The sequence below is a fragment of the Streptomyces sp. x-80 genome (assembly GCF_046549095.1).
Lineage (GTDB): Bacteria > Actinomycetota > Actinomycetes > Streptomycetales > Streptomycetaceae > Streptomyces > Streptomyces celluloflavus.
Genome location: NZ_JAJPWM010000012.1, coordinates 1 through 111,914 on the forward strand (window position 1 = coordinate 1; position 111,914 = coordinate 111,914).

General features: G+C 72.3%; 105 protein-coding genes and 5 pseudogenes (1 of these 110 running past the window's edge). 56 read left to right on the forward strand and 54 right to left on the reverse strand.

Features of this window, described 5'->3' with window-relative positions:
• Positions 1-177: 177 nt before the first annotated feature.
• Positions 178-627, reverse strand: a complete 450-nt coding sequence (locus tag ACLJWH_RS23885; protein ID WP_411143778.1) for a ribonuclease domain-containing protein — start codon at positions 625-627, stop codon at positions 178-180.
• A 254-nt stretch (positions 628-881) separates the two neighbouring features.
• On the opposite strand from ACLJWH_RS23885, the gene ACLJWH_RS23890 reads away from it, so the two are divergent.
• From ACLJWH_RS23890 to ACLJWH_RS23900, 3 genes are all read left to right on the forward strand, one after another.
• On the forward strand, positions 882-1,508 hold the full coding sequence (locus ACLJWH_RS23890) for a helix-turn-helix domain-containing protein (protein ID WP_411143779.1): 627 nt from the start codon (positions 882-884) through the stop codon (positions 1,506-1,508).
• Between the two features lie 71 nt (positions 1,509-1,579).
• The gene (locus ACLJWH_RS23895; RefSeq protein ID WP_411143780.1) at positions 1,580-1,792 is read left to right on the forward strand and encodes a DUF6126 family protein; all 213 of its coding nucleotides are present in this window, start codon (positions 1,580-1,582) and stop codon (positions 1,790-1,792) included.
• A gap of 405 nt (positions 1,793-2,197) precedes the next feature.
• The gene (locus ACLJWH_RS23900) at positions 2,198-4,873 is read left to right on the forward strand and encodes a beta-N-acetylglucosaminidase domain-containing protein (protein ID WP_411143781.1); all 2,676 of its coding nucleotides are present in this window, start codon (positions 2,198-2,200) and stop codon (positions 4,871-4,873) included.
• A 205-nt stretch (positions 4,874-5,078) separates the two neighbouring features.
• On the opposite strand, the gene ACLJWH_RS23905 is transcribed toward ACLJWH_RS23900, so the two are convergent.
• The 4 genes from ACLJWH_RS23905 to ACLJWH_RS23920 all read right to left on the reverse strand — a co-directional run bounded on the left by ACLJWH_RS23905 (position 5,079) and on the right by ACLJWH_RS23920 (position 8,384).
• Entirely contained in the window at positions 5,079-5,609 is a 531-nt protein-coding gene (locus ACLJWH_RS23905) for a GNAT family N-acetyltransferase (RefSeq protein ID WP_411143782.1), read from the reverse strand.
• A gap of 111 nt (positions 5,610-5,720) precedes the next feature.
• Positions 5,721-6,344 carry a hypothetical protein gene (locus tag ACLJWH_RS23910; protein ID WP_411143783.1) on the reverse strand — a complete coding sequence of 208 codons (624 nt, stop codon included), beginning with the start codon at positions 6,342-6,344 and terminating at the stop codon, positions 5,721-5,723.
• A 232-nt stretch (positions 6,345-6,576) separates the two neighbouring features.
• Positions 6,577-7,302 carry a nucleotidyltransferase domain-containing protein gene (locus ACLJWH_RS23915; protein WP_411143784.1) on the reverse strand — a complete coding sequence of 242 codons (726 nt, stop codon included), beginning with the start codon at positions 7,300-7,302 and terminating at the stop codon, positions 6,577-6,579.
• Positions 7,299-8,384 (reverse strand): phosphotransferase, encoded by a 1,086-nt coding sequence (locus ACLJWH_RS23920; protein WP_411143785.1) that lies wholly within the window; start codon positions 8,382-8,384, stop codon positions 7,299-7,301. The genes ACLJWH_RS23915 and ACLJWH_RS23920 overlap by 4 nt, the downstream gene beginning before the upstream one ends.
• Positions 8,385-8,754: 370 nt before the next feature.
• Here ACLJWH_RS23920 and ACLJWH_RS23925 point away from each other — a divergent pair, with 370 nt between their 5' ends.
• The 8 genes and pseudogenes from ACLJWH_RS23925 to ACLJWH_RS23960 all read left to right on the forward strand — a co-directional run bounded on the left by ACLJWH_RS23925 (position 8,755) and on the right by ACLJWH_RS23960 (position 14,173).
• Entirely contained in the window at positions 8,755-9,432 is a 678-nt protein-coding gene (locus ACLJWH_RS23925; protein WP_411143786.1) for a transcriptional regulator, read from the forward strand.
• 222 nt (positions 9,433-9,654) lie between these two features.
• Positions 9,655-10,065, forward strand: coding sequence for a hypothetical protein (locus tag ACLJWH_RS23930; RefSeq protein ID WP_411143787.1), 411 nt, complete (start codon positions 9,655-9,657; stop codon positions 10,063-10,065).
• 87 nt (positions 10,066-10,152) lie between these two features.
• Positions 10,153-10,428, forward strand: a pseudogene (locus tag ACLJWH_RS23935) (inositol monophosphatase family protein); the annotation flags it as partial.
• A gap of 44 nt (positions 10,429-10,472) precedes the next feature.
• Entirely contained in the window at positions 10,473-10,979 is a 507-nt protein-coding gene (locus tag ACLJWH_RS23940) for a GrpB family protein (protein ID WP_411143788.1), read from the forward strand.
• A gap of 121 nt (positions 10,980-11,100) precedes the next feature.
• Positions 11,101-11,322, forward strand: a complete 222-nt coding sequence (locus tag ACLJWH_RS23945; RefSeq protein WP_411143789.1) for a DUF4158 domain-containing protein — start codon at positions 11,101-11,103, stop codon at positions 11,320-11,322.
• Positions 11,319-12,212: a DUF4158 domain-containing protein gene (locus tag ACLJWH_RS23950; protein WP_411143790.1), complete on the forward strand. Its 894-nt coding sequence runs from the start codon at positions 11,319-11,321 to the stop codon at positions 12,210-12,212. The genes ACLJWH_RS23945 and ACLJWH_RS23950 overlap by 4 nt, the downstream gene beginning before the upstream one ends.
• A 42-nt stretch (positions 12,213-12,254) precedes the next feature.
• Complete coding sequence (locus tag ACLJWH_RS23955) at positions 12,255-12,692, forward strand: hypothetical protein (protein ID WP_411143791.1); 438 nt, start codon at positions 12,255-12,257, stop codon at positions 12,690-12,692.
• Complete coding sequence (locus ACLJWH_RS23960) at positions 12,635-14,173, forward strand: transposase (protein ID WP_411143792.1); 1,539 nt, start codon at positions 12,635-12,637, stop codon at positions 14,171-14,173. Before ACLJWH_RS23955 ends, ACLJWH_RS23960 begins: the two co-directional genes overlap by 58 nt.
• Before the next feature lie 135 nt (positions 14,174-14,308).
• On the opposite strand, the gene ACLJWH_RS23965 is transcribed toward ACLJWH_RS23960, so the two are convergent.
• Positions 14,309-16,531, reverse strand: a complete 2,223-nt coding sequence (locus tag ACLJWH_RS23965; RefSeq protein WP_411143793.1) for an alpha/beta fold hydrolase — start codon at positions 16,529-16,531, stop codon at positions 14,309-14,311.
• Positions 16,532-16,618: 87 nt separating this feature from the next.
• Between ACLJWH_RS23965 and ACLJWH_RS23970 the strand changes: the two genes are divergently transcribed.
• The 3 genes from ACLJWH_RS23970 (at position 16,619) to ACLJWH_RS23980 (ending at position 18,126) form a co-directional block, all read left to right on the forward strand.
• The gene (locus tag ACLJWH_RS23970; RefSeq protein ID WP_411143794.1) at positions 16,619-17,182 is read left to right on the forward strand and encodes a TetR/AcrR family transcriptional regulator C-terminal ligand-binding domain-containing protein; all 564 of its coding nucleotides are present in this window, start codon (positions 16,619-16,621) and stop codon (positions 17,180-17,182) included.
• Positions 17,183-17,247: 65 nt separating this feature from the next.
• Positions 17,248-17,982, forward strand: coding sequence for a recombinase family protein (locus ACLJWH_RS23975; RefSeq protein WP_411143795.1), 735 nt, complete (start codon positions 17,248-17,250; stop codon positions 17,980-17,982).
• Positions 17,983-18,003: 21 nt separating this feature from the next.
• Positions 18,004-18,126, forward strand: coding sequence for a hypothetical protein (locus ACLJWH_RS23980; protein ID WP_411143796.1), 123 nt, complete (start codon positions 18,004-18,006; stop codon positions 18,124-18,126).
• Positions 18,127-18,133: 7 nt separating this feature from the next.
• Here ACLJWH_RS23980 and allB read toward each other — a convergent pair whose 3' ends face one another.
• Entirely contained in the window at positions 18,134-19,477 is a 1,344-nt protein-coding gene (gene allB, locus ACLJWH_RS23985; protein ID WP_411143797.1) for an allantoinase AllB, read from the reverse strand.
• Positions 19,478-19,968: 491 nt separating this feature from the next.
• On the opposite strand from allB, the gene ACLJWH_RS23990 reads away from it, so the two are divergent.
• Complete coding sequence (locus ACLJWH_RS23990; protein WP_411143798.1) at positions 19,969-20,772, forward strand: IclR family transcriptional regulator; 804 nt, start codon at positions 19,969-19,971, stop codon at positions 20,770-20,772.
• Positions 20,773-20,948: 176 nt separating this feature from the next.
• Here the strand turns inward: ACLJWH_RS23990 and ACLJWH_RS23995 are convergent, their stop codons facing one another.
• Positions 20,949-21,239 (reverse strand): DUF5955 family protein, encoded by a 291-nt coding sequence (locus ACLJWH_RS23995; protein ID WP_411143799.1) that lies wholly within the window; start codon positions 21,237-21,239, stop codon positions 20,949-20,951.
• Positions 21,240-21,899: 660 nt separating this feature from the next.
• Here ACLJWH_RS23995 and ACLJWH_RS24000 point away from each other — a divergent pair.
• From ACLJWH_RS24000 to ACLJWH_RS24015, 4 genes are all read left to right on the forward strand, one after another.
• Positions 21,900-22,124, forward strand: a complete 225-nt coding sequence (locus tag ACLJWH_RS24000) for a hypothetical protein (RefSeq protein WP_052856885.1) — start codon at positions 21,900-21,902, stop codon at positions 22,122-22,124.
• 47 nt (positions 22,125-22,171) lie between these two features.
• Positions 22,172-22,885 (forward strand): NTP transferase domain-containing protein, encoded by a 714-nt coding sequence (locus ACLJWH_RS24005; RefSeq protein ID WP_411143800.1) that lies wholly within the window; start codon positions 22,172-22,174, stop codon positions 22,883-22,885.
• A gap of 413 nt (positions 22,886-23,298) precedes the next feature.
• The gene (gene aceB / locus ACLJWH_RS24010; RefSeq protein WP_411143801.1) at positions 23,299-24,936 is read left to right on the forward strand and encodes a malate synthase A; all 1,638 of its coding nucleotides are present in this window, start codon (positions 23,299-23,301) and stop codon (positions 24,934-24,936) included.
• A 300-nt stretch (positions 24,937-25,236) separates the two neighbouring features.
• Entirely contained in the window at positions 25,237-25,503 is a 267-nt protein-coding gene (locus ACLJWH_RS24015; protein WP_411143802.1) for an SCO5918 family protein, read from the forward strand.
• Positions 25,504-25,578: 75 nt separating this feature from the next.
• Here ACLJWH_RS24015 and ACLJWH_RS24020 read toward each other — a convergent pair whose 3' ends face one another.
• The 3 genes from ACLJWH_RS24020 to ACLJWH_RS24030 form a co-directional block, all read right to left on the reverse strand.
• Complete coding sequence (locus tag ACLJWH_RS24020) at positions 25,579-27,132, reverse strand: YfcC family protein (RefSeq protein WP_411143803.1); 1,554 nt, start codon at positions 27,130-27,132, stop codon at positions 25,579-25,581.
• Positions 27,129-28,550 carry a M20/M25/M40 family metallo-hydrolase gene (locus ACLJWH_RS24025; protein ID WP_411143804.1) on the reverse strand — a complete coding sequence of 474 codons (1,422 nt, stop codon included), beginning with the start codon at positions 28,548-28,550 and terminating at the stop codon, positions 27,129-27,131. Before ACLJWH_RS24025 ends, ACLJWH_RS24020 begins: the two co-directional genes overlap by 4 nt.
• 177 nt (positions 28,551-28,727) lie before the next feature.
• Positions 28,728-29,801, reverse strand: a complete 1,074-nt coding sequence (locus ACLJWH_RS24030) for an FAD-dependent monooxygenase (protein WP_411143805.1) — start codon at positions 29,799-29,801, stop codon at positions 28,728-28,730.
• Between the two features lie 63 nt (positions 29,802-29,864).
• On the opposite strand from ACLJWH_RS24030, the gene ACLJWH_RS24035 reads away from it, so the two are divergent.
• From ACLJWH_RS24035 to ACLJWH_RS24045, 3 genes are all read left to right on the forward strand, one after another.
• Positions 29,865-30,419, forward strand: a complete 555-nt coding sequence (locus ACLJWH_RS24035; RefSeq protein ID WP_411143806.1) for a TetR/AcrR family transcriptional regulator — start codon at positions 29,865-29,867, stop codon at positions 30,417-30,419.
• A gap of 118 nt (positions 30,420-30,537) precedes the next feature.
• On the forward strand, positions 30,538-31,353 hold the full coding sequence (locus tag ACLJWH_RS24040) for a GNAT family N-acetyltransferase (protein WP_411143807.1): 816 nt from the start codon (positions 30,538-30,540) through the stop codon (positions 31,351-31,353).
• Between the two features lie 183 nt (positions 31,354-31,536).
• A complete protein-coding gene (locus ACLJWH_RS24045) occupies positions 31,537-32,409 on the forward strand; it encodes a chitosanase (RefSeq protein ID WP_411143808.1) in 873 nt (290 codons plus the stop codon).
• A 114-nt stretch (positions 32,410-32,523) separates the two neighbouring features.
• On the opposite strand, the gene ACLJWH_RS24050 is transcribed toward ACLJWH_RS24045, so the two are convergent.
• From ACLJWH_RS24050 to ACLJWH_RS24080, 7 genes are all read right to left on the reverse strand, one after another.
• Positions 32,524-33,987, reverse strand: coding sequence for a nucleobase:cation symporter-2 family protein (locus tag ACLJWH_RS24050; RefSeq protein WP_411143809.1), 1,464 nt, complete (start codon positions 33,985-33,987; stop codon positions 32,524-32,526).
• 336 nt (positions 33,988-34,323) lie between these two features.
• Positions 34,324-35,739 (reverse strand): 8-oxoguanine deaminase, encoded by a 1,416-nt coding sequence (locus ACLJWH_RS24055; RefSeq protein ID WP_411143810.1) that lies wholly within the window; start codon positions 35,737-35,739, stop codon positions 34,324-34,326.
• 156 nt (positions 35,740-35,895) lie between these two features.
• Positions 35,896-36,846 carry a factor-independent urate hydroxylase gene (gene pucL / locus ACLJWH_RS24060; protein ID WP_411143811.1) on the reverse strand — a complete coding sequence of 317 codons (951 nt, stop codon included), beginning with the start codon at positions 36,844-36,846 and terminating at the stop codon, positions 35,896-35,898.
• 7 nt (positions 36,847-36,853) lie between these two features.
• Positions 36,854-37,309 carry a hydroxyisourate hydrolase gene (locus tag ACLJWH_RS24065; protein WP_411143812.1) on the reverse strand — a complete coding sequence of 152 codons (456 nt, stop codon included), beginning with the start codon at positions 37,307-37,309 and terminating at the stop codon, positions 36,854-36,856.
• Positions 37,306-37,827, reverse strand: coding sequence for a 2-oxo-4-hydroxy-4-carboxy-5-ureidoimidazoline decarboxylase (gene uraD, locus ACLJWH_RS24070; RefSeq protein WP_411143813.1), 522 nt, complete (start codon positions 37,825-37,827; stop codon positions 37,306-37,308). The genes ACLJWH_RS24065 and uraD overlap by 4 nt, the downstream gene beginning before the upstream one ends.
• Before the next feature lie 171 nt (positions 37,828-37,998).
• On the reverse strand, positions 37,999-38,379 hold the full coding sequence (locus tag ACLJWH_RS24075; protein WP_411143814.1) for a helix-turn-helix domain-containing protein: 381 nt from the start codon (positions 38,377-38,379) through the stop codon (positions 37,999-38,001).
• Positions 38,376-38,645 carry a hypothetical protein gene (locus ACLJWH_RS24080; RefSeq protein WP_411143815.1) on the reverse strand — a complete coding sequence of 90 codons (270 nt, stop codon included), beginning with the start codon at positions 38,643-38,645 and terminating at the stop codon, positions 38,376-38,378. Before ACLJWH_RS24080 ends, ACLJWH_RS24075 begins: the two co-directional genes overlap by 4 nt.
• A gap of 135 nt (positions 38,646-38,780) precedes the next feature.
• On the opposite strand from ACLJWH_RS24080, the gene ACLJWH_RS24085 reads away from it, so the two are divergent.
• The 3 genes from ACLJWH_RS24085 to ACLJWH_RS24095 all read left to right on the forward strand — a co-directional run bounded on the left by ACLJWH_RS24085 (position 38,781) and on the right by ACLJWH_RS24095 (position 41,854).
• A complete protein-coding gene (locus ACLJWH_RS24085) occupies positions 38,781-39,620 on the forward strand; it encodes a TIM barrel protein (RefSeq protein ID WP_411143816.1) in 840 nt (279 codons plus the stop codon).
• A gap of 113 nt (positions 39,621-39,733) precedes the next feature.
• Positions 39,734-40,630 carry a 2-hydroxy-3-oxopropionate reductase gene (locus ACLJWH_RS24090; RefSeq protein ID WP_411143817.1) on the forward strand — a complete coding sequence of 299 codons (897 nt, stop codon included), beginning with the start codon at positions 39,734-39,736 and terminating at the stop codon, positions 40,628-40,630.
• A 474-nt stretch (positions 40,631-41,104) separates the two neighbouring features.
• The gene (locus ACLJWH_RS24095; protein ID WP_411143818.1) at positions 41,105-41,854 is read left to right on the forward strand and encodes a hypothetical protein; all 750 of its coding nucleotides are present in this window, start codon (positions 41,105-41,107) and stop codon (positions 41,852-41,854) included.
• A 135-nt stretch (positions 41,855-41,989) separates the two neighbouring features.
• Here ACLJWH_RS24095 and ACLJWH_RS24100 read toward each other — a convergent pair whose 3' ends face one another.
• Together ACLJWH_RS24100 and ACLJWH_RS24105 are read right to left on the reverse strand one after the other, a co-directional pair.
• The gene (locus ACLJWH_RS24100; protein WP_411143819.1) at positions 41,990-42,604 is read right to left on the reverse strand and encodes an HAAS signaling domain-containing protein; all 615 of its coding nucleotides are present in this window, start codon (positions 42,602-42,604) and stop codon (positions 41,990-41,992) included.
• Positions 42,601-42,975 (reverse strand): PadR family transcriptional regulator, encoded by a 375-nt coding sequence (locus tag ACLJWH_RS24105; RefSeq protein ID WP_037696304.1) that lies wholly within the window; start codon positions 42,973-42,975, stop codon positions 42,601-42,603. Before ACLJWH_RS24105 ends, ACLJWH_RS24100 begins: the two co-directional genes overlap by 4 nt.
• Before the next feature lie 378 nt (positions 42,976-43,353).
• On the opposite strand from ACLJWH_RS24105, the gene ACLJWH_RS24110 reads away from it, so the two are divergent.
• Entirely contained in the window at positions 43,354-43,917 is a 564-nt protein-coding gene (locus ACLJWH_RS24110; RefSeq protein ID WP_411143820.1) for a GNAT family N-acetyltransferase, read from the forward strand.
• A gap of 109 nt (positions 43,918-44,026) precedes the next feature.
• Positions 44,027-44,401, forward strand: coding sequence for an MmcQ/YjbR family DNA-binding protein (locus ACLJWH_RS24115; protein ID WP_411143821.1), 375 nt, complete (start codon positions 44,027-44,029; stop codon positions 44,399-44,401).
• A 120-nt stretch (positions 44,402-44,521) separates the two neighbouring features.
• Here ACLJWH_RS24115 and ACLJWH_RS24120 read toward each other — a convergent pair whose 3' ends face one another.
• The 3 genes from ACLJWH_RS24120 to ACLJWH_RS24130 form a co-directional block, all read right to left on the reverse strand.
• Positions 44,522-45,091, reverse strand: coding sequence for an RICIN domain-containing protein (locus tag ACLJWH_RS24120; protein ID WP_411143822.1), 570 nt, complete (start codon positions 45,089-45,091; stop codon positions 44,522-44,524).
• A gap of 164 nt (positions 45,092-45,255) precedes the next feature.
• Positions 45,256-46,953, reverse strand: coding sequence for an AMP-binding protein (locus ACLJWH_RS24125; RefSeq protein ID WP_411143823.1), 1,698 nt, complete (start codon positions 46,951-46,953; stop codon positions 45,256-45,258).
• A complete protein-coding gene (locus ACLJWH_RS24130) occupies positions 46,950-48,653 on the reverse strand; it encodes an AMP-binding protein (protein ID WP_411143824.1) in 1,704 nt (567 codons plus the stop codon). Before ACLJWH_RS24130 ends, ACLJWH_RS24125 begins: the two co-directional genes overlap by 4 nt.
• 93 nt (positions 48,654-48,746) lie before the next feature.
• Between ACLJWH_RS24130 and ACLJWH_RS24135 the strand changes: the two genes are divergently transcribed.
• Entirely contained in the window at positions 48,747-49,592 is an 846-nt protein-coding gene (locus ACLJWH_RS24135) for a response regulator transcription factor (protein ID WP_411143825.1), read from the forward strand.
• A gap of 192 nt (positions 49,593-49,784) precedes the next feature.
• On the opposite strand, the gene ACLJWH_RS24140 is transcribed toward ACLJWH_RS24135, so the two are convergent.
• Together ACLJWH_RS24140 and ACLJWH_RS24145 are read right to left on the reverse strand one after the other, a co-directional pair.
• Positions 49,785-50,609, reverse strand: a complete 825-nt coding sequence (locus ACLJWH_RS24140; protein ID WP_411143826.1) for an ABC transporter permease subunit — start codon at positions 50,607-50,609, stop codon at positions 49,785-49,787.
• Positions 50,606-51,505 carry an ATP-binding cassette domain-containing protein gene (locus ACLJWH_RS24145; protein ID WP_411143827.1) on the reverse strand — a complete coding sequence of 300 codons (900 nt, stop codon included), beginning with the start codon at positions 51,503-51,505 and terminating at the stop codon, positions 50,606-50,608. The genes ACLJWH_RS24140 and ACLJWH_RS24145 overlap by 4 nt, the downstream gene beginning before the upstream one ends.
• 108 nt (positions 51,506-51,613) lie before the next feature.
• On the opposite strand from ACLJWH_RS24145, the gene ACLJWH_RS24150 reads away from it, so the two are divergent.
• Positions 51,614-52,861 carry a sensor histidine kinase gene (locus tag ACLJWH_RS24150; RefSeq protein WP_411143828.1) on the forward strand — a complete coding sequence of 416 codons (1,248 nt, stop codon included), beginning with the start codon at positions 51,614-51,616 and terminating at the stop codon, positions 52,859-52,861.
• A gap of 4 nt (positions 52,862-52,865) precedes the next feature.
• Entirely contained in the window at positions 52,866-53,516 is a 651-nt protein-coding gene (locus tag ACLJWH_RS24155; RefSeq protein ID WP_411143829.1) for a response regulator, read from the forward strand.
• Between the two features lie 72 nt (positions 53,517-53,588).
• Here ACLJWH_RS24155 and ACLJWH_RS24160 read toward each other — a convergent pair whose 3' ends face one another.
• The 5 genes from ACLJWH_RS24160 to ACLJWH_RS24180 form a co-directional block, all read right to left on the reverse strand.
• Positions 53,589-54,017: a hypothetical protein gene (locus ACLJWH_RS24160; RefSeq protein WP_411143830.1), complete on the reverse strand. Its 429-nt coding sequence runs from the start codon at positions 54,015-54,017 to the stop codon at positions 53,589-53,591.
• 218 nt (positions 54,018-54,235) lie between these two features.
• Positions 54,236-55,486, reverse strand: coding sequence for a GNAT family N-acetyltransferase (locus ACLJWH_RS24165; RefSeq protein WP_411143831.1), 1,251 nt, complete (start codon positions 55,484-55,486; stop codon positions 54,236-54,238).
• Positions 55,487-55,679: 193 nt separating this feature from the next.
• Positions 55,680-56,498, reverse strand: coding sequence for an MgtC/SapB family protein (locus tag ACLJWH_RS24170; RefSeq protein WP_411143832.1), 819 nt, complete (start codon positions 56,496-56,498; stop codon positions 55,680-55,682).
• Positions 56,499-56,614: 116 nt separating this feature from the next.
• Complete coding sequence (gene mgtA, locus ACLJWH_RS24175; RefSeq protein WP_411143833.1) at positions 56,615-59,371, reverse strand: magnesium-translocating P-type ATPase; 2,757 nt, start codon at positions 59,369-59,371, stop codon at positions 56,615-56,617.
• A 675-nt stretch (positions 59,372-60,046) separates the two neighbouring features.
• Positions 60,047-60,502: a winged helix-turn-helix transcriptional regulator gene (locus ACLJWH_RS24180; protein ID WP_411143834.1), complete on the reverse strand. Its 456-nt coding sequence runs from the start codon at positions 60,500-60,502 to the stop codon at positions 60,047-60,049.
• Positions 60,503-60,672: 170 nt separating this feature from the next.
• Here ACLJWH_RS24180 and ACLJWH_RS24185 point away from each other — a divergent pair, with 170 nt between their 5' ends.
• A complete protein-coding gene (locus tag ACLJWH_RS24185) occupies positions 60,673-62,136 on the forward strand; it encodes an MFS transporter (RefSeq protein WP_411144006.1) in 1,464 nt (487 codons plus the stop codon).
• A 17-nt stretch (positions 62,137-62,153) separates the two neighbouring features.
• Here the strand turns inward: ACLJWH_RS24185 and ACLJWH_RS24190 are convergent, their stop codons facing one another.
• The 5 genes from ACLJWH_RS24190 to ACLJWH_RS24210 form a co-directional block, all read right to left on the reverse strand.
• Positions 62,154-63,347, reverse strand: a complete 1,194-nt coding sequence (locus tag ACLJWH_RS24190; protein ID WP_411143835.1) for an XdhC family protein — start codon at positions 63,345-63,347, stop codon at positions 62,154-62,156.
• Between the two features lie 41 nt (positions 63,348-63,388).
• Entirely contained in the window at positions 63,389-64,849 is a 1,461-nt protein-coding gene (locus ACLJWH_RS24195) for an NCS2 family permease (protein ID WP_411143836.1), read from the reverse strand.
• Between the two features lie 139 nt (positions 64,850-64,988).
• On the reverse strand, positions 64,989-67,397 hold the full coding sequence (locus ACLJWH_RS24200; RefSeq protein ID WP_411143837.1) for a xanthine dehydrogenase family protein molybdopterin-binding subunit: 2,409 nt from the start codon (positions 67,395-67,397) through the stop codon (positions 64,989-64,991).
• Positions 67,398-67,402: 5 nt separating this feature from the next.
• Complete coding sequence (locus tag ACLJWH_RS24205; RefSeq protein WP_411143838.1) at positions 67,403-67,921, reverse strand: (2Fe-2S)-binding protein; 519 nt, start codon at positions 67,919-67,921, stop codon at positions 67,403-67,405.
• Positions 67,912-68,811 (reverse strand): FAD binding domain-containing protein, encoded by a 900-nt coding sequence (locus tag ACLJWH_RS24210; RefSeq protein ID WP_411144007.1) that lies wholly within the window; start codon positions 68,809-68,811, stop codon positions 67,912-67,914. Before ACLJWH_RS24210 ends, ACLJWH_RS24205 begins: the two co-directional genes overlap by 10 nt.
• Positions 68,812-69,126: 315 nt before the next feature.
• Between ACLJWH_RS24210 and ACLJWH_RS24215 the strand changes: the two genes are divergently transcribed.
• From ACLJWH_RS24215 to ACLJWH_RS24225, 3 genes are all read left to right on the forward strand, one after another.
• Positions 69,127-70,788, forward strand: coding sequence for a PucR family transcriptional regulator (locus ACLJWH_RS24215; protein WP_411143839.1), 1,662 nt, complete (start codon positions 69,127-69,129; stop codon positions 70,786-70,788).
• A gap of 424 nt (positions 70,789-71,212) precedes the next feature.
• A complete protein-coding gene (locus ACLJWH_RS24220) occupies positions 71,213-72,049 on the forward strand; it encodes a hypothetical protein (RefSeq protein WP_411143840.1) in 837 nt (278 codons plus the stop codon).
• A gap of 596 nt (positions 72,050-72,645) precedes the next feature.
• Positions 72,646-73,521 carry a hypothetical protein gene (locus tag ACLJWH_RS24225; protein ID WP_411143841.1) on the forward strand — a complete coding sequence of 292 codons (876 nt, stop codon included), beginning with the start codon at positions 72,646-72,648 and terminating at the stop codon, positions 73,519-73,521.
• Between the two features lie 337 nt (positions 73,522-73,858).
• Here the strand turns inward: ACLJWH_RS24225 and ACLJWH_RS24230 are convergent, their stop codons facing one another.
• Positions 73,859-74,668 (reverse strand): GntR family transcriptional regulator, encoded by an 810-nt coding sequence (locus tag ACLJWH_RS24230; RefSeq protein WP_411143842.1) that lies wholly within the window; start codon positions 74,666-74,668, stop codon positions 73,859-73,861.
• Positions 74,669-74,796: 128 nt separating this feature from the next.
• On the opposite strand from ACLJWH_RS24230, the gene ACLJWH_RS24235 reads away from it, so the two are divergent.
• The 5 genes and pseudogenes from ACLJWH_RS24235 (at position 74,797) to ACLJWH_RS24255 (ending at position 78,903) form a co-directional block, all read left to right on the forward strand.
• Positions 74,797-75,648 (forward strand): (2Fe-2S)-binding protein, encoded by an 852-nt coding sequence (locus ACLJWH_RS24235; RefSeq protein ID WP_411143843.1) that lies wholly within the window; start codon positions 74,797-74,799, stop codon positions 75,646-75,648.
• A 125-nt stretch (positions 75,649-75,773) separates the two neighbouring features.
• Positions 75,774-76,520, forward strand: a pseudogene (locus tag ACLJWH_RS24240) (class I SAM-dependent methyltransferase); the annotation flags it as partial.
• 373 nt (positions 76,521-76,893) lie between these two features.
• Complete coding sequence (locus ACLJWH_RS24245) at positions 76,894-77,103, forward strand: PASTA domain-containing protein (protein WP_411144023.1); 210 nt, start codon at positions 76,894-76,896, stop codon at positions 77,101-77,103.
• A 523-nt stretch (positions 77,104-77,626) separates the two neighbouring features.
• Positions 77,627-78,172 carry a GNAT family N-acetyltransferase gene (locus tag ACLJWH_RS24250; RefSeq protein WP_411143844.1) on the forward strand — a complete coding sequence of 182 codons (546 nt, stop codon included), beginning with the start codon at positions 77,627-77,629 and terminating at the stop codon, positions 78,170-78,172.
• A gap of 290 nt (positions 78,173-78,462) precedes the next feature.
• Positions 78,463-78,903: a GNAT family N-acetyltransferase gene (locus ACLJWH_RS24255; protein ID WP_411143845.1), complete on the forward strand. Its 441-nt coding sequence runs from the start codon at positions 78,463-78,465 to the stop codon at positions 78,901-78,903.
• A gap of 60 nt (positions 78,904-78,963) precedes the next feature.
• On the opposite strand, the gene ACLJWH_RS24260 is transcribed toward ACLJWH_RS24255, so the two are convergent.
• The 3 genes and pseudogenes from ACLJWH_RS24260 to ACLJWH_RS24270 form a co-directional block, all read right to left on the reverse strand.
• Entirely contained in the window at positions 78,964-79,383 is a 420-nt protein-coding gene (locus ACLJWH_RS24260; RefSeq protein WP_411144024.1) for a hypothetical protein, read from the reverse strand.
• Positions 79,384-79,490: 107 nt separating this feature from the next.
• Positions 79,491-79,955: pseudogene (locus tag ACLJWH_RS24265) on the reverse strand (recombinase family protein); the annotation flags it as partial.
• Between the two features lie 147 nt (positions 79,956-80,102).
• The gene (locus ACLJWH_RS24270; RefSeq protein WP_411143846.1) at positions 80,103-80,504 is read right to left on the reverse strand and encodes a winged helix-turn-helix transcriptional regulator; all 402 of its coding nucleotides are present in this window, start codon (positions 80,502-80,504) and stop codon (positions 80,103-80,105) included.
• Positions 80,505-80,661: 157 nt separating this feature from the next.
• Between ACLJWH_RS24270 and ACLJWH_RS24275 the strand changes: the two genes are divergently transcribed.
• Entirely contained in the window at positions 80,662-81,630 is a 969-nt protein-coding gene (locus tag ACLJWH_RS24275; RefSeq protein ID WP_411143847.1) for an NADPH:quinone oxidoreductase family protein, read from the forward strand.
• 545 nt (positions 81,631-82,175) lie between these two features.
• On the opposite strand, the pseudogene ACLJWH_RS24280 reads toward ACLJWH_RS24275, so the two are convergent.
• From ACLJWH_RS24280 to ACLJWH_RS24290, 3 genes and pseudogenes are all read right to left on the reverse strand, one after another.
• Positions 82,176-82,628 (reverse strand): annotated as a pseudogene (locus tag ACLJWH_RS24280) (alpha/beta fold hydrolase); the annotation flags it as partial.
• 195 nt (positions 82,629-82,823) lie between these two features.
• Positions 82,824-83,387 (reverse strand): hypothetical protein, encoded by a 564-nt coding sequence (locus ACLJWH_RS24285; RefSeq protein WP_411143848.1) that lies wholly within the window; start codon positions 83,385-83,387, stop codon positions 82,824-82,826.
• A gap of 455 nt (positions 83,388-83,842) precedes the next feature.
• Entirely contained in the window at positions 83,843-84,145 is a 303-nt protein-coding gene (locus ACLJWH_RS24290) for a helix-turn-helix domain-containing protein (RefSeq protein WP_411143849.1), read from the reverse strand.
• A 65-nt stretch (positions 84,146-84,210) separates the two neighbouring features.
• Here ACLJWH_RS24290 and map point away from each other — a divergent pair, with 65 nt between their 5' ends.
• A complete protein-coding gene (gene map, locus ACLJWH_RS24295; protein ID WP_411143850.1) occupies positions 84,211-84,981 on the forward strand; it encodes a type I methionyl aminopeptidase in 771 nt (256 codons plus the stop codon).
• Positions 84,982-85,015: 34 nt separating this feature from the next.
• On the opposite strand, the gene ACLJWH_RS24300 is transcribed toward map, so the two are convergent.
• Positions 85,016-85,384 (reverse strand): Tn3 family transposase, encoded by a 369-nt coding sequence (locus ACLJWH_RS24300; RefSeq protein WP_411143851.1) that lies wholly within the window; start codon positions 85,382-85,384, stop codon positions 85,016-85,018.
• Positions 85,385-85,551: 167 nt separating this feature from the next.
• On the opposite strand from ACLJWH_RS24300, the gene ACLJWH_RS24305 reads away from it, so the two are divergent.
• The gene (locus tag ACLJWH_RS24305) at positions 85,552-85,860 is read left to right on the forward strand and encodes a DUF6225 family protein (protein ID WP_411143852.1); all 309 of its coding nucleotides are present in this window, start codon (positions 85,552-85,554) and stop codon (positions 85,858-85,860) included.
• A 643-nt stretch (positions 85,861-86,503) separates the two neighbouring features.
• Here the strand turns inward: ACLJWH_RS24305 and ACLJWH_RS24310 are convergent.
• The 5 genes from ACLJWH_RS24310 to ACLJWH_RS24330 form a co-directional block, all read right to left on the reverse strand.
• Complete coding sequence (locus ACLJWH_RS24310; RefSeq protein WP_411143853.1) at positions 86,504-87,343, reverse strand: ABC transporter permease; 840 nt, start codon at positions 87,341-87,343, stop codon at positions 86,504-86,506.
• Positions 87,340-88,341, reverse strand: coding sequence for an ABC transporter ATP-binding protein (locus ACLJWH_RS24315; RefSeq protein WP_411143854.1), 1,002 nt, complete (start codon positions 88,339-88,341; stop codon positions 87,340-87,342). Before ACLJWH_RS24315 ends, ACLJWH_RS24310 begins: the two co-directional genes overlap by 4 nt.
• Before the next feature lie 33 nt (positions 88,342-88,374).
• Entirely contained in the window at positions 88,375-88,833 is a 459-nt protein-coding gene (locus tag ACLJWH_RS24320) for a MarR family winged helix-turn-helix transcriptional regulator (RefSeq protein WP_411143855.1), read from the reverse strand.
• 240 nt (positions 88,834-89,073) lie between these two features.
• Positions 89,074-89,433: a DUF6204 family protein gene (locus ACLJWH_RS24325; protein WP_411143856.1), complete on the reverse strand. Its 360-nt coding sequence runs from the start codon at positions 89,431-89,433 to the stop codon at positions 89,074-89,076.
• 170 nt (positions 89,434-89,603) lie between these two features.
• Complete coding sequence (locus tag ACLJWH_RS24330; RefSeq protein WP_411143857.1) at positions 89,604-90,458, reverse strand: MBL fold metallo-hydrolase; 855 nt, start codon at positions 90,456-90,458, stop codon at positions 89,604-89,606.
• A 606-nt stretch (positions 90,459-91,064) separates the two neighbouring features.
• Between ACLJWH_RS24330 and ACLJWH_RS24335 the strand changes: the two genes are divergently transcribed.
• From ACLJWH_RS24335 to ACLJWH_RS24345, 3 genes are all read left to right on the forward strand, one after another.
• Entirely contained in the window at positions 91,065-92,690 is a 1,626-nt protein-coding gene (locus ACLJWH_RS24335; RefSeq protein WP_411143858.1) for a purple acid phosphatase family protein, read from the forward strand.
• Positions 92,691-92,847: 157 nt separating this feature from the next.
• Positions 92,848-93,609, forward strand: coding sequence for a class I SAM-dependent methyltransferase (locus tag ACLJWH_RS24340; RefSeq protein ID WP_411143859.1), 762 nt, complete (start codon positions 92,848-92,850; stop codon positions 93,607-93,609).
• Positions 93,610-93,665: 56 nt separating this feature from the next.
• Positions 93,666-93,803 (forward strand): hypothetical protein, encoded by a 138-nt coding sequence (locus tag ACLJWH_RS24345; protein WP_411143860.1) that lies wholly within the window; start codon positions 93,666-93,668, stop codon positions 93,801-93,803.
• An 856-nt stretch (positions 93,804-94,659) separates the two neighbouring features.
• On the opposite strand, the gene ACLJWH_RS24350 is transcribed toward ACLJWH_RS24345, so the two are convergent.
• Complete coding sequence (locus ACLJWH_RS24350) at positions 94,660-95,082, reverse strand: hypothetical protein (RefSeq protein WP_411143861.1); 423 nt, start codon at positions 95,080-95,082, stop codon at positions 94,660-94,662.
• On the reverse strand, positions 95,079-95,624 hold the full coding sequence (locus ACLJWH_RS24355) for a hypothetical protein (protein WP_411143862.1): 546 nt from the start codon (positions 95,622-95,624) through the stop codon (positions 95,079-95,081). The genes ACLJWH_RS24350 and ACLJWH_RS24355 overlap by 4 nt, the downstream gene beginning before the upstream one ends.
• A gap of 225 nt (positions 95,625-95,849) precedes the next feature.
• Here ACLJWH_RS24355 and ACLJWH_RS24360 point away from each other — a divergent pair, with 225 nt between their 5' ends.
• From ACLJWH_RS24360 to ACLJWH_RS24370, 3 genes and pseudogenes are all read left to right on the forward strand, one after another.
• Positions 95,850-96,032: a hypothetical protein gene (locus tag ACLJWH_RS24360; RefSeq protein ID WP_411143863.1), complete on the forward strand. Its 183-nt coding sequence runs from the start codon at positions 95,850-95,852 to the stop codon at positions 96,030-96,032.
• A 97-nt stretch (positions 96,033-96,129) separates the two neighbouring features.
• Positions 96,130-96,638 (forward strand): annotated as a pseudogene (locus tag ACLJWH_RS24365) (transposase); the annotation flags it as partial.
• Positions 96,639-96,867: 229 nt separating this feature from the next.
• Positions 96,868-97,014 carry a hypothetical protein gene (locus tag ACLJWH_RS24370; protein WP_411143864.1) on the forward strand — a complete coding sequence of 49 codons (147 nt, stop codon included), beginning with the start codon at positions 96,868-96,870 and terminating at the stop codon, positions 97,012-97,014.
• A 108-nt stretch (positions 97,015-97,122) separates the two neighbouring features.
• Here ACLJWH_RS24370 and ACLJWH_RS24375 read toward each other — a convergent pair whose 3' ends face one another.
• Positions 97,123-97,374, reverse strand: a complete 252-nt coding sequence (locus ACLJWH_RS24375) for a hypothetical protein (protein ID WP_411143865.1) — start codon at positions 97,372-97,374, stop codon at positions 97,123-97,125.
• Positions 97,375-97,696: 322 nt separating this feature from the next.
• Here ACLJWH_RS24375 and ACLJWH_RS24380 point away from each other — a divergent pair, with 322 nt between their 5' ends.
• From ACLJWH_RS24380 to ACLJWH_RS24415, 8 genes are all read left to right on the forward strand, one after another.
• Positions 97,697-100,006: a xanthine dehydrogenase family protein molybdopterin-binding subunit gene (locus tag ACLJWH_RS24380; protein WP_411143866.1), complete on the forward strand. Its 2,310-nt coding sequence runs from the start codon at positions 97,697-97,699 to the stop codon at positions 100,004-100,006.
• On the forward strand, positions 100,003-100,935 hold the full coding sequence (locus ACLJWH_RS24385; RefSeq protein WP_411143867.1) for an FAD binding domain-containing protein: 933 nt from the start codon (positions 100,003-100,005) through the stop codon (positions 100,933-100,935). Before ACLJWH_RS24380 ends, ACLJWH_RS24385 begins: the two co-directional genes overlap by 4 nt.
• Entirely contained in the window at positions 100,932-101,450 is a 519-nt protein-coding gene (locus tag ACLJWH_RS24390; protein ID WP_411143868.1) for a (2Fe-2S)-binding protein, read from the forward strand. The genes ACLJWH_RS24385 and ACLJWH_RS24390 overlap by 4 nt, the downstream gene beginning before the upstream one ends.
• A 481-nt stretch (positions 101,451-101,931) precedes the next feature.
• Positions 101,932-103,818 (forward strand): amidohydrolase, encoded by a 1,887-nt coding sequence (locus ACLJWH_RS24395; protein ID WP_411144008.1) that lies wholly within the window; start codon positions 101,932-101,934, stop codon positions 103,816-103,818.
• Positions 103,819-103,900: 82 nt separating this feature from the next.
• Positions 103,901-104,563, forward strand: coding sequence for a hydrolase (locus ACLJWH_RS24400; RefSeq protein WP_411143869.1), 663 nt, complete (start codon positions 103,901-103,903; stop codon positions 104,561-104,563).
• Between the two features lie 59 nt (positions 104,564-104,622).
• Positions 104,623-105,147, forward strand: a complete 525-nt coding sequence (locus ACLJWH_RS24405; protein ID WP_411143870.1) for a DoxX family protein — start codon at positions 104,623-104,625, stop codon at positions 105,145-105,147.
• Positions 105,128-105,853 carry a YoaK family protein gene (locus tag ACLJWH_RS24410; RefSeq protein ID WP_411143871.1) on the forward strand — a complete coding sequence of 242 codons (726 nt, stop codon included), beginning with the start codon at positions 105,128-105,130 and terminating at the stop codon, positions 105,851-105,853. The genes ACLJWH_RS24405 and ACLJWH_RS24410 overlap by 20 nt, the downstream gene beginning before the upstream one ends.
• A gap of 112 nt (positions 105,854-105,965) precedes the next feature.
• Positions 105,966-106,889, forward strand: a complete 924-nt coding sequence (locus ACLJWH_RS24415; RefSeq protein WP_411143872.1) for a VOC family protein — start codon at positions 105,966-105,968, stop codon at positions 106,887-106,889.
• Here the strand turns inward: ACLJWH_RS24415 and ACLJWH_RS24420 are convergent.
• The 3 genes from ACLJWH_RS24420 to ACLJWH_RS24430 form a co-directional block, all read right to left on the reverse strand.
• Positions 106,859-107,881 carry a helix-turn-helix domain-containing protein gene (locus ACLJWH_RS24420; protein WP_411143873.1) on the reverse strand — a complete coding sequence of 341 codons (1,023 nt, stop codon included), beginning with the start codon at positions 107,879-107,881 and terminating at the stop codon, positions 106,859-106,861. The genes ACLJWH_RS24415 and ACLJWH_RS24420 overlap by 31 nt on opposite strands.
• 309 nt (positions 107,882-108,190) lie before the next feature.
• Positions 108,191-109,162, reverse strand: a complete 972-nt coding sequence (locus ACLJWH_RS24425; RefSeq protein WP_411143874.1) for a helix-turn-helix domain-containing protein — start codon at positions 109,160-109,162, stop codon at positions 108,191-108,193.
• A gap of 61 nt (positions 109,163-109,223) precedes the next feature.
• Positions 109,224-111,914, reverse strand: the 3' portion of a protein-coding gene (locus tag ACLJWH_RS24430) for a BREX system ATP-binding domain-containing protein (RefSeq protein WP_411143875.1). The gene runs 96 nt beyond the window's last position; 2,691 of the gene's 2,787 nt are visible here — the last part of the coding sequence; the start codon falls outside the window, past its right edge — the gene reads right to left on this strand; it ends in the stop codon at positions 109,224-109,226.

Sequence of the window (111,914 nt, forward strand, 5' to 3'; positions counted from 1 at the left end):
AGATGCGGACCACGCTCACCGCCGGCCACCAGGTCCTCGGCGACATCCGGGACGGCTACAAGACCACCGACACCCGCGAGGGCAACCGCTGGGAGTCGCTGCGCGCCTGACCCCGGTCACGGCGGTGGGGGGGGGGGCCCCCCCCCCCCCCCCCCGCCGCTGTTCCCGTCCGCCGCGTCAGCAGCTGCGGTCGACGAGGTCGAACGACTCGTAGTGGTCAGAGGTGTAGTAGTCCTCTTCCGTCTGCTGGCCGGCCACGATGCGGCGGGCACCACGGTTGGGCGAGCCCGGCGTGACGACGGTGTACTCGTGGTAGTAGCCGGACGTCTGGGACGGGAGGATGCCCTCCCGGTTGTCGAAGACCGTGCCGTCCTTCGGATACGGGAAGGGGCCGCCCTTGTCGATCAGCTTCAGGGTGTCGTGCGCCTGGGAGGGCAGGTCGGAGTAGCAGATGTCGCCGACGGACTTGAGGTGCCCGGCCGAGGCGTGCGCCGTGATGGCGTACGCGGTGGCGGGGTGGGTCGCCGCGGCGGCCGGCGCGGCGGTGACCGCGGTCCCGCCGAGGAGAAGGGCCGACGCGAGGGCGCCCGCGGCGCCGATCCTGGTGATGCGTGGGGGGATTCTCATGCCCCACAGGATGACGCGCGTAGACATGAGCCTGTCAATCCCAACGGGCGGATGTTTCCCGGGAGTTCACAAGGTCACCCCAGTTGGCCCACCGGCGCTCGCCCGCCGGTCACCCACCCGCGCCCCGGCAGCCTCCCCCGACAGGCGCTCACCGGACATAACAGGCAGCCCCGCACCCCGCGAACCAGGCCGGGCCGCTTTGCCTCAGAGGCAAATTTTTTGCCTCTGAGGCGAAGTCTCGTTATACCGGGAGCATGACCGAGCTCCTAGACGAGCCCCCCGGCATCCCGCCCGAGGACCTGTCCACCGTCGCACCCCGCCTGCGTGACCTGCGGCGTCACAGTGGGCTGACGCTGGAGGCCGCGGCCCGGAGGGTCGGGCTGTCGCCCGCCCATCTGTCCCGGCTGGAGACCAATCGCCGCCAGCCGTCGCTGCCGATGCTGCTGGCGCTGGCCCGTACGTACGGAACCACGGTATCCGACCTCCTCGGCGAGACCGCGCCCGAGCGCGACCCGATCCTGCGGGCGAACCGCACCGAGCCGTCGGGGGCCGGCGGCTGGACCTACTGGACGGTGGGTGGCGCCGGGCGGGCGATGCAGGCGCTGCGGCTGCACGTACCGCAGCGTGCGCAGGGTGACCTGGTGCGGGTGCACCCGGGCGAGGAGTGGCTCTACGTCCTCAACGGGCAGCTGCGACTGACCCTCGGAGAGGCCGTTCATCTGCTGGATCCGGGGGACGCGGCGCACTTCGACTCGCTGACCCCGCACCGTATCGCCGCCGCCTCACCGGGCGGGACAGACCTCTTGTTCGTGCACACCCTGATGCAGAGCGGCACCGCCGAGCTGTGCCTGGGTGACGCCGCGCCGCGCCGCGGCCTGTGATGCCGGGGGCGCGGACGATCTCCGTGCCCCCACCCGTGCCGCACCGTTCCGGAAGGGAAGGACCGTACACCGTGCCTGACCAGACCACTCCCTCGTCCCCCCAGACGTCCCCGGAGACCACGCCGCCGCCCGCGGAGCCGCTCGCCGACGCGGCGCCCGCCCGGGTGTACGTCGAGAACAAGGCACCCCGCGGACTGTATGTGCGGGTGTTCATCTACGTCGTCGCCACACATGTGCTGCTGGCCTTCATGAGCCTGCTGGTGATCATCGCCAAGACCCGCTGACGGGCAGGGGCGGCGCCCCGCGGACAAAGACCCGCGCGCCGCCCCGTCGCCACCTAAGGGCCCCACCAGCACCTCACGGGCCCCGACCAGCCCCGTACGGCGAGGGCTCCCCGCCGCAGCGAGGACTCCCCTCCGTCGGGACCCCCAACAGCCCACCCGTGGTCCCCGTGTGCGCCACCGCCCGGTGGACCGCGGACCCCCGCCGCCCCCGCTGCCGGATGACCGGACGCCGGCCGAACCGTCTCGGCAACGTCCATCCCTCCGAGGGGAAAGTCCATTGCCCCGCCGCGGCCACGGGGTGCAGCCTTCTTCCGCACTCCCACTCGCTCCACACAGCTCTCCAGAGATCACTGCGCACCCAGCACAGCTGTCCCTGAACCTCGCTGTACCGAGGAGGACCGAAGGATGCACCGTACGCGTACCGCGGCGGCCACCGCGTTCGCCCTGGCCCTGGCCGCGCTCCCCCTGACGGGCCTGGCGGGGCCACCGGCCGCCGCCGCGACCGCGGGCCCCGCCCGCGCCCCGGACGGACCGGCGGCCGCCACCTCGCTCTCCCCCGCCCCCCGGTCCGTCCAGGCCCGGTCCGACCGGGTCACCGTCACCCCGTCCGTGACCGTCGTCGCGGACCCCAGGGCCGACGCGCCCGCCCTGGCGCTCGTCGAGAAGTCCCTCAAGGCAGCGGGCGCCGCGCGGGTCGTCCGGTCCGCGCGGGCCGCCGCCGGCGAGCAGCTGACCGTCTACGTGGACGGCTCGGGCGCGGCGCGGGAACTGAAGCGGCTGGGCGCGCGCGGCACCGACGGGCTGCCCGCGGAGGGCTACGCGCTGGCCGTCGGCGACGGCCGGATCGCGCTGGCCGGCAAGGACGCCACCGGCACGTACTACGCCGCCCAGTCGCTGCGGCAGCTGCTGCCGCACCGCGACCGGCCCGGCGCCCGCATCCAGGGCACCGCCGTACGGGACTGGCCCGCCACCCCGCTGCGCGGTGTCATCGAGGGCTTCTACGGCACCCCCTGGTCGCACCAGGCCCGCCTGGACCAGCTCGACTTCTACGGCGAGCACAAGATGAACATCTACGTCTACTCGCCCAAGGACGACGCGTATCTGCGGGCGAAGTGGCGCGACGCCTACCCCGCGGACCGGCTGGCCCAGCTCAAGGAGCTGGTGGACCGGGCGCGGGCCCGCCATGTGGAGTTCACCTACGCCCTCTCCCCCGGCCTGTCCGTCTGCTACAGCTCCGACGCGGACGTCACCGCGCTGACGGCGAAGTTCCAGACACTGTGGGACATCGGCGTCCGGACCTTCGCGGTGCCGCTGGACGACATCAGCTACACGAACTGGAACTGCGCCGCGGACAAGGACCGGTTCGGGACCGGCGGCGGGGCGGCCGGTGCCGCACAGGCGCACCTGCTCAACCGCGTCCATCAGGAGTTCATCGCCGAGCACCCGGGCGCCGAGCCGCTCCAGACCGTGCCGACCGAGTACTACGACGTGCAGCCCTCGCCGTACAAGCAGGCGCTGGCGGCGCAGCTGGACAAGAACGTGCTGGTGGAGTGGACGGGCGTGGGTGTGGTCGCGCCGACGATGTCCGTCGCCGAGGCGCAGCGGGCCCGGGAGGTCTTCGGGCATCCGATCCTCACCTGGGACAACTACCCGGTCAACGACTACGCGGCCGACCGGCTGCTGCTCGGCCCGTTCAACGGGCGGGAGAAAGGGCTGCCCGAGCAACTGGCGGGGATCACCGCGAACCCGATGATCCAGCCCGCCGCGTCCAAGATCGCGCTGCACACGGTCGCCGACTACGCGTGGAACGACCAGGCTTACGACGCGCGCGCCTCCTGGGGCGCGGCGATCGACGAACTGGCCGGCGGCGACGCCCGCACCGCGCGAGCGCTCCGGGCCTTCGCGGACGCCAACTACTACTCGGTCCTCAACCCACGGCAGTCGCCCGAACTGGCCGCCGCCGTCGACGCGTTCGGCGAGGACGGCGACGCGCGGCGGCTGGACGCGGCGCTGCGCACCGTCCAGGACGCGCCGGCGGTGCTGCGCGACCGGCTCGCGGACCGGGGCTTCCTCCAGGACAGCGGGCCCTGGCTGGACGCGACGCACGCCTGGGGCACCGCGGCGCGTACGGCGCTGAAGCTGATCGAGGCGACCCGCGCGGGCGAGGACGCGAAGGCGTGGCAGCTGCGGCAGCGCATACCCGAGTTGGTACGGGCCGCCAGGTCCTTCGTCTATGTCGATCTGAACGGCAAGAAGATCCCGGCACGGGTCGCCGACGGGGTGCTGGACACCTTCGTCGAGAGCGCGGTCGCGGCGCATGACGCGGCGCTCGGGGTGAGCGGCCGTCCCACGGCCTCGACCGATCTCGCCGCCTACCAGGACAACACCGTCTCCCGGGTGACCGACGGCGACGACGCCGGCTACTTCTGGAGCGGCGCCGCCCCGAAGGCCGGGTCCTATGTCGCGCTGGATCTGCACACCGAGCGTCCGCTGGGCCGGCTCACCCTCGCGATGGGCAAGAGCGGCAGCCCGGACGACTACCTCCACCACGGCGTTCTCGAATACTCCGCGGATGCCACGCACTGGCGGCAGTTGGCCGCCTTCGACGGCACGGCGGAGGTCACGGCCGATCCGCCGGCCGGCACCGTGGCCCGGTATGTGCGGGCCCGTGCCACGCAGGCCCAGGACAACTGGCTGGCGGTGCGGGAGTTCACGGTCGCCGGGGCGGACACGGTGACCGGCGGCCCGCCCGCGGCGGCGGGCAGCGCGCTCGGGGCGGCGGCGGACGGCGACCCGGCAACCGCCTACCGCGCGGCGCGGGCGGCGCAGTCCGGCGAGTCACTGGAGTTCACCCCGGCCGCACCCCGCACCGCGCGGTCCGTGGTGGTGCTCCGCCCGCAGGGCGCACCGCCGAAAGCCGCCCGGGTCCAGGTCCGTACGGACGGCACCTGGCGCACGCTCGGCACCCTGTCCGGCGCCTGCACACGGCTCGCGACGGGCGGCGGCACCGTCGAGGGCGTACGGCTGGCCTGGCGCACGGGGACGGCGGCCCCCGAGGTGAACGAGGTGATTCTGCGCTGACCCGGGGCCGCGCGCAGGTGCGCGGCCCGGGTGGACGGACATCGGCGGGGCCCGGCACTCATCGGCACCGGGCCCCGCCCCGGGAGCGGTCCGGGCGAGGACTGTGTCCCCGCCCCGGAGGAACGCGGGCCGCCGTGGGCCGGCTGTCCCGCGGATCGGCGGTGGGCCGGTCCCGGACCGCGCGGGCGCCCTCGACCGCCCGTACTCACGGTGCCCACTCCTCGGCGAGCAGGCCGAGGACGACCAGGTCGACGAAGGCTCCGTACACCCAGGCGGAGCGCCGCAGGGTGCCCTCGACGGAGAAGCCGGCTCTCGTCGCAGCCGTGATCATCGCGGTGTTGTCGGCGAGGGTCTCGATCTGTAGCCGGTGCAGACCGCGTACGGCGAATCCGTACTCGCACAGCACCCGGACGACATCGGCGCCCAGCCCCCGCCCCTGGAAGGCGGGGAGCATGGAGATCCCCAGGTGGGCCGACCTGTTGTGCATATCGATACCCGCCAGCAGGGCCTCGCCGGCCAGCTCCTGCGACGCCAGTTCCACGACCGAGAAGTACGCCCGCCGGTCCGACGGCGCGGCCACCGCGGCGGGAGAGTCCGCCGCATCCGGCGGGAGGGGCCGCCAGGGCTCGGAGCCGGCGCGCGACCGCGTCGCCACGTCCTCGTACAACTCGGCCTGGAAAACGGGGACATCGCTGTCCCGCCGGGTCCGCAGTGCGACCTTCTCGCCTCGTATCATGCGCCCTTGCTATCCCACCCGGCACAGTGGATCAACCGACCCGCGTCAGCCGAACCCCCTGCCCGTACCCGGCCGAACGGCGAACCCCCGATCCCGGCCGCGACGTGCGGGTCAGCTCGCCGTCCCGTCGAGGAGGGGTTTGAGCTTGGCCACGAGTGTGGTGGCCGAGACGATGCGGGGGATCTGCTCGCTCTCCGGCGGCGCGAGGTTCGGGCAGGAGTCGCGGTCGGACGCATCGCCCTTGAGCTCGAAGCTCCGCAACTGGCGGCCGGTGTCCGCTGTCCGGACGGTGACCTGATAGGACACATCGACGAGGAGACGGAGACTGAGGTCGTACCCGCCGGGCTTCGCGTACATGCACCGGCCCGTGGTCGCCGCGGAGTGTCCGGGCAACGGCGTCAGGCAGATGACGAGCTGGGAGCCGGTCGCACCTTCCTTCGTGGACGAGTTCTGCGGTGTCCACCGTGGCGGCAGGTGGATATTGGCCGGCGTAGCGAGGTCGACCGTCTCCAACTGGATGACGTCCGCCGGGTGCGGACCCGGCCCCTTGTAGTGGCCTTGAGAGTTGCCGGGCACCTTGCCCAGGCACACGTCCCGCGGATAGTCACCGGGTGCACTCGTCGGCGTGGCCGGGCCGGCCGGGGTCGAGGCCGCACGGGCAGGCGTACTGGGGAGAGCCGTCGGCCCGGCCTGCTCGCCCCCGGCGCGGCCGCACCCGGCGAGTACCGCGAGCACGAGGGCAACTCCGGCTCCCGCACACATCCTTACGCCGCGCCGTCGCCTGTCCTGCTTCCGCACGCTCGCCCCCCATGTCATGTCCCCGGTGATTGTCGCGATCAAGTCTGCCCCACGAGGAGGGCGGGTTCCAGGGCTACCGTTCACATGCCATCCGCACCCGGCGGCGGCGCGGCACCAGCCATACCTTGGGGCTGCGGGCGATGGCGGACAGCTCGGACCGCTCGGCGCATCAGGGGCGCCAGCGGTGTACGTAGCCTTCCCTCAGCGGTCCGCCGAGCAGCCCGAGCACCTGCTCGGCCGCGGCCGCCAACGGGGCCGGGTCGGCGCCTTCGGCCACCGCCCGATGGCCGTCCAGCAGGGCCTTGCCCCGTACCGGGTCCGCGTCGAGCAGCCTGCGCGGCAGCCACTTGCCGATGCCCGTCCAGGCGTTGTGGTGGGCGGTGAGCAGGTGCGTCGCCTCACGCAGGGTGGAGTCGGCGAGGGAGAGCTGTGCGTACCGATCGGTCGGCGGGGTGTCGATCAGGTCGTCCAGGAAGCAGGTGAGGCCGTAGCGGCCTCGTTCCCGTTCCGCCGGGGTGAGCCGAGGCGGGCCGGCCGCGAGCACCGCTCGGGCCTGTTCGCGCGTACGGGAGAGATGGCCGTGGGGGTCGGTCAAGGGCAGCCCCTGGTCATAGATGAACAGGACCGTGCCACGACGGCGGGCGCTGTCCCACCGGAAGAATTCCGGTATGTCCGCGAGGGTGTTCAGGAACAGCTCGGCCAGGCGGCCCTCGTGGCGTATCACCTCCCGACGGCTGGTATCCGAGTCCGGCAGGAGGACGGCCACGTCGAGATCGCTCGTCGGAGTGGCACGCCCACGGGCGGCCGAGCCTCCCAGCACGGCGCCCAGAGCGTGTGGGAAGAGGGTCGTGACCAAGCGCAGAGCCTGGGCGGTAGGGGTTTCCTGATCATTCATGGCCACTCATGGTGCCGGTCCGGGGATGCGCTCTCCCGGGTTCGAGGAGCGGAGGGGCGAGCGTTCCGCCCGCCCCGCGCCTCCGCGGCCTCCCCCCGCCGCAAGAGCGCCAGCGCCTCTTTCATGTTGTGCTCCGCGATCCCCCGCATGACCGCCCGGTCGGGGAAGTCACCGTCGAGGAGCCGCAGCGGACCGGCCACCAGCGACAGACGCATCGCGAGCAGGTAGAGGTCGAGCCGCCGCGGATCGAGGCCGGGCCGGGACAGTACGGAGTACCGCTCGCCGAAGCGGAGTTGGAGGAAGACGTGCTCCCACTCGACGTCGAAGTACATCAGACCTTCGATGTCGATCAGGACGGGGTGGCCGTCGGCGTCGACCAGGACGTGGTCGGGCCCGAGTTCTCCGTGGATCAGTCCGTACTCCGTGCGCGGGCGCACGCGATCGGCCAGCTCCCGCAGACGGTCGCGGAGCGCGGCGCCGGCTGTCGCGATCCTGCCCTCGCGCTCCGCCGCCTCCGCAAGGTCCCGCAGGGCGCGGTCGAGGACCCGTCGCTCGCACGGGAGCCCGGACGCGGAACCGCCCCGGTCCGGCAGGTCCACCCGGCCGTAGTGCCGGGCCCGGTGCCGGTGCATCACTTCAAGCATCCGGGCGAGCTCACCCAGAGCGCCCGCGGCGCGCGCGGGGTCGGTTTCGAGGAGGGCTTCGAGCGTGCCGCCGGAGACGTCCTCGACCACGGCGACGTCCGCCGGATAGCGGCGCCGGCTGTCATCCGCCAGGAGTACCCGCGGCACCCGTGCCCCGACGCCGTCCAAGCACCGCTGCGCGGCCAGGAACGGGACCAGCCCGGAGGCGGGCGCGAACGGGTCGGCCGGATCGGCCTCTCGTGCGCCCGGCCAGAAGTTCTCAGCCGCCGCCCAGCTGTAGACGATCACGCTCGACGCGCGGGTCCCCTCAAGGCGGACCCGGTACACCCCTTTCCTGCTCCCCCCGCGCAACCGGTCCACCGCGACAACGCGGCAGCCGGCTCCCAGTGCGTCCCGCACGAGCCCCGACAGGTCTTGGATGTCCGCGAATTGCCGCATCCGCAGAACCTACTGAAGACAGCGCAGCACATGCCATGGGATACCTCCTCCGTCACGTGTCCTTGCCGCCCCCGCTCTTGTCGAGCAGGCCCGGAGCTGAGCAGAGGGAGACGGAGAGGGTCATCCATACGACGAACGCCCCATAACGCCGACAGCCCCGATACCCCGGTATCGGGGCGTACCTCCGCCCCGCGATGCACCACACCGGACACCACGGGACCGCCGTACGGGCGAACGACGCCCCGACGACACGCCCCGGCGCCCCTCCCGCGAGCTGACCAGCGCCCCTCCCCGCGTCCTAACCTGAGGGCCGGGCCGTCCTGCTGAGGCCCTGGCCACCCTCGCGACCGCACACGGAGGAGACGACACCATGGCCCGACCCGCCGATGCTCCGCTCCCGACCGCGACCGCCGTCCTCGACGACGCCGTACGCGCCCTCGCCCCGGACGCCGACGCCAACCGGCTCGTCCCGCGGATCGCGGCGGGCGAGGCGCCACGCGCGGTGTTCACCACCTTCGCCCTCGAACAGCAACAGGTGATCACGTCGGACCGCATCAGCTTTCAGCACCTGGCGCGCCGGGCCGACGGCGACCCGCCCGTGGCCGACTTCTTCGACCTGCTCGCCAGGGGCGAGGCGCTGGCCCTGGAGGAGCTGGCCGGTCTGGCGGACGCCTGCGGGCTGACCGTGCAAGACCGCGCCGCCTACCGGCCGCGGCCCGGCTGCCAGGCGTACCCCTCCTACGTGGCGCGCCTCGCCCTCGGCGCCGAACCGGCCGATGTGGTGATCGCCCTCACTGCCAACTTCGCCGCCTGGGGCGGCTACTGCGCCACCGTGGCCCGTGCGACGCAGGACCACTACGCCTTCCCGGACACCGCCCGCGGCTTCTTCGCGTTCTTCGCCGAACCGGCGCCGGACCTTGCGGACCAGGCCCGCGCGGCCGTCCAGCACGGCCTCGACACGGGCCAGTCACAGCCTGCCGCGGCGCACCGCTACGGCCGCCTCCTCCAGGCGTACGAGCAGATGTTCTGGGACTCCCTCACGGACTGAGCCGGCGTACGGAACGCTCCGCACGGCCGACGGCACGGGCCGGGAACTCGCCCTCGGACGGCGGTCCCCGAGACTGGCCCCACGACCACATCCGAAACCTCCGCCGCTCCCCCGCCCTTCCCCACATCCGCCACTCCTCCCGCGTCCCCCGCATTCCCCGCACCCCTCGATTCCGGCCCTTCCCGTCCCGCCGGCTCGGCCGGCCCGCCCGCCGACCGGAAGGTGTTCGACTTCGCCGTGCGGCCGGCCGCCGCGGCCGGCCGCAGGGCCGCCGCGGGCTTCTTCGCCGAGACCTGCCGGAACGCCGCCCGCAAGACGGACGGCACCGAGGTGACCGAGGCCGACACGGACATCGAGGCGTTCGTCCGCGGTGAGCTGTCCGCGGCGTTCCCGGCGGACGCCGTCCACGGCGAGGAGAGCGGGCCGCGCCTGGGAACGTCCGGCCGCCGCTGGATCACCGGCCTCTCAACGGCACGAAGCAGTTCTCCGACAGCGATCCGTCCTTCACCCCTCCACCTCGCGTACGAGGACGAGTTCGGCCCGGCGGTCGGCGTGATCCACGTACCGATGAGCCGCCGGACGGTGGCGGCCGGGCGCGGGCTCGGCTGCTGGCCGCTGACTGCTGACTGCTGACTGCTGCCCGGCGACGCACCGGACCCGGCGCACGGCCGACGGCTGCGGGTCGGCGAACGGAACGTGCTCACCGGAGCCAGGACCCGGATGCACACCTCCGCGGGCCGGCCGGAATCGCTGCTGACGGCGCTGCACCGGCGGGTGTCCTTGACGCCGTCCGGGGGCGGGGTCGTCGGTGTGGTCACCGGGCGGGCCGATGCCTGGGTGACCGCGGGGCCCGCGATGGGCTACGCGGACCGTGCGCCGCTGCCGGTGATCGTGGCGGAGGCGGGCGGCCGGGTGACCGATCTCGCCGGGGCTCCGGTACTGGCGGGCGACGGGTCCGTGCTGATCACCAACGGACGGCTGCACGATGCCTTCCTGGAGCTGGCGGCCGAGGCGGGCGGCCATGCGCGATGCGGGCCGTCGTGGTCGATGCGCATCCGGGGCGGGCGGCCGAAGACCGGCAGCTGGCCGCGGAGTTGGGCGCGCTGCTCGGACCGTCGGCGCTGCGGGTGGAGCACATCGGGAGTACGGCGGTACCGGGCCTGGACGCCAAACCGGTCTTCGATCTCCAGGTCGGCGTGGCGGTCTTCGATATCCAGGTCGGCGTGGCGGATCTGCCGGAGGCCGCGCGGACCTTCGAAGCGCCGCTGTCGGGCGCCGGGTTCACCCGCTCACCGTACGAGCACGATCACGTCCCGGCCGGCCGTACGGACGATCCCGAGCGCTGGACCAAGCGGTTGTGGCTGCGGCGCGGCGGACCCGGTCCGGACGTCAACCTGCATGTGCGGCGGGTGGGGTCGCCCAACGAGCGGCTGGCGCTGCTGTTCCGCGACTGGTTCCGGGCGCATCCGGAGGCGGTACCGGCGTACGCCCGGTTCAAGCGGGAACTGGCGCACCGGATCCCCGATATCGGCCGTGTTCTCGTATAGCTGTCGCCACCCGTCATGTAGCAGAACGTGATGAGGCTGTGTGGTTCTGCGTTTTCTGTCCAGTTGGGGTGGGTGGTCGCCACGATGTGGAGATCCAGTTGGTTGAGGCGCGGAGGCATCGGTGCGGCAGGAGTGGGAGCCGGAGGACCTGATCGAGGTCTGGACGCTTCTTGAGGGCGAGGTTGTGCGGCTCCGGAACAAGACGGGGGTGAACCGGCTGGGCTCTGCCCTGTTGCTGAAGTTCTTCGAGGTCGAGGCGCGTTTCCCTGTAAGCGCGGGGGAAGTCCCGGCGCCTGCGGTGGCGTACGTCGCCCAGCAGGTGAAGGTGCCGGCCGAGCAGTGAAGGTGCCGGCCGAGCAGTGGGCCGCGTACGACTGGCAGGGCCGGGCGATCACTCGGCGCCGCACGGAGATCCGTACGGCTTTCGGTTTCCGGGCAGGTACCGAGGAGGACCAGGAGCGGCCGGCGGAGTGGCCGGCTGCCAAGCTGTGCCCGGTGGAGCTCTCTCGCGAGCGTCTGATGGCGGCCGTGGTGGCCCGGTGTCGCCACGACCATGTCGAGCCGCCGGCCCCGGCGAAGGTGCGCCGGCTGGTGGGCCGGGCGGTCACGGACTTCGAGACCCAGTTCTGCCGCAGCAGGGTGGAGCGGATCTCTCACACGACGCGCTCGCGCCTGGAGGACTTGGTCGCCGGCAGCGAGGACGAGACGGCCGGTGAAGGGGATGGTGAGGGCTCGGTTTCGGGCGGCGGCCGGTCCCACTTCGCCGAGCTGAAGGCGGACCCGGGGGCGCCGGGCCTGGAGAGCCTCTTGGCGGAGGTGAACAAGCTTCAACGAGTCCGGCGGCTGGAGCTGCCCGCTGACCTGTTCGCCGACGTGTCCGAGAAGCTGGTCGACGCGTGGCGGGCGCGGGCGTCGAAGGAGTATCCGGCGAACCTGGAGCGGATGAAGCCTCCGCGGCGGCTGACGCTGCTGGCCGCGCTGTGCCACGTACGGCAGACGGAGATCACCGACTCGCTGGTGGACCTGTTCATCCAGCTCGTCCTGAAGATCAACACTCGTGCGGAGCGGAAGGTCGACAAGGAGCTCAACGCCGAGCTGAAGAAGATCCGGGGCAAGGACGCGATGCTGCTGCGGGTCGCGGAGGCGGCGCTGTCGGAGCCGTCCGGCACCGCGCGGCGGGTGATCTGTCCGGTGGTCGGCGGGGAGAAGACGCTGAAGGCCCTGGCGGCGTAGGCCGCGGCGAACGAGGCCCGCTATAAGGCCCGGGTCCGCACCGTGCTGCGGTCGTCGTACTCCGCGCACTGGCGCCGGATGCTCTCGCCGCTGCTGGGCGCGCCGGAGCTGAAGTGCAACAACACCTCCTACCGTCCGGTGATGGACGCGATCGACCTACTCCAGCGCTATCTGGAGCAGCCGTTGAAGGAGGGCGCGTTCTTCGACCCGGCGGAGAGTGTCCCGCTGGCCGGGGTGGTGCCCGAGCACTGGCGGGCTGCGGTCGTGGACGACAAGGGCCGTGTCGAGCGCATCCCGTACGAGCTGTGCGTGCTGGTCGCTCTGCGGGACGCGGTGCGCCGGCGGGAGATCTGGGTGGTGGGGCGAACCGGTGGCGCAACCCGGAGGACGACCTGCCCGCGGACTTCGAGGACAACCGGGACGTGCACTACGCCGCGCTGGGCCAGCCGCAGGACTCCGGCGAGTTCATCACCGCCCTGAAGGCCAAGCTTCGCGCCTCGCTGGACCGCTTCGAGAGCGCGCTGGCCGAGGGCACCACGGGCGGGGTGGCGATCGTGAGGAAGCACGGCGAGCCCTGGATCAGGGTCTCCCCGCGCGGCAAGCAGGAGGAGCCGGAGTCCTTGGTCGCGGTCAAGGCCGAGATCGAGCGGCGCTGGGGCACCATCGACCTGCTGGACATCCTGAAGTACGCCGAGTCCGACACCGGCTTCATCGCCGAGTTCACGCCGGTGGCCACCAGGGAGACGCTGTCGAAGGACGCGCTGCGGCGCAGGCTGCTGCTGGTCCTGTTCGCACTGGGCACCAACATGGGGATCAAGCGGGTCGCGGTGACCGGCAAGCACGGCGAGTCGGAAGCGACGCTGCGCCGGGTGCGGCACCTGTTCGTCAACCGGGCCAACATGCGCGCGGCCCTGCGGAAGCTGGTGAACGCCACCTTCGCCGTCCGCGATGAGATGTGGTGGGGCACCGGCACCGCGTGCGCCTCCGACAGCCGCGAGTTCGGCGCCTGGTCCTCCAACCTGATGACCGAGTGGCACCAGCGCTACCGCGGCCCCGGCGTGATGATCTACTGGCCCGTCGAGCGAAAGTCGGTGTGCATCTACTCCCAGCTCAAGTCTTGTTCGGCCTCCGAGGTCGCCTCAATGATCGAGGGCGTGCTGCGGCACTGCACCGATATGGAAGTGGACCGGCAGTACACCGACACCCACGGCGCGTCCATCGTCGGGTTCGCCTTCGCGCACATGCTCGACTTCAAGCTGATGCCGAGGCTGAAGAACATCGGGGCGGCGAAGCTGTACCGGCCGGCGGCCGGGGAGGACGAGAAGTGGCCGAACCTGGCCCCGGTGCTCTCCACCAGGACCATCAACTGGGACCTGATCGCCCAGCAGTACGACCAGATCGTGAAGTACACCACCGCCCTGCGGCTGGGCACCGCCGAGGCCGAGCAGGTCCTGCGCCGCTTCACCCGCGGCGGGCCCAAGCACCCCACCTACCAGGCGATCGAGGAGCTCGGGCGGGCGGTACGGACCGCGTTCGTCTGCGACGACCTCGCCGACGTCGAGATGCGCCAGGAGATCCACGAAGGACTCCAGGTCGTGGAGAACTGGAACTCCGCGAACAAGGACCTCTTCTACGGCAAGGACGGCGACCTGGCCGGACAGGACAAGGAGTCCCAGGAGGTGTCCATGCTCGCACTGCACCTGCTCCAGTCCGCGCTGGTGCACGTGAACACGCTACTGATGCAGGAGGTCCTGGCCGATCCGAAGTGGACGGACAGGCTCACTGATGCCGGCCGGCGGGCGCTGTCGCCGCTGTTCTGGACGCATGTGAACCCCTACGGCCGGTTCGAACCGGACATGAATTCCCGGCTGGTCCTCGCACCGGCCGCTTCCGTGCCGGATGCTCGCTCGGCACCCGGTGCACAAGCCGTCGCCGGGGAAACTGTGCTCGCCTCGGGGTGATTTGCGGATACGGGGTTCGCGTGGTGCTTTTACAGGCCGGTAACGGGTCCCTACGTCCATGCAGGTCCCGCACCGCCCGGCAAGATGACGCCGCTCTGCCGGAGCTTCGAGCCGGACGAGCCCATATCTCGCTGCTCATCGAAGATTCTTGGAGCGGAGCCAGGTGCGGATGGCTTCAATGTGTTGAGCCTTGCTCTCAAGCGGCAGCCAGTGTCCCGCAGGCACCCGCGCCACGGTGAGATCTGCGCAGGCCGCGCGCATCGGGTCGCCTTGGCGGTTTCCCGAGATGTTGCAGATCGCGTCCCACTCGCCGTTGACGAACAGCACCGGCTGCGTCAGGCGCCCGCCGTCGGGTGCTTTGCGCGCGTAAGCGATGTTGGCGTCGTCGTTGGTGTACCACGCAGAGGGAGGACGAAAGCCGTGAGTTGCGAACGCCTGCACCAGGGTGTCGAAGTCCGCCGGTGGCCAGAGAGCCGGATCGGCCTGCGTCGGCGGTGCGCGGTGCGCGGCGCCGAAGCGACCGCCGTCGCGTGTGACCGTGGCCGTCGGTGAGATGGCGCCGATCGCGGCGGGGCTGCCCGGTTGATAAACCGATGCCAGCGTTGCCGCCGGAGCCGCGTCAAGGTCGGCGACCGCCGCTTCGAAGTGTGTCGTGTAGTAGCGGTAGTAGTCCCACTGTCCGTCCGGATACCGGTCGGCCGGGTAGAGCTGACGGTCGACCAGGGGTACGAGCGTGGGCAGGCTGTTGGCGGTGGGGTAGTAGGCCCACGAGGTCAACACCACGCCGCGGCACCGCTCCGGCTCGTGTGCGGCCACTGCTCCCGCCACGACGCTGCCCCAGTCGTGGCCGATCCAGACCGCGGTTCTGCCGCCGAGATGGTCGTGGAGCTCCGTCAGGTCCATCACGACCTCCTCGACGGTGTAGGCGTCGGTATCCGCCGGGGCGGAGGATTCGCCGTACCCGCGCAGATCGGGCGCGACGCAGTGCCACCCGTCGGCAGCGAACGCCTCCATCTGGGCCCGCCACAACAACCCGATGCCCGGCCACCCGTGGAGGAAGAACATCAGCGGTCCATCGGCTGGTCCGCACTCCAGGTAGTGCGTGGTGTGGCGAGGCGTGCCGAAAATGCGCGAGACCAACGGCGGTGCGATATCGCGCCGAACATCGTCCTCGCCATCCCGTCGACGCGCGTGGGCGGTCCCGGCAACGAGAGCGAACAGGACCAATGCGATGTCCAGGGCTCCATACACGACGGCTGTTGGTTTGAGCCCGAATCGCTCGACAGCGAGCCCGGCGGCGAGCGCAGGCACACTGAAGGCGAGATAGCTGACGATGTACATCGTCGCGAACACCTGGCCCCGTCGGGCGATCGGTGCCGCCTCACCGAGGGCATGGACGGCGAACCGGAACGTCGCCCCGAACCCGAATCCCGCGATCAGCGACCCGACGACGTAGAGCGGCAGTACACCCGTCGGCATGGCTGCGATAGTGACCAGGACGCCCATGGCGAGGGGCCCGAGGCCGAACCATGCGCGGTGTCGTGGCGGAGCGAAGGCCGACGCGACAGTGCCCGCCGTCCCTGCGACGAAGAAGACGCCGAGGATGACGCCCGCGACGAAGTGGCTGTGCACGTCGAGGACGGTGGTGAGGATCGACGATCCGAGCGAGAGGTACAAGCCGCCAAGGGCCCACGTCGCACTGATCGACGGCAGCAGTGCGACGAAGACCGGCCGCGTGGCCCACGGGAGTTGAGCGCTGGGCAGCAGTGACCGCCAAATCGTTTCCCGGGTTGGCAAGTCGGATCGAGCTTTCTCGGGAACCAGCCAGATGAGTGCCGCGAGCACCAGGTACACGACGGTGAGGATCCAGAAGACGAGTTGGCGGGGCAGTGGCGCGAACTCCACCAAGGCGCCGGCGAGGACAGCGCCGATCGCTATCCCCAAGGAAGGGACCGCGCTGCTGATGGTCGAGCCGAGCCGGGGGTTCGGCGCGGACTCCATGATCAGGGCCGTAGTGGCGCCGGCGGCTGTCCCCACGGCAAGCCCCTGCACAATGCGCGCGGCCATCAGGCCGCCGACGCCTGTGGCGACGGCGAAGAGCAGCATGCCCAGAGCGAGCAGCACCAGGGCACCGCAGGCGACAGGCCGACGGCCCACCCGGTCGGAGACCGATCCGACGGTCAACAGGGCGGCGAGCAAGGCGAAGACGTAGACGGCGAAAACGACCGTCAAGGTGAACGTGGAGAGGTCCCACAGGCGCTGATAGACCGGGTAGAGGGGGGACGGCGCCGAAGCGGCAGTGAGCGTGGCCGCGCCCACGGCCCCGGCCAGGAAGAACGAAACGGAACGGTTGAGCACGCGACCTCCATCGAAATGCAATGATCTTTGCTTTAACCCGGGCGGCCCAGCATAGTAGAAGCAAAGATCTTTGCGTATGCTGATGACGTGTCTCACCATGCAGCCGCCAGCCGCCCCGGAGGGCGGAGCAGTCGAGTACTGACCGCGATCTACACCTCGGTCGGTGAACTCGTGGGCGAGGGCGCCGAAAAGATCACATTTCCCGTGGTCGCCGAACGGGCCGGGGTCAACCCGACGACGCTCTACCGGCGTTGGGACAGCGTCCACGCTCTCCTTGAGGAAGTCGCTGTCGCCGCCCTGACTCGGGACGGTGAGTCAGCGCCCGACACCGGATCCCTCCAGCAGGATCTGACCGAGTGGGCGCAGGTCATCGCCCGCGACATCACACGTCCCCACCGAGCCCGATACCTGCGCGCGATGGTGTCGGCCCGCACCGAGATCGTCGCGAGTTGCCCGGTCACGGAGAAACGGCGCGAGCAGGCATCGGAGGTGGTGAGCCGGGCCCGCGAACGCGGTGAGAAGACACCGAGCGTCCCGCAGATCCTCGACCATGTCATCGCACCTCTGTACCACCACGTCGTATTCGCCTTGCCCGTCGATCACGAGTACGCGCGAGGTCTGGTCCGCGATGTGCTGGCTATGGCTGAGTGACAGGCTGTCCCGCACATGCTGGACGCGCTGCTGGACCTGCACGGCGGCGTGAGCCGGAGGTGGTGGTGCCCGACCACACCTCGGTACCGATGTTCCCCGAGGCCGTCTCACAAACGGCCCTTTGGACGCTCACCCAGGAACTCCAGTCGCAGCTCGACGCGCTCGCCAAGCACGGCATCCCACGCGACAAGGTGTTCTCCGAGAAGATCAGCACCCGCGTCCGGGTCCGCCCCCAGTACGAGGCCGTGCTCGCGCTCGCCCGCCAGATCAAGGCCCACGCCCCGCACTGCCGGGTCATCTTCACCGTGTACGAGATGAAGCGCCTCGGGCGCGACGCCGCCGAACTCACCGCGCTCGCCGACCACCTCACCGCCCACGGCCTGGTTCTGGAAATGCTCGCCGGGCCCCTGCCCGGGATGTACGACCCGAGCGGGCCGGGCCGTCTGCTGTTCGCGTTCTTCGCGGCGATGGCGGAGACCGAGCGGGAGAACATCCGGGAGTCGACCCTCGAAGGGCTCGACGCGGCGGCCCGCAAGGGCAAGCACGGCGGCCGGCCACCCGTCATCACCGAGGACATGCTGCACACCGTGCTCCGACGCCGGGCGAACGGCGAGTCGGTCGAGCAGATCCAGCCCGACCTGATCATCCCCACCGGCAAACGCAAGGGACAGGCCCCCAGCGTCGCGAGCATCTACCGGGCGCTCGCCGAGCACGAGAAGCAGGAGGCGTACCCCGAAGCCGTCGAGCAAGCGCACGCCGACTTCACCAACCTCCAACAGCGCGACCGCAGCCTCGCGTAACTACTCGGCGCTACATGACGGGTGACGGCAGGTATACGAGAACACGGCCATATCGACGCGTACAGCGATATCAAGGACCCGGTGGTGGACCTGGTCATCGAGGTCGCCGAGGCGTGGGCCCCGGCGACCGGCCGGCGGCCCTGACGGCCGGTCAGTGTCCGGGCGGCCGTACCAGGAGGCGGCCGGTGGGCTCGGTCAGGGTGGTGCCGTCGTTGATGCGCCGGCCGCGCAGCCAGGTGGACCGTACGACGCCGTGCAGGGTCTTCCCCGCGTAGGCGGTGATCTTGTTGCGGTGCCGGAGCGCGGCCGGGTCGACGGTGAACGTCTCCTCGGGCGCCAGGACCGCGAAGTCGGCGTCCCGGCCGGGCTCGATGGCTCCCTTGTGGCCGAGGCCGGCCAGCGCGGCGGGGGCGGTGGCCATCCAGCGGGCGACGTCCGTCAGGGTGTGGCCGCGCCGGCGGGCCGCGGTCCAGACGGCGGGCAGGCCGAGCTGGAGGGAGGAGATACCGCCCCAGGCCGTGCCGAAGTCGGCGGTCTTGAGATCGGCGGTGGCCGGCGAGTGGTCGGAGACGACGGAGTCGATGGTGCCGTCCGCCAGGCCCTGCCACAACGCCTCCTGGTTGGCCGCCTCGCGTATCGGCGGACAGCATTTGAACTCCGTCGCGCCGTCCGGGACTTCCTCGGCGGTCAGCGTCAGGAAGTGCGGGCAGGTCTCGACGCTGATCCGGACCCCCGCCCGCTTGGCGGCGGCGATCAGCGGCAGCGCGCCACCGGAGGAGAGATGCAGCACGTGCACCCGGGCCGCCAGCCGTTCGGCGAGCGCGATCAGCCCGGCGATGGCGTCGTGCTCACCGGCCCGCGGGCGGGAGGCGAGGAAGCCGGCGTAGTGCGGGCCGCTCGCCCGCGGGGCGCGCGCCAGGTGGCCGGGGTCCTCGGCGTGCACGATCAGCAGACCGTCGAAGCGGGCGATCTCGCCGAGGGCGGCGGCCAGCTGCTCCGGGCCGAGCTCGGGGAACTCGTCCACGCCGGAGGGCGAGAGGAAGCACTTGAAACCGAAGACGCCCGCGTCGAAGAGCGGGCGCAGGTCCTCGACGTTGCCGGGGACGGCGCCACCCCAGAAGCCGACGTCGATGTGCGCCGCGCCGCGGGCGGCCGCGCGCTTGGTGTCGAGGTGGCCGACGGTGGTGGTGGGCGGGAGGCTGTTGAGCGGCATGTCCACGAGCGTGGTGATACCGCCGGCCGCGGCCGCGCCCGTCGCGCTCCGGAAGCCTTCCCATTCGGTGCGGCCCGGGTCGTTGACGTGTACGTGGGTGTCCACGAGGCCGGGCAGCAGGACGTCGGCACCGAAGTCCTCGACCCGCGCCCCGGCCGGGGGGCGGGCGTCGTACGGCAGCACCGCCGCGATCCTCCCGCCCCGGACGGTGACGGACGCGGCGCGCATCCCCTGCGGCGTGACGACGCGCGTGGCACGCAGCACCAACTCGGCCTCGGACACCCGGCCCCTCCTCGCTCGCTCCAGGTCGGTACGCGATACACGGGACGCCCTGTGCCGCACGCGAGACGTCACGCGGGCGCGCCGAATTCAACAATCTGTTGAGCGAGTGTTCCCGCCGGACATCGGCCCGTCAAGACCCCTCACCCGCAACCGATTCGGCGATCGGCCACCGGCGGTCGGCCGCCGCCGGGCGCCGCGCACCGCGCTTCGAAACGCCGGGCACCTGCCCCGATCCGGCTTGGAGGATTCCACGGAATGGACAGTAGTTTTCGTGCAGCAGAACGTAGCTACCGCCAATGGCACCCCCAAGGGATCGGGGCCGGCGATCTCGCCCCTCGGGACAAACAGGGTCTGACCGGCGGGAACGAGTGTGCGATCGGCCGCGTGTCGGCGGGAGGGGACCGGTAGGCTGCTCCGGTCGGGCCCGGCACCCGTACACCAGAGCCGAGACCGCCGAGACCCGACCTGACCCGCCCCGAAAGGAACGCGACGTGCCGCCGTCCAGCGCCAGCACCTCCGCCGCCGAAGCCAAGCCCGCAGGCGCGAGCGGCGGTGTCCAGTCCCTTGAGCGCGCCTTCGACCTGCTGGAGCGGATGGCGGACGCCGGAGGCGAGGTGGGCCTGAGCGAGCTCGCCGGCAGCAGCGGACTGCCGCTCCCCACCATCCACCGCCTGATGCGGACGCTCGTCGCCTGCGGCTACGTCCGCCAGCAGCCCAACCGCCGGTACGCGCTCGGCCCCCGCCTGATCCGGCTGGGCGAGAGCTCCTCGCGGCTGCTGGGCACCTGGGCCCGGCCGTTCCTGGCCCGGCTGGTCGAGGAGACCGGTGAGACCGCCAACATGGCGCTGCTCGACGGCGACGAGATCGTCTATGTCGCCCAGGTGCCGTCCCGGCATGCGGTGCGGATGTTCACCGAGGTCGGCCGGCGGGTGCTCCCGCACACCACCGGGGTCGGCAAGGCGCTGCTGGCCGGTCATCCGCCGGAGGAGGTCCGCGCGCTGCTCGGCCGGACAGGTATGCCGGCCGCGACCGAGAAGACCATCACCGACCCGGACGTCTTCCTCGAAGAGCTCGCCGAGGTCCGCCGCCTCGGCTACGCGGTGGACGACAACGAGCAGGAGATCGGCGTCCGCTGCTTCGCGGTGCCGGTACCCGACTCCCCCACCTCGGCGGCGATTTCCATCTCGGGCCCGACCGGGCGGGTGACGGAGGCATCGACGGACAAGGTCGTACCGGTGCTCCAGGACGTCGCGGCGAAGCTGTCGGTGGCGCTCGCCAACCAGACGCCCGCGTAGGCGGCCGACACGGGAGGGCGGACCGGGGCGCACACGGCCCCGGTCCGCCCTCCCGTGTGCACCGGCACCTCCCGCGCGTACGAGCCTCTCCCGCGCACCGGCGCCGTTCACTGTCCGCACGGCAACGCCTTCACTGCCGGCACATCGGCACCTTCACCGTCCACGCACCGGCGCCGTCATCGTCCGCGTGGCGACCGGCCGAAGCGGTCGATGCTCGCCCGGACCTCGGTCAGCGCGGGCGACAGTGCGCTGACCGAGCCGACCGCGCCGGCTATCAGCAGCAACGAGCGGCGCAGCCGCGGGACTTCGGGCACACCGGCGCAGACCATCGCATCCAGCGCGGCCAGCTCGTCCTCGGCGACCGCCCGGTCCGGTAACTCGCCGGGCAGCACGGCCAGTTGGCGGCGCATACGGGACACCGCCCCGCGCAGCTCCCTCACCCGCGGATCACCCTCACCCCCGGTCACTCGTCCCCGCCTCTCCCCAAGTGCCACAACGGCGGCGCCCTCCCGGGCCGTTGACCCGTTTCACAATGTGGGACAGTTAACGCCACTCTCCGCTGATCGCGCCACACAGAGAGCGAAATACGGGTCGCGGGGCGGGCCATGGGCATCCGATGACAGCCGACCGGCGATTCCACCCCCGGCCCCACCCGCCACGATCGCGCCGGATCTCCGCATCGACGGCCACCCAGTCGCTCGGAGCCGAATCGGGGCCACCGGCCTCCCCGGACCCACGCATCCGCTCTCCCGTACCCCCGCGCCGGAACCTGCCTGAGGGCCGGTTCCGCGGCCGCCCCTCCCTGTCCGCCCCGGCCTCTCCCGCCCTCCGGACCCCGGCTCCAGCGCCACGTCCAGTCCGCGTCCAGTCCAGGTCCCGCGCCGCGTTCAGTCCAGGCCCAGCGCCGCATCCAGTGCCGCTTTCAGTGCCGATTCCGGCTCCCACGAGGGGCGTTGGCCGCCCTCCGCGCGACGCTTCCCCCGCACGGTCCGGTCATGCGTCAGTACGTGCGTTCCCCCTGACACCCGTTGGCATGGGCGGATGCGATCCGATGCGTACAGCGCGACAGAATGGAGCATTCTCCCTTCCAGGGAAATATCCGGCATATCACTGGATCGGAGATTGCCATGGAGCCCAGCACCGGGCCCGACACCGGCCCGAACCAACGGCGCATCAGCGTCGTACAGCTCATCTGCCACGCGTACGGCCTCTCCGACGTCTCGGAGATCACCGTGGAGCACATACACCGTTACGTCACCGAACGCCGCCTCGCCGAGACCGGCACGCACCATGTCCGCGACCGATTGCGGCCGAGAATTCCGCGCCCCCGCGCGCCCGGCGACATGACCTGACGCCGACGCACGGGCGGAGCGGCGCGCCATGGGGTAAGCAGTCCCCCATGGCACCCAAGGCATCCATCACACCCACACCACGGTCGGCGCAGGCAGCGGGGGCGGCAGGAACGCCGAGGACGACGGAGGCCACCGGAGCGCGAGGGACGGCGGGGACCGCGCGGCCCGAGGAGCGGGGGAAGGTCGCCGGGCTGCTGCTCGCCGCGGGCGGTGGGCGGCGGCTGGGCGGCCGGCCGAAGGCGCTGCTCGAACACCGGGGGCGGCCCTTGGTGGAGCACGCCGCACGGGTGTTGCGGGAGGGCGGCTGCGCACCGGTGCACATCGTGCTGGGCGCGGCCGCCGCGGCCGTACGCGAACGGGCCGAGCTCACCGCGTACACCGTGTCCGAGAACCCCGACTGGGCGCAGGGCATGGGTTCCTCGCTGCGGGTGGGGCTGGCGGCGCTGGCCGGGTCGGGGGCGGACGCGGTGGTGGTGGCGCTGGTGGACCAACCCGGCATCGGCGCCGCGGCGGTGGCCCGGGTGGTGGCCGCGTACGAGGGCAGCGCCTCACTGGTGGCCGCGACGTACGGGGGCCACCGTGGCCACCCGGTGCTGTTCGGCGCCGACCGGTGGGAGCGGATCGCCGCGAGCGCGGCGGGCGACCGCGGCGCGCGGGCCTATCTGCGGGAGCACGCGGCGGCGATCAGGTTCGTCGAATGCGCGGATGTGGCCGAGGCGTACGACATCGACACATCGGAGGATCTGCGCCGACTGGAGTGATGACGGCGCGGCGAGTGACGCCGTCGGGGCGGGCGCCGATGCCGGGCGCCGGTGGAACCGGCACAGAACCACGACCGGACCGGGACCGCGCAGGACCCGGACGACCGGCACCGGCCCCGAACGATCGGCGCAGCACCGGGACAACCAGCCGGCTCCCGAGCTATCGCCCACCCCACAGAGCCGACGTGGCCGTGGTGGCACCCGGCGCCGGCCGCCGGCCGATTCCGCCGGCTCCGGGAGTCTCGACATCAACAAACCATTGAAGTTCCGCGATAAGGAAACTACTCTCCACAGGTCAGAAGCGTCTTGCACCCAGACGGCGCCCGCGACCGCACCCCGGAGCCGACGGCACCCCGTGCCGTGCGGGTGTCCCGGTGGCCGCCGGGCACCGCCGCCGAATGGAGTGACAGCTCATGTCCGCACCAGCGCCGTCCCCGCTGGCCACCGTCGAAGCCGGCCCCGGCAACACCCCCGCGCGGCAGGGCGAGATCCTCACCGACGCCGCGCTCGCCTTCGTCACCGAACTCCACCGCCGGTTCACCCCGCGCCGCGACGCACTGCTCGCGCGCCGCGCCGAGCGCCGCGCCGAGATCGCCAGGACCGGCACCCTGGACTTCCTCCCGGAGACCGCGCATATCCGCGCCGACGACAGCTGGCGGGTCGCCGCGTCGCCCGCCGCGCTGAACGACCGGCGGGTGGAGATCACCGGTCCCACCGACCGCAAGATGACCGTCAACGCCCTCAACTCGGGCGCCCGGGTCTGGCTCGCCGACTTCGAGGACGCCACGGCGCCCACCTGGGAGAACATCGTCACCGGCCAGCTCAACCTGATCGACGCCTACGAGCGCCGGATCGACTTCACCTCGCCGGAGGGCAAGACGTACGCGCTCAAGCCCGCCGCGGAGCTCGCCACCGTCGTCGTACGGCCGCGCGGCTGGCACCTGGACGAGCGTCACCTCCGGGTCGAGGGCCGGCCGGTGCCCGGTGCGCTGGTCGACTTCGGGCTGTACTTCTTCCACAACGCGCGACGCCTGCTGGACCTCGGCAAGGGCCCGTACTTCTATCTGCCGAAGACCGAATCACATCTGGAGGCCCGCCTCTGGAACGACGTCTTCGTCTTCGCCCAGGAGCACCTCGGCGTCCCGCAGGGCAGCGTGCGCGCCACCGTGCTGATCGAGACCATCACCGCCGCGTACGAGATGGAGGAGATCCTCTACGAACTGCGCGCGCACGCCTCGGGGCTGAACGCCGGCCGCTGGGACTACCTCTTCTCCCTCGTGAAGAACTTCCGTGACGGCGGCGCCAAGTTCGTCCTCCCGGACCGCAACGCGGTGACGATGACCGCCCCGTTCATGCGGGCGTACACCGAACTCCTCGTCCGCACCTGCCACCGGCGCGGTGCGCACGCGATCGGCGGGATGGCGGCGTTCATCCCCAACCGCCGCGACCCCGAGGCCAACGAGCGGGCGCTGGCGAAGGTCAAGAGCGACAAGGACCGGGAGGCCGGGGACGGTTTCGACGGCTCCTGGGTCGCGCACCCGGATCTGGTCCCCATCGCCCGCGCCTCCTTCGACGCGGTCCTCGGCGACCGGCCGCACCAGAAGGACCGGCTGCGCGAGGACGTGCACGTCACGGCCGCCGACCTGATCGCCGTGGACACCCTGGACGCCAGGCCCACCTACCAGGGCCTGGTCGACGCCGTGCAGGTCGGCACCCGTTACATCGAGGCATGGCTGCGCGGTCTGGGCGCCGTCGCCATCTTCGGCCTGATGGAGGACGCCGCCACCGCCGAGATCTCACGCTCGCAGATCTGGCAGTGGGTGGACGCGGGCGTCGTCTTCGACAGCGGGGCGCACACCGGCGAAAGGGTGACCGCGGAACTGGTACGCACGATCGCCGCCGAAACCCTGTCCGGCATCCGCGCCGAGGCCGGCGACGACGCGTTCGCGGCCGGCAAGTGGCAGCAGGCGCACGATCTGCTGCTGCGGGTCGCGCTCGACGCCGACTACGCGGACTTCCTGACGCTGCCCGCGTACGAGTTGCTGGACTGACCCCGGCCCCGGGGGCCCGTACCCGCCGCCGCACCGCGAGCGGTACGGGCCCTTCGCCGTGCTCGGCACGGTGGCGTTCCGGCCGTGGAGTTCCCGGCGGTGGAGTCCGGTTCGATCGGCGTCGGAGAAGTGATCTCCCTGGCGGGACGCGCGGCGGCCCGTTCGCCGCCCGCGCCGCCGGTATGCCCGTGGCGCGGCGCGCCGACGGGTCACGGTCCGTGTCGGCCGGGGCCTTGGGGGTGTCCGGATCCATGAGAAGGTGAGGTTTCGGGCTCCATTCCTGCGCACCCTTGTTGAGGCATGATGCGTGTCACCATTGCCGGCGTTTTCTTCTACCTTCAGGCGAGCGAGGTGGAACAGAAGATGAGCACTGTCACGCCGGAGCCGATCGACGGCGACTCCGTCCTTGTCGGCACCACCGCCTTTCCCGTCAAGCAGGTCGGCCGGATCGTCACCGGTCAGGACCCACGGGATTTCAGCGCCGGCGAGATGGTCCGCGCGCTGCGCCAGCTCGGTTTCACCTGCAAGCCGCGGCCGGCGGCGGCCGAGCCGACGCCCTTCCTCTGAGGCCGGGCGGCACGCGGCGCGGCCGCCCCGTCCTGGTGCGGCCACCCCGGCCACGTCGCCGTCCCGGCGCGGCCGTCAGCCGAGCACCGCGCCGAGCGCCACGAAGCCGCAGACGAGGACGGCGAGCAGGGCCAGCAGCGGCCAGACGAAACGCAGATATCTGTCGTAGCCGACCTTCGCCAGGGAGATGCCTCCCATGATGACGGCGGTGGTGGGGACCCAGAGGTTCATCCAGCCGCTGGCGGCCTGCCAGGCCGTCACCACCACCGCCCGGGAGACGCCCGCGAAGTCGGCGAGCGGGGCCAGGATCGGCATGGCCAGGGTGGCGTGGCCCGAGGTGGACGGGATCAGGAATGCCAGCGGCAGGTTCACCAGGAACACCATGACCCCGAAGGCCGCCGACGGGGTGCCGGAGACCACGCCCTCGATCGAGTGCAGCACGGTGTCAGTGATCTTCGAGTTGTTCATGATGACGGTGACGCCGCGGGCCAGCACGATCACCAGCGCGGGCGCGATGAAGTCCGCCGCGCCCTGCACGATCGTCGCGCTGAGCCGCTGCTCGCCCATCCGCGCGAGCATCCCGACCAGCACCGCGGCCACCAGGAACAACGCCGCCAACTGCGGGAAGGACCAGTCGAGTTCGAAGCCGTACGGGGGCGCGGCGGCGTTGCCGGTCAGGGCACCGGCCCAGGGGATCACCGAGAAGATCATGAAGGCGAAGACCAGCGCCACGGTCACCAGCACCGTCCTGTGCAGCCCGGTCAGTCCGGGTGGCGCCACGGCGTCCGCCGAGGTCCGGGCGTGTTCCTGGTCGCCGGGCAGGAAGCCGCAGAGCGAGCGGTCGGGGTTCCGGCGTACCCGGCGCGCGTAGCGGACGACATAGGCGATGGTGACGGTGGTCAGCACGAGCCACATCGCGACCCGTAGCGCGATGCCGTCGCCCAGGGAGATCTCCGCGGCGGACGAGGCGACGCCGGTGGCGAACGGGTTGACGGTGGAGCAGAGCACGCCGATACCGGCGCCGAGGATGATCGTGCCGGTGGCCACCAGCCGGTCGAAGCCGAGTGCGAGCATCAGCGGCACGATCAGCCCGTAGAAGCCCAGCGTCTCCTCGGCGAAGCCCTCGACGGTGCCGAGGAGGGAGAAGACCGCCATCACGCCGGTGATCAGGAGTGCGCCGCGGTCGCGCAGCCGGTGGGCGAGGCGGCCGATGCCGCGGTCCAGGGCGCCGGTGGCGAAGACCACGGTGATGAACGCGCCGATGGCGAGCACGAAGAGGAACACCCCCGCGCTGCCGTACAGTTCGCCGCTCAGTCCGGGGCCGACCTGCCCCGTCCTGGCGTCCTTGATGCCGTAGAGGCCGTTGACGGGTGACAGGAAGAGGTCGTCGAGGCGGTCGGGGAAGGTCTGGGCGGACGGCGCGCGGTGGTAGGTGCCCTGGACGGGGGCGCCGTGGCCGTTGCGGGTGTAGGTGCCGGAGGGGATGACGAAGGCCAGCAGCCAGACCGCGAGGGTGACGACGGCCAGGACGGTGACGGCGCTGGGGAAGGTGAACCGCTTCGCGGGCGGCGGTTCCGCGGGGGCGGCGGCGGGCGGGGCGGGCGGTTCGGGCGCCCGCGGGACCGTCATACGGTGCCCCCGGCCCGGTACGTCGCGGCCCGGTGCGTCTCGGCGTATTCGGCGAAGAAGGCCGCCTCGGCGAGCAGCGCGCCGCGCAGTTCGGACAGCAGCACGCGCTCGTCGGGGCCGTGCCGGTGGCAGAGCTGGTCCGCGGGGCCGAAGAGCAGGATCTCGGCGTCGGGCACCGCCTCGGCCAGGCTGTTGACCAGGGGAAACGAGCCGCCGGCCGCCGTGTGCACGGGGTCGGTGCCCCAGGCGCGGCGCAGTGCGCTGCGGGCGGCGCGGTAGGCGGGCCCGCCGGTGGCGGCCTCGTAACCGGGGCGCACACCGCCGGGGGTGACGGTGAGCGGGATGCCGAAGGGGCGCAGCCGTTCCAGGTGGCGGACGAGGGCGGTGAGCGCTTCGCGGGGGTCCTGGCGGGGGTGGACGCGGAGGTTGAGCGCGGCACGGGCGTGCGGCACGACGGCGGGGGCGGCGGGCGTGACGGGCGGGGCGTCGAGGCCGACGACGGTGATCGCCGGGCCGCTCCACAGCCGTTCGCCGAGGCCGCCGGAGCCCATCAGGGGGGTGCCGTCGGTGATGCCGGCCAGCTCCCGGAACTCGTCGTCGGTGAAGGTGGTGCCGTCCCAGGGTTCGCGGCGCAGGCCCGCGACGGCGACATCGCCGTGCACGTCGTGGAGGGTGGCGAGCGCCGTGACGAGGGCGAGCAGCGCGTCGGGGGCGGCGCCGCCGTACGCGCCGCTGTGCACGGCGGCGTCAAGGGTGCGGACCTCGATGAAGAGGTCGGCGGCGCCGCGCAGGGCGGTGGTGAGAGTGGGGGTGCCGGGGCGGATGTTGCCCGTGTCCGCGATGAGCATCGCGTCGCAGGCGAACATCCCGGGATCGGTGGGCGGGTAGGCGTCGAAGGCGCTGCCGTGCTCTGCCTGCCCCTCGAAGATGATCTTGATGCCGACCGGGGGCCGGCCGCCGTAGGCCCGCAGCGCGCCGATATGGGCCATCACGTTGGCCTTGCCGTCGGCGATACCGCGGGCGCGGACGCCGCCCGGGATGCCGGTGGGCTCGAAGGGCGGTGAGGCCCAGCGGTGTTCGTCCCCGGACGGCTGGACGTCGTAGTGGGCGTAGAGCAGGACGGTGGGGGCGTCGGGGGTGGGCGGCGGGACGGTGGCGGTGACGACGGGGGCGGTTTCGGGCAGGTTCAGTTCCCCGATGCCGGTCACGCCGGCGTCCCGCAGCAGGGCGACGACGAGGTCACGTGCCTGGAGGACCGGTTCGGGCGAGAGGCCGGGGAAGGCGATGGAGGGGATGGCCGCGAGCCGTTCGAGGTCCGCGCGCACCCCTGGCAGCAGCGCGTCGGCGGTGGACTCCAGGGCGGCGGACCGGCCCGCTCCCGGGGGGTCGTTGTCCGGGTCGTTGGCTTCCTGGTTCACCGCGGAACCCCTCTCCGTGGCGCGGCCGGTGCGCGCATATGGCCTCGGAATCACTCATTGACGTACCTTCAGAGCCAATGCAGCATATCCGGCATTTCACTACGTAGGGTGGCCGTACGGCAACAAATGGTGACCGTGGCGCTCGCGGTCACCGTCGCGCACGCCGCACGCCGGCGGTCACCCCGGCGGGCCGCCGACCGCGAGCGCCGCGCGCAGCACCGCGTTCCGCGCCCCCGTGCAGTGCCGCATCCGCGCCATCCGGCTCATCACCCGCGCTATCCGGGCCATTCGCCGGGTGTACGGCCGGCGCCGCGCGTCGTACGCCCGCAGTGCGGCCGGCACATCCGGCGCTGCCCGCAGGGCGGCCGCCAACTCCACCCCGTCCACCAGCGCTTCGCAGGCACCGCGCCCCAGATCCGGGGTCATCGCATGCGCGGCGTCGCCGATCAGCGCCGTACGGCCCAAGACGTACGACGGCAGCGGCGCGGCGAGGTGGTACAGGCCGTGCCGCAGCACCTCGGCCTCCACCAGGCGGTCGAGGATGTCGCGCACCCCGGCGTGCCAGTGGCCGAACCAGGCGCGCAGTACGGCGACTTCCCCCTCCGCCGCGCGGGCACCCTCCGGCGCCGCGGCCCCCGCGAACCAGTTGATGCGGCCCCCTTCCTGCGGGGTGACGCCGAAGCGCCGCCCCTCCCCCCAGGTCTCGGTGACGGTCCCGGTGTCGCCGGCGACCGTGCCGCGCCAGCCGGTGGTGCCCGAGTACACCGCGCGGTACCCGGTCCCGAACAGGGCGGCCCGGATCCGGCTGTTGATGCCGTCGGCCGCGATGACCACGTCGTACTCCCGCTCCAGCGCAGGCAGCTCGGCGCCCTCGACCGGCGCACCGAGGCGCACCGCCCCGGGGCCGAGGGTCTCGCGCAGGACGCGCAGCAGCGCGGGGCGGGAGAGGACGTGGACGGTGTCGCCGGTGCGCCGTTCGAGGCCCGCGATGTCGATGGGGGCGATGCGGCGGCCGTCCGGGCGGAGGAAGGCGCCGCCGGTCTGCGGCCGCCCGAGGCTCCGGACGGCGGCACCGGCGCCGAGGGTGTCGAGCGCCCGCAGCGCGAAGGGCCACAGCGCGAGGGCGGTGCCGCCGGCCGGCAGGGCGGTGGCCCGCTCGCGGACGTCGACCCGCCAGCCGCCCGCGCGCAGCGCTATCGCGGCGGCCAGTCCGCCGACGCCGCCGCCGACGATGGCCGCCGAGGGCTCCATGACTTCACGATACTATTTTTATAGTAGTCAAGCACGGTACACGTAGGACAAGGAGCGGGCGGCGTGGCACGACGGCGGGACGAGGTACTGGACGCGGCGGTCGAGGTGCTGGGGGCCGAGGGCTCCCGGCGGCTGACCTATCAGGCCGTGGACACCGCCGCGGGGGTCCCCACGGGCACCACGTCGAACTACTTCCGCAACCGCACGGCGCTGATCGACGGCATCGTCGATCACCTCCAGAGCCTGGAGCGCCGCGACTGGGAGTCGTTCGCGGCCGGCACCGATCCGGCCGATCCCGGTGAACTGGCCGAGGCGATGGCCGCCTTCGTCCGGCACGCCACCGGCCCCGGGCGGGCCCGCACCGCCGCCCGCTTCGCGCTCTTCCTGGAGTCCTCGGCCCGCCCCGAGCTGCGCGCCCCGCTCGCCCGAGGGCGGCAGACGGTGCTCGCCTGGAGCGCGGAGCGGGCACGCCGCTTCGGCTCCCCGGCACCGGAGCGGCACGGCCGGATCCTGCTCGACCACCTGGACGGCGTCGTACTGCACCAACTCTCCTTCCCCGCAGCGGATTTCGATCCGGCACCGGACATCCGCGACCTGCTGCGCGGGCTGCTGGGCTGACCGCGGGCGGACGCCGGCGGAGCCCTGGGCGCGCCGCGCAGGGCAGCCGGCGCACCACGCGCCGGGCGCGCGTCGCAAACCGGTCGCTCCGCGGTGCCCGGTGTGGTGGAGTGCCCGGATGACCACAGATGACACTTCCGAACGGGCGGCCGCCTACCGCGCCGCGTACGACGAGCAGCTGCGCGCCCGCACCTTCTCCCCCGAGCTGGGCGGGGCCGAGCGCGTCGGCCCGGTCGTGCGCGTTCTCGTCCCCGGGGAGGGCGGGCTGATCCTCTACCGCGATCTGGGCGGTCTCGACGGGCCCGAGCTGGACGCCTTCATCGCCGCCCAGCGGGATCATTTCGCCGCGCTCGGCCAGCCGGTCGAGTGGAAGCACTACGGCTACGACCTGCCCGCCGATCTGCCCGACCGGCTGCGGTCGGCCGGTTTCACGCCCGGTGAGCAGGAGACGGTGATCATCGGCGAGGCGGCCGAGATCGCCGCCGAGCCGCGGCTGCCGGAGGGCGTACGGCTGCACGAGGTCACCTCCCGGGCCGACTTCGACCGTATCGGAGCGCTGTCGCAGGAGGTCTGGGGCGGCGACCAGAGCTGGCTGGCGCCGGCCATGGAGCGATGGGTGTCCGGCGGCGGCGACCCGTGCACCGTGCTGGTCGCCGAGTCGCTCGCGGGCGAGGTGGTCTGCGCCGCCTGGGTCCGCTTCCACCCCGGCACCGAGTTCGCCTCCCTGTGGGGCGGCTCCACGCTGCCCAACTGGCGGGGCCGCGGCCTCTACCGGGCGCTGGTCGCCGCCCGCGCCACCCTCGCCGTGGCGCGCGGTTTCCGCTACGTCCAGGTCGACGCGCTGGACACCAGCCGTCCGATCCTCGCCCGGCTCGGTCTGGTCCCGGTGGCCACGACCACCCCGTACACCTGGCGGCCGGACGCCGGGAACTGACGGCCGGGCGTGGGCCGGGGAGCGCCGGAAGCGGAACCCGGGACGCCGTGATGCCGCCAACAGCGGCTGTGGCGGCTCGGGTTGGTGCGGCTGGACGGGTATACGGCACCCTTCAAGTCTGGTAGGAAAGCTTCCTAACGATTGGGGAACCCCCCTCGGACCACCTCGACTTGGAGGCCATCCATGCGCACCCGATCGATCAGCAGAGCTCTGCCCAAGACCGCGACCCGGGTCGCCCTCGGTCTCGCCCTGCTCGCGGTGCCGGCGACGGCGGTCGCCGGCACCGTGTCCCCGGCCGCGCCCGCCCATGCCGTGGCCCACGCCGCGCCGCTCACCGCGCGGGCCGCCACCGGCCTGGACGATCCCGCGAAGAAGGAGATCGCCATGCAGCTGGTCTCCAGCGCGGAGAACTCCTCGCTGGAGTGGAAGAAGTGGTACAAGTGGATCGACGACATCGATGACGGCCGCGGCTACACCGCCGGCATCATCGGATTCTGTTCCGGCACCGGTGACATGCTGGATCTCGTCGAGCTCTACACCAAGCGCAAGCCCGACAACGTCCTCGCCAAGTACCTCCCCGCGCTGCGCAAGGTGAACGGCTCCGATTCCCACAAGGGCCTGGACCCGAACTTCAAGAAGGACTGGGAGAAGGCCGCCCAGGACACCGCCTTCCAGCAGGCCCAGAACGACGAGCGCGACCGGGTCTACTTCGACCCCGCGGTCAAGCAGGGCAAGGCCGACGGGATCGGCGTCCTGGGCCAGTTCGCGTACTACGACGCGATCGTGATGCACGGCGACGGCGACGAGAAGACCAGCTTCTCCAGCATCCGCAAGCGCGCGCTGAAGTCGGCCAAGACGCCGGCCCAGGGCGGCGACGAGGTCAAGTACCTCAACGCCTTCCTGGACGCCAGGGTCTGGGCCATGAAGCAGGAGAAGGCCCACGAGGACACCGGCCGGGTGGACACCGAGCAGCGTGTCTTCCTCAAGAAGGGCAACCTCGACCTGAAGCCGCCGCTGGACTGGAAGACCTACGGCGACTCCTACCACATCGGCTGACCCCCGGCGGCCCCGCGCCGCCCCGGTGCCGCCGCCGGCACCCCGCATGACCCAACGGCCCGTACGGGAGCGGATGGTGCCGCTCCCCTGCGGGCCGTTGCCATGCCCGGCCGCTCAGTGCGCGGGGGCCGCCGCGAACCCGGCGGCGTCCGGCTCACCGTGCGCGGGGCGCCGCGGGAGGTCCGTCTCCTCGTGGCCGCCCCCGGCCCCGGCGTCCAGCGGACCGGGCCCGCCGTCCGGCCGCCGGCCGCCGAGGTGGTGGAAGACGAGGTTGAGGACGAGGGCGACCAGGCAGCCGGTGCTGATACCGGAGTCCAGGACGACCAGCAGGTCCTTCGGGAAGGCGTGGTAGAAGTCCGGTGCCGCTATCGGGATCAGGCCGATGCCGAGGGCCGCCGCCACGATCAGCGCGTTCTCGCCCTTCTCCAGCGTGGCCGAGGCCAGTGTCTGGATCCCGCTGGCGGCCACCGAGCCGAAGAGCACGATGCCCGCGCCGCCCAGGACCGGCAGCGGGACCAGTGAGATCACCGACGCGGCCACCGGGCACAGGCCCAGCACGATGAGGATGCCGCCGCTGGTCGCCACGACGAACCGGCTGCGCACTCCGGTCATCGCGACCAGGCCGATGTTCTGGGCGAAGGCACTGTTGGCGAAGCCGTTGAAGAACGGGCTGACCACCGTGCCCAGGGTGTCGGCCCGCAGTCCGCGCGCGATGGTGCGCTCGTCCGCCGGGCGGCCGACGATCCTGCCGAGGGCCAGCATGTCGGCCGTCGACTCGGTCATACAGACCAGCATGACCAGGCACATCGAGACGATGGCGGCGATCTCGAACCGCGGCGCCCCGAAGTGGAAGGGCACCGGGAAGCCGACGAGATCCGCCGCGCCGAGGGCGGAGAACCGGGTGATCCCGACGGGTATCGCGATCAGCGTGCCGGCGACCAGGCCGAGCAGGATCGCGATCTGCCGGAGGAAGCCGCGCAGCACCCGGCGCAGCACCAGCACGATGACGAAGGTCAGCGCGGCCGTCCCGATGTTGGTCAACGAGCCGTATTCCGGGGCGTGTTCACTGCCGCCCTGGGACCATCTGAAGGCCACCGGGAGCAGGGAGAGACCGATCAGGGTGATGACGGTGCCGGTCACCACCGGCGGGAAGAACCGTACGAGCCTGGAGAAGCAGGGGGCGAGCAGGAAGCCCAGCACACCGGCGACGAGCACCGCGCCGAAGATGACCGGCAGCGCGTGGCGGGGGCTCTGCGCCTGGCCGATGGCGACCATCGGGGTGACGCCCGCGAACGAGACGCCGTTGACGAAGGGGAGTTTCGCCCCGATCTTCCAGAAGCCCAGCGTCTGTAGCAGGGTGGCGATACCCGCCGTGAAGAGACTGGCGCCCATCAGGAACGCGGTCTCGGCGGGGCGCAGACCGCAGGCCGGGCCGACGATCATCGGCGGGGCCACCACCCCCGCGTACATCGCGGCCACGTGCTGGAGGCCGCTGGTGACCATCTTGACGGGTGGGAGGGTCCGGTCGACCGGGTGTCTGCGGTCGGCCTCCGGCTGCTGCCCGGGGCGTGGGGCCACTGCGGGCCTCCTGTCGTTTTCTGCACCGCTCTGAACGGGCGGGGCGAGGCTGTCACGGAGGGCGTGCGGAGTGGTGCGTGGGGCGGGAGGTCGTACGAGGGAGGAGGGGGACGAGAGGGGTGCGCAGCCGGGCGGGCCGGTGGCGCGCGGCAGAGTGGCGGTTCGGCGGTGCGGCGGTGCGGCGGTGGACCGGCCCGGGGGCGCGGGGGTGCTCTCCCCGCGTCCCCGGGTCCGGCGCCCGCGGATCCCGCTCGGATCCACGGGCCCGGCCGGGAGCCGTCCCTCCCGGCCCGGTCGGGGGCGGTACGCGTCAACGGCGTACCGGTGGCCGGGAGTTCAGTCCGCGGCGGCGATCCGGGCCAGCCGCCGGGCCTCGGTGCGCGCGGTGCGCGCGAGGGTGTCCTCGTCGACGCGGGTCAGGCGGCCGTCCTCGACGACCGGCCGGCCGCCCACCAGGGAGAGCGTGACCGGGGCGGCGGCGCCGAAGACCAGGGCGGTGACCGGGTCGGCGATGGAGGAGTGGCCGAGGCCGTCCAGCTTCCACAGCACCAGATCGGCGAGCTTGCCCGCCTCCAGCGAGCCGATCTCGGTGGCCCGGCCGAGGACCTGCGCGCCCCCGTAGGTGCCCAGCCGCAGTGCCTGGCGGGCGTTGAGGGCGGCTTCGCGGTGGGGGCCGAGGCGGTTGACGAGCAGGGCGTTGCGCAGTTCGGTATGGAGTTCGCCGGACTCGTTGGAGGCGGTGCCGTCCACGCCGAGGCCGACCGGGACGCCGGCCGCGAGCAGGTCGGGGACGCGGGCGATACCGGCGGCGAGGCGGGCGTTGGAGGACGGGCAGTGCGCGACGCCGGTGCCGGTGCGGGCGAAGGCGTCGATATCGGAGTCGTGCAGATGGACGCAGTGCGCCATCCACACGTCGCCGCCCAGCCAGCCGGTGGACGCCAGGTAGTCGGTGGGGCCCATGCCGAAGAGCTGGCGGCAGAACGCCTCCTCCTCGACGGTCTCCGACCCGTGGGTGTGCAGCCGCACCCCCTTGCGGCGGGCCAACTCGGCGCTCTCCCGCAGGAGTTCGGTGGAGACGGAGAACGGTGAGCAGGGCGCCGCGGCGATGTGCACCATCGACCCGAAGGCGGGGTCGTGGTGGGTGTCGATGGCCGCTTCGGTCGCCAGCAGGGCGCCCTCGGTGGTCTCCACCGCGAAGTCCGGCGGCAGCCCGCCGTCCTTCGCACCGCGGTCCATGGAGCCACGGGCCAGGGTGATCCGGGCACCGATCTCGGCGACCGCCGCCAGTTCGGCGCCGACGAGGTCACCGGCGCCCTCGGGGAAGACGTAGTGGTGGTCGCTGACGGTGGTGGCACCGCCCTTGACCAGCATGCCGAGCGAGCCCTGGGTGGCGGCGGCGAGCATCGGGACGTCGATACGGGCCCAGGCCGGGTAGAGCGCGACCAGCCAGTCGAACAGGTTGTGGTCGGTGGCGAGTCCGCGGGTGAGCCACTGGTAGAAGTGGTGGTGGGTGTTGACCAGGCCGGGGGTGGCCAGCTGCCCCGTGCCGTCGATCCGGCGGACGACGCCCGCCAGGTCCGCGCGGGCCCGGCCCGCGCCCACCGACTCGATGACGTCCCCGGCGACGACGATATGGCCGGTGGCGTACTCGGTGTCGTGGGCGTCGACCGTGGCGATGGCGCAGTTCTCGATGACGATCCGCGCGGCCGCGTGGTCCTCGACCGCGCGGTCCGGGGATCCCGGTACAGCCATGGTGCTTCCTTCTTCTGTGACGGGCGAGGGGGGTGCCCCTGGACGATGGCGGTGCCCCGCGCCGGTCCCCGTGGGATCCGGAGGCGCGCCCGCCCCGCTGTGGGGAGGGGAGGGACCCACGGCACGGCGCGCTGCGCAGGGGCCGTCAGAGGCCGGTCAGATGGTGGTCAGGTCCAGCGGGATCCGGGCTTCGGCGCCGTCGCGCAGCACCGTGGCCTCTATCAGACCGTACGGACGGTCCGCCGCGTGGTACACGGCGCCGTCGGCGGTGTCGTTCTCCAGCCCGAACGGCTTCAGGTCCACGAGGAAGTGATGCTTGTTCGGCAGCGAGAAACGGATCTCCTCGACCTCGGGGCGGTGCTCGATGACGCGCGAGCCCATCTGGTAGAGGGTCTGCTGGAGGGAGAGGCTGTAGGTCTCCGCGAAGGCTTGCAGCAGATGCGTCCTGACCTGCTCGTAGGAACGCTCCCAGGCGGGCATCGGCTGCGTGTCGCCGGTCCAGTTGAACCGCCAGCGGCTGGAGACCTCGGTGGCGAGGACGCGGTCGTACGCCTCCTGGAGAGTGGTGTACCGGTCCTTGATGTAGCCCCAGAACTCCGAGTCGGTGGAGTTCAGCACGACCAGGTCCTTCAGACCGGAGATGACCTCCCAGGTCTCACCGTCGTAGGTGATCTGGGTGAGGCGGGTCTCCTGGCCCTTGCGGGCGAAGGAGTGCCGGACCTCGTCGGCGCCGGGGGCGGTCGGGCCGGCGGTGGCGATCCGCTCCCAGGCGTACTCCTCCACGCGGATCCGCGCCCGGGTGATCGGCTCCTGGCTGGTCACGAAGTGCCGGGCCAGGTGGATGCCGAACTGTTCGGCCGATTCGATGCCGTGCTCCTTGGCGAAGGCGAACACGGTGTTCTTGGTGGTGTCGGTGGGCAGGCAGTTGGCGTTGGAACCGGAGAGGTGGACCTCTTCGAGATCGCCGGAGAGCGCGACCGAGACGTTGAGGTCCCTGATGTGGTGGGTGCCGCCGTCACGGGTGATCTTGACGACGCGGTTCTCCGCCTTGCCGTACTGGTTCTGGCCGAGAATCGCGGGGCGGGCCGGGCGGTGCTGAACGGTCATGTCGGTGCTAGCTCCCTCGGTATACGGAGTAGCCGAATGGGTTGAGCAGCAGCGGTACGTGATGGTGCTCGCCCGGCCGGACGGCGAAGGTGACCGCCACTTCCGGGAAGAAGGCACCGCTGTCCCCTGTGCGGGGGGCGTCCTGCCGTTCCTCGGCCTGCGGGATGCGGTGGTGCCCGTCCTGCGGGCCGCCGCGGTGCCGTTCCGCCGGGCCGGGCCGGCCGGCCGCGGCGTACTCCTCGACGGCGAAGACGAGCCGTGCCTGGGTGGTGCCCGCCGGCAGGGCCGGCAGGTCCGTGCAGCGCCCGTCCGCGTCGGTCGTGGCCGCGGCGTGCGCGGACCAGGCACCGCCGGGGCCGGAGCGCACCGCGAGGGTGACGGGGACGCCCGCCGCGGGGCGGCCCACGCTGGTGTCCAGGATGTGCGTGGACACCGACGCCGGTGCGGCCGTCGTACCGCTCATGCCGTGCCTCCTTCCGCGCGTTCCGTCAGGCGGGTCAGCCGAAGCCGGTTGATCTCGGCGAGCTCGCCACGGACGATCTCCCGTTCCCGTTCCGGTGTGTTGCCGATCCGGTGCCGGATCGCGTCCCGCAGGTGTTCCGCGGTGCGGCCGGCGGCGCAGATCAGGAAGACCTGGCCGAACTTCTCCTGGTAGTCCAGGTTCAGTTGGCGCATCTCCGCCGTGAGTGCGGCGGAGGCGCCGGTCATGCCGCTCTGTTCGCGGGCGGCGGCCGCGTCGCCGGACTCCGGCCGGCCGATGGGCGGATGCCCGGCCATCGCCTCGGCCAGGTCCGCCGCGGTCAGTTCGGCCACGGCGGCGTCGTTCGCGGCATACAGGGCGTCGGTGGTGGCGTACGGGCGCCGGGCGAGCAGGCGCGCCGCCCATGCCCGGCTGGTACACACCTGGTGCAGTGCGGCCTGCGCCGCGTTGTCGTCGGCTGCGTTGAACCGGGTCAGACCCGGTGGCGGGAGCGAGGACACAGACAGCCTCCGTGGCCTGATGCTGGACGGCTCTGTTGGCTGGAGACAGCTAAGACCCCCCGCAACACCACGTCAACACTTTGTTGAAAACTTGGCAACGCCCTGGCCGCCGCCCGGGAAACCCGGACGGCGGCTCGCGGGATCAGGACGCGGCCCGGCGGCCGGGGCGCCTCAGTCGGCCTCCTTGGCGGCGTTCTCCCTGTTCAGGTAGTTGTAGACGGTGAACCGACTGACCCCGAGGGCGTTCGCGACGATCTCCACGCCGTGCCGGACGGAGAAGGCTCCGCGGGTCTCCAGAATCCGGACGACCGACTGCTTGGTCCTGCGGTCGAGTTCGGCGAGCGGCATCCCGTGCCGGCGCCGGAGTTCGGCCAGGAGGTGGTCGAGCGAGTCCGACAGATGCGGGAGCCGCACGGCCACCCGATCCACTCCCTCCCAGGTCAGGACGACATCGTCGCCCTGCGCCAAGTCCGGCGCGACCAGCTGCCCGCCCATCGCCTCCACCAGCGGCTTCACCGCCTCGACGAACGGGTGGTCGGCGGGCCGGGTCATGTCGCGGCCCCCGCGGCCCCGTCGGCTTCCGCAATCACGTTGACCTGCACGGAGATCCGGGTGGCGCCCGCCGCCAGCGATTCGCGCAGCAGGGCGGCCACCACGTCGAGCACCCGGTCCGCGTCGCCCTCGGCCGTGTTGCCGAACGGACCGACGTCCACGGCGTCCAACTCGGCGCCCGTCACCACGTCCCGCCCCACCACCGCATGGGCGGGCGCCTCGTCCAGATCGAACGGCTCCGTCGTGAATTCCAGTCTCAATCGCACGGCGCTCAACCTACGCGCGCTCCGCCCCGGCCACCAGAAAACGCCCCGCCCCCTCTTGACAGCCCTCGAACAGGCCGGGCAGGGTTCCAGTGAGCAGAAATTCAATTCCACATTCCGGAAGGAGTGACGCGCCCCATGGGATTCCCGGACACGCGCTTCAGCGTCAATCTGTCGATCCTGTTCACCGAACTCCCGCTGCGGGAGCGGCCCGCGGCCGCCGCGGCGGCGGGCTTCACCGCGGTGGAGCTGTGGTGGCCGTGGCCGGACGCCCCGGTTCCGGAGCGCGCCGAACTGGACTCGCTGCGCACGGCGCTGGAGAACGCGGGGACGCGGCTGGTGGGGCTGAACTTCTACGCGGGGCAGCTGCCGGGCCCGGACCGGGGAGCGCTGTCCGTCCCGGGTGCGCTGTCGCGGGGATTCCGGGCGAACGTCCCGGTGGCGGTGGACTTCGCCCGCTCGCTGGGGTGCACCTCCTTCAACGCCCTCTACGGCAACCGCGTCGCGGGGGTGCCGGCGGCGGAACAGGACGCGCTGGCGCTCACGAATCTGACGTCGGCGGCCCGCGCGGTCGCGGAAGCCGGGGGCACGCTGCTGATCGAGGCGCTCAACGCGACGGAGTCCCCGGCCTGTCCGATCGTCAGCGCCCCGCGGGCGATGGAGGTCGTGGACGCGGTGAACGCGGCGACGGGGCTGGACAACGCCCGGTTCCTGATGGACCTCTACCACCTGTCGATGAACGGCGAGGACCTGGCCGAGGTCATCGACCGCCACACCGCGCGGACCGGGCACGTCCAGATCGCCGACACCCCCGGCCGCGGCGCACCGGGCACCGGAACGCTGGACTTCGCCGCGCTGCTGAACCGGCTGCGGAAGAACGGCTACGCCGGCTGGACCGGTCTGGAGTACCGGCCGGGCGACGTCACCGGCGAGGCGGCCTTCGCCTGGCTGCCGCGGCCCCTGCGTGCCGCCCGCTGACGCCGTGGCCGTCGGCCCGGGTCGGGTGCGTCGCGCCTCGCCCGCGGGAGTACGCGTCCCCCTGGAGCGGAAAGCCGAATCGAGCGGGAAACGAGCGGGAAAGAGGTGTCCGTATGAGCAGCCTGCCCAGGATCGGGTGGATCGGGCTGGGGATCATGGGTTCGCCCATGGCCGAGAATCTCCTCAAGGCCGGTTACACCGTGACCGGTTACACGCTGGAGCGGCACAAGCTGGACCGGCTGGCCGCGGCCGGCGGCACCGCCGCCGCGTCCGTCGCCGAGGCGGTGCGGGACGCGGATGTGGTCATCACGATGGTGCCCGCCTCCCCTCAGGTCGAGGCGGTCGCCTACGGCCCCGACGGCGTCCTCGCCCACGCCAGGCCGGGGACGCTGCTGATCGATATGTCCTCGATCACCCCGCAGACCTCCATCGACCTCGCCGAGGCGGCCGGGCGGCTCGGGATCCGGGTGCTGGACGCGCCGGTCTCCGGTGGTGAGGCGGGTGCCGTCGAGGCGGTCCTGTCCATCATGGCCGGCGGCGCCCAGGCCGACTTCGACGCGGCCCGGCCGATTCTGGAGACGCTGGGCAGGACCGTCGTCCGGTGCGGTCCGCACGGTTCGGGCCAGACGGTCAAGGCCGCCAACCAGCTGATCGTCGCCGTCAACATCCAAGCCTGCGCCGAGGCCGTGGTCTTCCTGGAGAAGTCCGGCGTCGACCTCGCCGCCGCCCTCGACGTCCTGAACGGCGGTCTGGCCGGCTCCACCGTCCTGACCCGCAAGAAGGACAACTTCCGCAACCGCGACTTCGCGCCCGGCTTCCGTATCGACCTGCACCACAAGGACATGGGCATCGTCACCGACGCCGCCCGCGCGGTCGGCGCCGCCCTGCCCGTCGGCACGGTCGTCGCGGGCCTCGTCGCCGCCCTGCGCGCCCAGGGCGACGGCGGTCTCGACCACTCCGCCCTCCTCCGCGGCGTCGAACGCCTCTCCGGGCACACCGCCGGCGCCTGAGCCCGGGGACGTGCCCGGACGCGCCACCGGGCCCCGCGCTTCCGGACCCCGCGCTTCCGGGCGGCGGCCGGGCCGACACTTTCCCTGTCGCGCCCAGGCCCGGCCGCCGCCCGGAACACCCGCCAACGCCCGCCCCCGCTCCCCCGGTCGGCCCCGGTGCACCACGGACTGACGGACGGCGGTGGGCTGTCACGCGCCTCCGTACCGGCCGGCCCGTTTCGGAGTGGCCGGCCCGTACTCGGCGGCAACGCCCGCCGGGCCCTGCGGACATCCGCGGTACGGGCACCGTGTGCGCCGCCCGCGCGCCCCGTGTGCGCCGTACTCCTCTCCCCGGATGCGCTGTGCTCCCCCGGATGTCTCCGCCCGTCCTGCGCCGCTCCATGCATTTCGGCCTCGTCCGCCCGCGTTTGGCGAGAGCATGGAAGGCGCCAGCAGAGCCGATCCGTCCGCCGATCTACCAGCCAGGAGCCGACCATGGCCGACAGCGTGCCGGTGCGGTGCCCGACGTGCCGCCGCGAGAACGCCTTCACCCCGCCCACCTTCCCGTGTGCGTGCGGCGCCCCGCTGACCCTGCCCGTGCTGCCCGGCGGACTGCCCGTCGAGATAGTGCACCGCACCTGGCAGGGCTCCTGGGTGGAGGTGCGCTGTGACAGCTGCGGGCGCCAGGACGACTGGCCGGCGCCCGAATCCGGCTGTGTGTGCGGGACCGTGGTCCGCGTCCCCGTCATGCCCGCACCCGTCCCGCCGCCGCCGAACTTCCCGGCCGCCGGCCCGCTGCGCACCGCGGCCGAGCCGCTGCCCGCGACCGCCCCGGGCCCCGTGCCCGCCGTGGCGCGGCCCGCGTTCCGGCCGGTCACCATCCGTACCGCCCGGGACTGCGTCACCGCCGCCGCGCAGTACCTGAAGTGGCTGGGCTACACGGATGTCGCCCGGACCCAGGAACGGACCGCCTCCGGCGTGGACCTGCGCGGCCGTGGCGTGGTGGCGCAGGTCGATCCGACGACCCGGTCCACGGCCCTGCGTGAGATCGAGTGCGTCTGGCTCAACGGCCTCAACGACTCGGCCACAGCGGTCTTCTTCTCCCTGGCGGGCTATGCCCGGGACGCCCGCTCCCGCGCCGACGAGCTGTACATCCCGCTGTTCGTCATGGACCTCACGGGCACCCCGCAGCCGGTCAACGACCCGGCCGACGAACTGATCCGGTACGGCGCGACGGCCCGGTGACACCGCCTCGGCCGCGGCCCGGGGGCCGGGCCGCGGCCACCGCGCGGGAGCGGTCGGAGTCCCGGTCCCGGAGCCGAGGCGGTGTCACCGGCCAGTGGCGGTACGGGGCCGCGGCGGCCGGACGTCCGGCCGCGCTCAGGCGCGGCGGACCCGCCAGAGCCATACTGCCGTGCCGACCATCAGGGCGAGGCTTCCCAGGTTGCCCAGGAGGGCCTGGACTTCGCCCGCCGCCCAGCCGCTGATCACGTTCCAGGTGACGATGGCGGTGGTCGGCACGATGACGGCGAGCAGTACACCGGTGGTCTTCTGGACGGCGGTCCAGTGCACCGAGGTGCAGAGAAGTACCGCGCCGGTGACGCGGAACAGGAAGCCGAACACCGGGCCGGGGTCGAACGCCGCGTCGGGGCCGATGGAGAAGATCATCGTGAAGGGCATCGAGAGGGTCAGCATCAGGAGTGGCACCAGGGGGTGCACCTTGCCGCGCCGGGCAGGTGCGCCGGCACCGCTCCGGGCCGGGGCTCCGGCGGCCTCGTTCCCCGTCTCGGCCAGCGCCGTCGCCGCGATCGTACGGGGGTCCCCCAGCGCCGCCAGGACCTCGCCGATCGCGGCATCGGGGCGTTCGGCGCGCGTCACCTCGATGTGTTCGGCGAGGTCGGCGAGGAGTTCCTGGCGGCGGTCGGCGGGGAGCGCGGATGCCTCGCGTTCGACGGCGGAGAGGTAGTCGCGTATGGGGTCGGCAGAGGTCTTCATGCGAGGTCTCCGGTGGAGGGATGGGGGGTGGTGAGGAAGGCGTCGACGGCGTTGCGGAAGCCGGGCCAGACGCGGGTGAACTCGTCGAGCGCGGCCCGGCCGCTGTCGGTGAGCGCGTAGTAGCGACGGGGCGGTCCGGAGGCGGACTCCTGCCAGGTGGTGGTGACCAGGTCGTCGCGACGGAGCCGGGAGAGCAGCGGGTAGACCGTGCCCTGGCTGGTGGCCAGGGCACCGGAGTCCTCCAGGGCATGGAGGAGTTCCACGCCGTAGCGGGGGCGGTCCCGCATCAGGGCGAGTACGCAGTACTCCAGGACACCCTTGCGCAGCTGGGCGGCTGCCCGAGCCTGCTTGGTCGAATCACCTGGTTCCATGCGATGCAAGATACCTGGTGGGGCAAGTGGATGGAAGGGGGGATGTCCCTGACCGGCCGCCGTGGCGAATGCTCCGGCGAGGAATTGGCGCCGTGCCACCGGGGCGTGCCCTTCTGCCGGTGCGACCGGGGTCGCGCCGTTGTCGGCGGGGCCGACCGGTCCGGGCGCAGTGCCGAGATGACGGACGGCCCTCGCGAGGGTGGTCATGTCGCAGGCGGCCGCGCCCGGCTCCTCCCCCCGGGATACCGCGGACCGGGTTGAGCCGCGGGCATCGTCGGCCGCCGAGACCGGCCGCTGCCGCTCGCTGCTGCGGCGCGGCGACCCGGCGGCCGTCGAAACCCGGTCGCCGCACCCGGCGGAAACGGCGACACTGTCCGGATGATCATCCGTATTGCCACGCCCGAAGACCTGCCCGCACTGCGTGACCTCGAACGGGCCGCCGGAGAGCCGTTCCGCGCCCTGGGTATGCCGCAGATCGCGGACGACGAGCCGCCGACGACGGCGCAGCTCACGGAGTATCAGCAGGCGGGCCGGCTGCTGGTCGCCCATGACGAGCCGGGCGAAGGCGGCGCCGAGGACCGGCCGGCCGCCTACGTGATGTGGGAGCCGGTCGACGGCTGTACCCATATCGAGCAGGTGTCGGTGCGCCCCGACCGTGCGCGGCGCGGCCTCGGCCGGGCGCTGATCGACCGGGCGGAGCAGGCCGCCGGACCGTACCCGCTGACCCTGACCACCTTCGCCGAGGTCCCGTGGAACGCCCCGTACTACGCCCGGATCGGGTTCCGCGTCCTGGCCGACACCGAGCTGACTCCGGGGCTGCGGGCCATCCGCGCCCACGAGGCGGCGCTCGGTCTGGACCGCTGGCCCCGGGTGTGCATGCGACGGGCCGCGGCGGGGGCGGCCCCAGAGCCGGGTCCGGCGGCGCCGGAGTCCGCGCGCTGAGGCCCGCGTTCCCCGGTGGAACGGCTCTTCGCGGGCAAGTGCCCCGCGAGGAGCTGTTCCGCTACTGACGTGCCGTCAGCTCAGGAACCGGGCGCGCCATACTGTGACCATGATCGACGCGAACGCCCTCCGGTCCGCCTGTCTGGACCTCAACGGCGCGACCGAGGAATTCCCCTTCTCCCGGCACCCGGACGTGTCCACCTTCAAGGTCGGCGGCAAGATCTTCGCGCTGACCACGCTGACGGCCCTGCCGCTGACCGTGAGCCTCAAATGCGAGCCGGAGCTGGCCGAGCGGCTGCGCGTGGCGCACCCGGAGGTACGGCCCGGCTATCACCTCAACAAGCGGCACTGGAACACCGTCTCGCTCGACGGCGAGCTGCCCGACCGGCTGGTCCTCGACCTGATCGAGGACTCCTACGACCTCATCGTCGCGGCCCTCCCGCGCGCCCAGCGCCTCCTCCTCGACTGGCCGGGACAGCGCTGACCGGCCCCGCCCTCCGAGGAGTGGAGGGCGGAGCCGGCCAGGGTGGTGTGGTCCCGGCTGCGCGCTGTCAGGTCCGTGGCGGCGGACGTGGGCAGCGCGGCCGGGGGCGTGGCGCCCGGGTCAGGACACCGGTTCCCACACGGGCAGCCAGACGTCGTTGGCCGAGCCGTGGGCGGAGCAGGTGTACTGGATCAGCGCCTTCCCCTTGCCGACGCCGCCTTCGACGTTCAGGCACTTGCCGCTGGACCTGACGACGACCTGGTAACCGATGCCCTTGGGCACGAACCTCCACTGTTCGTTGGCGCCGCTGTCACAGGTGTACTGGATGACCGGTGCGCCGTTCTCGTGCCCGCCGCCCCGGACGTTCAGGCACTTGCCGCTCTCCCGGGAGGCGAGCCGGTAGTAGCCGTCGCTGACCGCGGTGGCCTCCCAGCGCTCGTTCTTGCCGCCGGTCCAGGGCCACTGGATGACCGGGGTGCCGTTCTCGCTCCCGCCACCGCGGACGTTGGCGACCTGACCGGGCTCCGATGCCAGCCGCAGGCTCAGCCGTCCCACCGAGGCCGCGTGGGCCGCCGTGGGCTGGACCGGCACGGGCTCGGCGGCGGCGGCCGGCCCCGACAGGGCGCAGACCAGCGCCGTCCCCACGAGGGCGGTGGCCGCGGCCACCAGGTTCCGCTTGAATGCCGACATGGCTTCTCCTGACAGGACTTGGCGAACTCGGCCGGAGGGTCCGGCCGAAGAGGAGCATGGCGAAGGCGGCACGGCCAAGGGAGAAATGAACGCGGAAACAATCCTTTCGTGTGATATTCCCGGGAGATGTAGATCGGTCGGTACGGACGCGGTCCGTCCGGTGGTCAGGCGCCGGCCGACGCGGGCGGCGCCGCGTCCCGGGCCCCCGACCCGCCCCGTTCCCTCGCCAGCCGTTCGCGCAGTTCGACCTTGCGGACCTTGCCGCTGACCGTCATCGGGAAGGAGTCGAGGATCTCCAGATGGCGCGGCACCTTGAAGTGGGCGAGCCGGGAGCGGCAGTACAGGTCCAACTCCTCCTGGGTGAGCGTGCCTTGGGGGTCGCGGAGGATGACGCAGGCGGCGATTTCCTCGCCGTACTTCGGGTCCGGGACGCCGACGACCTGGACGTCGGCGATCTTGGGATGGGAGTAGAGGAACTCCTCGATCTCGCGCGGGTAGACGTTCTCGCCGCCCCTGATGATCATGTCCTTGATGCGGCCGACGATCCGCACATAGCCGTCGTCGTTCATCACCGCCAGATCGCCGGTGTGCATCCACCGGTCGGCGTCGATGACCTCGGCGGTGCGGGCCGGCTCCTGCCAGTAGCCGAGCATCACGCTGTAGCCGCGGGTGCACAGCTCCCCCGGTTCGCCGCGCGGCACCGTCGCGCCGGTCGCCGGGTCGGCGATCCGCACCTCGATGTGCGGCAGCACCCGGCCGACCGTCGCGGTGCGGTGCGCCAGGTCGTCGTCGCGGCGCGTCTGGGTGGAGACCGGGGAGGTCTCGGTCATGCCGTAGCAGATGGAGACCTCGGCCATGTGCATCTCGGCGACCACCCGTTTCATCACCTCCTCCGGGCAGGGCGAGCCCGCCATGATGCCGGTGCGCAGCGAGGTCAGGTCGTAGCCGGCGAAGTCGGGGTGGTCGAGTTCGGCGATGAACATGGTGGGGACGCCGTACAGGGAGGTGCACCGCTCGTCCTGGACCGCCCGGAGGGTGGCCACCGGGTCGAAGGCGGGCGCCGGGATGACGATGCAGGCGCCGTGCGAGGTGGCCCCGAGGTTGCCCATGACCATGCCGAAGCAGTGGTAGAAGGGGACGGGCAGGCACACCCGGTCGTGTTCGGTGTAGCCGATCGTCTCGCCCACCCAGTAGCCGTTGTTGAGGATGTTGCGGTGGGAGAGGGTGGCGCCCTTGGGGAAGCCGGTGGTGCCGGAGGTGTACTGGATGTTGACCGGATCGTCGGCGGACAGCTCCGCCTCGCACTCGGCGAGCCGGGTGTGCGGGACTGCGCTGCCGGCGGCCACCAACCCGTCCCAGCTGGGATCGCCGACGTAGACCACCTCGCGCAGCGCCGGGGTCTCGGCCCGGACCTGTTCGATCATGCCGCGGTAGTCGCTGGACTTGTGGTGGGTCACCGAGACCAGGAGCCGGACGCCGGCCTGCTGGAGGACGTACGCCAACTCGTGGACGCGGTAGGCGGGGTTGACGTTGACGAGGATGGCGCCGATCCGGGCGGTGGCGTACTGGACGAGCACCCACTCGGGGCAGTTGGGCGCCCAGATACCGACCCGGTCGCCCTTGCCGATGCCCTTGGCGAGCAGGCCGAGCGCCACCTCGTCCACCGCCCGGCCCAGTTCGGAGTACGTCCAGCGGCGGCCGCCGACCGCCTCGACCAGCGCCTCGCGGTCGCCGAACCGGGCGATGACGCGGGCCAGGTCGGCGCCGATGGTGTGGTCGATCAGCGGCCGGCCGGTGGCCCCGGCGGCGTACGACGGCGCCGGCTGCGGCCCGGTGTCCGGCTCGGTGTGCGGACGGCTCATCGGTGGTCCTCCTCCCGGTACTCGGCGCCGCCGTCGCCGTGCGCGGTGCGCTCGCGCAGTTCGACGCGGCGGATCTTGCCGGAGACGGTCTTCGGCAGCTCGGCGAACTCCAGCCGCCGGATGCGCTTGTAGGGGGCCAGCACCTCCCGGGAGTGCGCGAAGAGCAGCTTCGCGGTCTCCGGGCCGGGCGCCCAGCCGGCCGCCAGCACGATGTACGCCTTGGGGACGGCCAGCCGCAGCGGGTCGGGGGCCGGGACGACGGCGGCCTCGGCGACCGCCTCGTGCTCCAGCAGGGCGCTCTCCAGCTCGAACGGCGAGATCTTGTAGTCGGATGCCTTGAACACGTCGTCGGCGCGGCCGACATAGGTGATCCAGCCGTCGCTGTCGCGGGCGCCGATGTCGCCGGTGCGGTAGTAGCCGCCGGCCATCGCCTCCGCGGTGCGCGCCGGGTCGCCCGCGTAACCGGCCATCAGGCCGACGGGGTGCGCGGCGAGGTCGAGGGCGATCTCGCCCTCGTCGGCCGGGGCGCCGCTGACCGGGTCCAGCAGCACGACCTCGAAGCCGGGGGTGGGCCGGCCCATGGAGCCCGGTTTGACCTGCTGGCCGGGGGTGTTGGCGACCTGGACGGCGGTCTCGGTCTGCCCGAAGCCGTCCCGGATCGTCACGCCCCAGCGCTGCCGCACCTGCTCGATGATCTCCGGGTTGAGCGGTTCCCCGGCCGCGACGATCTCCCGCGGCGGGTGCCGGAGCACCGACAGATCGGCCTGGATGAGCATCCGCCACACGGTGGGCGGGGCGCAGAAGCTGGTGACGCGCGCCCGGTCCATTTCGGCCATCAGCCGGGCCGCGTCGAAGCGGGTGTAGTTGTGGATGAAGACGGTGGCCTCGGCGTTCCAGGGCGCGAAGAGATTGGACCAGGCGTGCTTGGCCCAGCCGGGCGAGGAGATGTTCAGATGCACGTCGCCGGGCCGCAGACCGGTCCAGTACATCGTCGCGAGGTGACCGATGGGGTAGGAGGCGTGGGTGTGCTCGACGAGCTTGGGCCGGGCGGTGGTGCCGGAGGTGAAGTACAGCATCAGCGCGTCGTCGGCCCGGGTGGGCCCGTCGGGCCGGTAGTCGGCGGGGCCGTCGTACGCCTCCTCGTAGGCGAGCCAGCCGGTGTCCGCGCCGCCCACCGCGATCCGGGTGTAGTCGCCGGGGACGGCGGCGAACTTGCCGGTGTCCGCGGCGCGCACCACGACGTGCCGGGCCCGGCCGCGGTGGACGCGGTCGGCGAGGTCGGCCGGGCCCAGCAGCGGTGTCGCGGGGATGACGACGGCGCGCAGCTTCATCGCGGCGAGCGCGGTCTCCCACAGTTCGGCCTGGTTGCCGAGCATCACGACGATCCGGTCACCGGGCCGTACCCCGTTGCCGGCCAGCCAGTTGGCGACCTGGTCGGAGCGGCGGCGCAGGTCCGCGAAGGTGAGGCGGGTCTCGACGCCGTCCTCCTCGACGATGTGCAGCGCGGTCCGGTCGTTGCCGCGGGCGATGACGTCGAACCAGTCCAGCGCCCAGTTGAAACGCCCGGGGCGGGGCCAGCGGAAGGCCGCGCGGGCCGCGTCGTAGTCCTCCCGGTGCCGGAGCAGCAGGTCCCGCGCCGCCCGGAACTCCTCGGTGGCGGCCGGTGCGCGGCCCGCCGCACCGGTTTCCGTGTCCCTCATGTGTCCTCCTCGTTGCCGCACCGCTGCCCGCCATCGTGTAATCAGTGACGCAGGTCTCACCACCCCCGAACGGGGGGAAGCGGAGGTTTCGGGGTGCAGGGCGAGTCGGGGTCGAACGATTCCGTGGACGTACGGGCGGCGCTGGCGCGGCTGCGGCGGGCCAGCGGTCTTCCGGTGGCGTTCGGCGGGCTGCTGGCCGGTACCGGCCGCTACCGCATCAACGAGCTGTCCGGTACGGCGTCCGCGGCGCTGCGCGGGCTGCACATCCACCACGGCAACGGCCTGGGCGGGAAGGCCGCGGCGCTGTCCCGGCCGTTCGCGGTGGCCGATTACCCTTCCTCGCCGGCGATCAGCCACGAGTACGACGCGGCGGTGGGCGCGGAGGGGCTGCGGTCGGTGCTCGCGGTGCCGGTGATCGTCCGGCGCCGGGTGCGCGGGGTGCTGTACGGGGCGCTGCGCCGGCCGCTGCGGCTGGGCGACCGGCCGCTGTCGGCGGCGATGGAGGCGGCGCGGGAGCTGGAACAGGCACTGCTGTTGCAGGACGAGGCGGCGCGGCTGCTGTCGGTGGCCCGGCAGCCGACCGCCGCCGATCCGGCGATGTGGGAGGAGGTGCGGGAGGCGCACGGCGCACTGCGGGCGCTGGCGCAGCGGGTCGCCGATCCGGTGCTGCGGCGGGAGATGCTGGCGGCGTGCGGCCGGCTCGCGGCGGCCTCCTCGGGGCGGTCCGACGGGGGCGTCGAGGCTCCCGCGCTGGCGCCGCGTGAGGTGGACGTACTGGCGTGTGTGGCGTCCGGGGCGACGAATGCGGAGGCGGCGCAGCTGCTGGGGCTGCGGCCGGAGACGGTGAAGGGCTATCTGCGGTCGGCCATGCGGAAGCTGGGGGCGCGTTCGCGGATGCAGGCGGTGATCGCGGCGCGCCGGGCGGGGGTGCTGCCCTGACGGAGTGCCGGGGCGGGCGGCGGGCGGGGCCGACCCCCGATACGGCCCCGGCCACCCGGCCCCGGCCCGGCGGGCCGTCAGGCTCCGGGCTCGGCACAGCGCGCCACGGCCCCGGCCACCCGGCGGCCGGCGGGCACCGCGGCACCGGACGCCGGCCGCCCCCGGTGCGGGCGCCGTCCGGGCCGCCGGCGTTCACTGGTCCCGGCGCGCCAGCCCCCGCCCGCCTGCCCAGACCGTCACCGCGGCCCACGCGGTCATCGCCGCCAGACCGGTCCAGCCGGTCAACGCGCCCTCGGGGACGGTGTGGAGGATCTGCTGACCGGCCCGGTCGGGCAGGAACTGTGCCAGGTCCTTCGTGGCGTCGATCGAGCCGAGCAGCGGGGAGACGGAGACGACCAGCGGCAGGAGCAGGCTCAGCGCGCCGACCGGGCTGCGCAGCAGGGCGGCGACGCCCGCGGCCAGCAGGGTGAGCAGGGCCAGGTAGAGGCCGCAGCCGAGGACCGCCGGCAGGGCCCCGGGGGCGCCGAGCCGGACGCCGTGGCGTCCGAGGACCGCCTCCCCGCCGAAGAAGCAGGCCAGGCCGGTGAGCAGCCCGGCGGCGAGCGCCAGGCCGCCGACCACGGTCAGCTTCGCCGCGTACAGCGTGGCGCGGCGCGGTACGGCCACGAGCGAGACCCGGATGGTGCCGCCGGACCATTCGCCCGCGACGGCGGCGACACCGAAGGCGACGGCGGCCAGCTGCCCGAAGTTGACGCCGTAGAAGGCGTAGAAGAGCGGGTCGAAGCCCGGCTCGGTGTGCGTGGCGTGGTCCGTGCCGGCGGCGACGAGGGTGATGGCCGCCGACATCAGGACGACGGCGGCCAGGCTGCCGTAGAGGGAGGGCAGACTCCGGATCTTCGTCCACTCGGCGCGGAGCACCGCCCCGAACAGGGCGAACCGGTCCCCGTCCGCGGCCGCCGCGCCGCCGGGGCCGCTGCCGGGCACGGGGTGCGCGCGGGTGGTGCCCTCGGTGCTCATGTCCGTGTCTCCTCGCAGGTGAGGCGGAGGTAGGCGTCCTCCAACGAGGGCCCCTCCTCGGTCAGTTCCAGGACCGGGATGCCGTGCCGGGCCGCCAGCGCGCCGATGTCGGCGGGCTCCGCGCCGTCGACCGTCCAGCTGCCGTCGTCGCCGGGCACGGCCGTCAGCTCCGCCCGCGCCAGTTCCTCGCGCAGCCGGGTGCCTTCGGTGGTGCGCACCCGTACGGTGCGGTGGGTGTTCTCGCGGACGAAGGTGTCCATGGGCAGGTCGGCCAGCAGGCGGCCGCGGGCCATGGCCACCAGATGGTCGGCGGCGAGGGCGACCTCGGCCATCAGATGGCTGGAGACCAGGACCGTGCGGCCCTGCGCGGCCAGCCGCCGCAGCAGGGTGCGGATCCAGATGATGCCTTGGGGGTCCAGGCCGTTGGTGGGTTCGTCCAGTACCAGGACGTCGGGGTCGCCGAGCAGGGCCGCGGCGATGCCCAGCCGCTGGCGCATGCCGAGCGAGAAGGTGCGGACCCGTTTGCGTGCCGCGTCGGCGATTCCGGCGTCCGCCAGCACCTCTCCGACGCGGCGGGCGGGGATCCGGTTGCTCTGGGCGAGGGCCAGCAGGTGGTCGTGGGCCCGGCGGGCGCCGTGGGCGGCGTCGGGGTCCAGCAGCATGCCGACCCGCCGCAGCGGCCGGTGCAGCTCGCGGTAGGCACGGCCGTCGAAGGTCGCGCTGCCGGACGTCGGGCGCTGGAGGCCGGCCAGCACCCGCAGGGTGGTCGACTTGCCCGCGCCGTTCGGGCCGAGGAACGCGGTGACCCGGCCCGGCGGCACCCGGAAGGTCAGCCCGTCCACGGCCCTGAGGGTGCCGTGGGTCTTGGTCAGGTCCCGCACTTCGATCGAGGTCATGGCAGCAGCTTCGGGCCGGGCACCCGGCCGCGTCCTCCCCCGCCGGGGGGCCTCGGCTCCCCCGTGCGGGGGAGGGGTGCGGCGGGCCTGCGGTGGGACGATGCCCGGGTGCCTTTCACGACCGTCGCCCGAGCCGGGGCCGTTCTGCGCCCCCTGGGCCGGACGCTCACCTACACCCGCTGGCTGCATCTGCTGCTCGCCTCCGTCGTGGGGGTGGTCACCGGTTTCGTGCAGCCGGACATCTTCCGTCACCTGGGCACGCAGTGGCTGTGGATGGCGGTGCTGCCCGTACCGCTGCTGCTGTCGGCGGCGGCCGTACCGGGCATGCGCGCGGTGGAGGGCGTACAGGCGCGGCTGCTCGTCCTGCCGCACCCGCACGCCCGGTACGGGGCCGGTGCGCGCCCCTCCCCGGTCACCACGGCACCGTCGGCGAACTGGGCGGACCGGCTGCGTACGGCCGCGTGGCTGCTGTTCCGTCTCGAAACCGGCGTCCTGGTCTCGGCACTGACGGTCCATCTGCCGTTGCTGGCCCTCGCGCTGGGCCGCAACACCACCGCGCACACCGGTCCGGCCCCTACCGCGTTCGGTCCGCTGGGCGCTCCGCACTGGTGGTACGTGCTGCTCGCCCCGTGGCCGCTGGTGGTGCTGATGGCCGTGGTGGTGGGCGCGGGGGCCGGTACGGCGGCGGTGGCGCGCCGGCTGCTCGGCCCGTCCGCCGCCGACCGGCTGGCCGCGCTGGAGGAGCGCACGGCGCGGCTGCTGGAGCACAACCGCCTCGCGCAGGAACTGCACGACTCCATCGGCCACGCGCTGACCGTGATGGTGGTGCAGGCCGGTGCCGCGCAGGCGGGCGGCGGCCCCGAGTTCCGGGACCGGGCGCTGGCCACTATCGAGGACACCGGCCGGGAGGCGCTGACGGACCTGGAGCGGGCCCTGCGTCTGCTGCGCGAAGGGGTGCCGCCGGCGGGCGGTCCCGGGCTCGGCGAGGTGGGCCGCCTGCTGGCGTCGGCGGAATCGGCCGGCGCGACGGTGCGGGCCGAGGTCACCGGCCCGGTCGGGGAGCTGCCGGACGCGGTGTCGCGGGAGGGCTACCGCATGGTGCAGGAGTCCCTGACGAATGTGCTGCGGCACGCCGGTCCGGTACCGGTGAGCGTGCGGGTCGCCGCGGACCGGACCGGGGTGGAGCTGGAGGTGCGCAACGCCCTGCCGGACCGGCCGGGGCGGGGTCCCGGCGGCGGCCGGGGGCTGCGCGGTATGCGCGAGCGGGCGGCCCTGCTGGACGGCACCTTCGAGGCGGGCCCGCGGGACGGCCACTGGCGGGTGGCGGCCCGGCTGCCGGCCCGGCCGCTAGGGTGACCGCGTGACCGTCTCCGTCCTCCTGGCCGACGACGAACCGCTGCTGCGGACCGGGCTGCGCGCCATCCTGGCGGCCCAGTCCGGGATCGAGGTCGTCGGTGAGGCCGCGGACGGGGCGGCGGTGCTGCCGCTGGTGAACCGGCTGCGGCCCGATGTGGTGGCCATGGATGTCCGGATGCCCCTCATGGACGGCATCGAGGCGACCCGCGCCATCGTGCGCACCGTCCCCGATCCGCCCAGGATCCTGATCATCACCACCTTCGAGAACGACGACTACGTCTACGAGGCGCTGCGGGCCGGAGCCGACGGTTTCCTCCTCAAACGCGCCCGCCCCGCCGAGATCGTCCACGCGGTCCGGATCGTCGCCGAGGGCGAGTCCCTGCTCTTCCCCGCCTCGGTGCGCGCCCTGGCGGGCGGGCACGCCAGCGCGCGGGCCCGCGCCGACTTCACCCGTGCCGCGCTCACCGCTCGCGAACAGGACGTCCTGCGCCTGATGGCCCGCGGCCACGCCAACGCCGAGATCGCCCGGGAACTCTTCGTGGGCACCGAGACCGTCAAGACACACGTCGGCTCGCTGCTGGCCAAGCTCGGCGCCCGCGACCGCACCCAGGCGGTGATCGCCGCCTACGAATCCGGCTTCGTCACTCCCGGCTGAGCGCGGTCGGGGCGGCGGGCCGCCGCCGGGCCACCGGGCCGCGCCGCCCGGCGGCGGCCCGGTGGCCCGGGGTCACCGACCGCCGACGGCCGCAGGATGGAACGACCTGCTCAGCGTCCACACGATGAGGAGGTCGAAGGCCATCACGATGATGGACCACGCCGGGTAGTACGGGATGAACATGAACTGGGTGATCACGCTGATCGCCGCCACCACGATGCCGGCGGCGCGCGCCCAGCTCTTGCCGAGCAGGACCCCCAGGCCGACGAGGAAGAGCACCACGCCGACGACGAGGTGGATCCAGCCCCAGGTGGTGAGGTCGAACCGGTAGGCGTAGTGGGGTGAGGAGAACACGGTGTCGCGGGTGATGCCGGTGACGCCGAGGAGGATGCTGATCGACCCGCTCACCGTCAGCGCCACCCCGGCGAACAGGGGTGCGCCGGAGATCACTTCGCTGTCGTAGGGGCTCCCCCGCCGCCCCTGGTCGGGCGTCGCTGCCATGGCCGCCGCCTTCCTGTCCGGCGCGGGTGCCCCGCACGCCGCACGTGCGGGGCGAGCCGCGCTCCCCTGACAGCGTCGCCTCGATCCTCCGGCGCCGCGACCGCAACCCGCCCCGCGGGCCACGGCCGCCCGCCGCGCCCGTCGCCGCTCCGGCCCCGGCCCGGAACCGGAGCGCCTGCGGGGCGGCGGGCGGGCGGCGGTGAGGGCCCGGAATCCGGCTAGTACTCGCCGGTGGCCGGCAGCCACTCCGTGGCCAGGGCCGCGTCCAGCGCACGGGCCGCGCCCGGGGTGTGTTCGGTGACCAGACCGGCGTACACCAGATGGGCCAGTCGGGTGCCGCCCGGGTAGCAGGCCGCCAGCTCCCGGACGTCCAGGGTCAGATCGGCCGCCTCGTCGGTCGGTGTCCAGCTGCTGCCGTCCGGTCCCGCGGTCAGCCGGAAGCGGCCCGCGTTGGCGGGTACGGCGGTGTCACCGAGGTCGAGGACGAGATCGACGGGGGCCGCCCAGGACCGGGCGGTCAGCGCCGCGCGGACATCGACGAGCCGGATCCACAGGCCCGGCTCCCGGCGGGTCGCCCGGACCTGGTCGCGGTCGGCCGCCAGCAGCAGCAGCGGATCGTCGGCGGGGCGGAAGGGACCGCGTACGGTCGCGGTCAGGTCGATCGAGGCCAGGTAGGACCAGAGGGCGGCGGCGGCCGGTGCGCCGTCCGCCTCCAGCTCCCGGACCAGGACCGCACCGGGGGACTCCCCCGGCCCGCGGGTGCGGTAGACGGCATAGCCGCCGACGGGCTCGCCGGGTGCGCCCAGGACCACCACCCGCGGCGGGCCGAAACCCTCATCGTCGTCATCGTCATCGTCGTCGCCTTCGAGGTGCAGCACGTGGGTGCGCCACCACGCCTCGTCGCGGACGACCCGGCCGGCGCGGTGCGCCAGATGGGCGTCGAAGAGCGGGCCGGCCAGGGCGGGCGCGTCCGCCGGGTCGATCAGCCGCAGCGGCCGGCTGTCGGGGGCGATGCGCAGCGCGAGCGGGCGGCTGGAGTCGATCTCGATCTGGCAGGTCTCGCCGGCCGGGGCGTAGCCGTAGCGCCCGTAGATGGCGCTCTCGGAGGCCCAGAGGCAGGAGAGCACCTGACCGGCGTCGGCGCAGCCGCGCCACACCTCGTCGAACATCGAGGTGAGCAGCCCGCGGCGCCGGTGGGTGGCCGCCACGGAGACGAAGTCCAGTGCGGCGCACGGGAGCCGGTTCCCGGGGACGGAGAGCGTCAGCGGGTACGCGGCGATCTGTCCGGCCAGCCGGTCGCCGTCGTAGGCGCCGGTCCGCGCGGAGCCCAGCAGGATGTCGCGGTCGTGCTGACGGGCCTTCTCGGATGCCTTCACGTGGAAGACGAGGTAGGAGAGGTCGAGGGCCTGGTCGATATCGGCCTCGGGGATGGCCCGGATATTCACTGTCGTACAGGAGTCCGTTGTCACACGGGGACGCTAGCCCGGCGGTCGGGCGTCGTCACTGCGTTTTTCCGTCTCCCGTCTCCCGTCTCCCGTTTCCCGTTTCCCGTCTCCCGTCTCCCGTTTCCCGGCGCCGGTGCGCGACGGCGGGGCGGGCGGGGTGCCGGGCCACCGGTGTCCGGGGCGGCCTGTGCCGGGACACCGGTGGGCGGGGGGCCGGTCAGGGGCGGGGCGGCCGGGGGCCGGTGAAGAAGTCCCGGACCCGGTGCTTGCGGCGGCCGGTGGCGCGCCCCTCGTACTCCTCGTCGAACTCCCCCTCGATGGCGTCCGGGTTGCTGACGACCGCCCAGCTCACGGCGGAGACGGCGGGCTCCAGTGAGAGGCGGCTGACGGCCTCTTCGAGGAGGCTGTCGTCGCGGCGTTCGGTGCTCAGCTCCGCGGCCACCGTCACTTTGCCCGCGGTCTCCGCGTCCTGGCTGTGCACCGCCCGCAGCCGGAAGCCGGGCCGGGCGACGGCCTGCACGACCAGCGCGCGGATGTGCGCCTCCTCGGGTTCGGTGCACACCGCCTCGAAGTAGTAGTCGGTGACGACCTCCGCGCCGCCGCTCGGCTCCCGGTCCATCCGGCGGCCCAGCGGCCGCAGCACCAGGTTCGCGCCGACCACTCCGGCGGTGCCCAGCGCCGCGACGATGTACAGACCGGTGCCGGCCAGCGCACCGACCGCGGCCGAACACCACAGCGTCGCCGCGGTGTTCAGGCCCCGGACGCTCAGCCCGTCGCGCATGATGACGCCCGCGCCGAGGAAACCGATTCCGGAGACGATCTGCGCGGCGACCCGCGAGCCGTCGTATCCGGTGCTGCTGGTCGCGGCCACGAACCCGTACTGCGAGAGCAGGACGAAGAGCGCGGACCCGGCCGCGACCAGGGCGTTGGTGCGCAGTCCCGCCATCCGGGCGCGCCATTGGCGCTCCAGCCCGATGATCGCGCCGAAGCCGAGTCCGGCGCCGATGTTGGCCGCCAGCTGCCATTCGTTGATCATGTTCCGCTCTCCTCGTCCGCTGCTGCCGTTCTTACGGCAATCCGTGCCGTCGGCCCGTGCGACACGTCGGTGCCCCGGGCCGGGAGCGGCCGGGTGGTGAGCCCGGCCGCGGCCGGTCACAGCCAGGTGTGGAACCGGCGGATGTACCAGGTCTTCACGCCCTGCGTGAGCAGGCAGTACGCCACCAGCGTGCCGACCAGCCACGGGAAGTAGCTCATCGGCAGCGCCTGCATACCGAGGACACCGGCCAGCGGCGAGAACGGCAGGTAGACGCCGACCGCCATGACGGCCGCGGTCATCAGCAGCACCGGGAGGGTGGCGCGCGACTGCACGAACGGGATCCGGCGGGTACGCAGCATGTGCACGACCAGCGTCTGGGTCAGCAGGCCCTCGATGAACCAGCCGGACTGGAACAGCGCCTGGTGCGCCTCGCTGTTGGCACCGAAGACGTGCCACATCAGCAGGAAGGTGGTGATGTCGAAGACCGAGCTGGTGGGGCCGAGGACGAGCATGAAGCGGCCGATGCCCTTGGCGTCCCAGGTGCGCGGCTTGCGCAGGTAGTCCTTGTCCATCCGGTCCCAGGGGGTGGCCAGCTGGGAGATGTCGTAGCAGAGGTTCTGGACGAGCAGCTGCATGGCGAGCATCGGCTGGAAGGGGATGAAGGCGGACGCGACCAGCACCGAGAAGACGTTCCCGAAGTTCGAGGAGGCCGTCATCTTGATGTACTTGATGGTGTTGCCGAAGGTCTGGCGGCCTTGCAGGACGCCCTGCTCCAGGACGGTGAGGTCCTTCTCCAGCAGGATGATGTCGGCGGACTCCTTGGCGATGTCCACGGCGGTGTCGACGGAGATGCCGACATCGGCGTCGCGCAGCGCCGCGGCGTCGTTGATGCCGTCGCCGAGGAACCCGACGGTGTGCCCGTCGGCCTTCAGGGCGCGTACGATCCGGGCCTTCTGTACGGGGTTGACCTTGGCGAACAGGGTGGTGGTCCGGGCGAGTTCGAGGAGTTCGACATCGTCCAGGCCGTCGATCCGGGCGCCGGTGACGACGGTGCCGACGTCGATGCCGACGTCCGCGCAGACCCGGGCGGCGACCAGTTCGTTGTCGCCGGTGACGACCTTGACGGTGATGCCGTTGTCGGCGAGCGCCTTCAGTGCCTCGGCCGCGTCCTGCTTCGGCGGGTCGAGGAAGGCCAGGAAGCCGGTCAGGGTCAGTTCCGACTCGTCCGCGACGGCGTAGGTGTCCTGGTCGCCGGGCGTCGTGCGGGTCGCCACCGCCAGCACCCGCAGGCCCCGCCGGTTGTGGTCCTCGGCGGTGCGCGTCACCCGGCGGCGCAGGGCGTCGGTGAGCGGGATGCGCCGACCGTGGTCGGTCAGGTGGCTGCACAGCGCGAGGACTTCCTCCACCGCGCCCTTGGTGATCAGGACGTGTTCGGCTGCGCTGTCCCCGGAGGCGGCGGCCTCGGGGGCGGTGGGGTCGTTGCGCCGCAGCACCACCGACATGCGCCGGCGGGCGAAGTCGAAGGGGATCTCGTCGACCAGCGTGAAGCGCGCGTCGACGACAACCTCCTCGGCCTCGTGCATCCGGTCGATGACGGCCTGGTCCATGAGGTTGCGCAGCCCGGTCTGGAAGTGGCTGTTGAGGTAGGCGTACTGGAGGACCTCGTCGTCGGCCTCGCCGTGGACGTCGAGGTAGCGGTCCAGGACGATCCGGTCCTCGGTGAGGGTGCCGGTCTTGTCCGTGCACAGCACGTCCATCGCGCCCAGGTTCTGGATGGCGTTCAGCCGCTTGACGACGACCTTGCGCCGGGACATCGCGACCGCGCCGCGCGCCAGGTTGGTGGTGACGACCATCGGCAGCATCTCGGGGGTGAGGCCGACCGCGACGGCCACCGCGAAGGTGAACGCCTCGGCCCAGTCGCCCTTGGTGACGCCGTTGATCACGAAGACGACGGGGACCATCACCATCATGAAGCGGATCAGCAGGAAGCTGACCTTCTTCACACCGGTGTCGAAGCTGGTCTCCGGGCGCTCGCCGACCAGCGAACCGGCCATGGAGCCGAAGTAGGTGCCCGAGCCGGTGGCGACGACCACCCCGGTCGCGGTGCCGGAGGTCACGGACGTGCCGGTCAGCACGAGGTTGTCGGCCTCGACCGGGTCGCGGGTCTCGTGCTGCCCGTAGTCGTGCACCCGGGTGTCGGCCTTGGCGACCGGCAGCGACTCACCGGACAGCGCGGCCTGGCTGACCATGAGGTCCTTGCTGGTAAGCAGCCGCAGGTCGGCGGGGACGAGGTCGCCGGCCGCCAGTTTGACGAGGTCGCCCTTGACGACGCCGTCCATCGGGATCTCGACGGTGGTGGGCCGCTGCATACGGCCGGCCCGGCGCTGGACGGCGGTGGTCGTGGTGACCAGGGCGCGCAGCGCGGCGGCCGAGCTGCTGGAGCGGTACTCCTGCCAGAACCGCAGCCCGACGCTGATCAGCACCATCGCGCCGAGTATCGCGATCTTGGGGTCGAAGGGCTCCTCGTCGGCGACCTGGAGCCACTGCGCGTACATGACGGCGACGAGCACCGCGAGCACGAGGATGAAGGGGTTCCAGAACGCCTTGCCGAGCTGGACGTACCAGCGCGGGGCGCGCTCCTGGGCGATGACATTGGCGCCGTCGCGCGCCAGGCGGTCCACGGCGCTCTCGCGGGTGAGCCCGGCGGCGCTCGCGTGCAGGTCCTGGAGGACCCGCTCGGCGGGGCGGGCGCTGATCTCGGCGAGCCGGTCGGCGACCACGCGGGTGCGGGCCTCCAGCTCGGCGGCCTTGCGCTCCCGGCGGGGGCGGCGGCCCGGCGGTGCGAGCTTCTCGGGGGCGAGCAGATGGGTCATGGAAAAACCTCCCTCCGCGCATGAGGGCACACCTGCGGAAATCCTGGCGGACCTGGAGAAGAACACCTGTGGACGCCACGGAAAACACCGCGCACCGAAATTCGGTATTCCGGTGGAATGTTTTTCCGCAGACAGGAATGTCCCCTGCGCGAAGAATTCAAAAACTGGAAACGGGCAGCACTGACCGCCGGCCGACGGATCGGCTCAGTTCGGTTCAGAGGGCCGGACAGGACCCGGAATTCACCTGGGGGCACACAGCGAGGCCAGCACGGCGGCCCTGGGGGCACACCGGCGTCGGCTCACAGAGAAAAAGCAGTCAGCACACTGCATCGCTGCGGCAAGGACTTCCTTCGGGACTCATCCCGATCACCTCCTTGCTCGCGCGGACAAAACCCGGCGCCACTCAGCTGGACACCGTCAACTCAGCATCCTGCCATACGCCCACGGGGGCCCTGCCACCCTTCGGGTCAAGATTTCGTCATGCGAGGTGTGACTTGCGCCGCATTTCCTGTGCCGGTCTCGATCTTTACCGCCGGGCTTTACCGCCGGATTTTCCTGCCGGGCTTTGCTGCCGGGCTTTGCTCATGTCTTTTGCTCATGGCCCTGCGCACGGCCTGTGCCGCCGGTCGCCGGCCGCCGGTCGCCGGCCGCCGGTCGCCGGTCGCCGGTCGCCGGCTATGCCCCGTCCGGGCACGCGGCCCGTGCGTCGTAGGCGGCGCGGGCCGCGGCGATCTCGTTCTGGTGCTCCTCGGTCCAGCCGACGAGCGCCTGGATCGTCTCGTGCAGCGTGGCGCCCAGCGGTGTCAGGGCGTAGTCCACCCGCGGCGGGACGACGGGGTGGACGGTGCGGCGCACCAGGCCGTCGCGTTCCAGCTGGCGCAGGGTGACGGTCAGCATGCGCTGGCTGATGCCGTCGATCTCGCGGCGGAGTTCGGTGAACCGCAGCTCCCGGCAGTCCAGCAGCGCGATGGCGAGCAGTGACCACTTGTCCGCCACCCGGTCGAGGATCTGCCGGACCTCGCAGCCCTCCCGGACGTCCCACTGCCGGGCCCGGTACTCGTCGTCCGGGCCGCAGCCGTGCCGTGCGGTTCCCGCGGGGTGCGTCGGTGACTTCGAAGTGCCTTCTTCCATATCTCCGCACTGTGCCGCAGGCTGCGGATGGTTACAAGAAGGAACCGACCCTCACCGGAGTAACCAGCCTGCCCGGGAGGTCTCTCCCCCTACCGCTTCCGAGGAGCACCGCCATGTCCGGATCCGGCGCCCCGCCCGAGCCCTCCCCCGCCACCGCGAGCCCCGCCCGGATGGACCGGCGGTCCTGGGCGCTGCTGCTGGTGCTCTGCGGGGCGCTCTTCCTGGAGGGCATCGACATCGCGATGTTCAATGTCGCCCTGCCCTCGATCCGCGCCGAACTCGGCCTGCCCACGGGTGAGTTGCAGTGGGTGATCAGCGCCTATGTGCTGGGCTACGGCGGTTTCATGCTGCTGGGCGGCCGGGCCGCCGACCTGTTCGGCCGGCGCCGGATGTTCCTCGTACCGCTCACCGTCTTCGTGGTCTTCTCCGGTCTCGGCGGGCTGGCCACCGAGGGCTGGATGCTGATCACCGCCCGGTTCGTGACCGGGATCTGCGCCGCGTTCATGGCGCCCGCCGGGCTGTCGATCATCACGACGGGCTTCACCGCGGGACCGCAGCGCGACCGGGCGCTGCTGATCTACTCCGGCACCGGGGGCGGCGGTTTCTCGATCGGCATGATCGCGGGCGGGCTGCTGACCGCCGCCGACTGGCGCTGGGTGTTCTTCGCGCCGATCCTGCCCGCCCTGCTGGTGCTGCTCGCCGGCATCCCCCTCATCCCGAAGGACCGGGCGACGCGGCAGGCCGGTGGCCGCGTGGACGTGGCGGGCGCGGTCACCGTGACCGGGACCGTGCTGCTGCTCGTCCTGACGGTCGAACAGGCCACCCACGCACCGGTCTCGCGGACCCTGGGCACCCTCGCCGCGGCGCTCGCGCTGTTCGCGGCGTTCCTCGTGATCGAACGGCGGTCGGCCGCACCGCTGGTCCGGCTGGGTATCTTCGGCTCCCGCCGGCTGGTCCGCGCCAACATCATGGGGCTGCTGTTCACCGCGGGGTTCTTCGGCTTCCAGTTCATCGCCGTGCTCTATTTCCAGGAGCTGCGCGGCTGGTCGCCCGAGCAGACCAGCTTCGCGATGCTCGCGATGGGCGCCGACGCGGTCCTGGCGCCGACGCTCACCCCGTGGCTGGTACGGCGCTTCGGCAACGCCAAGGTGATCGTCGGGGGCCTGGCGTTCGCCACCCTCGGCTATGCGGTGTTCCTGCCCGTCGGCGCGGACTGGACGTACGCGGCGATGTTCCCGAGCATGCTGCTCGTCGGCCTCGCCTTCGCGCTGGTCTACGGTCCGCTGGTGATCGTCACCACGGACGGGGTCGCGGACCGCGAACAGGGCCTGGCCGGTGGTCTGCTGTACACCTCGTTCCAGTTCGGCGCCGCCTTCGGCCTCTCGGCGGTGACCGCCGTGACGATCGTCGCGACCGGGGACGGCACCTCTGCGGCGGCGCAGCTCGACGGCTACCACGCGGGACTCGTCGTACCGGCCGCGGCGGTCTTCCTCGCCCTGCTCATCGGGGTGTCGGGGCTCCGGCGCGGGCGTACGGGCGGCGGCACGGGCCCGACGGCCGGTGCGCCTGCCGCGGACGGTGCGGCCGCCGGGCCCGACGCCCGTCCGGCCGCCCCGGCCACCACCGCCCGGTGACGGCCCGCGGCCGTACCTCAGGCCACCGAGCCGATCCGGCCCGCCCGCCGGGCCGGATCGTGGTGGATGGGGGTGTGCGCGCCGGTCAGCGGGCTGCCGGCGCCGCCGCGCCGGTCGGCGACGATCTCGGCGGCGATGGAGAGCGCGGTCTCCTCCGGGGTGCGCGCCCCGAGGTCGAGTCCGATGGGCGAGCGCAGCCGGTGCAGCTCCCGCTCGCCGAGGCCGGCCTCCCGCAGCCGGTCCAGCCGGTCCAGATGGGTGCGGCGCGAGCCCATCGCGCCGACGTAGGCGACCGGGAGCCGGAGCGCCCGCACCAGCAGCGGTACGTCGAACTTGGCATCGTGGGTCAGCACGCAGAGCACCGTACGGGCGTCCAGCTCCTGGGAGTCCAGATAGCGGTGCGGCCAGTCGACCACGATCTCGTCGGCGTCCGGGAAGCGGGACCGGGTCGCGAAGACGGGGCGGGCGTCGCAGACCGTGACGTGGTAGCCGAGGAACTTGGCGACCTTGGCCAGCGCCGCGGCGAAGTCGATGGCACCGAAGACGATCATCCGGGGGGCGGGGACGGAGGTTTCGACGAGGAGGGCGACGGGCTCCCCGCACTGCGCGCCGTCCGCGCCGATCTCCACGGTGGCGGTGCGGCCGGCGTCCAGCAGGGCCCGGGTCTCCGCGACGGCGGTGGCGTCGAGCGCGGGAGGGCCGCCCAGGGTGCCGGAGTGGCCGCCGTCGGCGCGGACCAGCAGGGCGCGGCCCAGGAACCCGGCGGGCCCCCGGACGATCCGGGCGACCGCCGCCGTCTCCCCCCGGGCGGCGGCGGCCAGCGCGGCGGTGAGCGTCTCGGCGGTGCGGTCCGCCGCCGCTGCCGCGCCGCCGGTGCCGGTGGCCGGTCCCGGGGCGCCGCACCGCACCGGGGTGACGAGGACATCGATGGTGCCGCCGCAGGTCAGGCCCACGGCGAAGGCGTCCTCGTCGCGGTAGCCGAAGCGTTCCAGGGCCGGCTCCCCGGTCCGCAGCGCCTCCTGGCACAGCTCGTACACGGCCCCTTCCACACATCCGCCGGAGACCGACCCGACCGCCGTGCCGTCGGTGTCGACGGCGAGGGCGGCGCCGGGCTGGCGGGGCGCGCTGCCGTCGGCGGCCACGACGGTGGCCACCGCGAAATCGCGTCCCTGCCGGGCCCACCGGTGCAGCTCTTCGGCGATGTCCAGCATGTCGGTCTCCTTACGGATGTACGGATGGTGGTGCGGGCGACCTAGGCGACACCCAGCCACCGTTCGATCGGGTGGAGCGCGAAGTAGCAGAGGAAGACGGCGCTCAGCACCCACATGAAGCCGCCGACCTCGCGCCGTCCGCCCTGGGCCGTCTTGATGGCGGTGTACGCGAGGACGCCCGCACCGACACCCGCGGTGATGTTGTAGGTGAACGGCATCAGGGCCACGGTCAGGAAGACCGGGACGGACACCGACCGGTCGTGCCAGTCGACGTGCCGGGCGGCGCTCATCATCATCGAGCCGATGACGACGAGGGCGGCCGAGGCGACCTGGGCGGGCACCAGGCGGGTGAGCGGGGTGACGAAGAGGCAGGCGGCGAAGAGCAGGCCGGTGACGACGGCCGACAGGCCCGTCCGGGCACCTTCGCCGACGCCGCTCGCCGACTCGATGAACACGGTCTGCCCCGAACCGCCGGTCACCCCGCCGATCGCGCCGCCCGCGCCGTCCACGAACAGCGCCTTGGACAGGCCCGGCAGCCGGCCCTTGCCGTCGGCGAGCCCGGCCTCCGTGCCGACGCCGATGATGGTCGCCATCGCGTCGAAGAAGCCGGCCAGTACCAGGGTGAAGACGATCATGCCGACGCCGAGGGTACCGACCGCGCCCCAGCCGCCGAACGCGACGTGCCCGAAGAGGCTGAAGTCGGGTGCCGAGACGGCGCTGCCGTGCAGCGCGGGGGTGGCGCCGCCCCAGTCCGCGTCCGTCAGCCCGCCGATCCGGGTGACGGCGACGGACAGCGCGGAGCCGGCCACGATGCCGATGAGGAGGGCGCCGGGCACCTCGCGGGCCTGGAGCATGAAGATCAGCAGCAGGGTGACGGCGAAGAACAGGACCGGCCAGCCGGTCAGTTGCCCGGTGGCGCCGAGCGTGACGGGGGCACCGCCGACGCCCTTGCCGACGAAGCCCGCCTTCACCAGGCCGAGCAGCGCGACGAACATGCCGATGCCCATGGTGATCCCGTGCTTGAGGCCCGGCGGGATGGCGTCCATGACCCGCTCGCGCAGGCCGGTGACCACCAGCAGCATGATCACCACGCCGTACAGCACACACATGCCCATGGCCTGCGGCCACGTCAGGTGCGGGACGACCTGGGTGGTCAGGGCCGCCGAGACGTTGAGCCCGGCCGCCAGGGCGAGCGGCACCTTGCCGACGAAGCCCATCAGCAGCGTGCAGAGCGCCGCGCCGAACGCCGTCGCGGTGACCACGCCCGCCTGCGCGAGGGTGTGGTGCGCCACGTCGGGCGTCGACAGGATCAGCGGATTGAGCAGCAGGATGTAGCACATCGCCATGAACGTGGTGATCCCGCCGCGCACCTCGCGCGGGATCGTCGACCCCCGGGCGGAGATGTGGAAGTACCGGTCGAGCCGTCCGCGTCCGGCGGACCGGCGCGAGCCGTCCCCGGCGTCGCCCGCCGTGCTCTGCTGCGCTGTGGACTGCTGGGTCATGGTGCCTGGACTCCCAAGGTTCAAAGGGACCCTCGCGTCATCGCGAGTTCTGGGACTGCTGCGGCGACACGACCCGGGGGACGGCCCGAGGCGAACGTCGGGGTGCGGCGCGGGCCCGGCCGGGCGCCCGCGCCGCCGCTCAGGTACCGGTGAGGTGTTCGGGGCGTACCGGCGTCCTGGTGAGCTCCAGCCCGGTCGCGTTCCGGATCGCCGCGAGGACGGCCGGGGTGGACGAGAGGGTCGGGGCCTCGCCGACGCCGCGCAGCCCGTAGGGGGCCGCGTCGTCGGCGAGTTCGAGCACATCGACGGGCATGGTCGGGGTGTCGAGGATGGTGGGAATCAGGTAGTCCGTGAAGGAGGGGTTGCGCACCTTCGCCGTCACGGGGTCGACGATGATCTCTTCCATGACCGCCATGCCCAGGCCCTGGGTGGTGCCGCCCTGGATCTGGCCGATGACGGAGAGCGGGTTGAGCGCCTTGCCGACGTCCTGGGCGACGGCCAGCTCGACGACCTTGACCAGGCCGAGTTCGGTGTCCACCTCGACGACCGCGCGGTGCGCGGCGAAGGAGTACTGGACATGGCCGTTGCCCTGGCCGGTGCGCAGGTCGAACGCCTCGGTGGGCCGGTGCCGGAACTCCAGCTCCAGATCGACCGATTCGCCCTCCAGGACGTCGGCCAGCTCGCCGAGGACCTCGCCGCCGTCGGTGACGACCTTGCCGTCCTCCAGCAGCAGTTCGGCGGTGGCCCACGCCGGGTGGTACGTGCCGAACTTGCGGCGGCCGATGTCCAGCACCCGCTCGCGCACCGCCTCGCAGGTGTTCTTCACCGCGCCGCCGGTCATATACGTCTGCCGGGAGGCGGAGGTGGAACCGGCCGAGCCGACCCGGGTGTCGGCGGGCTGGATGGTGACCTGCCGGACGCCCAGTTCGGTGCGGGCGATCTGGGCGTGGACGGTGACCCCGCCCTGGCCGACCTCCGCCATCGCGGTGTGCACGGTCGCGACGGCCTCGCCGCCCACCACCTCCATCCGCACCCGGGCGGTGGAGTAGTCGTCGAAGCCCTCGGAGAAGCCGACGTTCTTGATGCCGACGGCGTAGCCGACGCCGCGCACGACGCCCTCGCCGTGGGTGGTGTTGGACAGCCCGCCGGGCAGCGCGCGCACATCGGCGCCCTCGCCGGCCGCCAGCCACTGCCGCTCCGGCGGGAGCGGCATCGCCTTGACACGGCGCAGCAGTTCGGCGACCGGGGCCGGTGCGTCGACCGGCTGGCCGGTCGGCATGATCGTGCCCTGCTCCATCGCGTTGCGCTGCCGGAACTCCACCGGGTCCAGGTCCAGCGCGGCCGCCAGCCGGTCCATCTGCGCCTCGTAGGCGAAGCACGCCTGGACCGCGCCGAAGCCGCGCATCGCGCCGCAGGGCGGGTTGTTGGTGTAGAGCGCGAGCGCCTCGATGTCGACGTTGTCGACGACGTACGGGCCGGCCGCGAGCGAGGCGGCGTTGCCGACGACGGCCGGGGAGGCGGACGCGTAGGCACCGCCGTCCAGGACGATGCGGCACCGCAGATGGGTGAGCTTGCCGTCCCTGGTGGCGCCGTGCTCGTACCAGAGCCTGGCCGGGTGCCGGTGGACGTGGCCGAAGAAGGACTCGAACCGGTTGTAGACGATCTTGACGGGCCGGCCGGTGCGCTGCGCCAGGAGGCAGGCGTGGATCTGCATCGACAGGTCCTCGCGGCCGCCGAACGCGCCGCCGACGCCGGACAGCGTCATCCGGACCTGCTCCTCGGGCAGGCCGAGGACCGGGGCGATCTGGCGGAGGTCGGAGTGCAGCCACTGGGTGGCGATGTACAGATCGACGCCGCCGTCCTCGGCGGGCACCGCCAGGCCGGACTCCGGGCCGAGGAACGCCTGGTCCTGCATGCCGAAGACGTACTCGCCGGAGATGATCACGTCCGCCCGCGCGGCGGCCGCGTCGGCGTCGCCGCGGATGACCGGCTGGCGGTGCAGGATGTTGGGGTGCGGGACATGGCGCGCGTGGTGATCGTGGCGGTCCTCGTGGACCAGTGGCGCGCCCTCGGCGGTCGCGGACGCCTCGTCGGTGACGACCGGCAGTTCGGCGTACTCGACCCTGATCTTGGCGGCGGCGCGGCGGGCGCTCTCCGGGTGGTCGGCGGCGACGAGGGCCACCGGCTCACCGTGGTGGCGGACCTTGCCGTGTGCGAGGACGGGGGTGTCCCGGATCTCCAGGCCGTAGTGCTTCACCTCGGTCGGCAGATCGTCGTAGGTGAGCACGGCGTGGACGCCGGGCTGGGCGAGCGCCTCGGACGTGTCGATCGAGACGATCTCGGCGTGCGCGAGGGTGCTGCGCAGGGTGCAGCCCCACAGCATGTCCTCGTGCCACATGTCCGAGGAGTACGCGAACTCGCCGGTCGCCTTGAGGGTGCCGTCGGGCCGCAGCGTGGACGCGCCGATACCGGCCCCGGTCCGGCCGCCCTGAGTGAGGCCGGTGGGGGTGCGGCCCGGCGCGGACGCCCTGGGCCAGGGTGTGCTCATGGTGGTCAGGCCCCCTGTCCGGTGGTCCGTGCCGTGCCGCGGGCGGCCGCCAGCCGGACCGCGTCGAGGATCTTCTCGTAGCCCGTGCAGCGGCACAGGTTGCCCGACAGCGCCTCGCGGATATCGGCGTCCGACGGGGAGTCGTTGCGCTCCAGCAGTTCGTCGGCGGCGACCAGCAGGCCCGGGGTGCAGAATCCGCACTGGATCGCGCCGGCGTCGATGAACGCCTGCTGGACCGGGGCGAGTTCGCCCGGTCCGCCGCTGCCGGCGCGCTGCCGGGCGAAGTCCGCCAGGCCCTCGACGGTGACCACGTCGCGGCCCTCGGCCTGCCCGGCCGCGACGAGGCAGGCACAGACCGGAACGCCGTCCAGACGGACCGTGCAGGAACCGCATTCGCCCTGCTCACAGGCGTTCTTGGCGCCCGGCAGGCCCATCCGCTCGCGCAGTACGTACAGCAGGCTCTCGCCTTCCCAGACGTCATCGGCCCGCTGTTCGCGGCCGTTGACGGTGCAGGTCACGCGCACTGGGCACCTCCTTGTGAGCCGTGGGCACGGCCGCGGTAGGACTCCCAGGTCCAGCCGAGGGTGCGGCGCGCCATGACGCCCACCGCGTGGCGGCGGTACCTGGCGCTGCCGCGCACATCGTCGATCGGATTGCAGGCGCCGGCGGCGAGCTGCGCGAACTGCCGGACGACGGACGGCGGGAGGGGGTGTCCGGACTCCCAGAAGCGCCCGTCCGCCAGCGCCGCGGTGAGGAACTCCTCGGCGGCGCGGGCCCGTACGGGGGTGGGCGCGGCGGAGCCGATGCCGGTCCGTACCGTGCGGGTCCCGGGGTGCAGCGCCAGGGCGAACGCGCACACCGCGATGACCATGGCGTTGCGGGTGCCGACCTTGGAGAACTGCTGCGGGCCGTCGGCCTTGGGCAGGTGCACCGCGCGGATCAGCTCGTCGGGTGCCAGGGCGTTGCGTTTGACGCCGACGTAGAAGTCGTCGACCGGGATCATACGGACGCCGCGCACCGACTCGGCCTCGACCGCACCGCCGGCGGCGAGCAGCGCGGGGTGCGCGTCACCGGCCGGGGAGGCGGTGCCGAGGTTGCCGCCGACGCCGCCGCGGTTGCGGATCTGCGGGGAGGCGACGGTGTGCGCGGCCAGCGCCAGGCCCGGCAGTTCGGTACGCAGGTTTTCCATGATCTGCGTGTACGGGACGGAGGCGCCCAGCCGCACGGTCCGCTCGCCGACCTCCCACTCCCCCAGGTCGCCGATGCGGTTCAGATCGAGCAGGTACGCGGGGCGGCGGTGATCGAAATTGATCTCGACCATCACGTCCGTGCCGCCCGCGATGGGCACAGCGGTGGGGTGCTCGGCCTTCGCGGCGAGCGCCTCCTCCCAGCTGGCGGGGCGCAGGAAGTCCATGGGGGCCTCTTCTACGGTTCTACGTGCTACGGAATCGGGGCAGGCACTCGCTACGGGTTCGAGGCGGGCGGCGGAGTCGAGAGGTTCGCTGCTCATGGTGAGGACCTCCGGCCCTCGACGCCATTGAGCTGTTCATGTCCTCTGCACGCGGTGGGGCCCAGTGAACGCGCCCCCGCACCACCCGGTGCAGTCACCGAAGCCATGAAGCGGTTGGCTGGCCAGGGCACCCGTCTTGTAGATTCGAACGAAAGTCGAGGCTCCGAAACCTCGCGGTATTCCACCGGCAACAGACAGCAAAGATCGGCGGGCGAAGTCATGCGGCTCCGCGCACTCCTGGACACCCCCACCCTGGGCCTGCGGCTGCTCGGGGGCGAGGACGAGCTGGACCGCACCGTGCGCGGCGTGATGACCACCGACCTGCGCGACCCCAGCCGGTACCTCTCCGGCGGCGAACTGGTGCTGACCGGTCTGGCCTGGCGGCGCGAGGCCGAGGACTCCGAACGGTTCGTCCGCATCCTGGCCGCGGCCGGGGTCGCCGGGCTCGCGGCGGGCGAGGCGGAGCTGGGCGCGGTGCCGGACGATCTGGTGCAGGCGTGCGTCCGGCACCGGCTGCCGCTGTTCTCGGTCGTCGAGGACGTCTCGTTCGCGTCCATCACCGAGCATGTCGTCCGCCAGGTCTCCAGCGAGCGGGCCGGCGATCTGGCCGCCGTGGTGGACCGGCACCGGCGGCTGATGACGGGCCCGGCCGGCGGCGGCCCGGAAGTGGTCCTGGACCTGCTCGGCTCCGACCTGGACCTGCGGGCCTGGGTGCTCTCCCCCACCGGCCGGCAGATCGCCGGTTCGACGCTGGCCGACGCCGGGCCCGAGCTCCCCGGCGGGCTGGGCGCCCGGCTCGCCGGCGAGCATCTGGCCGCCGCCCGCACCGGCCGCCCCGGCCCGCACCGCGTCACCCTGGACGGCGTCACGTACTCGCTCTTCCCGGTCCGCCACGACGGCCGCGCACCGCGCGAGACGCTGCTCTCGGACTGGCTGCTGGCCGTCGAGGCGGACGCCGGCGACTGGCCCGAGGAGCGGCTGGACCTGCTGCACGGCGTCACCCAGCTGATCGCCGTCGAACGCGACCGGCGCGACGCGGCCCGCACCGTCCGCCGGCGGCTCGCCCAGGAAGTCCTGGAACTGGTCCAGACCGGTGCGCCGCCCGCCGAGATCGCGGCCCGGCTGCGGGTGGCGGCCCCGGTCCTGCTGCCCGGTCCGGTCACCGCCCCGCACTGGCAGATCGTGGTGGCCAGGGTCGAGTGGGGCGGCGGCGAGGCCCCCGGCGGCGCGGTGGCGCAGTCCCTCCTGGAAGAGGTGCTGGTGGACCCCGGCACGTTCGGCCCGGAACCCGCCGACCGGATCGCGGTGGCCCACACCGGCGACGAGGCGGTGGCGCTGGTGCCGCTGCCCGCCGTCCCCGACGAGTCCGCCGACTCCCCGGCGTCCGGACTGCGCGCCGCCGACCTGCTCACCGTCATCGCGGAACCGCTCGGCCGCGGTCTCGCGGACGACGGCCGGCTGACGGTCGGGGTCAGCGCCGCGGTGCATTCGGCGGAGGGGCTGCGCGGCGCCCTGGAGGAGGCCCGGCACGCCCGCCGGGTCGCCGCCGCCCGCCCCGGCCTGGTCTGCGCCGCCGGCCACGAGGAGCTGGCCTCGCACGTCCTGCTGCTGCCGTTCGTACCGGACGACGTCCGCCGGGCCTTCACCGCCCGCCTCCTGGACCCGCTGCGCGACTACGACCGCAGGCACCGCGCCGAACTGATCCCCACCCTGGAGGCGTTCTTGGACTGCGACGGCTCCTGGACCCGCTGCGCCACCCGCCTCCACCTGCACGTCAACACGCTCCGCTACCGCGTGGGCCGGATCGAACAGCTCACCGGCCGCGACCTGTCCCGGCTGGAGGACAAGCTCGACTTCTTCCTCGCCCTGCGGATGAGCTGACGGGAGGGTCGGACGGGGACGGGAGCGGGCAGGGCGCCGGGGGCGGCGGGCCGGTCCGGCCGGGCGGGCGCCTCCCGTCCACGCCCGGCCGGATGCGGATGCGGAGGCGGATCACTCCCCCGCCGATTCCCCCTCCTGGCCGATTCGTCCCCGTCCCCGGTTGTCCGCACGGTCAGTTGTCCACCATTCGGGGTAACCCGATCGGGTGGCATCCCGGTCGCGCGAGCCGGGACATCCGCGACCGCACCGGGTCGTGGCGCGGTCGATCAAGGCCGTTCCCCCGGGCACAGTCGGCCCGCAGACGATTGTGAAATCATTCACCCACCCCCTGGCCGCACCCCGGGATTCGTGCTGAGATTCGCCCACTGCTTCCAGTTTCCAGCTCAAAGGCGCGCTCGGGGAGGGCAATGTGGCGGATACCGCCATGTCAGGTTCCGCGGATTCCCACCGGTCGGCGGGAGAGGCAGCACCACCGGCACCACCGGCACCGGTGGTGCCGGCGCCCAGGACGGTCGAGAACGACGACCCCCTCGACCGCGCCGTATGGCGACTGCGGTCCCGCGGCTGCTGGGACGACGCGGCCGCCCTGCTGGAACCGCACGCCGGCCGGGACGCCCCGGCCGCGCTGCGGCGGGCGGCACTTCTGGTGGAGCGCTGCATGTACACCGCGACCGGCTGGGCCGCCGCCGAGGACGCCCTGCGCACCGCCGAGGCACTGGCGGCGGACGACGACGAGCGGGGCGGGGCGGCCTGCGAGCGCGGCCATCTCGCCTACACCGCCACGGTCCTGGGCGTCCGCGACCGGGCCGACGAGGCGCGGTCGGCGTTCGGCCGGGCCGCCGCACTGCTCGCCCCGGCGGCGGCCGGCCGGGCGCTGCTGGACTTCCGCCGGGGGCTGATGGCCGAACACGTCGCCGACAGCCCGGACTCGGCGCGCGCCGCCTACCGCCGCGCACACGCGGGCGCCACCGCCCACGGCGACGATCTGCTGCTCTCCTCCACCTGGCGCCAGCTGGCCGGACTCGCCCTGCGGGAGGGCGAGTTGGCGGAGGCCAGACACGGCTTCACGGAGTCGCTGCGGATCCGCGAGGAACTGGGCTTCCTGATCGGTACGGCGCCCGCGCTCGCGGCACTGGCCGACGCCGCCCCGGAAGCCGAGGCGGACCGCTTACGCACCGAGGCCGCCCGGCTCCACCGCCTCATGGACGGCGTCCCCACCTGGCTCGCCGCCCATCTGACGACGACTCCGGCGGATACGTAGCGCGGAGGGCGACGGACGGGGGCACCGCACGCCGCGGACCACGAACCGCAATCGCCAACGGGCAACGGGCAACGAGCAACGAGCAACGGGCAACGGCCTCAGGGTCGTTGCCCGTTGGCGATTGGCGGTTGGCGATTGGCGGTTGGCCCCCAGTCATCGGCCGCCGCCGCATCCACGGAGCCGCCGCCCGTCAACCCCCCGTCGTCAGCCATGCGTCTCCCGGCAGCAATTGACCGGATCCTGATGTCCCGCACCCCGGCCCCGGACCGGCCGCGGCGCGACGGGCGGTAGCCGCGGACCGGACGCGGCGGGTCCCGGTTCCCGGCCGGGGCGGCGGCGGGCAGCGACCCCATCAGCCGCTATCCGCGCCCCGGCACCAGCGCCCCCGCGGCCGTACGGCGCCCGCGGCACAGCGCCGCGACGGGTGAACCGCGAGGTGAGGGGAGCGGCGAATGACGCGGGACGGCGGCGCCGGCCCCGTCCCCCACACCCCGAGAATGGCCGCAAGTCGCACTGCGACGCGGTGACGGGGCCAGGATGCTGGTCCGGGGGCCCACCCCCGACTCCCCCTTGGCAGCGCCTTCAGGAGGCCACCCGTGGCATCAGGAGCGACCGGTACGACCACCGGATCCGACTGGGGCAAGGCGGATTTCGAGGCGATCTACAACTGCCCGGATCCCCGGCGGTACTTCACCACGCTGCAACCTCTCGACTATCAGATCCCGCACCACGGCCAGGCAGTGTTCCGCACCGTCGCCGATGCCCTCCGGCAGCGCCGGCCCGGCCGTGCCCCGCTCGATGTCGTCGACCTCTGCTGCTCATACGGGGTCAATGCCGCGCTGCTCAACCACCGGCTGACCCTCGACGATCTCTACGGCCGGTACGCCGCACACGGCCCCGGCACGCCCCGGACCCCGCAACTCGCCCACGCGGACCGGACGTTCTTCGCCACCCTGCGGCGACCGCAGGCGGCCCGCGTCACCGGCATCGACGCGGCGCGGCACGCGGTCGACTACGCGCGCGACGTCGGCCTGCTCGACCGCGGCTTCCCGGAGAACCTGGAGCGGGACGAGCCGAGCGCGGCCCTGCGGCGCGCGCTGGCCGGCACCGACCTGATCACCGTCACGGGGGGCGTCGGCTACATCTCCGCACGCACCTTCGCCCGGCTCTTCGACTGCCTGTCGTCGCCGCCCTGGGTCGCGGCGTTCGTCCTGCGGACGGTGTCCTACCGGTCGGTCGCCAGGCTGCTCGACCGCGCCGGCCTGGTGACGGAGAAGCTCACGAGCCGGACGTTCCGGCAGCGGCGGTTCACCGACGGCGCCGAGCGGCGGGCGGCGTTCGACGCGCTGGCCGGGCACGGTCTGTCCACGGCGGGCAAGGAAGCCGACGGCTTCTACCACGCCGAGCTGTTCCTCTCCCGGCCCGCCGGCGATATCGCGGCGCTGCCCCTGGCCGACCTGCTGCCCGGCTGAGCCCCGGCGGCGTCCACCGGCGACCGGCCCGTCCGCGTCCGGGTACGGGTCCCGCCCCACCGGGCGGCGCGAACCGACAAGTCGTCGATGCGGGGCGGCACGGCCCCACGGACCATAAGCACGGACAAGCACGAACCGACGGGCCGTCAGTACGGGGGGACGAGCGCCCCCGCGAACCGTCAGTACGGACAAGCACGCCCCACGTACCGTCAGTACACATGGGGCGCGGACCGACGGACCGTCAGTACGCGTAAGGAGCACAGACCGACGGACCGGCAGCGCGTAAGGGCGCCGACCGACGGGCCGTCAATGCGGACAAGCGCGGCCCGGAACCCCCTCAGTGCGGGTGACGGGCCGCCGAGAGATGTTCGCGCGCGATGCGCTCCGCGACCGCGCACTCCCCGGCGATCAGCGCGTCCAGCAGTGCCGTGTGCTCGGAGGCGTCGGCCAGCAGCTCGGCGGTACGCAGCCGGGAGCCGCCGGCCGGCCGCTGGGTGCGGCGCAGCAGATCGTCGGTGACCTGCACGAGCTGGCGGTTTCCGGTGAGTGCGAGCAGCGCGTGGTGGAAGGCGTGGTCCGCCTCGGCATAGCCGACCCGGTCGCCGTGGGCGGCGGCTGCGACCCCCGCCGCGGCCAGCGGTCGCAGCTCCTCCCAGCGCTCCGCCGGCAGTGCCCCGGCCAGCCGGACCACCGCGGGCACCTCCAGCATGGCGCGCACCTCGGCCAGTTCGGCGAGTTCGCGGGAGCTGCGCTCGGCGACCCGGAAGCCGCGGTTGGGCACGACCTCGACGGCGCCCTCCCCGGCGAGCTGCTGCATGGCCTCGCGCACGGGCGTCGCGGAGACGCCGTAGCGCTCGGCGAGGGCGGGCGCGGAGTAGACCTGGCCGGGGGTCAGTTCGCCGCCGACCAGCGCATGGCGCAGTGCGGCCAGCACCTGTCCGCGGACCGAGTGCCGCTGCGGCTGCGGGCGCCGGACCGGCTGCCGCGCGGGCGGCGGTGCGGTGGCGCCCGTCGCCTCGGCGGGCGCGCCGGCGTCGGGCGTGGCAAGCTCATGGACGACGGATTCGCCGTGCGGCATGGCGGGACCGGCCTGTGCCGGCACCCACACCCGGGTACGCGGCTCCGGTGCCACTCGGGCCTGCTCCATGACGGTTCCTCCTGACGTCACCAGCACCTTAGGCGTACTCGGCGGCAGTTCAAACCTCAGCGGGTACGGACGGAACCTTCGGGTAAGGTAAGGCTTACCTGCAACGACGCGATTCGGTGGTCTTCCGCATGACTCCTGCCCGCCCCGCGCCGCCTCTCCCCCCACCTCTCACTCCGCCCCTCGCCGGTGCGTACGCCCGGCTGTCCGAGGTGTTCCCCGGCCTGCGCGTGACCGAGTGGGCCGCGACGCCGCCCAGCGGTGACGGCTGGGTACGCGCGGCCGGCCTCGCGGCCGGTGGTGACCCCCTGGACGCCTTTCTGGCCTGGGACGACGCCCAGCTCCTGCGGGACTACGGACAGCGCGCCCGGCCGGACGTCGTCGCGAGCTTCGCCCTGCACCGCTACGCCTGGCCCGCCTGTCTGCTGTTCACCATCCCCTGGTTTCTGTACCGCCGGGTGCCGCGGCTGCCCGCGCCGGATGTCTTCTTCCACCGGGAGCTGGGCCGGATGGCGGTGCGGGTCCACTCGTTCGCGTGCCTGCCGGACGACCCGGCCGCGGCCCATCCCGGCGCCCGGATCGTGGCGGACGAGGAGGCGCTGCGCGACGAGGTACGGGCCGCGGTCGCCGAGCATCTCGCGCCCGTCCTGGACGGTTTCCGCCCCCGGATGCGACGCGGCCCCCGGGCGCTGTGGGGCATGGCGACGGACGAGCTCGTCGAGGGCCTGTGGTACCTCGGGCACCTGCTGGGCGAGGAGTCGCGCGCGGTGGCCGAGCTGGCACGGCTGCTGCCCGGTGCCACCGCGCCGTACGTGGGAAACGCGGCGTTCCGTTCGCTGACCGGGCCGGACGGCGCGGCACTGCCGACCCGGGACCGCGCCAGTTGCTGCATGTACTACACCCTGCGCCCCGAGGACACCTGCGTCACCTGCCCGCGCACCTGCGACGCCGACCGCGTCCAGCGCCTCACCGCCGGAGCCTGACGCCCGCGTCACCTGCTTCGGCACGTGCCGTGCTCCCCTTTCCCGTGTGCCGCGGCACCGGAGCTGCGCGGCGCCGGTGCCGCGCCTCCGTGCGCGAGCCCTGGTCCGCGCAGCGGGGATACCTGATGGCTCAAACCGGCCCGCTGATCGAGAGAGCCGCACGGACCGGCGCCACCCTGGAAATAGTGAGGCCCTTGCCCAGGACGTTCCAGGCAGCACCAGGAGGCCATAGGGAAGCCGGTCGGCCGAGCCGGACCGCGCTGCGGGTGGCACACGCCCGTGCCCGCCACCAGGCCGATCCCCAGCGGGTCTTCACCGACCCGCTGGCGTCGAAGATCCTCCGCCTCGGTCCCGACGAGCTGACGCCGCTGCCCGACGACCCGGTCGCCCGGTACCGCATCCGGTTCGTCGCCGCCCGCAGCCGCTTCGCCGCGGACTCGCTCGCCTCCGCCGTGGCCGCCGGCACCCGACAGGTGGTGTTCCTCGGCGCCGGCCTGGACACCTTCGTCTGCCGCGACCCCCGTACCGGCCTGACGGTGTTCGAGGTCGATCACCCGGACACCCAGGAGCGGAAGCGGCAGCGGATGGCAGCGGCCGGGATGGCCGTCCCACCGTCGCTGGTCTTCGCCCCGGTCGACTTCGAACGTGACACCCTCGCCGCGGCGCTGGACTCGGCCGGACTGGACCGCACCCGGGCGGCTTTCTTCAGCCGGCCCGGGGGCACGCCGTACCTGACGCGGGACGCCGTCCGCACCACGCTGCGTTTCGTGGCCGGGCACACCGCGCCCGTACCTGTGGTGTTCGACCACTGCCTCGAACCGCCATCGGCGAGGGCACCGGAACTCCGCACCGCGCACGAGGCCGCCACACGGTGCGTGGCAGAGCTCGGCGAACCCTGGCTCAGTTACTTCACCCCCGACGGCATCGCCGACGAGCTGCGCGCGATGAAGCTGACCGACATCGAGGACCTCCCGGGACCGGAACTGCTCACCCGTTACCTTGACGGGCCCACCCCCGACGCCGACGCGTTCGGCGGCCGGTCGAAGATCCTCCGCCTCGGTCCCGGTGATCCGCGCCGGACGCACCACCGCCCGCCGGCCACGCCAGGGACCCACGACGCCGTGACCGGCGCCCACCGTGATCGTTCGTCCCGTCATGAAGAAAATCATCACCGCCGCACTCCTGGCCTTGTCCGCCTTGGCATTGACCGGTCCGGCCCACGCCGACGGCGCCCCCATGCCGAAGGTGACGGGCAAGGGTCTCTCCGTCGCCTACAAGGATCTGAACCACAACAAGTCCATCCAGCTCAAGGACGGCCTGGGCGCGCACCGCCATGTGCTCTGGCCCGCCAACTGGAAGGTCTGCGACCAGAATCCGGCCCCAGGAACCCCTCTGAACAACCAGAAGGTCACACTGACCGTGGTCAAGCACCAGGAAAAGTGCGGCAAGTCGTAGCGAAATCAGCAGACCGTCCACCGCCCACCCGGCCGGCCTCCGCTTCTCGCCGGCCTCCCCACGAAGCCCGGCCCATTGGCTCCTTGGGACCTTGAGCCCTTGGCCCCGACGGCTTGACCACCGCCGGTCCTGCGGGCAGTACGGCACCCCGTACCGCACCGCACCGTCGATGAGGCCCCCGGCCGGCCACGGCCTCCGGCCCGCCCCTCGGTTGAGGAGCGGGCCGGAGGTGTCTCGGCTGACAACGCCCTGGCGCGGCAGCCCCCGCCCTCCTCGGCGTGGCGACGGTGCGGCTGCGCCGACGGATCCCCGCCCCAGGGGACGGGTGAACGTGACGGGCCCGGACCTCCGCGCCACAGCGCACGGCCGCCGTGGGCGGTGGTGTCAGGCCGGACCGGGGGACGCCTTGTCGTCCCAGCCGTCCTCGCACTGTGCGCGGCCGGTCGTCGAACGCGCCGGACACGCTGCTGACCAGGGCGGAAACCGTTGGGGAACGGCCCGGTCCCGATGGCAGGATGCACGCATGCGATCTGACGTCACGCTGCGGCCGCTGGACGAGGATCGGCTGCTCGGCCTGCTGGACGCTGCCGTGGCTGATGCCGATCCCCATGAGGTGATGCCCCCGGTGGCCGGGCCCGGTGGATGGACCGCCGAGCGGCGGGCGGCGTTCCTGCGGTTCCATCACACCAGGTCCCTGTCGGCCGAGCCGGTGGAGACCACCTATGTCATCGTCGTGGGAGAGACGGTGGTGGGGGCTGCCCGGCTGTGTCCGATGGCGGACGCGAGGCATGCGGTCGAAGCGGGAGTGTGGATCGGACGCTCCCACCGCGGTGGCGGCGTGGGCGGTGCGGTGTTCAGGCACCTACTGGCCCGCGCACGCGCCGACGGTTTCGCCGCACTGTTCGTGAGCACGAAGCCCGACAACACCGCCGTCCACCGACTTCTCGCCACGCTGGGCACAACCCCTGTCCGTGACGGCGACACGGTGACGGCGTGGGTGGACCTCGCCGCCGCCGGACAGCGGACCCGTGGCGCGGCGGCCTTCGGCGATGCCCGGACGGACAGTTGACCGCGCAGCGGTGACCGGGGATGCGCCATCGGCGACCTGGCAGTCCCTGAAACGGGGGTCGGAGCGGGCGGCCTTGAGCGCACCCGCCGCCACCTGGGCCGGGTCCCCGACCGGACCACCAGGCCGGCGGGGCCGAAGCGCCGTCACCCCGCCCCCGAGGAACCGGGGCTGCGGCCTGCGCCAACCCGTATCGACGATCTTGGGCAAGGGCGCCGCGACCAGGACCAGGACCAGGATGAGCATCCTCCGCCGCTGATCGGCAACTCGCAGGAGCCGATAGGTTCCCGAGCATGAGCGTGAGCGTGGAGACTGAGGCCGTTCGTGAGGCGACCGACGAAGTGGTGGAGGCGTTTGCCCGTCTCCTTCCACAGCTGTCGTCCAAGGCAGCGCCCCTGGACCGTGAAGCAGTGGGGAGATTGACGGGTACCAGCACCAACACGTTGCTGGTGGCCCGTGTCGAGGGCGTGATCGTCGGGGCGTTGGTGCTGGTGATGTCCCCCTTGCCGTCCGGCCTGCGGGCTCATGTCGAGGATGTGGTGGTCGATGCCGCCGCACGTGGCCACGGGGTCGGGAGAGTCCTGATCGACAAGGCCCTTGGCCTGGCCGCGGAGGCAGGGGCTCGAACCGTCGACCTCACCTCGCGGCCTTCGCGAGAGGCCGCGAACCGCTTGTACGAGCGGGCGGGTTTTCAACGGAGAGAGTCCGCTGTCTATCGAGTCACCTTGGGCTGAAGCGCGGTGCCGGCTCTCTCCCGATCACCGCCCCTTCCCAGAGGCTCGGCTGCGACGTGCCTACCGCGTCTCGGCGTTCGGATGGGGCTGGGCCTTGAGGCGGTCGCGGAGGTCGATCTCCTCGGGGGTGAGCGGGTCCTCGGGCCGGCGGATGCGGGCGGGCCCGGGGCGCAGTGGCAGGCCGTCGTCCACCGCGGCGGCCTCGGCTTCCGCGAGGGCCCGGTACAGCGAGGCAACCGAGGGAGACTTGCCCATGTTCTTCCCGGTCTTGATGGTGAGCTTCTTGGCGATCTCGGGGACGGGGACGCCTTTGTCCTTGAGCGCGACGGCGAAGGTCAGCATGTCGTCGATGACCTTTGGGCGTCCGCCGTGGTTGCCCTTGGATGCGGCGATGACCTGGCCTTCGAGGGTCTTCTCCCGGATGTAGTTGCGCTCGATCTGCCCGGCGACGGCGAGCATGGCAAAGAGCATGGCGCCCATGCCGTTGGGATCGTAGATCCCGGTGAGCGGATCCCGGTGAGCGGGCCGGTGAGGAGTTCGAGTTGGATACCTCCGGCCTGGAGTTCGGCGGACAGCGCCATCAGCTCGGCCGCGTTGCGCGCGAGGCGCTTGAGCTCGTGGACGGTGAAGATGATCGGGGTCTCGGGCGCGGCCCCCTTGAACTGGTGGGCCAGCGCGATGGCCTTCTCCAGTTCGGGCCGGACCTTGACGCGGGTGCTGATCTGCTCCTTGAACACCTTGCGGCACTCCGCGCGGTGGAGGGCTTCGAGCTGGCTCGCCGGCTCCTGTCGGGCGGTCGAGGTGCGGGCGTAGCCGATGCGGACCGGGCGCTCGGTGCGGGGCGCGGGCACGACGGCGAGTGCCGGACCCTGCTTCCACGCGCGGCCGGGGTGGCGGTCGGCGGGGACGAGGACTTCGAGTTCCTCGCGGAGCGCGGGGACGAGGAGGAAACGGGGGGTGTGGTGCCTCGCGGCGGTCTTCCCGCCGCGGATGCGGCAGGCGGAGCCGGCGGGGGCGTCACAGTTCGGGCAGTCGTGACGTTCTACCGCCACTTGTGACTGAGTTCTTCAGGTGGCCCGTGAGCGGTTGAGTTGGTCCGGGTGAGCACCGTGGTCGACCCGCAGATCAGCGCGCGAATTCCTGGAGGTCATTCGCTGTGTGCTCGGAGTCGTCAGCGCGTGAGCTGGAGGTGTCGAAGGTCAGGTGTGATTTGTGACGGACGCGGGGGCGGGGGTGGCCGCGCGGGCGTCGTAAGCCGCGCGGGCGTCGTCGATGTGCGCCAGGTGCTCGGTGGTCCACTTCAGGAGGGGTGTGGCAGCTTCGTAGAGCGTTGTGCCCATCGGGGTGAGCTCGTAGGTGACGTGCGGCGGCATGACGTTGTGGACGGTGCGGGTCACGATGCCGTCCCGCTCCAGGCTCCGCAGGGTCACCGTGAGCATGCGTTGGCTGATCCCGTCGACGGCTCGCTTGAGTTCGGTGAAACGGCGCGGCCCCTGATCGAGGCGGCACACGACCAGGAGCGACCACTTGTCCCCGACCATGCCGAGGACGACGCGGGCCCTGCCCGCGTCCTGCTGCGACTGGTTACCCGTCGAGGGCATCCGTTACCTCCAGGGAACCGAGACACCGGAAAGTGCCTTATTGCTCAGGGTGCGGCTGGTGCACCACGATGGTCGTGGTTCTCAAAGAGTACCGAGACACGAAAAGTAACTGCGTAACTGCGTCCTACCAGCCTGTTGTCCCATCCTAGGAGCCGCCATGCGTGCGACCCACATCACCAGCCTCAAGGGCCCCACCGCGATAGAGGTCGTCGAAGTCGATGAACCGACGGTCGGTGCCGAGTCGGTCGTCATCGACGTGCACGTTGCCGGCGTGACGTTCCCGGAGGTTTTGCAGAGCCGCGGTGAGTATCACCTACGGCGGACACTGCCCTTCATCCCGGGCACCGAGGTCGCCGGGATCGTCCGGTCCGCGCCCTTGGACAGCGGCCTGACGGCCGGGCAGCGGGTCGCGGCCTTCCCCGGGGTCGGCGGATACGCCGAGACGGTGGCCGCACCGCTGACGGCAGTCCTCCCGCTCCCCGACAACGTGTCCTTCCACGCCGGCGCGGCCCTGCCCATGAACTATCTGACCATGCACTTCGGCCTGGCGCGCCGGGCGCAGCTGACTCCGGGCGACACGGTTTTGGTGCACGGGGCCGCCGGCGGGGTCGGTACCGCTGCTGTGCAGTTGGCCGCCGCGCTGGATGCCAGGGTGATCGCGGTCGTGTCCGAACCAGGCAAAGTCGATACGGCAAAGGCCGCCGGCGCCGACGAGGTCGTCCTGGCCGACGCCTACGAGGACACGGTGCGGGAGCTGACCGGTAATTGCGGCGTTGACATCGTCGTGGATCCGGTCGGCGCCGACCGGGTCCACGGCTCGCTGCGCAGCCTCGCGCGCGAGGGCCGCCTTCTGGTCATCGGCTCAACGGGCGGCGACGTCGCCCAGATCAAGATCGACAGTCTCATGCGCAACAACCTCAGCGTCTTGGGCGTCGGCTGGGGCGCGTTCTGGGAGGAGCAGCCTTCCTATTTGCAGGAGCAGTGGGCCGCGCTACTGCCGCTCCTGCGGACTGGCAAGCTTCAGCCCGTGCTCGGGCGGCGCTTCCCGCTGGCGCAGGCATCGCAGGCTCTGCTCGAACTCGACCGGCGCCGCGCGCAAGGGAAGGTGCTGCTGGACGTTCGGTGAGACGACCCGGCTGGATCGCAGCCGAGTGCGAGTGAGAGAAAGCCCGGAAGCACCGGCTTCCGCGTAGCGATGGACGAGGACGACCACCCCGCCGGGATGCCCGAGGTCGCGCCTCAGGCACAACTCGTCAGCCTGATCGAGCAAGCCGACCTGAACCCGGTCGCCGAACTGCGACTCCCCCCCGGAGGAGTACATCGGGCCCGGTCTGGTCGTCATGGCCAGGCGCCCCGGCTGACGATCATTAGGAATCAAAGCAGCACAGGCTCTTCTGCCGGGACTCACCACCCGACGCCTACCGCTATTTTCCGTTCGGATACTCCCCGAGGGCCGGGTGGCGCTCGACGTCGTCGGCGCCGGTCGCGGAGGTGTTCTGAGGGTCCGCCACGCCGCTGATTTCGGCATAACCAATTCTCAGAACCAGGGTTCGCTGCCACTTGCGTCAGAACGAGTTCTGAGAAGCGATCCGGCGTTCGGGCGAGTCCGGGGCCGGGGTGTCGCTGGTGCCCGGTGGATAGCAGGGTGTCCGAGTATCGGCTGCGCTGTTCCTACGGCTTGTGCGCGGTGGTGAGGAAGTCCAGGACGAGGGGGCTGGCGTGGGTGCGGAACTCCTCGAAGTAGGCGTGCCGGGCTCCGGGAATCAGGTGCAGGCGGGCGTCGGGGATGCGGCCGGCGAGCAGGGGAGCGCTGGCGGTGGGGTTGAGCAGGTCGTCGCTCCCGTGGACGACCTGGGTGGGTGCGCCGATGTCCGGCAGGAGGTCCCAAGCGTGGTGCCGGTTGCTGGCCGTGAGGTGGTGGCGCCGGGCGTGGGCGGGCATGCCGAGATCGCCGAGGGTGTGGTGCGGGCCGGGATGGGAGGCGAGCCATTGTGGTGTGTACATCAGCTCCAGCAGGGCCTGGCGCGCGGCTCCGGGCTGAGGTTGCGTCAGGGCTTGGCGGACGTCATTGCCGCGTTCGACGCTGTGCGGGCCGCCGGGTGAGGTGCAGCCGAGCGCGAAGGATGGCTTGGCGAAGTCGAGGGACGGAGGATCAGCCTCGCCGGCGCCGAGGAGAAACTCGCGCAACTCGACCGTCGTCCGGCCAACCGCAGCGCTGTTGACCTCGGCATCCCCACAGTGAATCACGCTGGGAGCACCAGGAGTCCGAGAGGCAGGCCCTCACTCGGTGACGCCCGAAGCATTCCAACGTCGCCTGTTCTACGCCGCGATGACAAAGTTCAGAGGATAGAGCATCTTCCACTGCGTCTTCTCCCGCAGTGAGACGTCCAGGCGCCACAGGGCGGCGATCTGGTTCTGTGCCAGGGCCTTGGTGCGGTCCGGCGGGGTCGGCTGCCGCTCGATGCCGATCGTCGGATCGCCGTCGATCCAGCCCTGGCGCTGCCACCAGCCGATCGCCTTGCGCGCGATGGACAGTTCGCGGTTGACGGTGTCGGCGTCCATCTCGTCCGCCCGCGCCGGCGCCAGCTCGGCGAGCGCCTCCGGTAGCGCCGGTTCGTCGATCGCGGCGACGGGGAAGACGGGCGGCTTCGCGCCCCGGCGGGCAGGTCCGGTCGGCGCGGGTTCGCCGGCGAGCATCCATCCCCGTGTCGTCAGCGAGATCCGGTAAATCCGCGCGGAGGACTTCGCGAGGCCCGCGCCGGTGAGGTATCGCTCGACCGCCGCGGTGTACGCGGCGGGAGGGGCGGACAGTGGCACCACCTGGGCGCGTGGCAGCCGAAGCGCGCCCCCGTTCCCGAGTTCGGTCACTGGTTCGATCGTCACGCCTGCCCGCCCTTCCGGCACTGCCGCAGTAAATGCGTACACCTCACCCCGGCGTCCGGAACACCCCGCAGCAGGTCGCGATGATCACGGTAGGGGCTCCGCCGCAGTAAATCCGGCATTCACTGCGGCACTACCCTGACAGGCCGTCAGTGAGCAGGAGTCCGATAACCGGCCTTGAACAGCCCCGAACACCTCCACCCAGGCCCGCTCCGCCATCGTGGCTTGCGCGGCCACCCGTTCCTTGCCCGTCCTCGCGAACGCTCATGATCGCGGTGGCCGTACTCATGTCCACACACCCGCCGCCACCTGCGCAGACACCGCCGAGATCACGACCTACAGCTGCCGCATCTGTGCTACCGAGAGGTCCTATCCTCATGCCCCCGCGCGGCCGCAATCACCTGGACAGCACACCCGTACGGACCCTCCAGCTCCACACTCGGTTTCGAGAAGTCCCCTTACGAGACCAACTGCTCAAGTGCGTTGGGAATAGAGGTGGTCGGTCCGACGCCGCGTTCGGGCTGGCTGATCTCGGCCCACACCGCATCGAGGGAGAGGCCGAGGACATCGGCGATCGCCGCGATGGTCGGGAAGGCGGGGGTGGCCACGCGACCCGACTCGATCTTCCGGAGGGTCTCCGGTGAGACGCATGCGGCGAGCGCGACTTCGAGCATCGTGCGCTCTGCCCTGGCCCGACGCAGGAGGGCACCGAGTCGATGTCCGCGTTCGATCTCTGCGGGAGTGAGCGGCAACCTGACCATGGCTCCGATTCTAGTACCGGTATAGTTTGGCCGGTATAGTTATTGGCCGCGTAGAAGGGCGCCGCATGATCGAGATCCTGAACCCCACCCTGCTGGCCCGAGCAAAAGACACAGGCGCCCTGGTCGCTGACATCCTGCAGACGCTGAAGAGCCGTAGCACGATCGGCACGAACCTTCTGGACATCAACCGGTGGGCCGAGACCATGATCGTCAAGGCGGGAGCGCAGTCCTGCTACGTCGACTACGCGCCGTCCTTCGGACGCGGCCCGTTCGGCCACTTCATCTGCACGGCCGTCAATGACGCCGTGCTCCACGGACGGCCATACGACTACACGCTTGCCGACGGCGATCTGCTGACACTCGACCTCGCCGTCTCCAAAGGCGGAGTCGCCGCAGACGCTGCCATCAGCTTCATCGTGGGCGACGCAAAGCCCTCAGAGAGCGTCGCGATGATCAGTGCAACCGAGCGCGCGCTGGCCGCAGGGATCGCCGCTGCCGGGCCCGGGGCTCGCATCGGCGACATCTCCCATGCCATCGGCACGGTCCTCAGCGAGGCGGGGTACCCGATCAACACCGAGTTCGGAGGCCATGGCATCGGATCAACGATGCACCAGGACCCGCACGTTTCGAACACCGGACGGCCTGGCCGTGGATACACACTGCGCCCTGGGCTGCTGCTGGCACTGGAGCCGTGGGTCATGGCGGACACCGCTGAACTCGTCACTGATGCCGACGGGTGGACGCTCCGAAGCGCGACAGGCTGCCGGACAGCACACAGCGAGCACACGATCGCCATCACCGACGACGGAGCCGAAATCCTCACCTTGCCGAAGTAAGCGCAGCCGTGAGGCCGGAGCCCCCGTGTTCCGCTCAGGCCGCCGTGCTGAAGCCCTCGGCGCGCAGGTCCTGGTCGCGGAGCTGGGTGAAGTCGACGTCAAGTTTGGGGTCGTACGCCTCGGGCTGGATGCCGAGTTCGTGGGTGGAGTACTCGCCGAACCGTTTGATGTGCTCGGTCAGGTAGGGCGAGATGTGCGCGAGGTTCTCGGGGTCGATCTCCCAGCCTCCTTCCAGGAGCTGGCGGACGATCTCCGCGATGTCCAGGGCGTTGCGGAAGATCACCGCGTTCGTGAGCAAGGCGTTGAACTTCATCGCCTTCTCCTGCTCGACGGGGTCGTTGTCGGCGATGACGCCGCGGTTGCCGAAGCCGATCCACTGGGAGAACCGGTGGAACGACTCCACCTTGTTGGGCGGCCGGTAACCAGATTCGGTTTCAGGTGCCCGCGGCAGCCGGCTCCCCGCTCCTGAGGGACGAGACGCGCGACCTGATCGCGCCGCATTCGGCATCAGGATGACCTTGACGGGTCGGCTACCTGTCTGCGGCCGGCCGGCCCGCTAGCCTCCCTGCCATGACAGAGACCGCGCCCGTGACAGACTCCGCGACCATCGACCACTCCCCCACGGTATGGACCGCGGGCCGGCTCCGGGAAGCCCTCACGGGTCTGCCCGACGACGCCCTCGTCCACGTCGGCGTCGCGGATGAGCCCGGCGATTTCGACGGATACAGCGAGTACGCCCTGGTCGACCTCGCGCCTGTCGAGAAGGACTACGCCCCGGGCTATCGGGACCATGCCCAGGACAGTGCGGCCGGGACCGAGGTGGAGTACACCCTGTTCGCCGACTTCAAGGCCGGCCAGTACTACCGCGATCTGGCCTGACCGCCCCCACGGACGGCTGCCCGCAGATCACACCGATGTGCCCCTCAGGTCTTTCAGCAACCGCCCCTGAGACGTGTACTGGTGCCATCCCCCATTGCCGCCCGCAAGCGGCGGCAACAGCAGCAACCGAGGGGGGAACGCGGCCGGCAACACCCGACCGCCCGTCTCCACCGACGGCAGCGGTGCCGGCCCTGAGCTGACGCCTGACACACAAGAAGCCTCACCCGACGGCAACACCCGGACCGTCCGTCTCTGCCGAAGGAGTCGCCCGCGCGGCGGCCCGCGCACGCTGGGACTCCCCCGGCACCTTCCCGGGGGATAAGCCCAGGCCCCGGGATTCGGAGCCGCCGGTTGCTCCGGGCCCGATAGGGGCGGGCGGTGTCCTGTCCCGGACGTCCTCATACCGCGATCACGGCTGTCGCCGCTCGCTGTCCGCCGCTCGCGGTGGACCGGATCATCCGGCACGCCGCGCGCATCGGGCCGGCTCACCCGAGACGGGCACCAGATCGTCGGAGGCAGGACACGCGCCCCGCTCCCGAGTTCGGTCACCGGCTCCGGCGGCCGGGGTGTCCGCCGCGGGCCTCGGCGTTCACGGGAGCCGCTCCGGCGCCGTAAGTCCGGCGCTTTCCGCGGCAGGGTGCCGTCAGGTCCGGACCCGCCGGGTGAAGCGGCGCAGGGCGACATGGCCGAGGGCGGCCGTGCCGAGGGTGAGGGCCGTGAGGTAGGCCCAGGTCGGCATGTGACCGGAGGTGGGCGTGAGGTTCGCCCGCAGGCCCTCGCTCATGTAGACGAGCGGGTTGGCGAGTGTGAGGACCTGGACCCAGCCGATCGAGTGCAGCGCGGTCCACGGGTAGTAAACGCAGCCCAGCATCGTGGCGGCGGCCAGCAGCAGCCCCAGCAGCGCCCCGAAGGCGGAGGCGTCGATCGCCGTACCGAGCAGCAGCCCGAGCGTGGACGCGAGCAGCGCGCTGAGGACGAGGGTGACGAGGAGCAGGGGCCAGTTGCCGACGTGGGCCTCGGGCGCGGCGCCCGGCGGGTGCACGAGCCACACGATCGGGACGACCACGAGGGATGAGATCAGACCGAAGATCGCCGATGAGGTGATCTTCTGAAGCCCCAGAACCCGGACGGGCAGCGGGGCCAGCGCGCGGTCGGTGATCTCGCGGCCGGGGCCGAGTTCGGCGGCCAGCGGCCCGGTGACGGACATGATGCTCTGCAACGTCAGGGTGCTGGCCAGCAGGCCGGGCAGCAGGATCGTGGAGAACGAGGTGGCTCCGCCGAGTCCGGTGCCGATGCTCGGCATCACATACGCGAAGGCGAAGGTGAAGAGCAGCGGCTGAAGGCCCACCTGCGCGAGCACGGCCGGAAGGTTCCGGCCGAGGACGTGCAGATCGCGGGCGGTCAGCGCCCGGTAGGCGTGCCAGGCCGCCTGGCGGGACGACTGCTGGCGGGGGAAGGTCGCAGTGCGGGCGGCGGCGGTCATGGCTGGTAGTCACGTCCGGTCAGGGTGAGGAAAGCGGTCTGGAGGCTGGGGGGTGTGGTGGCGGCATCGCGGACGGTCAGGCCCGTGGCGCCGGCCGCGCGCAACAGGTGGCCCAGCACGCCGTCGGGGCGCGTGGTGCGCACCCGTACGGTCGGGCCGTCGACGACGACGTCGTGCGGGCCACCGGGGATACGGCGTACCGCGTCTTCGAGGGGGCCGGCATCGGCGTCGTACCGGACCGTGATGACGGTCTGCGCGCCGCTGGTCGCCTTGATCGCCTCGGGGGTGTCGCAGGCGAGCAGCCGCCCGTGGTCGATGACGGCGAGGCGCCGGCACAGGGCCTCGGCCTCGTCGAGGTGGTGCGTGGTGAGCACCACGGTCTGGCCGGCCGCGTGCAGACCGCCGATGATCTTCCAGAGGTCCGCGCGCGCCTGAGGGTCGACGCCGGCGGTCGGCTCGTCCAGGAAGAGCACCTCGGGCAGGTGCATCAGGGCCCGGCCGATCATGACCCGGCGGGCCTGGCCGCCGGAGAGCTGATGGACCTTGGCGCCGGCCTTGTCGGCGAGGGCGAACTGCTCCAGCAGCTCCAGCGCCCGGCGCCGGGCGGCCGATGCGGACATGCCGAAGTAGCGTCCGCGGAAGGCGAGGTTGTCCCGCACGGAGAGCGCGCGGTCCAGGGTGTTGGCCTGGGGGACGACGCCGATGCGGGACTTCACGCCGACCGGGTCGGCGCTGACCTCGTGGCCCGCGACCCACGCGCTTCCGGCGGTGGGCGTGACCAGTGTGGTGAGCATGCCGATCGTGGTGGACTTGCCCGCGCCGTTGGTGCCGAGCAGGCCGAAGAACTCGCCCCGGCCGACCGTGAGGTCCAGCCCTTCGAGGGCGACGAGGCCGTCCTGCCCTCGCTGGTAGACCTTGCGCAGGCCCACCGTACGGATGGCTGTCGCGGTGCCGGCCGGGACGACGGGTGAGGGGAGCGTGGCGGCGGCGGTCTTCATGGGGGACTCCTACGGGGTTACGGGGTTACGGGGTTACGGGGGCGGGGTTCCATGACCGGCGAGCCCGGTGCCGCCGAGGCGGGTCAGCAGAGTGGACAGGCGGCCGAGGTCCTCCTTGTTCCACAGGGGGGCGGCGAAGACCTTGGCGGCGACCCGCTCGGCCGAGGCGAGCATGTCCGTCAGGCGTTCGCGGCCGGTGTCGGTCAGTGCCGCGTAGGCCACCCGTGCGTCACGGGCCTCCGTCTCCCGGGTGACGAGGCCGATGCGCTCCAGCGGCGCCAGCCCCCGGGTCACCCCGGAGGCGGTGAGCCCCAGCGCCTCGGCCAGGTCCACCCGGCGCATCCGGTCACCGGGCGCCTGCCGCAACCGCAGCAGCATCGTGAAGTCGGCCAGGCTCACACCGTGCAGCCCCGACAGGGTCGCGTCGAACCGCTTCACCAGGGCCGTCTGGGCCCGTACGAGACGCAGCGACACATCCAGCGCATCACTCATTGTTACCTCCTTGACTGCTCAAGCATAGCGTCATGTTTGAGCAGTCAAGGATCTATTTATTTCGGGGTGGCGAAGAGCTTCCGCATCGGATGCCGGGATCCAGGTCTCGCGGCCGAGGCGCGGACCCGGCCGACGGCCGGCTTTCGGGCCTGCCTGCGCCCGGCAGGGCGAGCGCCCGTCCGTGACGGATCGCGCGCCGGGGAATCCCCGGCGGTGGGTGGCGGGAGTGCCGCCGCGGGATCAGAGGTTCTGCTGGGCTGCGGCGCGGCGCTGCCGCTTGCCCAAGGGCGCCTGAGAGAGGTCCTCGGCGCTGCTCCTGAGGTTCTTGTGGCCGTAGCCGCGTTCGGCCAGCCACGCCTTCGCCGCCTCTTCGGCGCGTTCGGTCGCTTCCAGGATGTCCTCTTCCGCCTCCCCCGAGTCCAGGAAGCGGAAGGTGAAGGCGGGTCGCGCCGCCAGGTCGTAGCTGAGGTGCCCCTCAGGGGTGAAGGTCGCACGCAGGATGTCGTGCTCCGCGGCACGGGCCAGGAGCTCGGCCCGCTGATCGGCGCCGAGTCCGTCGAAGACACCGCGGACGGTGATACGGAAGGTACGAGTACTCATCCCACGACCCTAACCAGCGCGATCGACGCGGCTCCACCGCGTTTCCGGTGGCACACGGCGGGGCGCCGACCCGGGAACAAGGCCGGGGCACGCTCGCCGAGAGCCCCGGTTCACGACATCGCGCAACGCCCCGAATCGCGAGCTCATCCACGTACCGGGCCTGTCGTCGTTCACCAGCGCACCGCGGTGAAGTCCACCGGCCGAGGCTTCATTTCGCGGGTGCGGTCGGTCAACTGCCGCAACTGATCGGCCATTTGCCGGGCAGGAAGGTGTTTGCGATCTCCGTGTCCCGGAAGCAGCCATTCAAAGCGGAGCCGGTCGGCCGTGCGCGCCAGAGACGCTGCCAGTTCGTGGATGGAGTACCAGGTAACGCTCTCCGCCACCTCGACGGCACCGGTCGAACGTGACCAGTAGAAGCTGTCACCACTGAAGCAGTACCGCTCGTCCGCCACGTAGAGCACGCTGCCCCTGGTGTGGCCCGGGAGCGGGTGGGCGAGCATTCCCTTGCCGATCTCGACGACGCCGGTGCCGCGTATGACGCAGTCAGCGTCCGGGGCGGCGTCAAGGTCGCCCTCGTGGATCCACAGCCGAGCACCGAAGTGGTCCGCGTACTGCCGGCCGTGCGCCGCATGGTCCCGGTGGGTCAGCAGAACATCGGTCACGCTGCCGAGATCCCCGTACCGGGCGGCCAGCGACGGGCTCCAGCGCGGCGTATCCACCAGCATCAGATTCCCCGAAGGACGCCGGACGAGGTAGGAGTTGGCCCCTGCGGTGTGTGTCGAGTTCTGCCCACAGAGGGCGACGGTGTCGTCGAGAGGCAGCGGGAAGGGATCCAGCGCCGGGTCCAGTCGCCGGGAGGCAGGGCGGATGGAGCGGGTGTGGCAGGCGAACGCGGCGGCGTACAACTGACGGGCCTCCACTTCGCCGCGCGGCTGGCGGAGAACCTCGGATCGTCCATCGACCTCACCGATCAGGTCCGGCGCGAGCTGCCTGGCGACGTCGCAGTTCGTGCAGCGATCGTCCACGTACCAACCGGCCTGTCCGGCCTCGACTGCCGGTGCCGGTGCCGGTGCCGGTGCCGGTGCCGGTGCCGGTGCCGGTGCCGGTGCCGGTGCCGTTGCCGTTGCCGGAAGGGCGCTGTGTGCATCGTCCACGGTGGTATTCACTCCTTGCGGCGTGTACGGATCTCGCGACAAAGAGGTACCTCGGCGGCCGTCGGAAGAGGAAGGGGGCCAGCTCTTGTTTCTGATGGCTGCCGCCGCTCTCACCGATGCGACGCAAGTGAAACATGACGCACGCATGACACCACTACCCTTGAGCGGAACCACGCCCCAGCCGCGGCCGACACGAGGCAGTCCCAAGAGGTCCACGAGGACAGTCGCCTGATCGCCCGGACAATTCCCGGCCGGCCGATCGCCCGGCTTCCTCGACGAGCCGCGCCCCGCGCCTCAGGTCCCGGGCGCGCCCGGCGCCTCAGGTCCCGGGCGCACGCTCCGGAACCCGGAAGAGAACACCCTTCACCGCACACCGCAGGGCACTTCCTCATCCCGAAGCGCTCTCCACAGGTATCAGAACGGCGGATCCGGCCTAAGGTGCTGACGACCAATTTCCTGCCAGGGAAGGGGCGTTACATGCCGATCGCGCGAAGATCAGTACTGGCCGGTTCGACCGCGGCCGCAGCCGCCACCGCGCTCGGCGCCGCGGGGAGCGCCGAAGCCGCCGGCCGGCCGCAGTCCGCGCCGTCCCCCTTGCTCCAGCGCACACCGAGCCGCCTCGGCGTGCCCGGCGTGGCCGGGCTGCACCTCCAGTTCGGCGCCGACCCCAGCACCGAGATGACCGTCTCCTGGATCAGCCCCCAGTCCGTGCGCCGTCCGCAGATACGCCTCGGCTCCCCGGACGGAGGCGTCGGCCGGGTGGTCGACGCCGAGACCCGCACCTACCGTGACGGACTCTCCCGCGAGGAGGTGTACGTCCACCATGCCCGCCTCACCGGACTGCGGCCGAACACCACCTACCTCTACTCGGCCGGGCACGACGGTGCCGCGCCGGAGACCGGTTCGTTCACGACGGCGCCGCGCGGGCGCACCGCGTTCACCTTCACCAGCTTCGGTGACCAGGGGGCGCCCAATCTGCGCCGGGCCGTCAAGTGGCCTTCCGGCGACACCCCTTCACCCTCGGGCCCCTTCCCGCTCTACACCAGCAGCCAGGCCGGCAGCCCGGCCGCCGCCGACATCGTGGCCGCGGTGGAACGGGTCGGACCGCTGTTCAACTTGCTCAACGGTGACCTGTGCTACGCCTCCGCGGCCGGCGTCTTCGGCGAGGACCGCGTCGCGACCTGGGCGGACTGGTTCATCAGCAACAGCCGTTCGACGCGGCTGCGCCCATGGATGCCCTGCGTCGGCAACGGCGAGAACGAGAAGGGCAACGGCCCCCTGGGGCTGGCCGGTTACCAGACCTACTTCACGCTGCCCGGAGCGACGACCGCCACCGACCCCGGGACCCGTGGCCTGTGGTACGCCTTCACGGTCGGCGCGGTCCGCTTCATCAGCCTGGCCAACGACGACGTGGCGATCCAGGACACCGGCGACACCTATGTGCACGGCTACTCCGGTGGGGCGCAACGCCGGTGGCTGGAACGGGAGTTGAAGGCCGCGCGCGCCAACGCGGGCATCGACTGGATCGTCGTCTTCATGCACCACCCGATGATCTCCAGCAGCCGTGGCGGCAGCGGTAGCGACCTCGGAATCCGCAAGGCGTGGGGCCCGCTCTTCGACGCGTACGGGGTCGATTTGGTGCTCAGCGGCCACGAGCACTACTACGAGCGCTCCCTGCCGGTCCGCGGCACCCTGCCGAACGAGGCCCGCACCCCGGTCCCGGTCTCCACCAGGACCGATGTCGCCGACACCGGCAAAGGCACCGTTCACATGGTCATCGGAGGCGGCGGCAATTTCGCGACCACCCAGGACAACCTGTTCGAGGAGCCCAAGGGGCGCGTCGTGGTCGATCTGAGCAAGGAAACCGAGGGCCGCCACCGCAAGGCCGTCTTCGTCACCGAGGACGCCCCCTGGCGCGCCGTCCAGGACCGCGTCCACACCCATGGTTTCGCCGCCTTCGACGTCGATCCGGGCGACCGCCGTACCGGCCGTACGCGGATGCACGTCACGTACTACACCTTCGACGGCCCCTACGGAGAGCTGACCCCCGTGGACACCTTCACCCTGGAACGGCCTCGTAGAGACGGACATGCACGGCACTGAGGGGTCGGTGAGTGGGCCCGACCGCGGCCGGGACGGGTGAGCGGTGCGGGGCCGGATGGTCCCGCACCGATGTCGTCGTGGGCCGGCCCGTTGCGGTCCCGGTACTCGCTGACGCCCGGCACTCGTCCACGAGGAGGCAAGAGGCGAGGATGGGCGGATGACTTCCCTCTCGCGCGCCCATTCGTTCAACACGGCCGCCGCCCAGTACGCGGCGAACCGCCCCTCCTATCCGTCTGCCCTCCTGGACGCCGTCGAGGAGTTCATGGGACGCCCCCTCGCGGGCGCCCGTGTCGCCGACGTCGGCGCAGGCACTGGAATCGCCACCGCCTTGTTGCGTGAACGGGGCGCAGACGTCATCGCCGTCGAGCCGGGCGACGGCATGGCGGCCGAGTTCCGCCGCGCGCTTCCCGATGCGCCGATCGTCCGGGGCGACGGCAATGCCCTGCCGCTCGCCGACGCCTCCCAGGACCTGATCACATACGCGCAGTCCTGGCACTGGACGGACACCGACCGCTCCGTCCCCGAGGCACTGCGCGTCCTGCGGCCGGGCGGCTCGCTCGCGGTCTGGTGGAACACCACGGCCTTCGACGTGCCGTGGATCGCCGCCCAGCACGAGCGCATCGCGAGCCACTGCGGAGTGCGGCAGCCCTCCCTCGCGCGCCCCGACGACAGCCGTGCCGCCCAGCTCGCCGGCCTCTCCGGCCTCCGCCTCGTACGCCGCCAACTGCGCTGGAGCCGTGTCGTCCCCCTCAACACGCATCTCGCCAACATCAGCAGTCACTCGGCCTTTCTCGTTCTCGGCGAGACCGGCACCCAGGAGTTCCTCGCCGACGAGCGCGCCCGCCTGCGCGAGATCTTCCCGGACGAGACGGTGGAGGAGACCTATCTGGTCGACCTGCTGGTGGCCGCCCGTCCCTGATTTCGAGGCGGCGGGTCAGGGCGTGGACCCGGAAGACGGACGCCCAGGTCACACCGGTGATTCACGCGTACGGAAGGACAACCGCCGTCGCGAACTGCCACCGCGCCACGGATCTCGGCGGCGACTGCACGCCGTGGAACAAGCAGGGCGGCAAAGACGGTATCGCCTACGGCTGCATCGGCAGCCCCGCGTGACCGACCTGCGGACCCGCAGCCGGGATCCCGACAAAGGCGACGAATGCGGTGGCCGGGAGTTCGGCGGCCATGGAGAGCGCAGACGGCTTGGCTAAGTACTCAGGCGCGCTGTCATACCGCCGGGCATCATGAACCACCGACGACGATCAGGGAGAGGAAATGACCGCGACAGGCCAGCCGCAGAGCTGCATCCGGGCCGACCGGCTCGGTTCGCCGCTCGTCACCCGTACTACGGGCCCGGTCTCGTTGTTCTGGTCGTCGGGCTCGCCACGGCCACGGTCGGATACGGCCTCACCGTGCCGTCCGGCACGGTGACCCTAAGGGCTGTCCCGTCATACCTGGTGGATCAGCGCGCGGCGTCAGATGCGGTGCATCGCACAGCGGAGGAGCGTCCGCCTACTGGTTGTATGTGGACGTTCCGACAACGCGGCGAGGTGCCGTAGCTGTCGTCGCGCGCCCGCCAGGTATGACGGGACAGCCCTTAGCGCCGGTCTCCGCGGCCCTCGGGCTACTTGGCATGGTCCTGGCCCTGCTTGGGAAACTCGCCGCCGCGGCGGCGATCGTCCTCTTCCCCATCGCCTTGGTGGCCGGCCCGGTGGTCCTAGCTCGGACAGAACGCGAGTAACCCGCCGGTAGTTTCTGGGGGGCGCATCTGTCGGCTCCCAGTTCCCGGCGCCAGGCGACTCGTTGAGCCGATGCCCTGTCCCGCACGCCCGCGGACACCGCCCTGCGACCCGTCTCGGAGAAGCAGCGAGCCCCTCCGTCCCGAGGACGGTCTGTGCCTGTTCGGCGCCTTCGGCAGCAGGGATGGGGCTGGGCGCCTGGCCAGTGCAACGAGTGGCGGGTGGCGGGTGGTTCAGTAGGAGGCCAGGCGGGTGCCGGTGGTCTGGTAGATGGCCATTTTCCCGGATTCCACGGTGCCGCGCGCGGTACCGACCGCGTCGCGCAGCAGGTCCGCCTGCCGTGGCCCGGGGAGTGCCTGGTCTGCGGCGAGGACTTCCAGAGCGGTCTGGTCGGCCTGGCGGGCGGTCCACCAAAGGGCGGCGTGGTCCCGGTCCGGCAGCTCGCTGAGCGCCCGCAGCAGGGTGAACGCCGCCGCGAGGTGTGTCTGGGCCTGGTCGCGCAGCGCGGCGGGGTCCCGCAGCGCCGGCGTGCGGAGCCGATGGTGCGGGTGCGGGTGCGGGTGCGGGTGCGGGTGCGGGTGCGGGGGAGGGTGATGGGTGGGAGGGCGGAGCGGGCGGAGCGGCGCAGTGTGCCGCATGCGCGCGGGCGCAGTCATCGCGGGATCCCCTCGGCCAGCGGCGTGTGCCGCGGGCACTTGGCCAGGAAGTCGCGCAGGGGGCCGGTCAGCTCGGCGGGGTCGGCGAACTGGGCGTAGTGGGCGTCGACCAGAGGTTCGAGGTCGCGCAGCAGGGTGGTGGTGATGGGGCAGCTGGTGTGGACGGCGAAGAAGACCGGGACTGCGGGTCCGGCGTGCACGTTGTAGGCGATCTCGTAGGCTCCGGACTCGCTCAGCTCGGTGCGCACCACCAGCATGGCGTCGGCGCTGTCGAGCATCGCCAGCCGCCAGGCACGGAACGCCGCGGGAGTGAACGGTGTGCCGGTCTCCTGGGTGAACGCGTCCTTGAAGGTGCCCGCGTGGTGCGCGTGCCGGTACGGGAGCAGGTCCACCGGGCCCGGGGCCACCCCCGGGGTACGGGCCAAGTCCACCACGGCCTGCACGATATCGCGGTGCTCTGGGCCGGAGCGGGTGAGGGGCTGGCGCACGAACAGGCGCAGGGCGCCCCCAACGGACGGGGCAGCTCTAGCGGCGGCGTCCATCTGACACCTCCATGAAATTTCCTCTACATCACATACCGTAACGCTTGGTCCGTGAACCTGCATGTAGAAGCCTCAGCCCCGCAGGCTGCTGTACTGCCGTCGGTGCAGCCTGTGGCGGGGTGCTCATGAAACACCGGACCGCCCAGTGCGTGCAGGGCTTTTCGTGTTTCATGAGCTGTTGCAAACGTCGGGACTGGTGAAACGCACTCTGAAACAGTCCGGGGCGTGATCGACGGCTACCGGCGCGTGGAACCGCACGCCTGCCCCATGTCCACCTGCGTCGCCCCGACCGGTTCGCCGTGCCGCACCGGCAAGGGCAAGGTGGCCATCCAGTACCACACCGCCCGCTTCCACCTGGCACCCCAACTCGCCAAGGCGCGCGACGTGTCGAGCCCCACCGTGCGCTGACCCGGTCCCGTCTGGACCGAGCCGCCCCGGCCGGTGAACGCTGGCGCCGAACCCGTCGGCCACGTGCGCCTGGGGTATGCCCGCGCCTCGACCGCCCGGTAGTCCCTCGACTCCCCCTCGACTCCCTCGTCGGCGCGGACTTCGCCCGGATCTCGGCGGATGCCGTCCGCCGGCGATCCTGGTCACGCCCGGACAGTGGGGTGACGCACCGCAGTTGATCCCCGTGCTGGACCGCGTCCGTGTCCCGCGTCCTGCCGGCGGTCACCCGCGGACACGTCCGGACCACGTGTGTGGCGACAAGGCGTACGGCTCACGCCGGAATCGCCGCTACCTGCGACGACGGCAGATCCGGCACACGATTCCCGAACGCCGGGGCCAGCGGGCCAACCGCCGACGGCGTGGCAGCCAGGGCGGTCGCCCCGCTGTTTTCGACCGCGCACGGTACGCCCGCAGGAACGAAGTAGAGCGAACTGTCAACGCCCTAAGGGCTTCCGCGCCGTGGCGACCCGGTACGACAACTGGGCATACGTCCTTCAGGGAACGGTCACCCTCGCCGCGATCCGGCTGTGGCTTCGCCAACGATCCGCCGGACCGGACAGTCCTTAGCCTGCGATTTAAGGAACGGTCGTTACTTTGTGTGTTCGACGGAGGTTGGTTCGTTCTTGCGGTGGGGCGGGCGCTTCGATTTGGGGCGGTCCTTCGGGCCCTTCGGGCGGCCGGGGCCAGGGCGGGTGGGTTTCGGCGAGTCGGCGGGGGATCCCAGTCGTGCGCGGAGTCGGCGGAAGCCGAGGCGGACCTGGTAGGGGGTGAGCGGTTTGCCGGGGTCGGGGCGTGGGTGCCAGGGACGAGCGGGCAGCGCTGCAAGCTGTCGCCGCAGTCTCGGGAGAAGCTGGCCGACTACGGCTACGGCTACGAGCGCGGCCCGATCCGCCTCGGTTCCCAGGCCGGTGAACGGCGGGTCGGCATGTACGAGCGCCCCTGACTCCTCCATCACGCGAACCACGAACGTCGGCGGGCGGAACAACCTGCATCGCCGGTGGGCGTCCCCTCCCGGCGCTCAACATGCACCGCACCATCGACCTGACAGTGGTCAGAACCCCACGAGGATCACGGAGTCGATCGGTGTCATGTCGAATGACCCGATCTCACCCTTATCGATGTTCAGGGCGCCGCACCCAGCACCGTTGGCCCCTTGGCAGAGCGCGAAGCCCGCGCTGCCGGTCCGGTTCCCTTTACGTCGTTCCGCCGGCGGTCGCTTCGCACGGTCGCCGTTGCCCTTCGCCCGCCACTGGGTGCCGCGCAGGTGGGCTTGGCTGGCGGTGACCCGGGCGGGCCAGCGCACTGGACGGTGTGTGCGCCGTCGACGGCGCGGGGCTGGTCGGCGGCGGTGTGCCACAGCATCGGCGCGCACACGGTCTGCTCGCGCGACCGGCTGTGCTGCCGCCTGGACCACGCGCCCCACCCGGACCTGGTCCCACGGTGCACAAGGTCTGTCCCCACCGCGCACCGATCCGTGTGTGGCCCGGCTCATCGTGCCGGACGGGCCGTACTGTCGTTTTCCCCAGCGCGCCCAGACATCCGTGCCGGCAGGGGCGTTCGCGCTCACGCACGGCTGACGGACGATCATTTTTCCCGCGCGCAGCACGAGTCGTAGAGGTGCAGTCGTGGAGCAATGGACCAGACGTGAGGATGAACGGCTGCTGACCGGCCGAGGCCGCTACGTCGCCGACATCGAGGTGCCGGGCTGTCTGGACGCGGTGTTCGTACGAAGCGAGGTGGGCCATGGCACGGTGCGTGCGGTGGATTGCGCCGCCGCTCGTAACGTGCCGGGGGTCGTGGGAGCTTGGTCCGCCGCGGACCTGTCGGAGCCGCCCTCGTGTGGCCCGGCGGCATCCGGCCGGATGGGGCTTCCTCCGGTGCCCTACACCTTGCTCGCCAGGTTGTCCACGGAGGAAGCCGTGGCCGGCCGCGAGTGGCCGGCCCTGGCGAAGGACCGGGTGCGGTACGCGGGCGAGGCCGTGGCGGTGGTGCTGGGCGAGGACCGCTACCGGGCCGAGGACGGGGCGGCCGAGGTGTCCTTCCGGATCGATCCGCTGCCCGCGGTGGTGACGCCGTTCGCCGCGGCGGCGGACTCGGTCCGGCTGTTCGACGGTCTGAGCAACATCGCCTTTCAGGGGGAGGCCGGGCAGCCGATCGAGGAATCGGTCTGGCAGGAGGCTGCGGTGGTGGTGGAGGGCCGCTACCGCCAGCAACTGCTCATGCCCACACCGATGGAGTGCCGGACGATCCTCGCCGTGCCCGAGGGAGACCGGCTGACGGTGTGGTCGGGGCATCAGATGCCTCATCGGCTGCGGCGTGAACTGGCGTCACTGCTCGGGTGGCCGGTCGACCGGGTGCGCGTGGTGGTTCCGGACACCGGTGGGGCGTTCGGATCGAAGAGCGCGGCGTTCCCCGAGTTCGTCGTGGTCGCCTGCCTCGCGGTGAAGCTGGGCCGGGCCGTGCGGTGGATCGAGGACCGGCTGGAGTCCATGCTGGTCGCGACCCGGGGTCGGGGGCAGGACCAGCGGGTCCGGCTGGCCGCCGACGCCGACGGGCGTTTGCTCGGATACGAGTTGAAGATCGACGCCGATGTGGGTGCCTATCCCCACCTCGGGGTGGGGCTGCCGATGCAGACCGCCTGGATGGCGACGGGCCCGTACGCCACTCCCAAGGTGCATGCGACCGTTCGCTCGGTGCTGACCAACACGATGGTGACGTATCCCTATCGCGGCGCCGGGCGTCCTGAGGCGACGATCGCGTTGGAGCGAGCGATGGACGTGCTGGCCCGTCGACTGGGCATGGATCCGGCGGAGCTGCGCCGGCGCAATTTCGTCCCGCCCGACAGCTTCCCGTACCGGACGCCCACCGGTCGGTGCTACGACAGCGGGAACTACGCCGCCGCGCTCGATCTGGCGCTGGAGACCCTGGACTACGGCACGTGGCGGGCGGAGCAGGCCCGGCGTCGGACGGACCCGGACGCCCTGCCGCTGGGCATCGGCCTGTCCTGCTACGTGGAACGCTCCGGCGGCGAGCCGGGCGGACTCCACGAGTTCGGCGGCATCGAGGTCGGGGCGGACGGCACGGTCACCGCCCGGTGCGGCGCGGCCCCCAGTGGTCAGGGACATGAGACCGTCTTCTCCGCGCTGGTCGCCGGAACGCTGGGAGTGGACGAGGGGCGGGTCCGGCTGGTCGAAGGAGACACCGACCGGCAACCCGAGGGCGTGGGCTCCTTTGCCAGCCGTTCCGCCCAGGTGGCCGGCGCGATGCTGCAGCACGCCTCGCGGCTGCTCATCGACGAGGCGCGGGAGCGGGCCGCGAGGCTGTGGGATGTGTCGGTCGACGAGGTGAGGTGGTCCGATGGCGCCGTGCACGCTGCCAAGGGAGGCTCGGTGACCATGGGCCTGGCCGAACTGGTGAAGGCCACCGGGCCACTTCGGGTGGACGACCGGTTCGAGGCGGGCATGGCCTTTCCGTTCGGTGCCCACGCGGCGGTGGCCGAGGTCGATCCGGAGTTGGGCACCGTGCGCCTGTTGCGCGTGGTGGCCGTGGACGACTGCGGAGTGGTGCTCAATCCCACGATCGTGCGCGGGCAGGCTCTCGGGTCGGCGGTGCAGGGCATCGGCCAGGCGTTGTACGAGGGAATCCCCTACGACGACGGTGTACCGATGGTGGCCTCGGGTCTGCTGGACTATCTGCTGCCCACGTTCACCGAGGTGCCGCCCATCGAGATCAGGGACATGTGCACACCGAGCCCGAGCACACCGCTGGGCGCGAAGGGCGCGGGCGAGTCGGGGTGCATCGGCACTCCGGCCGCGATCGTCAACGCCGTGGCCGACGCCTTGCAGATCGCCGATCCGGACCTGTTGCAGATGCCGCTCACCCCGGATGTGGTCTGGCGGGCTGCCCGTGCCCCGAAACGGGAGGAGGTCCGGTGAAGCCGGCTGCCTTCGACTATGTCGTGCCGACCACGGTGCCCGAGGCCGTCGCGGTGCTCGGTGCCGCCCGTGGGAAGGCCCAGGTGCTCGCCGGCGGGCAGAGCCTGATCCTCGATATGCGCCTGCACCGCGTGCGCCCCGGGCTGGTGGTCGACATCAACCGCATTGCCGAGCTCGACCGGATGGGGACGGACGGCACCACACTGCGGGTGGGCGCCCTGGTCCGCCACGGCGTCTTCGAGTCGGCACAGTCCGTGCCGGGCCCGCTCGGCGCGCTGTTCGCACGCGCCGTGGTCAACATCGCCCATCCGCCCATCCGTTCGCGGGGCACGATGGCAGGCAGCTTCGCCTGGGCGCACCCCGCCTCGGAGTGGTGTGCCGTCGGCACCGCTCTGGACGCCGGCATCGAGCTGCGCTCCCTGGAGGGCGGGCGCACGGTCGCGGCTCGCGACTACTTCCACGGCCCGCACCGGACCGCACGCCGAGCGGATGAACTCCTCACCGCGGTGCGCTTCCCGTTGCTCGGCTACGACACCGGGGTCGGCTTCCTTGAACATCGGCGCACGCACTTCTGCTTCGCCCAGGTGGCCGTCGCCGCCACGCTGACCGTACGCGACGGGGTGATCGCCGAAGCGCGCATCGGCCTGGCCAACTGCGCCGACCGGCCGGTGCGGGCGCGCGCGGCCGAGCAGTCGCTGCTCGGCGTCGAGGCCCGAACGCCCGTGGACGGATATCGGCTGCCCGACCGTCATCCGTTCGTCCGGGCGGGCCGGATCTCCGCGGCACAGGACGCCGCACCCGTGGCGGAGCCGTACGCCGATGTCGAGTACAAGCGCCAGGCCGTCGCGGTCCTGGTCGCCAGGACGCTGCGTCAGGCGGCCCGGGACCAGCGGTCACGCGTCGCCGGACCCGAGGGAGGACACGCATGAGGATCACTCTCACCGTCAACGGCACGGTGTACCGGCTCGACGTCGAGCCTCGCCGTGTCCTCGCCGACGTACTGCGGGAGGACTGCCGGCTGACCGGTACCCACCTGGGCTGCGAGCACGGCGTGTGCGGGGCGTGCACGGTACTGGTGGACGGCGCCGCGGTCCGCTCCTGCCTCATGTTCGCCGTGCAGTGCGACGGCAGCTCGGTGTGCACCGTGGAAGGGCTTGCCGGGCCGGACGGCGAGCCGCATCCGCTCCAGCGCGCGTTCTCCGCCGAACACGCCCTGCAGTGCGGCTTCTGCACCCCTGGGTTCCTCATGGTGGCCGCCGGGGCGCTGGCGACCGATCCCGCCCTCGGCGACGACCCGGAACGCGTCGACGCCCTGGTCGGCTCCAACATCTGCCGGTGCACCGGCTACGAACCCATCCGTCGCGCGATCCTGCGGGCCGCGCGCGAGCAGGCGGGCTCCGCGACGAGCTCCGGGCGCGGGGCGCAGGACGGCGCCGGCCGGTGACATCCGCACAAGGCGTTGAGGGTGCTGGCCACCCGGATCGCGGCGGCGATCCGCCCGTTCGTCAGAACTGTGCCGTGCCGGGCGCCGGCCTCCACCGAGTACGTCGGGATCGAGGGCGTGCCGACGACCGGCTGCGGCCCCGCGCCGGGGAGGTGAACCCGGCGCTGCCGGCTTTCCCCGCGAAGTGACCGCGTGAGCGAAGCGGCGGCGCGTGCGTCCCGGACCGAAGCCCCGGTCCTCCCCGATCCTGCCGGATGCGGGGGGGACCGGGGCTTCATGCCGTCCGGAGGCGGTCTGCCGACGGGTGCGCTGTCGGACCGGAAGCGGTGCGCTGTGAGCCAAGTCCGGCACCGGCGGCGGATCTAACGTCTGCCATGTGTTCGAGCGGGCCGCCCTGTAGCCGGCCTACTCGACCGTCCTGGTCGCCGTTCCACCGCGCGCGACCCGATCCCTGTCACAGGAGGCTGTCGAGGTGCCTGCAATGCCGGTCAGCGGGCTGGTTCCCCGCGCCGTCGAGAACGCCGCTGACGTCGTCGTCCGCAACGCGAAGATCTTCACCGGAGACGTCCGCCGCCCGCAGGCCGGCGCGCTCGCCGTCCGCGACGGCCTGATCACGGCCGTGGGGGACGACGCGGACGTCGCCCCGGTCGTCGGACCGTCCACCACCGTGGTCGACGCGCTCGGCCGGCGTGTGGTGCCCGGTCTCAACGACTCGCACCTGCACGTGATCCGGGGCGGTCTCAACTACGTCCTGGAACTGCGCTGGGACGGCGTGACCTCGCTGCGCCAAGCCCTGGCGATGCTGCGGGACCAGGCCGCCCGCACCCCCGAGGGGCAGTGGGTGCGCGTCGTCGGCGGCTGGTCGTCCGAGCAGTTCGCCGAGCGGCGACTCCCGACGCCCGCCGAACTGAACGAGGCTGCGCCGGACACCCCGGTGTTCGTTCTCCATCTCTACCAGTCGGCGATCCTCAACCGCGCCGCGCTGAAGGCCGTCGGCTGCACCAGGAGTACTCCCGATCCGACTGGCGGCCAGATCGTCCGGGGCCGGAACGGTGAGCCCAACGGCATGCTGCTGGCCGCCCCGAGCGCCCTGATCCTCTATTCCACGCTCGCCAAGGCCCCGGCACTGGAGGGCGAGGACCGCAAGACGTCCACCCGGCACTTCCTGCGCGAGCTCAATCGCTTCGGGCTGACCTCCGCGATCGACGCCGCCGGCGGATTCCAGAACTTTCCCGAGAACTACGGCACGGTGACCGAGCTCGCCCGGGACGGTCAACTCTCGCTGCGCATCGCCTACCACCTGTTCCCGCAGACCCCGGGCCAGGAACTCGACGACCTCACCCGCTGGGTCGAAACGGTCCGCCCCGGGGAAGGCGACGCGTGGCTGCGGCTGAACGGCGCCGGCGAGAACCTGACCTGGGCTGCCGCCGACTTCGAGAACTTCGCCGAGCCGAGGCCCGAACTCACCCCGTACGAGGGCGAGTTCGAGAAGGCCGTCCGGCTGCTCATGGAACACGGCTGGGGCTTCCGGCTGCACGCGACCTACGACGAGACGATCCGCCGCGACCTGGCGGTGTTCGAGAAGCTCGCCGCCGAGGGACTCTTCCCCGGCGGCAGCCGGTGGCTCTTCGACCACGCGGAGACCGTCTCGCGGGACAGTCTCGACCGCATCGCGGCGCTCGGCGGCTCGCTCTCCGTGCAGAACCGGCTGTCTTTCCAGGGTGAGCTGTTCACCTGCCGGTACGGCCTCGGGGCCGCCGCGGAAGCCCCGCCGATCCGCGCGATGTTGGAGCGCGGGCTGACCGTGGCCGCCGGCACGGACGCCACCCGGGTGTCCTCCTACAACCCCTGGGTCGCCCTGCACTGGCTGGTCTCCGGCCGTACGGTCGGCGGCCTGACGGTGCGGCCGCCGCAGAACCGGGTGGACCGGGAGACCGCGCTCGCGATGTACACCACTGCGGGCGCGGCGCTGACCGGCGAGCAGGACGTCAAGGGCGTGCTGCGACCGGGGTGTTACGGCGACCTGGCCGTTCTGTCCGACGACTACTTCACCGTGCCCGAGCCGGACATCCCGCACATCGAGTCCCTGCTGACGCTCGTCGGCGGCCGGATCGTCCACGCGGCGGCCGAGTACGAGGGAATGGACGAGGAGTTGCCGGCGGTCAGCCCCGGATGGAGCCCGGTCGGCCACTTCGGCGGCTACCACAACGGCCGCCGTGCCCGTACGGGGGCCGTCGGCGCGGGCGCCCGCCAGGCGGAGTTGCTCGGGCAGGTCGTCGCGGAGTCGGAGCTGTACCGCCAGTGGCGCGTCGGACGCGGCCTGGCCACGGAGCACCACCAGCCGTTCGACCCGTGCTTCCTCCTCTGACGCGGCCCACCGGACCGCCCCTCCCGATTTCCGCCACGGATCACCGTGCGCAGGACCTGCCCAGCACCGAAAGGAACCCGTCATGGTCGACCTCACCCAGGTCAGCGCCACTCCGAGCCCGGACCTGCTCACCCCGGACAACGCCGTGATGCTGTTCGTGGACCACCAGCCGCAGATGTTCTTCGGCACCGGCAGCGGCGACCGGACCGCGATCATCAACGCCACCGTCGGCCTCGCCAAGGCCGCCAGGGCCTTCGACGTGCCGACGATCCTGACCACCGTGGCCGCCGAGTCCTTCTCCGGACCGCTCCTGCCGCAGCTCGGGGCGGTGTTCCCCGATGCCAAGCCCATCGACCGCACCTCGATGAACGCCTGGGAGGACGCGGCCCTCGTCGAGGCGGTCAAAACCACCGGGCGCGGCAAGGTCGTCATGGCCGGCTTGTGGACCGAGGTCTGCCTGGTCCTGCCCGTGCTGTCCATGATCGACCAGGGCTATGAGGTCTACGTCGTCACCGACGCCTCCGGCGGCGTCTCCCCGAAGGCACACGAGCACGCCATCCAGCGGATGACGCAGGCCGGCGCCGTACCCGTCACCTGGCTACAGGTGCTGCTGGAGCTCCAGCGTGACTGGGCCCGTACGGAGACCTACGGCGCCGTCACGGAGATCGTCAAGGAACACGCCGACGCGTACGGCCTGGGAGTCGTCTACGCGCAGGCCGTCATCGGCGAACACGCCGCGGGCTGACACGGCCCGCGCGCCGACTCCGCATCAGGGACCGGAACCAGGGACGGGAACAGGACACGATGGATACCGGACTGCTGATCCTCCGGGTGGTGGTGGGCCTGCTCATCGCCGGGCACGGAGTGCAGAAGGTGAGCTACCGCCTCGGGGGTCACGGCCTCGTCGGCGGGACGGAGGAGTTCCGGCAAGACGGGTTCCGCGGCGGGCCGCTCACCGCCCTCGCCGCGGGCACCGGGCAGATCGGTTCGGGCCTGCTCCTGGCCCTGGGCGCGCTCACCCCGCTGGCGGCCACGGTCGCCATGGGCGTGATGACGGTGGCGGCCACCGTCAAACTGCCGCACGGGCTCTGGGTGCAGGACGACGGCTACGAGTACCCGCTCGTGCTGGTCGTCGTGTCGGGAGCGCTCGCCCTCACCGGGCCGGGCCGTTGGTCCGCCGACCATGCGGTCGGCCTGACCGCCTGGCCGATGTGGCTGTCGATCGTGGCCATCGCACTCGGCCCGTCGAGCGGGCTGCTCAGCCGGGCTGTCCTGCACCGTCCGCCAACGCCCGGGGAAGGAACAGTCGTTGCGCGCCCTGCTGACTGACGCCCTCCGGACGCTCGTCCCGCCGCGGACGGACCGGCACGGCCCGCTGCCGCCGCTGATGCTGCTGCTGACCGTGGCCACCGGGGTGGTGGACGCGGTGAGCTACCTCGGTCTCGGGCACGTGTTTGTGGCGAACATGACCGGCAATGTGGTCTTCCTGGGGTTCGCCCTGGCGGGAGCCGCGGGTCTGTCGGCCACGGCTTCGCTCGTCTCGCTGGCGTCCTTCCTCACCGGTGCGCTCGCCGGCGGGCGGCTGGGCAACCGCATGGCGGCCCATCGCGGGCGCCTGCTGGCCATGGCCACCGGCGTCCAGACGTTCCTGACGGCCGTGGCGGCCGCCACCGCTGCGGCTGCGGACGGCGGCGCCCACTACGCCTTGATCGTCCTGCTGGGACTGGGCATGGGCTTGCAGAACTCCGTGGCCCGTCGGCTCGGCGTGCCCGACCTGACCACCACCGTGCTCACCCTCACCCTGACCGGCCTCGCCGCCGACTCGGCACCGGCCGGGGCCGCTGCACCGCGCCAGGGGCGACGGATCCTCTCCGCGCTGGCGATGCTGCTCGGCGGCGTCGCAGGTGCGGCGCTGGTCCTGCACGGGCGGCTCACCCTGGCGCTCGGGCTGGCCGCGCTGCTGCTCCTGGTCACCTCGGTGACCGCCCACCGGGTCTCGGCCCCCGACGCCCACTGGGCCCCGCCGGCGGCCTGAGTACCTCCGCATCCGCCCCACCACCGACCGACTCCTCCGCCCAGCTACAGACACGCGCCCGACCACCGGCACGGCCGAAGCCGGGGCGCGAACGACGACCGGGAGGTCCCTCATGAAGCACCGCTTGGCCCGCCGGGTGGTCCCGTTGGTGGCGGCGATCGTCACACTGACGGCGATCCCCACCGCCTCGGTGGCCCAGAGCACCCCGACCAGGCCGCCGGTCTCGCACCGGCAGTTCGCCGTCGGCCCGCAGTACGACTCCACCCACGTCTACGTGACGCCGGGCACGGAGCAGGCGTTCGTGGCCAGTTGGGTGGCCACCTTCGGCGGCACCACGATCGGGCCGACCGCGACCCAGGTGACGCCCACGCCCAGCCGGACGCTGTCCGAGCTGGTGCTCTCCCCCGTCGGCACGCTGTCGGTGTTCGACTACACCACGCCCGTCCCGTACCCGTTCGGCACCGAGCGCACCGGCTGGCTGGTGACCGACCTCGACCAGGCGGTGCGGGCCGCCCGGACCGACGGCGCGGCCGTGACCGTGGCGCCCTTCGCCGATCCGATCGGCCGGGACGCCGTCGTCCAGTTCCCCGGCGGGGTCAGCGCCCAGCTCTACGTGCACACCGCTCCGCCGTCCTACCCCGACCTGGTGAGCGTGCCCGAGAACCGGCTCTACCTGTCGCCGGACGCGGTGCGCGCCTTCCTGCGGAGCTACCTCGCCTTCACCCGGGGCCGCATCGTCTCCGACGACCGGAAGGCCGACGGCGCCGCGATCGGCCTGCCCGGTACGACGTACCGGCTGCTGCGCCTCACCTCCGGCTTCGGCACCACCACGGTCACGGTGACGGACGGGCACCTGCCGTACCCGTTCGGCCGGGAGCTCACCGGCTACGGCGTGCCCGACCTCTCCGCCACTGTGAACCGGGCGAAGGCCGCCGGCGCCTCGGTGCTGTGGGGGCCGGTCTCGGTCAGCGGCCGGGACAGCGCGATGATGCGGTTCCCGGGCGGCTATGTCGCGGAGATCCACGCCGACCGGTGACCGGCACCGGGGCGGGTCGCGCTCATCCCCGGCGGGCGGCCCGCCCCCTCGCTTGCCTGCCACTCACGCGGGGAGACCCCGTAGGCGGCCCGGAACGCGCGGCTGAAGTGACTGGCGCTCACGAAGCCCCAGCGGCCCGCTACCGCGGCCACGGTCGCCCGCCCCGCCGTCGAACGGGCGAGGTCCCGCCGGCACATGTCCAGCCGCTGGCGCTGGATCCAGCGGGCCACCGTCACGCCCTCGAAACGGAAGAGCTTGTGCAGATATCGCACCGAGACGAGGTGGACGGCCGCGATGCGCTCCGGCGTCAGGTCCGGGTCGCCCAGGTGCCGCAGGATGTGGTCCTTCACCCGCGCCAGGGTCGCGAGGGCCACCTCGGGCGCCTCCGGAACCGGCCGGCCGCGGCGTTCGTGGGCGAGCACCGCGAGCAGGTCCAGGGCCGTGGTGGCGAGCCGGCCGGCCAGGCACGGCTCCAGCAAGTCGGCCGCCCGGGAGAGGCGTTCCAAGTAGGCGGCCACCAGCCGGGCGGTGCCGCTGCCGGTCTCGAAGGCCGTCGCGGTGAGCACCCGCAGGTCCTCCTCGGAGACGCCCACGGCCGACCGGGGCCAGTGGAAGGCCGTGAAGACGAAGGGCTCCGCCAGTTCCTTGGCGAACGGCTGCCCGGCGTCGGAGATCGCGAAGGTGCCCGGCCGCAACTCCACCTGGCGGCCTGCCTGGACCAGCCGCGCGGTGCCGCGGTGCTGGAGCGCCAGCGTGAGGTGGTCCTCCCCGCCGCGGGCGATCAGCCGCCCGCTGCGCTCGACCCGCTGCGGCCCGGCCCGGACCACGGAGACCTGCACGGTGCCCAGGCGGTGGCTGGTGAGGGACGCGGGCGCGGGCGCGGCTTCGAGCAGGGACACGTCCAGCGGGATGAAGGTACCGGAGACGGCCTCGTGCCAGTACTCGGCCCGATCGGCGGGCGGTACCTCGGCGGTGTCGAGAACGACGCACATCAGCACTCCTCGCAGGATCTCGGTCGGGGCTCACCGGGAGCCGGGGCTCGCCGGGAGCGGTGATGCAGGGCGACGTGCACGGTGTCGGCCTGGGTCAACGCGGCCTGGACGGCGCCGAGTTGGGGCAGAACGCGTCGAACAGGAGGCACCCGTGCACGGCGCCCGGACCGGCCTCGGCGGTGCCCCGGGCGAACTCCCGGACCAGCCGGCCGTGGCCGGCCGCGTCGCCGGGCGACCAGCCGAGCCCCGGAAGGAAGACCGCCGAGGAGGGCTCGGCCCACGGCCGCCGGCGGGCGGTGCGGCGACTCGTCAGCGGGGGGCCTCGGACCGCCGCCCGCGCCACTCGTGCGGCGGGACGCCGTACGCAGCGCGGAAGGTCCGGCTGAAGTGTGCCGGGTCGACGAAGCCCCACCGCTGGGCAACGGCCGACACGGTCGGCGCCGTACGGCCGCTACGGCCCAGCTCGCGGGCGCACGCCTCCAGGCGGCGCTGCCGGATGAGCCGGCACACCGTCACGTCCCCGCCCTCGAACAGCCGGTGCAGGTACCGCACCGAGATGTGGTGGGCACCCGCGATCCGCTCGGGCGTCAGCTTCGGGTCGTCCAGATGGTGGTCGATGTACTCCCGCACCCGTCGGACCAGGTGCTCGTTCGGGCCGGCCGGTCCGTCCGCCGCCCGTCCGGCGACCAGCTGGGCGACGAGCGCGCTCACGAGGTCGGCCACGCTGCCCGCCAGCCGATCGCCGACCGGAGCGGGGAGGGAGTGTGCGGACGCGGCCAGGATGCCGAGGAAGGACGACAGCACCGCCCCGCATCCGTCCGCGGGGCCGACGGCCGTCCCCGCCGCGTGCCGCAGATCGCGCTCCGGCACGCCCGACAGTCGAAGCGGCAGATGGAACAGATGGGTGCGAAAGCGCTCCGGACAGTCGACGGAGTACGGCCGCGCCGTTTCGTACAGCACGAGCCCGCCCGGCGGCACCTCCGCCCGGCGCCCGTGCTGCTCCAGTACGGCCCGGCCCGACGCCTGCACCCCGACTCCGACCTGCGGCTCGGCACGCGGGGCCTGCGCGATCAGGGCGGCCGTGCGCGACACCCGGGCGGCGTCCGCCTCCAGCGTCGAGATCCGCACGTACCCGAGCCGGTGCGACACCAGGAGCCCGTCGAACGACTGCCCGGCGAGCGGGACCACCTCCACCGGCACCAGCGTCCGCGATATCGCCTCGCCCCAGAACACCGCCTTCTCCTGGTCCGCGACCAACTCGGTCTTCACCTGCGAGTCCAACCTGACCGCCCTTCCACCGAAGTCCTGCGCAGTCAGCGTGGCCCAGGGGCGCGGCGGCGGGTTAGGTCATCTGACTGCCGTCCCGTGGCGGCGTCACGGGCCCGGCGGGCACGCCGACAGGTCCGCGGGTGCCGAGGGCATGGGCGAGCGCGGCCCGCGAGGTGATGCCGAGCTTCGGGAAGACCTTGTAGAGGTGCGCCGCAACGGTGCGGGGCGACAGCCGGAGCCGCTGGCCGATCTCCTTGTTGCTCAGGCCGGTCGCGGCCAGGCGGGCGATGCGCAGCTCCTGGCCGGTCAGCATGGCCGGCTCCGGCACCGGCCCGCCGTGCGACGGCGTCACCGGTTCACCCGCGGCCCGCATTTCCTCCTCGCACCGCCGCGCCCAGGGGCCCGCCTTGAGGCGGTGGAACACGTGGTGCGCCACGCGCAGCACCTTCCGGGCCCCGGGCCGGTGGCGCCGGCGCAGCCACGAGCCATGGGCGAGCCGCAGCCGGGCGAGGTCGAACGCCCACTGCTCGGCGCCCGGTACGGCATACGCGGCGCGGTAGGCGGCCTCGGCCTCGTCGTCCTCGGCGGCCACGGCGGTGGCGGCCGCGAGGAGGAAGGCGTGCCGGCCGGAGATCTCCGCGGAGCGTGCCGTCCGCCCCGCCTCGACGTGTAGCCGTGCCTCCTCAGGACGGCCGGTGTGCACGGCGGCCGTCACCAGGTCGAAGACCAGCCCGTGGTGCCAGGGCGGACCGCTGGGCAGTCGTCCGGGCGGGGTGAGCTCGCAGAATTGCGCGTAGGACTCCTCATAGCGACCGTGGGCGAGCGCGGCCAGCCCGCGCAGGTGGGTCAGGCGGTCGAGCACGTACCGCATCCGGGCGCGGGTGGCGGTCGGCCTGATGGCCTGTTCGACCTCCCGCAGTGCGTCCTCGTCGCCCTGCCCGGCCAAGAAGTGGGCGTAGTACTGACGGAACATCAGGGCGTTGCAGTGGTAGCCGAGTTGGTCCGCGATCTCTGCCTCGCGCAGGCTGACGCCCGCCTGGTCCCAGTGGCCGAGCAGGAAGTCCTGGTAGCACTTGGCCTTCGCCACCGAGCCCTGGGTGGCGTAGCCGTGCAGCCCGGTGAGGCGCTGCCACAGGTCGCCCTCGGGGCAGTCGAGCGCCGAGGCGGTCCACAACAGGAGCCAGGCCGCGCCGGCCTCCTGCTCCTGCGTCATGCCATCGGCCACCGCCCGTAACGCGGTCGCCATGTCCGGGTCCGGGGCGGTCCAGGCCCGCAGGCAGAGCCGGCCCGCCTCGGACACGTGCTCCCGGTGCCGTTCCAGAGCCCGCCACGCGCAGGGATCGTCTGTGTAGGTGGCGGCCAGCAGCAGCTTGAAGTAGACCTGCTCCACCAGCCCGCCGAAGGCGTCGGCGCCCGGCGCCGTCAGCGCGTCGAGGGCGGCGGGCAGCAACGCGGCGGAGGACTCGAAGTCGATCCGGTGGCTCTGATCGACGTAGACCACCGCGTAGGCGAAGAGCGGTGCGACGTCCTGCGGAACCGTGCTGGCCTTCAGTTCGTCGACGAGAGCGGCGGCGTGGCGCAGGTGCCCGCCGCGGGCCGCCATCACCGCGGCCCAGGTGAGCCGACGGGCGCGATCGCAGGAGCTGGGGCTGAGGACTGCGGCGCGCTCCAGCAGGAGCGCGCCCTCCGCGTCGCCGCCGCGGCGGGCGAGGTCGCGGCCGGCCTGTTGGAGGCGGTGGGCGAGGTCCTCGTCCGGTGGCAGCGCGGCCGACGCCTCATGGACCAGCCGTCGGGGGTCGTCCGGTGCGAGGGCTTCTGCCAGGGTCCGGTGGGCCTCGCGCCGCGCGGTGTCGGAGGCTGCCCACACCACTGCGGTACGGACCAGGGGGTGACGGAACACCAGTTGTCCGGCCGCATCGAGCCGGGCCAGGCCGTCCGCCTCGATCCGCTCCAGGGTCTCCCGTACGTCCTCGTCCGCGACGGCGCGCAGCCACGGCCCGCTGCTGAACTCCCGGCCGGTGGCCAGGGCGCCCAGCAGGAGGAGGCGGCCGACCTCCGGTGTCATCGCGGCCAGCCGGTCGGCGAACATCCGCTCCAGCTTCCGCCCCAGTGGTAACAGCTCCGGCAGCGGAGCGACGCCTCGCTGCTGGTCGGCCGCCAGCTGCCTCGGTAACTCCATCATCGCCAGGGGGTTGCCGGCCGCCTCCGCCAGGACCCGGTCCCGGGTGGTCGCCGCCAGTTCGGGGTGACAGGCGGCCAGCAGCCGGGCCGCCTCCGCCCGAGGCAACGCCCGTACGTCGACGGCTTCCGCCCACCAGGTCTGGGCGGTCGGACCATCCGGGCGGCTGGCACCGACGATCACCAGCGGCAGATCGGCGCAGCGTCGCTGGAGGAAGGCGAAGACGGTCGCGCTCGACGAGTCGATCCAGTGCAGGTCGTCCAGGAGGAGCAGCACGGGGGCGGCCCGCACCGCCTCGTCCAGCAGCGCCAGCGCGGCGGCGCCGACGGCGAACCCGCTCGGGGTCCCGGGCCGGATACCGAGCGCGCTCTCCAAGGCGTGCCGCTGGTGGTCCGAGAGGGCGCCCGAACGCTGGAGCAGCGACCAGAAGGCTTGGTGGAGCGCCCCGAACGCGAGGTCCGTCTCCGCCTCGGCGCCAACCGCTCGCAGGATGGTGAATCCGCGCTCGCGCGCCGCGCGCTCCGCCCAGGCCAGCAGCGTGCTCTTGCCCACGCCGGCTTCGCCGCGCAGCAGCACCGTGGAACC

What these genes read in the sequence shown, in the direction of transcription:
- ACLJWH_RS23885 (WP_411143778.1), bottom strand. Translation starts at nt 627, where the DNA reads ATGAGAATCCCCCCACGCATCACCAGGATCGGCGCCGCGGGCGCCCTC.
- ACLJWH_RS23890 (WP_411143779.1), top strand. Translation starts at nt 882, where the DNA reads ATGACCGAGCTCCTAGACGAGCCCCCCGGCATCCCGCCCGAGGACCTG.
- ACLJWH_RS23900 (WP_411143781.1), top strand. Translation starts at nt 2,198, where the DNA reads ATGCACCGTACGCGTACCGCGGCGGCCACCGCGTTCGCCCTGGCCCTG.
- ACLJWH_RS23905 (WP_411143782.1), bottom strand. Translation starts at nt 5,609, where the DNA reads ATGATACGAGGCGAGAAGGTCGCACTGCGGACCCGGCGGGACAGCGAT.
- ACLJWH_RS23915 (WP_411143784.1), bottom strand. Translation starts at nt 7,302, where the DNA reads ATGAATGATCAGGAAACCCCTACCGCCCAGGCTCTGCGCTTGGTCACG.
- ACLJWH_RS23920 (WP_411143785.1), bottom strand. Translation starts at nt 8,384, where the DNA reads ATGCGGCAATTCGCGGACATCCAAGACCTGTCGGGGCTCGTGCGGGAC.
- ACLJWH_RS23925 (WP_411143786.1), top strand. Translation starts at nt 8,755, where the DNA reads ATGGCCCGACCCGCCGATGCTCCGCTCCCGACCGCGACCGCCGTCCTC.
- ACLJWH_RS24000 (WP_052856885.1), top strand. Translation starts at nt 21,900, where the DNA reads ATGGAGCCCAGCACCGGGCCCGACACCGGCCCGAACCAACGGCGCATC.
- ACLJWH_RS24005 (WP_411143800.1), top strand. Translation starts at nt 22,172, where the DNA reads ATGGCACCCAAGGCATCCATCACACCCACACCACGGTCGGCGCAGGCA.
- aceB (WP_411143801.1), top strand. Translation starts at nt 23,299, where the DNA reads ATGTCCGCACCAGCGCCGTCCCCGCTGGCCACCGTCGAAGCCGGCCCC.
- ACLJWH_RS24015 (WP_411143802.1), top strand. Translation starts at nt 25,237, where the DNA reads ATGATGCGTGTCACCATTGCCGGCGTTTTCTTCTACCTTCAGGCGAGC.
- ACLJWH_RS24020 (WP_411143803.1), bottom strand. Translation starts at nt 27,132, where the DNA reads ATGACGGTCCCGCGGGCGCCCGAACCGCCCGCCCCGCCCGCCGCCGCC.
- ACLJWH_RS24030 (WP_411143805.1), bottom strand. Translation starts at nt 29,801, where the DNA reads ATGGAGCCCTCGGCGGCCATCGTCGGCGGCGGCGTCGGCGGACTGGCC.
- ACLJWH_RS24040 (WP_411143807.1), top strand. Translation starts at nt 30,538, where the DNA reads ATGACCACAGATGACACTTCCGAACGGGCGGCCGCCTACCGCGCCGCG.
- ACLJWH_RS24045 (WP_411143808.1), top strand. Translation starts at nt 31,537, where the DNA reads ATGCGCACCCGATCGATCAGCAGAGCTCTGCCCAAGACCGCGACCCGG.
- ACLJWH_RS24055 (WP_411143810.1), bottom strand. Translation starts at nt 35,739, where the DNA reads ATGGCTGTACCGGGATCCCCGGACCGCGCGGTCGAGGACCACGCGGCC.
- pucL (WP_411143811.1), bottom strand. Translation starts at nt 36,846, where the DNA reads ATGACCGTTCAGCACCGCCCGGCCCGCCCCGCGATTCTCGGCCAGAAC.
- ACLJWH_RS24065 (WP_411143812.1), bottom strand. Translation starts at nt 37,309, where the DNA reads ATGAGCGGTACGACGGCCGCACCGGCGTCGGTGTCCACGCACATCCTG.
- ACLJWH_RS24075 (WP_411143814.1), bottom strand. Translation starts at nt 38,379, where the DNA reads ATGACCCGGCCCGCCGACCACCCGTTCGTCGAGGCGGTGAAGCCGCTG.
- ACLJWH_RS24085 (WP_411143816.1), top strand. Translation starts at nt 38,781, where the DNA reads ATGGGATTCCCGGACACGCGCTTCAGCGTCAATCTGTCGATCCTGTTC.
- ACLJWH_RS24090 (WP_411143817.1), top strand. Translation starts at nt 39,734, where the DNA reads ATGAGCAGCCTGCCCAGGATCGGGTGGATCGGGCTGGGGATCATGGGT.
- ACLJWH_RS24095 (WP_411143818.1), top strand. Translation starts at nt 41,105, where the DNA reads ATGGCCGACAGCGTGCCGGTGCGGTGCCCGACGTGCCGCCGCGAGAAC.
- ACLJWH_RS24100 (WP_411143819.1), bottom strand. Translation starts at nt 42,604, where the DNA reads ATGAAGACCTCTGCCGACCCCATACGCGACTACCTCTCCGCCGTCGAA.
- ACLJWH_RS24105 (WP_037696304.1), bottom strand. Translation starts at nt 42,975, where the DNA reads ATGGAACCAGGTGATTCGACCAAGCAGGCTCGGGCAGCCGCCCAGCTG.
- ACLJWH_RS24110 (WP_411143820.1), top strand. Translation starts at nt 43,354, where the DNA reads ATGATCATCCGTATTGCCACGCCCGAAGACCTGCCCGCACTGCGTGAC.
- ACLJWH_RS24115 (WP_411143821.1), top strand. Translation starts at nt 44,027, where the DNA reads ATGATCGACGCGAACGCCCTCCGGTCCGCCTGTCTGGACCTCAACGGC.
- ACLJWH_RS24120 (WP_411143822.1), bottom strand. Translation starts at nt 45,091, where the DNA reads ATGTCGGCATTCAAGCGGAACCTGGTGGCCGCGGCCACCGCCCTCGTG.
- ACLJWH_RS24125 (WP_411143823.1), bottom strand. Translation starts at nt 46,953, where the DNA reads ATGAGCCGTCCGCACACCGAGCCGGACACCGGGCCGCAGCCGGCGCCG.
- ACLJWH_RS24130 (WP_411143824.1), bottom strand. Translation starts at nt 48,653, where the DNA reads ATGAGGGACACGGAAACCGGTGCGGCGGGCCGCGCACCGGCCGCCACC.
- ACLJWH_RS24140 (WP_411143826.1), bottom strand. Translation starts at nt 50,609, where the DNA reads ATGAGCACCGAGGGCACCACCCGCGCGCACCCCGTGCCCGGCAGCGGC.
- ACLJWH_RS24145 (WP_411143827.1), bottom strand. Translation starts at nt 51,505, where the DNA reads ATGACCTCGATCGAAGTGCGGGACCTGACCAAGACCCACGGCACCCTC.
- ACLJWH_RS24160 (WP_411143830.1), bottom strand. Translation starts at nt 54,017, where the DNA reads ATGGCAGCGACGCCCGACCAGGGGCGGCGGGGGAGCCCCTACGACAGC.
- ACLJWH_RS24170 (WP_411143832.1), bottom strand. Translation starts at nt 56,498, where the DNA reads ATGATCAACGAATGGCAGCTGGCGGCCAACATCGGCGCCGGACTCGGC.
- mgtA (WP_411143833.1), bottom strand. Translation starts at nt 59,371, where the DNA reads ATGACCCATCTGCTCGCCCCCGAGAAGCTCGCACCGCCGGGCCGCCGC.
- ACLJWH_RS24180 (WP_411143834.1), bottom strand. Translation starts at nt 60,502, where the DNA reads ATGGAAGAAGGCACTTCGAAGTCACCGACGCACCCCGCGGGAACCGCA.
- ACLJWH_RS24185 (WP_411144006.1), top strand. Translation starts at nt 60,673, where the DNA reads ATGGACCGGCGGTCCTGGGCGCTGCTGCTGGTGCTCTGCGGGGCGCTC.
- ACLJWH_RS24190 (WP_411143835.1), bottom strand. Translation starts at nt 63,347, where the DNA reads ATGCTGGACATCGCCGAAGAGCTGCACCGGTGGGCCCGGCAGGGACGC.
- ACLJWH_RS24195 (WP_411143836.1), bottom strand. Translation starts at nt 64,849, where the DNA reads ATGACCCAGCAGTCCACAGCGCAGCAGAGCACGGCGGGCGACGCCGGG.
- ACLJWH_RS24200 (WP_411143837.1), bottom strand. Translation starts at nt 67,397, where the DNA reads ATGAGCACACCCTGGCCCAGGGCGTCCGCGCCGGGCCGCACCCCCACC.
- ACLJWH_RS24210 (WP_411144007.1), bottom strand. Translation starts at nt 68,811, where the DNA reads ATGGACTTCCTGCGCCCCGCCAGCTGGGAGGAGGCGCTCGCCGCGAAG.
- ACLJWH_RS24215 (WP_411143839.1), top strand. Translation starts at nt 69,127, where the DNA reads ATGCGGCTCCGCGCACTCCTGGACACCCCCACCCTGGGCCTGCGGCTG.
- ACLJWH_RS24220 (WP_411143840.1), top strand. Translation starts at nt 71,213, where the DNA reads ATGTCAGGTTCCGCGGATTCCCACCGGTCGGCGGGAGAGGCAGCACCA.
- ACLJWH_RS24230 (WP_411143842.1), bottom strand. Translation starts at nt 74,668, where the DNA reads ATGGAGCAGGCCCGAGTGGCACCGGAGCCGCGTACCCGGGTGTGGGTG.
- ACLJWH_RS24235 (WP_411143843.1), top strand. Translation starts at nt 74,797, where the DNA reads ATGACTCCTGCCCGCCCCGCGCCGCCTCTCCCCCCACCTCTCACTCCG.
- ACLJWH_RS24250 (WP_411143844.1), top strand. Translation starts at nt 77,627, where the DNA reads ATGCGATCTGACGTCACGCTGCGGCCGCTGGACGAGGATCGGCTGCTC.
- ACLJWH_RS24255 (WP_411143845.1), top strand. Translation starts at nt 78,463, where the DNA reads ATGAGCGTGAGCGTGGAGACTGAGGCCGTTCGTGAGGCGACCGACGAA.
- ACLJWH_RS24260 (WP_411144024.1), bottom strand. Translation starts at nt 79,383, where the DNA reads ATGGGCGCCATGCTCTTTGCCATGCTCGCCGTCGCCGGGCAGATCGAG.
- ACLJWH_RS24270 (WP_411143846.1), bottom strand. Translation starts at nt 80,504, where the DNA reads ATGCCCTCGACGGGTAACCAGTCGCAGCAGGACGCGGGCAGGGCCCGC.
- ACLJWH_RS24275 (WP_411143847.1), top strand. Translation starts at nt 80,662, where the DNA reads ATGCGTGCGACCCACATCACCAGCCTCAAGGGCCCCACCGCGATAGAG.
- ACLJWH_RS24290 (WP_411143849.1), bottom strand. Translation starts at nt 84,145, where the DNA reads ATGGTCAGGTTGCCGCTCACTCCCGCAGAGATCGAACGCGGACATCGA.
- map (WP_411143850.1), top strand. Translation starts at nt 84,211, where the DNA reads ATGATCGAGATCCTGAACCCCACCCTGCTGGCCCGAGCAAAAGACACA.
- ACLJWH_RS24305 (WP_411143852.1), top strand. Translation starts at nt 85,552, where the DNA reads ATGACAGAGACCGCGCCCGTGACAGACTCCGCGACCATCGACCACTCC.
- ACLJWH_RS24310 (WP_411143853.1), bottom strand. Translation starts at nt 87,343, where the DNA reads ATGACCGCCGCCGCCCGCACTGCGACCTTCCCCCGCCAGCAGTCGTCC.
- ACLJWH_RS24315 (WP_411143854.1), bottom strand. Translation starts at nt 88,341, where the DNA reads ATGAAGACCGCCGCCGCCACGCTCCCCTCACCCGTCGTCCCGGCCGGC.
- ACLJWH_RS24320 (WP_411143855.1), bottom strand. Translation starts at nt 88,833, where the DNA reads ATGAGTGATGCGCTGGATGTGTCGCTGCGTCTCGTACGGGCCCAGACG.
- ACLJWH_RS24325 (WP_411143856.1), bottom strand. Translation starts at nt 89,433, where the DNA reads ATGAGTACTCGTACCTTCCGTATCACCGTCCGCGGTGTCTTCGACGGA.
- ACLJWH_RS24335 (WP_411143858.1), top strand. Translation starts at nt 91,065, where the DNA reads ATGCCGATCGCGCGAAGATCAGTACTGGCCGGTTCGACCGCGGCCGCA.
- ACLJWH_RS24340 (WP_411143859.1), top strand. Translation starts at nt 92,848, where the DNA reads ATGACTTCCCTCTCGCGCGCCCATTCGTTCAACACGGCCGCCGCCCAG.
- ACLJWH_RS24350 (WP_411143861.1), bottom strand. Translation starts at nt 95,082, where the DNA reads ATGACTGCGCCCGCGCGCATGCGGCACACTGCGCCGCTCCGCCCGCTC.
- ACLJWH_RS24355 (WP_411143862.1), bottom strand. Translation starts at nt 95,624, where the DNA reads ATGGACGCCGCCGCTAGAGCTGCCCCGTCCGTTGGGGGCGCCCTGCGC.
- ACLJWH_RS24390 (WP_411143868.1), top strand. Translation starts at nt 100,932, where the DNA reads ATGAGGATCACTCTCACCGTCAACGGCACGGTGTACCGGCTCGACGTC.
- ACLJWH_RS24395 (WP_411144008.1), top strand. Translation starts at nt 101,932, where the DNA reads ATGCCGGTCAGCGGGCTGGTTCCCCGCGCCGTCGAGAACGCCGCTGAC.
- ACLJWH_RS24400 (WP_411143869.1), top strand. Translation starts at nt 103,901, where the DNA reads ATGGTCGACCTCACCCAGGTCAGCGCCACTCCGAGCCCGGACCTGCTC.
- ACLJWH_RS24405 (WP_411143870.1), top strand. Translation starts at nt 104,623, where the DNA reads ATGGATACCGGACTGCTGATCCTCCGGGTGGTGGTGGGCCTGCTCATC.
- ACLJWH_RS24415 (WP_411143872.1), top strand. Translation starts at nt 105,966, where the DNA reads ATGAAGCACCGCTTGGCCCGCCGGGTGGTCCCGTTGGTGGCGGCGATC.
- ACLJWH_RS24420 (WP_411143873.1), bottom strand. Translation starts at nt 107,881, where the DNA reads ATGTGCGTCGTTCTCGACACCGCCGAGGTACCGCCCGCCGATCGGGCC.